We start from the raw sequence: 115343 nt of genomic DNA on the forward strand, positions 1-115343 counted from the left end.
TGTGAATAATCCGCTTTGGCTTTTTCAAATGTCAATTGATACTCTGTTTCCAACCTTTGCAATCGATGTTCTAAATCGATGTCCTTACGGTTATATTGCATTTCCTCTTGCTGCATCTCTTGTTGCAACATGCTTTCTTCCCGTTTTGCCTGTTTCAAGGATTCCTCTAAAATTTGCGTGTGCTCCTGCGTTTTGGTTCTGTCTGTTCGAATCTGTTGTACCTTTTCTTGCAAGGCATCTTTTTCTGTGCGTTTTTCTTTTATGTTATGGTCGATTTCTTCCTCGGTTTGTTGGCTATCTTTTACGTCGATCAATTGCTGTAACTGTTGCTGCTTTTGCTTGATTGTTTCCTTTACATCCGTCCATTCGGCCTTTGTATATTCAACCTTTTCGCTTTGATTAGCAAGCTGGCTTCTTCGTTCAGCTTGTTTGATCTCCAAATCATGAAGCTGTTGCTGCAATTCTTGTTCCTTTGCTGCAAAATTTTTATGTTGCTCGGTCGCCTGTTCAATTTGACTGTTTAGGTCTTTGATTTCCTGCTCTAAACGAACAAGCTCTTGCTCTATAGCGGCGGATTGTGTTTCTAATTGGGAACGATCCCTTTCCTGCTGAAGCTTATCCTGATCGTACATGGATAATTGGTTATTAAGATGATCTAAGGAAAGCTTGCCTTCTGTAAAATTGTTTTTGCTTGTCTGTACCTTGTCTTGCAGGTGATTTACTTGTCCTTCCAAATCCTCCCGTTCTTGTTTTAATTCATCCAAGCTAGATTTTTGTGCCTGAATTTGCTGCTCATAGTCTTGAACGCGAGTTTGGTATTCTTCATACTTTGTGGTCAACGTCTTTAATTCGCGATCTCTGGTAAATAAGGATTGCTTATTCTTCTTTTTAGCTCCACCTGACATCGAACCACCTGGATTCACGACATCACCGTCTAATGTTACAATTCGGTATTTACGACCCGTTACTTGTGCTAGTTTATTGGCAGCCTTGAGTGAGCTAGCGACCACGACATTGCCTAAAAGTGCTTGCATAACAGACTGGTAGATTGGATCACATTGCACCAAATCAACCGCAATTCCAACAAATTCATCTTGCTGCTTTAAGGTTTGCTGGACGGTATGGGGAATCTGCTTCCCTCTCATTGATTCCATTGGTAAAAAGGTAGCACGCCCTTTATTGGTTTTCTTTAACCAGCCAATCGCTGACCGGGCAGATTGCTCTGTATCCACCACAACATGCTGAGCTTGAGCCCCTAATGCCGTTTCCATTGCTTCCACATACTGTTCTTCAAATGAAACCAGTTCAGGAATGGCCCCATGGATGCCAGTAAGTTGCTGCTGGTCACGTGCCTTTAATACTTCCTTCACTCCAAAATAAAACCCTTGAAAATCTTCTTTGAGATCCTCCAGCATTTCTTTTTTAGATTTTAAGTTTTCGACCATTTGGTAACCCTTGTATAGTTTTTGCTGCATATCTTCTAATAATTGATTTTCGCTGATAATCTTGCGGTCTGTTGTGGCACAGGCAGTTTGCAGCTTTTGTAAAGCTTCTTCCTCCTGTTGATAACTTTTCTCAGCCTCTGCTACTCTTTTTTGTAGAGACAGCCGCTCTTCATCTAACTTTTCCCATTTCGAAGATTCCAGGCTTTGCTTTCCTTCCATTTTTTCCAGTTGCTGCTGAATAGATCCTTTTTCGTTTCTTTTGGCGGCCTGTTCGTTTAACAGTTCGATGTAATCCGCCTTCATTGATTCAATATCTTGCTCCAAGGTGTTCTTTCCTTTGTATAATTCCTGCTCCATTTCTTTACGTTGTTTCGTAAACAGACTCTGATCTTGTTTGTATTGCGTTAACTGCTGCGTTTCCGTTTCTAACTGATCTGCCAATGCCTGTTCTTTTTGTTGACTACTGGTAATTTCTTGCTCCAATTTCTCCTTATTTTCTGAAAAATGTTGCAGTCGTTCATGAAAAATTTTCTTGTTTCCTTCCAGGTTTTCTAGTTCCTGTGTAAGAATAAGCAAAGATTCATGTAGGCGATTAATCTCATCATCCATCTCTTGTATTTGTCGTTTGGATGCTTCCACTTCCAGTTCCTGCTTATCTATCCAGGCTTGTTTATCCTGATGTTGTTGTTTTTGCTGTCGCAGTTTCTGCTGCGATTCATTCATTTCTTGGTTCAACACATCAATTTCTTTGACTAAGAGCCCCACTTCCACATTAGTTAAACGTTCTTTTTGCGCCACATACTCTTTGGCAATCGCTGCTTGCTGTTCCAACGGCTCTAGTTGCCCGTTAATTTCATAAATAATGTCTTCCACTCGATTTAGATTTTCTTGTGTTTCCGCTAATTTATACTCGGCTTGTTTTTTTCTGTTTTTATATTTGAGAACTCCTGCTGCCTCTTCGAATATGACACGCCGTTCTTCGGATTTTGAGCTGAGTATCTCCTCCACCTTACCCTGGCTAATAATAGAGAAGGCTTCCCTGCCTAATCCCGAATCCATAAATAGTTCGGTGATATCCTTTAATCGGCATGGCTGTTTGTTAATCAAAAATTCACTCTCACCTGAACGGTAAACTTTTCTCGTAACGCTTACCTCATGGTAATCTACTGGTAAACGATTATCTGAGTTATCTAAGATAAGAGTCACTTCAGCCACATTTAACTGTTTACGTGTTTCACTGCCTTGAAAGATAATATCCTCCATCTTGGCACCACGTAACGATTTGGCTGATTGTTCACCCAATACCCAACGAATGGCGTCTGTTATATTACTTTTACCGCTGCCATTTGGTCCGACTACGGCTGTTACACCGGGTACAAAATCCACTTTGCATCGTTCGGCGAAGGACTTAAATCCAACGGTATCTAGTTGTTTTAGGTACATATATAAAACCCCTATTTCAAAATCATCTATTTGAAAAAAATTTAATTAACACTTTGCTTTTCAATTCATTTATTTTATCATAAAGACTAGAGTTAGAGAAGAAAGTTTTATTAAATATGACATTAGGAGTGTAAAGACATGAGTTTAGAAGAACAAACACAGGAAAATTTGACGTATATCATTCGCGAAATGGGTAAAATGTTACAAGTGGTGAATGATTCGATCATGAACCCTGATGACTATCATTTGGAGAATTATGCGGAATTGAAAGAATTATATGATTTGTTAAAACAGAAAGGCCAGTTAACGGTAGCTGAAACGCATGCCTTTATTGACGAATTAAAGAATTATCGCAAATCTTCCTAAGTCATTAGACATAGACATTTTTCTGACTTACTTGATGGTTATATGTGTTAAGAATAATCGGTCTTGCTTTACATGCCGTGCAGCTGAAACGCTATTTCAGACATGACGGTTGTCATCGCGAACTTTGACGATAAACATTTGATTCTTTTGAGGAAAGAAACGACAGTGGTTCACATACCAAAACGCGATGACAATCACACGGTTATTCTTGAGTACTGAATGACATTTTTGCAGAATATTCCCGTTTTACTAAATACCCGTTTGAACTTCTTCTGGAATCTCGATATCTTCTATTTCATTTACTTGATCATATTCCAATGAAATATTCATCTCCAATTCATTGTTGCCGCTTTCTGCAAAAATCGTATAATCCAGATTTTCAATATAATGATCCTGTTGATGAATATCAATAACCAGTTCCAGCGTTACATCTTCGTCGACACGAAAGCCGGTTAATTGAACACTAAACGGTCCCTCAAAAGCATCATATATCGATTGATCAAAACCACTATAACTAATTTGATAGGTGTCGCCGCTATTATCAAATTCCACAAGCTCTTCTACATTTTCCAATACCGAAACCACTGTTTCATAATCAGGTTCAAAATTGGCCATTTCAGAAGTTACCGGCTGTTCCGTCCATGCTCCTTCACCTTGCTTGACAAACGCCTCATCTTGCACACGATAAATTTCGGTACTAGTTTCTGTACCCTCCTGCTTAGAACTAAAAAGCTGATGAATTGCGATGGGGTCTTCTATCAAGGTTACTTGCCCATTCATAGTAGAGCTGTCATTTGCTATATCAGACTTTATATCAATATCGATACCAAAATCCGCAAAATAACTCTCTACCTGATCCGGTGATTGCAGCGCCTTTTCCAATACTTCTTGCTTACTTTCATTACCAGAACAGGCGGTAATAACAAAGATAATTCCAATCATAAAAACGATAAATAATTTCTTCACTCCACTTCCTCCTCGCTGTATATTAATTCCAGATATATTCCAGTAAAAGGATGGGTAATTAATACCCATCCTTTTCTTTCTATTGGAAGTGAATTCGTACACAGAAAAGGCGCTCTTCTTTTCTGAAGGGCAACCGATTTCTGACTTAGCATGGGGCTTCATAGATAACCCACTCTCTTATACATTTACTTGCACTTAAGGTTGACACTATTCATTCAGACGATCCAGTGCCTGCTTTGCAGCCCGCTGTTCGGCTTCCTTCTTGGTACGTCCTACACCTTTACCTATTATTTTGCTGTTTATAGTGACAACTGCAAAAAATTCACGGTCATGGGCAGGGCCTTTTTCATCGACAATTGCATATTCCACGATACGATTTTTGTGTTGTTGAATCGTCTCTTGCAGCTGACTTTTATAATCCATCGTATGCGAAAAAGCACCGGTTGATATTTCCGGATAGACATGCTGTTTTAAAAATTTGATTACCGGCTGATAACCCTGATCTAAATACAAGGCACCAATAAACGCCTCAAACACGTCTGCCAAAAGGGCTGGACGATTCCTGCCACCAGTTATTTCTTCGCCTCTCCCTAGTAAAATATAGTGGCTAAATCCAAGAGATTCTGCGAACCTTACTAAAGCTGGCTCACATACAATCGAAGCTCTTAATTTGGTCAAATCACCTTCTTCTAATTCATCAAATTCACGAAAAAGATATTGTGATACACCCAATTCTAATACCGCATCGCCCAAGAATTCCAATCGCTCGTTATCAACCAAATCTTTTCTCCGGTGCTCATTCACATAGGATGAATGTGTAAACGCTTGACGAAGTAGTTCTTCATCGTTAAAAGTGATCTCTAAATCTGCTTGTAATTGCTTAAAATCAGACATCTTTTCACCTCCTACTTGATTTTTTTGAATTCTGCTGTTATCGCTTTTTTCTTGTAATACAAGGAAGGATAGCTTTCTCCTCTTTGTTAGAAAAAGGGGCCCTTGAATAAGCCCCTTTTTTTCCTCTTACCGTCTATTGATTGCTGTCTATGTAAGATACAGCATCGCCTACTGTAGCAATTTTTTCTGCATCTTCATCGGCAATTTCCATATCGAATTCATCTTCTAGTTCCATCACTAGTTCTACAACATCAAGAGAATCCGCCTCTAAATCATCTTTAAATGAAGCTTCAGGTGTTACTTTATCTTCATCAACGTCTAGACGATCGACAACGATTTGTTTCACTTTTTCGAAAGTATCTGCCATTTTCCGTCACCTCCTTTCAAGGTTGTGTGCGTTTATCGCAGTATAGCCGAGTGGTGCATCCTCAAGTAATAGGAATTCATGGCATATTTATCCGAAAGACCTAACTGTCAGTCTGCGAGGGATAATGAGCGCTATACATCTTGATAATTCTCACTTTATCCTACTACATAACCATGCCGCCATCAACCTGAATTGTTTGTCCTGTTACATAATTGGCTTGTTCAGAAGCAAGAAACATGGCTACGTTGGCTACATCTTTCGCCTCACCAAGTTTATTCAATGGGATTAGTCCAAATATTTGCTCTTTTTGTTCTTCGGTCAATTGATCCGTCATTTCAGTAGCAATAAATCCTGGTGCTACAGCGTTCACCAAAATATTACGAGCCGCTAACTCCTTAGCTGTTGTTTTGGTTAAACCGATTACGCCAGCCTTCGCTGACACATAATTGGCTTGGCCTGGGTTACCACTAATTCCTACAACAGAGGAAATATTAATGATACGTCCGCTTTTTTGTTTCATCATTTGGCGGGTAACTGCCTTGGTACACAGGAAGACACCCTTCAGATTAATATCAATCACATCGTCAAAATCGGCTTCGCTCATGCGCATTAACAGGTTATCACGGGTAATGCCCGCATTATTAACCAAGATATCAAGACGACCAAAGGTTTTGGTCGTTTCCTTTACCATTGATTTTACCTCTTCTTCTTTACTGACATTCGCCTTTATTTTAATGGCTTCCCCGCCGAATTGCTTGATTTCATCGACTACTTGCTGTGCTTTTTCCTCACTGCCTGAGTAGTTTACTATAACCTTTGCACCGTTTTTAGCAAAAGTAAGGGCAATCTCCCGCCCAATACCACGAGAAGCACCGGTAATAAGAGCAACTTGACCATTTAACATTGATTATTCCTCCTTCATCCATTCTATAAATGCCTGTAATGTTGGCACATCTTGTACGGAAAAAGTCTTGGTTCTTCTATGAATTTTTTTCACGAGACCAGATAACACCTTGCCGCTTCCTACTTCTACGATGGCATCAAGATCTTCGTTTACTAATTGCTCCAATATCTCTTGAAAGCGTACTGGCGAATAGAGTTGCTCCACCAATAATTGCTTAATCTGTGCGTTGTCCGTTACTTGTTTGGCCGTTACATTGGCATAGACTGGAATATTAGCATCAGACCAGTTTACTGCAGCGATTTCCTTTGCCAAATCCGCAGCAGCAGGTTTCATCAGACTAGAGTGAAACGGTCCGCTTACAGATAGCGGTAATACACGTTTTGCCCCAGCTTCTTTTAACCGTCCTACCGCCGTATCTATTCCTGTTCGGGTACCCGAAATTACGATTTGACCAGGACAATTTAAGTTAGCAAGCTCTACTACTTCACCAATCTCTTTCTGAATAGCTTGCAGTTCACTATGTAAGGTGTCTTGTTCCATTCCTAAGACGGCTGCCATGGCACCCTTACCAGCAGGGTAGGCATGCTCCATTAACTTCCCACGTTGATGCACGAGACTCACAGCATCTTCCACTGCTAACGCATCCGCAGCAACCAAGGCGCTATATTCTCCTAGGCTGTGCCCGCTTGTTTGCACCGGCCGGATGCCTTCTTCTGCTAGTAAACTCGTTAATGCCGTACTTACTAACAGCAAAGCAGGTTGGGTATATTCTGTCTTTGTTAATGTCTCTTCCGGTCCGTCAAACATGATGGATGTTAAATCAAAGCCAAGACGCTGATCGGCCGAATCAAATAATGCCTTCACTGTATCATAGGTTTCATATAAATCTTTTCCCATTTCAACGGCTTGTGAACCTTGCCCCGGATAGATAAATGCTACTTTTTTCATCTCTTATTCCTCCTCACCTGTCACCTTCATTTGTTGGACGTCTTCTGTAATCTTACGAATAACGTCTTTTTCCACAATACGGATAGTTTGTCGAATCGCACTGTAAACGGCTTGATGATTGGAAGAACCATGTGCCTTCACAACTGGGGCAGATAGACCAAATAACGCAGCACCACCATATTCAGAGTAATCTAATTGATCCTTCAGTCCCCTAAGTTCATTTTTCGCAAGTGCTGCAGCGATTTTTGTTTTCGTATTCGTCATCAGTTTATCCTTCACCATCGAGAAAAGAGTAAGTGCCGTTCCCTCTGTTGTTTTCAAAGCAATATTGCCGCTGAAGCCGTCGGTAACTACTACATCAGCTACCCCTTGAAGCAGATCACGAGCTTCCACATTGCCAACAAAGTTTATCGGTAATTCGGATAAAAGATGATAAGCCTTCTTCGTTAATTCATTTCCTTTACCCGCTTCTGTCCCAACATTTAACAAGCCAACCTTTGGCCGTTCCACTTGTCCTACTTTTTCCATATAGATGGATCCCATTAAACCGTATTGCTGCAAGTGTTGTGGTTTGGCGTCAACATTGGCACCTACATCCAACAGCAAGAAGCCTTGACCATCCACTGTTGGAAGGGTTGGACTTAAAGCTGGACGATCAATCCCTTTGATTCTACCCACAATAAATAAACCGGCACTCATCAATGCTCCAGTGTTTCCAGCAGATATACAGGCGTCTGCTCTTCCTTCTTTCACCTCATTGGCCATTAAGACAAGAGAGGCTTGCTTTTTTTTACGAACCGCCTTAACGGGTTCATCTTCACTTGTAATCTTTTCTTCCGTATGAATCACAGAAATCGCAGAATGATCCTCCAAATGTTCTTTTATTTTGGCCTCATCGCCGATTAAGGTAATCTGTAAGTCAGCAAATTCTTTAACCGCCTTTACAGCACCTAATACCAGCTCTTTCGGGGCATGATCACCGCCCATGGCGTCTATCGCTAGTCTCATGCTTGATTCCCTTCTTTCTCTTGATTAGATCGAAACATCTCAAATACTCCAGTGAAGACAACTTCATTGTCCACTTGACTTTGTACTTCTACTACAGTACGTTTTTGTTTCCTTTCTGTATCGAGCACCCTCGCCTTGGCAATGACTCGCTCCCCTTGTACTACTTGTCGTTCAAAGGTAATATTGGCGTTTGCGGTAAGCGCCAGTTCATCATTGATAAGCGCAACGGCTAATGAATTAGCTTGTGCAAACAAATGGTGCCCACGTGCAATCTTATTTCGTGAAAAGACATGCTCTGGTGTAATCTCTAACATCGAAATAGCGCGGTCATCCAATTCCAAATCGATTATTTCTCCGATCACTTCATCAATCGGCAGTGATTTGACCGTTTCATTCCAATTATAGGTTGCCATTGATTTAATTCTTTCTCGCAATTCCGGAATATTCAACTCCATTCGATCAAGCCGAATCGTTTGAATACTTACTTGAAATTGCTCAGCCAGTGCTTCGTCTGTGATAAAGGGTTTTGCTTGAATAGTCTCCTGTAATAAACCTTGCCTTTCCTTTTTTGATCTCCTCATCTATTACACTCCATGTCATGCTCCTTAGTATCCAGCTAATCCCACTGTACATTAGAGCCGCTATACAGGGACATTTCGATACCATCTTTTCTAACTAGCTGGTGTAAACAGCTGGAAGATCCTTTCTAAGAAGACTGAACGTTATTTTCAAGATCTAACAGCCAGTAACGGCCCGATTGGTTCAACTAACATTCAGTGAAAGATCCACTGAATGAAGTTTCACTTTATGACTAGGTACTAATAGTAATATATAATACCACTAGAGATTATGCAAGTGTCGTTAAGGTAATAATTGTTTCGCCATGTTAACCTCTTTTGCCAAATAAGAGAATAAGGGATGATAGGCTTCGTCTAACCAACGTTTTTGTTCAATCATTTCGACGGCGTCTGTCCTCGCTGTTTCTAGTGCCCGATAATCGTGAACTAAATCCGCCAAACGGAATTCAGGCAGCCCACTTTGTTTGACGCCAAAGATGTCTCCCGGGCCACGCAATTCTAAGTCCTTTTCAGCTAAAACAAATCCATCTTTCGTCTCGCTCATAATCCTCATTCGTTCCTTACCAACCTCGCCTTTCGGATCCGCAACGAGAATGCAATAACTCTGTTTTTTGCCTCTCCCTACACGCCCTCTCAATTGATGCAGCTGTGATAGTCCAAAACGATCGGCATCATGAATAACCATGACCGTTGCGTTTGGTACATTGACACCTACCTCGACAACAATAGTAGATACAAGGATTTCAACTCTGTTCTCCGCGAAATCACTCATCACCTGCGCCTTTTCTTCTGTTGAAAGACGGCCATGCATTAAACCCACCGTCGCCTTATCTTTCAACACTTCCTGCAGTTGAGAAAACAAATCCAAGGCATTTTGAATATCCAATTTATCCGATTCCTCAATTAATGGACAGATAATATAAGCCTGTGCCCCTTTTTTTACTTCCTTATAAACAAAATTGATCGTACGTTTAAACATATTATGTTTTACCCAATAGGTTTCAATCGGTTTTCTCCCCTTAGGCATTTCATCGATCTTGGAAACATCCATATCTCCGAATGTAGTAATCGATAAGGTACGCGGAATCGGGGTAGCTGTCATATAGAGAATATCCGCCAGTATTCCTTTTTCCCGTAAGGTATTGCGCTGGTGAACCCCGAATCTATGTTGTTCATCAATAATGACATAAGCCAGACGAGCAAAATGAACATCCTCTTGTATAAGTGCATGAGTACCAATAATGATGTCACAAGTTCCGTCTTGCAATTCTTGCAGGATTTCCTTTCTTTTTTTTCCTTTGATCGAACCTGTTAAACGACGAACAGTGACGGTATTTGGCAGCAGATCGCGCAAGGATTCCTCATGTTGCTCGGCCAGAATTTCAGTTGGTACCATTAACGCTGCTTGTTTACCCGCAGTGATCGTGCCATACATGCTGATAACCGCAACAGCCGTCTTCCCAGAACCAACATCTCCCTGAAGCAGTCGGTTCATTCGGTAAGGAGATTGCAGATCTTTATTTATTTCATCCAATGCCCGTGTTTGCGCATCGGTTAAAGAAAAAGGCATCTGCAGAATCATCGACTTCACCTCAGACCATTGGATTTCCTGGGCGTTTCCCGTCGTCTCTTCCCGATTTTGTTTACGATGTAACTGCATCTTTAATTGAAAAAGCAATAACTCTTCATAGATAAAACGACGCTTGGCATGTTTTAAATGCTGAAAAGTCCCGGGGAAATGCATATGACGAATCCCTGCTGCTCGCTGAGGCAGTTTGTATGATTCTAATAATGTTTGTGGCAAAATCTCTGTTATTTGATCAGAAAATTCATCCAGAGCATGCTTCACCACTTTTTGCAGTTGGCCATTTTTGATATCTCCCTTACTCGAATATATCGGCGTAATCGGACTGTTTTCGGCAGTTTCTCCTCGTTTATAACTATCAATGATAATTTGTAAGCGATGTTGGTCCCATTTCCCATTTACCGATACCGTTTCTCCGGGGATAAAGTGTTTCTTGGCAAAGGAACGATTAAAAATAATTCCTTTAACAACTGCTCCTTCCACACGCAAGTTCACTACTACTCTTGATTTCTTTCTCGAGTAAAAATTGACGATTGGTTCCTGGATGACTTGTCCAACAATCGTTACCTTCTCCTGATGGATTAATTCTTGTAAGGGTTTCTGTTCATAATGATCATATCGATTAGGAAAATAGTAGAGTAAATCTTCCAAGGTGTTAATATCGACTTCCGCAAATTTTTCTGCTAATTTAGGTCCTACTGCTTTAATTTGCTGCACATTGATCTCTTTCATGTTTTCACCTCACTACGCCTAAAAAAGCATCCATTACTCTATTCAAAAAGGGGGGAGACAGCTAGATAACGCAATGTTAGATGGCGCTTCTTAGCTGTAAAAAAGCCCTACCACTTAAATGGATAGAGCTTTTTAGTTAATGCTTTTTTGTCCTCATTCAATCGAAAAGATATAAGGGTAGACCGCCTGACCACCGTCGTGCAACTCCACTTCTATATCGCTAAAATGGTTCTCTACAAAGGTAACAATCTCCTCTGCTTCGTCCTCTGTTGTATCTTCTCCACGAATGACGGTTACAATTTCATCTTCGTCTTCATCGATCATGTCTGATAAAAGCGTTTCAATCACCTGACGTTTATCGGCATTGGATACCTTGATGCTTCCGTCAGCTAAGCCCATATAATGACCTTTTTCAATGGTGATTCCATCAATTTGTGTGTCCCTCACCGCATACGTAACTTGCCCCGTTTTTACATGTTGACAAGCTTCACTCATTGCCTCTTTGTTATCCGATAAAGCGAGTTCTGGATTGTAAGCGAGTAGGGCCGCCATTCCTTGCGGGATCGTCTTTGTCGGTACAACAGCGACTTCTACTTCAGCTAGTTCTGCGGCTTGTTCTGCGGCCATCACAATGTTCTTATTGTTTGGCAGTATCAAAACGTGTTCTGCATTAGCCTCATTGATAGCATCTGTTATGTCTTGTGTGCTTGGATTCATAGTCTGACCACCTTGCAACACTACGGTAGCACCTAAACTCTTCAGTAATTCGGTTAAACCATCTCCAACCGCCACGGTTACCACTCCGAAGGCTGCTTTCTCCTTCTTCTCTTCCTTCTTCACGATGTTAGAATGCTGGTCACGCATATTCTCTGCCTTTAGATTAATAAAGCTGCCAAAGCGCTGTCCTAAGTTAAAGACATCCCCTGGGTACTCTGCATGAATATGTACTTTTACGATTTCGTCATCAGAAACAACTAAAAGAGAATCTCCATGCTCACTTAATTCTTTTCTAAATGTCTCTTCATCAAAAGGGTGTTCCTTAAGCTTATCTTCTTCAAAACGGACCATAAATTCCGTGCAATAACCATATTGGATATCATCGGTGTTCATAAAATCTTGCACCTGTTTGTGGTGTTCTGCATTTACCAAATGGTCTAAATCCATCGTATCACTTTGCGTATGTTCAGGCAATGCTTCACCTTTTAAAGCAGCCAAAAAGCCTTCATAAATAACCACTAAACCTTGCCCGCCGCTATCTACCACGCCCACTTCTTTAAGGACAGGCAACAAGTCTGGCGTACGCTTTAACGACGTCTTTGCTGCCTTAACTACTTGTTCCATAAAGGTCACTACATCCCGTTGTTTAGCAGCAATTTGCTTCGCTTCTTCGGCTGTGTCCTTTGCTACAGTTAGAATCGTACCTTCCACCGGTTTCATCACAGCTTTATAGGCCGTATTCACGCCGCCTTCCAGTGCGGCAACGAACCCATCCACATCCAAATCCTTGTTTTTTTCTATCGCTTTGGCAAACCCTCTAAATAATTGCGACAGTATCACACCAGAATTACCTCTTGCCCCCATTAACAACCCCTTGGCAAAGGCATTAGCTACAGTGCCGGCATGATCCTGATTCACGTTTTTCACTTCATTCGCACCCGAAGTGATCGATAAATTCATATTGGTGCCCGTATCCCCATCTGGTACAGGAAAAACATTTAAGGCATCGATCTTATCTGCATTTTTCGCTAAATGATTTGCTCCAGCTAACACCATGTTGGCAAACATGGCGCCATCGATATTTTTTTGCACCACCAGTACGTTCCTCCTCTTCTGTTCCATTTTCTTCACATTATGCTAAAGGCAAGATATCCTATTCCTGGATTACACGAACACCTTGTATATATATATTAATCGATTTAATTTTTAAGCCTAGCGTTTTCTCCAGATTATATTTTACTTGAGATTGGACATTGTGGGCAACCTCAGATATTTTGGTACCATATCCGACAATGATGTACATATCAATATGGACATCCTCTCCATCTTGCCTGACAATCACCCCTTTTGCAAAGTTCTCTTTCCGTAATATTTCTGCAATACCATCACGTAATTGTTTCTTGGAAGCCATCCCAACAATACCATAACATTCGATTGCCGCTCCCCCAGCAATCGTTGCAATCACTTCATTAGTAATGGTCACTAAACCATCTTGCATTTTTAATTCAATCGACATTGTGCATCCTCCTTGTGTGGTAGGAAATGTAATCGGTGTCGTCCCACTAGCTGAAAAAATATGTTGTTCCATTATAGAATGTAGGAAAACGAGCGCTATGTCAAGCGATCTTCTTCATATTTCTTAAGCAATTCTACTATTATTAATGGTTAACCATATACATTTATTGAACCTGGAACGTAAGAGCATCTCCTCATACTCTGCTCAGCGTCGCGGATGAATCTTTTTACAATGATTCTTGTGAAAATAGTCGCTGTTGATCTCGCGGACTGAAGAGAACAAATCCCGTTCTACAGTCTATAAGAATAAATCTCGCGGACTGAGGAGAGCGAATCTCGTTCTACAGTCCATAAGAATAAGCTTGTACACCCTCAACACAACTCCAGAATGATTTCAATTCCTGCCATTGTGCTCCTCAATCCTGTACTCTGCTAACATAGGGATTGCATTCTAGCGCAAACTATGATAAATTATTTTAGTATGAATAAGAGTTAGTGCAGTAGGAGGGAACAAATTATGGGACGTAAATGTGTTGTAACAGGTCGCAAAACGACTACTGGAAATAATCGTTCGCACGCATTAAATGCTACCAAGCGTAAGTGGAAAGCAAACGTACAAAAGGTTCGAATCATGGTTGATGGAAAACCTAAACGTGTGTATGTTTCGGCTCGTGCGCTTAAGTCTGGTAAAGTAGAGCGCGTATAATTCTATGAAGTATCGAAAAGGGGAAGAACGTTCGTGTCAGAACGTTTATCCCCTTTTTTTATAAGCAAAGAAAGTATATGTTCCTTGGTATAATAAGGACTTGAAATGTTGTTGACCTAGATCGAATCGCGCTACCGATAAGTTGAATGAAATCATGTCTCATGGATCGGATAGGTGCTCTTGATCCATTTACGCAAATGGATCAAACTAGATTAATGCAAAGACTTGCTTATAACACATTTTTGTTACATTTATAAGTTCAACTCATATAGTAATAAAGGAACGAGCTAGCTTGCCTGGTTTTTATTACTTCTCTTAGCATATGACAGTCTAGACAAAGTTAGCACCACAAAAGCAAAGGTGCTGTTTTCTTCTGAAATTCAACCTCTTTTTTAACTCAACCAAAAACACTTGAGAAGTCATTGTGACAATCTCAAGTGTTTTTCTAAACATTCATTTGATCTTTGCGAAGCTAGCTGCAAGGCACTTGTATCAACCTTAAGGGCGTACCTTCCTCCAAATTATTCGATTGTTTCAAATGCCTTTTCTGCTGCTATTTTTCCAGAGGTTAAAGCCCAGGCATTATTGGCACCTGAAGGAGAATCGTCACCCATGACACCTCCTTCTATTTCACCAGCTGCGTATAATCCTTCTATAGGATCCTGATCTGTATTCATTACTTGTAAATCTCCATTCAAGACTAAACCACCCATGGTCGTCGCAAATCGCGGCTTCTGTTCAATCAAGTAGAAATGATTTCCTTCCACTTCCTTATTCATAAATGCATCCGGACGATTAAATGTCTCATCATAACCTGCTTGTACCGCATGATTATATTGTTCGACTGTAGCAGATAACACATCAACATTTATATCCGCTATTTCTGCAACATCTTCTAATGAATCACCGTGAATGAAATAAGGTGTTTCCGAACCATTATTCTCTAACCAGCCATCGATATCACTTTCAGAAATGCCAGCATGTGCTAACCCAGGTGTCCACATCTCAAAAGTTTCTTCATCTAACAGTAGATAGAACATTTGCGACTCTTCTGCTAATTGCACTTTCAAAATATCACGATTGCTTGCTTTTTCGTTCACTACACGTTCTCCGGCATCATTAATTAAAATAGCTGAACCTTCATTAAAAGCAGTGATGTTTCCACCAATAGTAGACTTGGCAATGCCTTCAGAAACTTCTACACCATTGGGATATTGCTTTCCGTATTTCATCAATTGAGTGTCCGCAGCAACTGCTTCTTGAGCCATTAAAATACCATCACCTGTTGCAGATTCTATTCCATAGTACAAAATATTTTTCAATTCATCAGTCAATAATGCATCATTATTTCCATACCCGCCAGTTGCTAAAATAACAGACTCTGCTGTAATTTCATAGGTGCGACCACTATCTTCTTGTGCAATAGCGCCAACAACCCTTCCACTTTCCACAACAAGTTCATTGGCAGTAGTGGACGTATATAGTTCAATATCGGAATTCTCCATGGCTTGCTCAGCCGTTTCCGTAAATCCAGATCCGCCGTTAACATAAGCTAGCTCTCTGTCATGTTCGTATTCTGCCAAGACATGCAGACCATCTTCCATATCGTATTTAATACCGACATATTGGTTCAACCAATTGGTTGTTTCTCCAACGTTTTCAGCGAATAAAGTTAAGGTCTCTTCGTCATTCATGTGAGCACCATTCTCTAAGAGGTCTTGAATCAAACTTTCTGCACTATCATTCGTTACACCAGCTTCTGCTTGTAGTTCAGATCCCATTACAACTTGGTTACCTCCACTAACAGAAATGGCCCCGCCTATAAAAGGCATTTTTTCCAGTAAAACCACATCTGCTCCTAATTCATCTGCACGTAATGAGGCTGCCATACCAGCTGCTCCAGATCCAATAACTAACACATCTGTTGCGATCGGAACCACTTCATCAACCTGCTCGGTAGTAATAGGTACATTCTTCAACGCCTCGACATCTCCACCAGCCTGATTGACAGCACCCTCCACCGCTGTCAGGATCGCCTCTGAAATATAGGTGGCACCTGAGACTGCATCCATAGCTAGTGACTGATTTTCTACGATCAGATTAGGAAACTCGTTAAGAGGCTTGTCGCTGATATCTGGTGATTCATTGTGTGAAACAATATCCACAGCCTCGATTCTATCCTCAGTAAAGGTAACTTCTACTTCTACATCTCCATTATGACCATCTACAATCTCGGTATACGCTCCGGGTTCGTATAATAGCTCACCACTTGTGGCCTCACCCTCTTCTTGATTAGAGCATGCCAACAGACTAAATAATAAGATGAAAAAGAACATATACAAATACTTCCGCATAATATCCACCCCTCTTTATAGTGAAACAATTCACATGTTTATTTCTATTTTACTATATTCATACCATCAAATAATATAATGTAGTTTGTTTTTCATACATCAAAGAGCCGGTCATTCGCTATTGCTTATAGATTCATTGCTATCTCATAAGCAGACCAGATAGCCTCCATCACATTAGCTGGTTTTTTGGCATCGCCAATTAGATAAACATTTTCTTCCTTTATTTCTTGATAGAGTTGATCATTGGGATGATACCCAATAGAAACAACGATATTATCTGCCGGAATTTCATGAACTTTTGGCATACCAGCAGCTCCTAACGCAAACATGTGCTGAGCGCGATTCGCAACATTTGGATAGTTCTTGATTGTCTCTGTTACATGTGCGATGCCATCTTCCAATTTATCTACAACAACATTTTTGATGACTTCTATTTGATAGTAATCTAGCAATTCCATCAGCATATTATAATTTGCTGCAGCTAAACCGGGCACGTTTAAAATTGTTTCAGACGCTTCAATAATCGTTACTTTTTTGCCTTTTTTAGCTAAGTCATAGGCAATTTCACAACCGGTAAGACCTGCTCCAACGATGACCACATTCTTGCCGGTAATTTCTTCGTTGTATAGAGTCTCAATGGCATAACTCACGTTTGGTTGATCAAATCCAGGTGTTGATAGTACTTTTTCAGTGGTACCCGTAGCAACAAATACTTCATCATAATCGGATACCTGATCCTTCGTAATCTGTGTATTTAATTGAATATGAATAGACAAATCATCCATTTGTTTTTTATACCAAGCAAGTAATTGTCGATCATCTTCTTTAAAATCTGGTGTTGCAGCGGCCACGAATACGCCTCCAAGTTGCCCTGCCTTTTCAACCAAATCCACATGATGTCCGCGAATGGCGGCAACTCTTGCAGCTTCCATTCCACCTAATCCGCCTCCTATCACTAATACACGTTTTTTCTTTTTAGCTGGTTGCAGCGCATAACTTTTCTCTCTTCCACAAGCAGGATTTACGGCGCAAGAAATATCTTTACCTTGGAAAATCCGGCCTAAACAGCCTTGATGACAATAAATACATGGTCGAACATCCGCTAACCGATCTTCGGCAAACTTATTAGCAAGCTCTGGATCAGCAAGTAACGGGCGACCCATTCCCATCATATCCAGTTTCCCAGCTGTGATAACCTCATTTGCTAATTCTGGATTATCAAACCTTCCGGCGCAAACGACCGGAATCGACACCACTTCTTTCACTTTCATCACATCTTCTAGATTACAAGCTTTCGGCATGTACATAGGTGGATGCGGCCAGAACCATGAGTCATAACTTCCATTATCACAGTTCAACATATCATAACCAAACGCTTCTAACTTTTGTGCGACAATCAATGATTCCTCGATATCTCTTCCTTTTTCTTCAAACGTTTCGCCTGGTAACGCACCTCGGTTAAAATCTTTGACATAACTTTTTACACTGTAGCGCATTGACACGGGAAAATCCTGACCACATTTTTCTTTGATCGCTTCTACAATTTCTTTAATGATTCGCAATCGATTATCTAATGAACCACCATATTCATCTGTTCTATTATTGAAAAACGAGATCGCAAATTGATCCAGTAGATAACCCTCATGAACGGCATGGATTTCTACACCATCTCCGCCAGCCTCCTGCACTAATTTAGCACCTTCTGCAAAATTTCTGACATAAGTATGGATATCTTCCTTTGTCATACCTATATCTGTTTTCGTCGGATCCCAAACATTCTGGATTGGAGCAGGCGCCTTGATGACACCTGTCAAACCGTGATTCACTCGACCTGTCAACGATGTCAATTGCACGAAAACCTTGCTTCCAGTTTCATGGATACCGTCCATCAAATATTTCATTTCTTCTACATATGCCGTCGGATTGGATAAAATACTGAATCCCATATCATTGATAATCGGCATGAGTCCTGTAATGATTAATCCTGTTCCGCCTTTTGCTCGTTCAATGTAATAATCTGCTCCCTCTTGGGTGTACGCTACAGATTCCATGTTCATTAAGCGAGGGGAAAACACGCCCATCGGCATCATGGCAATGCGGTTTGGCACTTCCACTGAGCCAATTGTCAACGGTGAAAATAACGCTTCATACTTCATACAGCTACCTCCTAATTTTTAATAATTTGTTACAATTGTCGCTCAAATATTGTGAATTATTGAACAATGTTTATAATTAAATAATAAGAGACCTATTCAAATAATGATATAACTATAGCGCCTCTTGTTTTAACAATTATACGAAAGGAGTACTAGCATGAATTCGCAACATTCAACTCATTTGAAATTTTCCAAACCACAAGATTATTCGGTTGGCTTATCTCAATTGAATTATTGCTATACGATTAGAGAAAAGCGGGATGCAACCATCACTTCTGAGATCCACCAACTAGATGAGGTTCTTTTTACGTATAGTGTGATTGGTGCGTCTCATGGGGTGTTTTTTAGAAATGCGAGGGACAAGAAAGCCTTCATCGGTTTACGATTGATCAAAAAAGGACATGAAATCCATCGTTTCTCTCATAAAGAGGTTACTTTACAGGATTATTCACTAGGTATCTTTGATTTAAATAATAGTAGTCATTACGAACGAAAAAAATTAACAGAGGGCATCAATCTATTCATTGAAAAAACCCCTCAAACAAAAGCATTATTGCCTGAGTATAATTCGGGTAAAAGTATCGATGCCTCTTCTGGATTTGCTAGATATCTGCTAGACAGTTTTTTTACGTTGCAAACGCAACTTGAATATTGTTCAAAAGGAGAAAATGTATTGATATTGCATCATTTATTATCGCTTTTACGAGATTGGATCCAGCAAAATAACCGAATAGCTCCCAATAAACAGATGGAATCAATGGTCATTGCTGCCTCTTCTTTCATTCATACCTATTTCTGGGATGCTTCGTTGAGTTTGGAAGAAACAGCAAATAGATGTTATGTTTCTCCTAGGACATTGCAAAAAGCATTTCAAACATTAGGTTTATCATTTAGTTCCTATGTCAATGATATACGCTTAACCAATGCAGCGGTAAAATTATTTCAGACTAATACGGAAATTACAACCATCGCCTTTCAATGTGGTTTTACCAACTCGTCTTATTTTAGCAAACGATTCAAGGAAAAGTATCATCGCTCACCTAAAGATTATCGAAAAGAAAAGCAAGCATTATTGCACTCTGTTCAAGCGGTTAGTTTCCAGTGTCCATTAACCGCTTGTACCAGTATATCAAAGACTGTAATATAAGCCCGGCAAAATAGGTGATGTGCAGCAGTTGTGGTGAATTTTAGTGCTTGTTCTTTGCCTTTCTTCACAAAGAATAAGTCCATATAACGAAGAGGGCGAGACAAATCATAGTGCGTTTGCTAACAAGAAAAAAAGCCTCTCTCAGAAGAGAAGCTTTCATTTTTGTTTTTTTCCATTGCCTAATAAAGCACGAATAAAGCCGCCGATATACCTTGGAAGTTTAATAGTATAGAATTTCATCATATCCCTCCTCCGAGCCTTAGCTACTTATGGGAATCACCCATCACTATGATAGCTTATGACAGCCGTCACAAAAGTTGCCGTTTCCTTCTCTTTTTCACGATATTATTTATTCCTTGCTCTTTATCATTATTAATATGCCTTCATCAAACGAAAAAGTACCATGATGTGCAATAATTTGATTAGAAATACATCTTGTACTTCCCCAATGTAAGGAGTAATCTTCTAAAGCATAATAAAAACCATGAAGCGTTAATCCCTTGACGACGGGAGACAAGGGAACAAAGGAAATCAACTCACTAGTATTAGCTAAAACTCGGTATGTACCTGGCTGAAACATGCGTATTTGGTTATGACGATCAACAATGGTAACATCCACACCTTGATCCATTAACCGGTATAGCAGTTGAATATTTGCTAGTTCGTGATCCAATCGACCAGCTGTCACCCCAAAGAGTAAAATTGCTGACGGCTGATAACGAAAAGCCTCCTCTACCGCTAATTCCAAATCAGTTTCATTCTTCTCTTTGGGATAGGCCTTATAACGTTCTGCTTCCTGTTGAATATCATGTCTTTGTTCTTCAGAAATCGAGTCAAAGTCTCCAATAGCAACATGTATAGGCAAATGGTATTGCATTAAATAGATAGCTCCAGCATCTGCGGCTATCCAGATATCAATATCCTCTTTATAGGTGCTCAACGAAGCTAACGCCCGCTCCGGACCACCTGCTACTATACCAATTTTCAAGATATGTCAACCTCTCTTCTCGCAGAATCTAAATAGATTGTTTGATGGCTTCTATCGCAGCCTTTCGATCTGGCTGATTAAAGATGGCACTTCCCGCTACCAACACATCAATTCCTGCTTCGACACATTGTTTGGCTGTATATTGATTGATGCCACCGTCAATTTCCATCTCAAAGGAAAGATGTTGTTCTGCCCGCCACTTAGCCGCTTGTTTCACTTTATCCAGTACTTCCGGAATAAATACTTGTCCACCAAAACCTGGATTCACGGACATAAATAACAACAAGTCGATATCATGGAGGATAGGCTTTATCATTTCCACTGGAGTGGCGGGATTGATTACTACCCCAGCTTTTGCACCACATTCTTTAATCAGATGGATCGTTCGATGCAGGTGAGGACAAGTTTCCTCATGCACCGTGATAATATCTGCCCCTGCATCGGCAAATGCCTTCACATATGCATCGGGATTTTCAATCATTAAATGGACATCCATTGTCATATCGGTAATCGGACGAATGGCTTCTAATACTAAGGGTCCAAATGTGATGTTGGGAACAAAATGACCATCCATCACGTCGACATGGATATAATCGGCCCCAGCTGCAACCACATCCGTCACCTCTTCTTTTAGCTTTGAAAAATCAGCTGACAAAATGGATGGTGCTATCTTCGTGTTCATTCTAATACCTCGGCTTTCTATTTTGTATTTCCTCAACAAACTGCAAATAGTTTTGGTACCTCTGTTCAGGGATTAACTGCTGTTCCACAGCCGCCTTCACTGCACATTTGGGCTCACGAACATGTAGACAGCCTCTAAACTTACATTGGTCACTCAATGCCATAAAATCAGGATAGCATTGTGGTAATTCATCCAGTTCCATATCCTTAAAATCAAGCGCACTAAAACCAGGTGTATCTGCGATTAATCCCCCCTTGAACGGGATAAGCTCAACATGACGAGTAGTATGCTTCCCTCTACCCAGGCTCTCTGAAATAACATTAGTTTCCAAATTAAGATCTGGAATGATTTTATTTAACAGCGAGGTTTTCCCTACCCCTGATTGGCCCGCAAATACAGACACTTTTTGATGTAAGTAGGGAGCAACACTGTTTATGATTTGTTCATCTTGGGTGGATAGGAATTGCACGACATACCCTATTTGTTGGTAATAAGCCAATTGTTTTTTAATTTTTTCCGCTTCTTGTTCCTCTAATAGATCCATTTTCGTAAAAAACAATAAAGGTTCAATAGCTTTGGCTTCTACCAAGACAAGAAATTTATCCAACAAACGTAAACCAAGATCTGGTTCTTTTACAGAGGTTACGATAATGGCTTGATCGACATTGGCTATAGGTGGGCGCGTCAACTCGTTGTCTCGCTTATCAATCGACAGAATATACCCTTCATCTGTATGATTATATTCGAATTCTACATAATCTCCCACAAGCGGAGAGATTTTCTTCTGCCGAAAAACACCACGACCACGACATTGGACAATGCCACCTTCATATTGAACATAATAAAAACCACTTAATGCTTTAATAATCTTGCCTTTTGGCATTTACTCACCCTCTACCTCTTCGTATGTTAATGTTCGTTCATGGATAACCTCATCATCACGCAATATGCGGTAGGAGCCTTCTTCTCCAGGGGCTATTGTCAATTCAATCGAAAAGGTGGTTTCTTCTGTGATCTCTTCTTCTTCTTGGTAAAGTTCTGCGCCATCATGATCCATATCATCTACGAAAATACTTACTGTCTGTGGAGTAGGTTCTTCTGATTCCTCATCCACTTCGCCTGTATAAGGGATTGTAAAATTCTCAGTATGGGTTACCGGCGATTGTGGTTCAGGTCCTAAAGAAATAACTAATTCTACTTCGGTGCCTTTTTCCACTTGTTCATTAGCACCAGGGCTCTGCTCGATCACGTGTCCTTCTTCTACTTCTTCGCTATGCTGTTCTTCGATACTTACCTCTAATTCGTTATCGGTTAAGTAGGTCTCCGCTTCCTCTTGTGACAAGCCAACCAAACGGTTCAAACTGATCTGTTCCGGCCCTCTACTAATTTCAAAAATAACATTCGTTTCCCTTGGAATCACTTCATTATCCGGTGCAGGTTGAATTTGATTGATGATCTCACCAACAGGACGATCTGAATATTCCTCATAGTATCGGACATCATTATATCCTTGATCGACCAGTAATTCTTCCACCCGTTCATAATCTCTGCCAACATAATCATCAAATTCTACTGTTTCTGGTCCTTGACTTACAAATAGCATGATATCCTGACCTTCCTTGATCACGTCATTTGCTTCGGGATTGGTTTCAATGACAATGTTTTCTTCAATTTCTTCATCCGTTCTTTCCTCTTTGACAACATTCAATCCCAAAGCAGTGAGGCTTTCATGGGCCTCGTCGTAATCTTCACCTGCAACATCTGGAATGGTTACATCTTTAGGTTGAAACAAGCTTGGAAACACAAATAAAGCAAGCAAAATTGCGCCAAATAAAATAACGAATAAACTAGTTACCCATATAAAGGTTTTTTTGCGACGTTTTTTCTTTTTTTGTGCTGGCTGTTTCTCCACTGTATCTTTGACCTTCTTGGTATCTTGTTTTGCAGCCATTGTGGCATCATCATTCACATCTGCTGCCTCTCCTTGATTTTCTTGAATGATGGGAATTGCCTTCGTAACCGTATCCTCAGAGACAGGCGGCTCATATTTGGGTTCATTCATTCTATCCGGGTCCAAGGAATGATTTAAGTCATCTTCCATCTCGGGCACGGAAGCATAACGCAGCAATGGGTCTTTTACCGTTGATTTGATCACTATATTTTCTACTGACTGCGGAATTCTGGGATTGAATTCTTTTACCGATGGTGTCTCTGTTTGTAAATGTTTTAAGGCGATCGACACCGGTGACTGCCCAAAAAAAGGAAGTTTCCCAGTCAACAATTCAAACAAAACAATTCCTAAAGAATAAATATCTGATTTATTGTTGGCCTTTCCTCCTCGTGCTTGTTCCGGCGACAAATAATGCACCGATCCCATCACAGAATTCGTCTGCGTTAAGGCCGTTGCGCTTAACGCTACCGCTATCCCAAAATCAGTTACCTTGACTTGTCCATAGGTATCAATAAGGATATTCTGTGGTTTGATATCACGATGAACAATGCCATTTGCATGGGCATGAGCGATAGCTGACGTAATTTGAGTCATAATGTCAATAACTTCCCCCACTTCAATGGGGGCATGCAATTGTATGTATTGCTTTAATGTCATTCCATCCACATATTCCATGACCATATAATAAATTTGTTCTTCTTCTCCCACATCATATATGTTGACGATATTAGGGTGAGATAGGCTAGTAGCCGACTGAGCTTCCCGATGAAAACGGGTGATAAACTCCGGGTCATTGGCATACTCCAGTTTTAATACCTTGATAGCAACTTGCCTTTCCAGGATTTGATCATTACCTAAATAGACGTTGGCCATACCGCCGCCACCGATTAGTTTAATAATCTCGTAGCGTTCATTAAGCATCTTTCCTTCTAACATGACGATTCACCAACTTCTGCATCCTCATTCTTCACAATCGTTAAGGTGATATTATCTTCTCCACCTCGGTCATTTGCTAATTGGATAAGGATTTCACTTGCTTGTTTTACCTCATTATTCATCAGGATGTCATATAGCTCTTGGTCATCTACCTTATCAGTTAAACCATCCGAACAAATCAATAATTGTTCCTGTTCCTCCCAAGTCTTCTGGTAAATATCTGGTACTAAATCTTCCTCCGTGCCCAAGGCCTTGAGTATAATATTCCGTTGCGGATGTACTTGTGCATCCTCTGCAGACAACTGTCCCTTCCTCACAAGCTCGCCAACTAATGAATGATCATTAGTTACTTGCTGCAAGCCCGTCTGATTGATTAAGTATGCCCTGCTATCACCAATATGGCCAATCGTGATGGCAGCTTTTGTACAGACTGCTACCACAAGAGTGGTCCCCATCCCTTGATAGGACGCATCTGTTTGTGCTGTATGATACACCAAATTATTAACCTTTGTAATCGTATCTTTCAACCATCCCTTGACATTATGCTCCCCTAATGAATCGGTTAACTCTTTCCAATGGACTGTAACAGTTTCCACTGCTAAATGACTAGCTACATCCCCAGCTTGATGCCCACCCATTCCATCGGCAACAATCGCTAATAATTGATTTTCATTAGTCAGCACATCTACCGCGTCTTCATTTAATTCACGTACTTTTCCTTTATCTGTTTGAAACACATATTTCATGTATCACACCTCTTCCTATACGTCATTCTTTACCAATCGCGTGATAAAGAATCCGTCGCTATTCAAATCCTGAGGAAATAATTGCAATCCCCATTTGGATTTCCCGGCACACTGTTGAACGATCTGGGGCAGCTCCTCAAAAAAAGTCGGATCAACCTGATAATTCGGATAACGTACAAGGAAAGCCTCTATCACTTGTTCATTTTCTTCCTTATCTACTGTGCAAGTACTATACACTAGTTTACCATCTTTTTTTAATAAAGGCTGTACTGCTTCTAATATTTCTATTTGAATAGACGCTAATGTGGTAACATCCTGTTCTTGTCGATGATAGCGAATATCTGGTTTGCTGCGCAGCACTCCAAGACCCGAGCAAGGGGCATCGATCAATATTCTGTCAAACGAAGCAGCTGCATGGGTTTCTGCTAATTTTCTAGCATCACCTGCCTCTGTTCGAATAGCTGTTAATCCTAATTGCTCTGCCTTTTGCATCACTAGTTTTGTCTTTTTTTCGTGAAGATCATTGGCAATAACAATACCATGATCGCACAGTTTTTCAGCGATATGTGTCGTCTTGCCTCCTGGGGCACTGCAAGCATCCAAAATCTTCATGCCTTCTGTAATATCCATTAATTCTGCCACCAGCATGGAACTTTCACCCTGAATAGTAACAAGTCCTTCTGCAACTGCAGGATGTTTGCGAATATTTCCTTGATCAATGATCATACCCTGTGGCGAAACACTAGACAAACGGGCTTGTATACCATCTGCTTCCAAACGCTCCAGCATCCTTTCACGGGTTGTTCTCATCGGCTGTATTCGCACAGAGGTTGGCTTATGGGTCAGGTTCGTTTGACACATTGCTTCGGTCAGCTTCAGTCCGTACTGTTTTATCCATCTTTTCACCAACCATACGGGATGGCTTGTGCTAACACTGATTCGTTTGCTATCGTCTGTGATGGTTTGATAGTCAGGGAACCCTTTGCGTTGAGCCGATCGCAATACCCCATTGACAAAATTAGCAATTCCTTTATGCCCTTTTTGCTTAGCTATTTCCACCGCTTGATGAATAGCTGCATGGTCAGGCACTCGATTCAAATATTTCATTTGGTAGAAAGTCAAATAAATCAACCATTGCACCCATCGATCTGTTTTCTTCTTTGGCTGAATGAAAGATTGCAGATCGTACGCTAATGTTAATTTTCGCTGCAGCGTACCGTAAGTTATTTCCGTCAAAAGCGCTGCATCGCGTGGTTCTAATCGATGCCTCTTCAGCCATTGGTCCACCAGCAGATGACTGTAGCCTCCTTGATCACCTATTCGGACTAATAAATCAAGGGCCAATTGTCGTACATTATAATCACTCATTACCTAATATCTCTCCCGCACTCATATTACTTCCTACACCTCGATAAAAATCGGCCGCAGACATTTTTTTCTTGCCCGCTGGCTGAACCTCTGTTAATAAGAGACTTTGGTTTGCGGCTACCGCGACTTCAATACCCGTTTCCGTTATGTCTACGATCGTACCTGGCGCTTGATCGATTGTGCGGTTGGTTCGTTCGGCACGATATACTTTCAAGATTTTTCCTTGCCAGGTCGTAAAGGATACAGGCCACGGATGCAGGCCACGAATATGATTATATACTTGTTGCTGAGGTTTTTTCCAATCAATCTTCTCCTGCTCCCGTTTAATATTAGGAGCAAACGTTGCTACCTCCTCCTTCTGAACGATTCGCTTCGCCTTACCAGAAAAGATGTCAGGAATTGTTTTCGCTAATAAATCCGCACCCGTTTTGGCTAATTTATCATGCAAGGAACCGACATCATCCTGATCTGCTATATCGATTGCCTGCTGACTGATAATATCCCCAGCGTCTAATTTCTCTGCCATATACATAATCGTAATACCAGTCTTTTGGTGACCCTCTAGAATTGCATAATGGATTGGCGCACCACCTCTTAACTTAGGCAGGAGCGAGGCGTGTACATTAATACAGCCATAAGCAGGAATCTCTAACAATCCCTTTGGCAGTAATTGTCCAAAGGCAGCGGTGACAATTAAATCGGGATTTCTGTCTTTGATTTCCTGGTAATTATCCTTAATCTTTTCCGGCTGAAAAACAGGGATATCATGGGCTTCAGCTGCCGTTTTCACTGGTGGTGCGGTTAAGATACGTTTTCTGCCGCGAGGTCGGTCAGGCTGTGTGACAACTAAGTCAACTTGATAACCTTCTTGCAATAAACGTTCTAAGACAGGCACCGCAAAATCAGGGGTACCCATAAAAATAACTTTTTTCATGTTATGACTCCTTTACATAAATGAGTATGGTTCAAAGTCTACTTGGATGGTCAAATCGTTCCGCAGTATTTCATCATTATAATGCGATTGTATTTTTCGAATAATGTCTCTTTGGTTTGGTTCATCCTTATATTTTACCATGCACTGATAACGATATCTATTATTTATGCGAACCATTGGAGAAGGAGTTGGTCCTAATATCTTGGCTTCGTCGGATAAATACTTGTATAGCAACTTACAGATCGTTTTTGTCACTTCTTGTGCCTTAAAAGAATTAGGATGTGTTACGGTAACTAATGTCAGGAAAAAATATGGCGGATAACCAAATCCCTTACGCATCATCATTTCCTCACTAAAAAATTGGGCATAATTATATTTACTAGCATGTTGAATACTATAATGATCAGGAGTATACGTTTGAATCACTACTTCACCCGGAAGTTTATGCCGGCCCGCACGTCCGCTAACCTGTGTTAAAAGCTGAAATGTCTTCTCCGAAGAACGAAAATCCGGTAAATGCAGCATGGTGTCAATTGCCAATACACCAACCAGCGTCACATTCTCAAAATCAAGCCCTTTGGCAATCATTTGCGTACCCAATAAAATATTAGCCTCTCCCCTGCCAAATGCATCCAATAGACGCTTATGTGATCCCTTCCGTCTGGTATTGTCCACATCCATGCGAATGATGGAAGCCTCGGGAATCTGCTCTTTTAATGCCTCTTCCACCTTTTGTGTGCCTGTTCCAAAATATCGAATCGAATGGCTGCCGCATGCAGGGCATTCCTTCACCATTGGTATTTGATAATCACAATAGTGACACTTCAATTGATGCGTATTTTTATGGTAGGTCAAAGCAATATCACAATTAGGGCACTTCATCACTTCACCACACTCCCGACACATCACGAACGTCGAATAACCGCGTCGATTTAAAAACAAGACGACCTGTTCTTGACGGTCAAGGCGGGTTTGAATAGCTTCTAGTAGTTGTCGTGAAAACATCGTTCGGTTGCCGGCATGTAATTCTTCCCGCATATCGACTACTTCTACAGGAGGCATCTCCGTTTCATTCATTCGTGCTGGCATATCCAGCAACTGATAAACCCCTTTTTGAGCTCGAGCATAGGATTCAAGCATAGGGGTAGCACTCCCTAAAACGATCGGACATTGATGAGCTTTTCCTCGCCATTTCGCTACTTCTCGAGCGTGATACCGGGGTTGCTCATCTTGTTTATAACTTGTTTCATGTTCTTCATCGATAATGATAATTCCAATATTAGTAAATGGCGCAAAAATAGCGGAACGTGCTCCTACCACTACCTTGACTTCTTGTTTCTGAATTTTTGTCCATTCATCAAATTTTTCCCCCGGGGAGAGAGCACTGTGCATAACGGCTACTTCGGAACCGAATCGCCCCTTAAAGCGCTGTACCATTTGTGGTGTTAAAGATATTTCCGGTACTAGCACAATGGCTTCCTGTCCCTTTTCTAACACCTTAGCAATCGCCTGTAAATAAACCTCTGTCTTACCACTTCCGGTCACCCCATGCAGAAGAAAGACATCATCACGAGCGTGATCCAGCGATTCATGTATTGGCGTGATGGCTTGTTGCTGTTGCTCACTTAATGGCAGTGGATCGGTTCGTTCAAAGGAACTATCTTGAAAAGGATCACGATATACTTTTTTTCGTACGGTTTGCAATAGTTTTTTATCGATTAATTGATTCAAAGCAGAAGTGCTAGACTTCAATTGTTTTATTAACACTTGTTTTTCCAATGGCTCTGGATGCTGGATAAAATGCTGTAGTATTTCTTTTTGTTTTTTCGCTCGATTAGAGATATCTGCCAATGCCTCATCCAATAAATGATCAGGTTGAGCAGGCTCGATATACACCTTGGTCTTGTTAGTCGCTTTAGATTTGACTTGATAGTTGATTTTCACATGACCATCGTTCACTTCTTTGCGCAGCTGCTTATAATCACCATTGCGCTCTAGAAATTCTTGATAATCAACAACCGCTCGACCAGCAAAAAGAGTCTGAAAGGCTGGGGACAAGTCTGATTCCGTCAACGCTTCGAGTTCTTTTTTATAACTTGCTTTTAATACTTGAGGTAGCATGGCTTGCAGTGTTTGTATATAAAAACTGGTTGTTTGTTCGCTTATCCAAATCCCCAATTCCAGTAATTCACCTGTGAGAATGGGATGGATATCCATCACTTCGTCCAAGGGCTTGACATTCTCTACTGAGGTTTGTGAAGTAACTTCCAGGACAAAGCCCATTACTTTTCTAGGACCAAAAGGTACAGAGACACGCATCCCCTTCTGCACAATCGCTTCAAGCGGTTCTGGAATGGAATAATCAAAAGTATGGTTTGTCTGATTGGTTGGGACATCGACAATCACTTGGGCAATTTGCATATTAACCCTTCCCTATTTCACGATCAATTAGTTCGATGACTTGTTCAGCTATCGCCGATTTACTCGCTTGCTCGATGGGCCACGTGTTTCCTGCTTTCGTGATAAGAACCACTTCATTCTGATCAGAATCAAAGCCAATATCGGAACGGCTGACATCATTAATGACAATGGCATCGAGGTTCTTTTCCTGAAGCTTTTTCCGACCATATGCCTCTAAGTCTTCTGTTTCCGCAGCAAAGCCAATCAAATATTGCCGTTCTTTATGTTCTCCTAGATAGCGTAATATATCTACATTCTTTTCAAGTTCTATCGTGATATGATCCTTGTTTTTTTTGATTTTTTGCTCACTGGTTTCTACTGGGCGATAATCGGCCACTGCTGCTGTTTTGATCACAATATCTACCTGATCATACAAGGCGGTCACTTGCGCAAACATTTCCTCCGTACTTGATACAGGGATATGCTCAACCGATGGGGGCACTGTTAAATTGGTTGGGCCTGAGACTAGATAGACCTTTGCTCCTTGTTCTGCCGCTTCCTGTGCGAACGCATAGCCCATTTTCCCAGAAGAATAATTGGTAAAATAACGAACCGGATCCAATGGTTCTCTCGTCGGTCCTGCTGTAATAAGTACCTTTTTTCCTTGCCATCGCCCTAGTCGATGATAATCTCGATCAATCACCTGCACGATTTCTTCTGGTTCTTCCAATCTGCCTTTGCCTACGTAACCGCAAGCCAGGTAACCGTCTCCTGGTTCAATAAAACGATATCCCCACGTTTCTAAGGTCTTCATGTTTTGAACTACTGCTGGATGTTGATACATGTGCACATTCATAGCCGGTGCTACATATACCTGAGCTTGGGTAGCTAACAAGGTGGTTGTCACCATATCATCAGCCATACCATTTGCCACTTTTCCTAACACATTTGCTGTGGCAGGTGCTATCACCACCATATCCGCCCAATCCGCTAAATCGATATGAGCAATCTTGGCAGGATCTTTTTCATCAAAAGTATCCGTATACACGGGGTTTCTTGACATCGCCTGAAAGGTCAACGGTGTGACAAATTCAGTCGCATGTTCGGTCATCATTACCTTAACCTCCGCTCCCGCCTGAGTCAGTTTGCTTGTTAAGGCAACCGCCTTATAGACCGCAATACCACCAGACACTGCCAAAAGTATTTTTTTTCCTTTTAACATATCCACTACCTCCTTCAAGCTGATAGAAGAAACCCTCGCAAGCGAACGCAATGCGAGGGAAGATTCTTTTATTTAATAGGCTGTTCAAAAGTGTTTTATATGAACTTTTGAACCTCACCATTTATTCATAAGCAGGTGCTTCTTGATCCGGGTCTACTGTCAGCTTCTCTTCTAAGATTTCTTCCAAAGCAAGCCCTACATACGTAGCTGCTTTTGGTGACTCTAATTGATGACGTTTATTTATCTGAATCTGACGTGCTCGTTTAGCAGACAAGGTTACCAAGGTATACTTTGAATTAATTTTGGTTTGTAATTTATCGATGGATGGTTCTAATATCATTTGCTATCTACCTCCAATAAGGCTTTATTGTATTGTGTTGCTACTCTTTCCCTCTTGCAATGTTCACTTTGTACAATGGCCTGTACTTTTTTAACTGCTGTGTCTACATTATCATTGACTACTACATAATCATAGTAATCCATCATTTCAATTTCTTTACGTGCCTCGTCCAAGCGATCCGTAATGAGATCCTCGGTTTCTGTACCGCGGTCGACAATCCGGTTCTTTAGCTCTTCCAGGCTTGGCGGTATTAGAAAAATAAATACACCTTGAGGGAAATTCTGTTTGACTTGCATCGCCCCTTGCACTTCGATTTCCAGAAATACATCATGGCCTTTCTCGATAGTATTTTCTACATACTGTCTAGGGGTACCATAATAATTCCCTACATATTTGGCATATTCCAACATTTTCCCTTGCTCGATCATTTCTTCAAATTGTTGCTGCGTGCGATAGAAGTAATCTATCCCTTCTCTTTCATTCTCTCGCATCGCTCTGGTAGTCATCGAGATGGAATATTTTAAATTGGTGTCCTGCTCAAATAATGCCTTTCTTACTGTGCCTTTCCCTACTCCGGATGGACCAGAAAGTATAAATAATATTCCCTTCTCTTCTATCAACTTGTTTCCTCCTATTATTCTTCGTTGATTTCATCATGACTAAGTACTCGCTGCCCTACTGTTTCCGGCTGCACAGCCGATAGTACGACATGATCACTATCGGTGATAATAACGGCTCTTGTCCTTCTGCCATACGTCGCATCTACTAATTTATTATTGTCTCTTGCGACGGTAATAATACGTTTAATCGGTGCAGACTCTGGTGAAACGATCGAAATAATTCGATTCGCTGATACCACATTGCCAAAACCGATGTTAATTAACTTCAAACTCACTTCAAGTTCCCCCTTAATTATTAGCCAAACGTACAACGCTATTTCAAGCGAAATAACCAAAAAACGCCAGATGGGTTTGGATTACACGACTGGAAAATTTAAAACGATCGATCCTTATTACCAATCATTATTATTCCAAATTTTGAATCTGTTCTTTCATTTTTTCCGTTTCGCTCTTTAAATAAACAATTTGTTCACTAATCCAAGGATCATTTGATTTGGAACCAATCGTATTCAATTCTCGATTTAATTCCTGTACAATGAAATCTAATTTTCTCCCTTTTGCGTCTCTTTCCTTGACGATTTGTCGCATCTGCTTCAGGTGACTATGTATTCTAGTTATTTCTTCCGTGATGTCCCCTTTTTCTGCCATTAATGCCACTTCAGAAAGGATTGTTGTTTCATCGTAAACCGAAGTATGGGAAAGATATTGTCTGATACGACTGATTATTCGCTCCTGGTATTCTATTATAACAATATTTCGCCGTTCACCCAACCTTTTTATTTTTGATTCGATATTTTGGATACGTGAGATGAGGTCATTTGCCAACTCTTTCCCTTCTGTTTGGCGCATCTGATTTAATTGCCATACGGCTGAATCCATCAATTCTTGCACCTTTACATTTATCCCTGACAAGTCGAGTTCCTTTTCTTCTAATGCAAAAATATCCGAGAAACTGGCAAGCATGTCAATCGTGATATCCCCTTTCAATTGATAGGCGTTCTGCAGTTCTTTTAATTGTTCCAGGTACTGTTTCGCTAAATTCCAATTCGTTTGGACCACCTGATTCTTGGTATAAGCACCTGTTATATCAAGGGATACGGACACTTTCCCCCGTTGAACCTGTTGCTGTATTTGTTTCTTTAATTGATTTTCAATCGGGTACAGAAAAGAAGGCATTTGAAAGGAGATATCCAAATAACGATGATTGACCGATTTCATCTCCACTACGATCGTTACGTCCTCTTCTTGTAATACTTCTCTGGCAAATCCAGTCATACTTCGCATAGCGATGTCACATCCATCTTTTTTTGTTGTCCTACTATATCCTACCAAAAGTAAACAAGTAAAGACAAATAATTCTTTGCAACCATCTCTTCTTCCTAAATATGATATAATGAAAATTCGAGGTGATAATATGGTATTTGATGGTATAGTAACAAGAGCAATCACACATGAATTACAGCAAGCATTGACTTCAGCACGCGTACTAAAAATATATCAACCAACCGACTCAGAATTATTACTGACAGTGAGACAATACGGTAAAAATAAACAACTGTTAATCAGTTCTCATTCCCGTTATGCGAGAATGCATGTAACCAAAGACAGTTATCATAATCCAACAGAGCCATCGATGTATTGTATGATGCTGCGTAAATATCTAAGCGGAAGCTTTATTGAATCGGTAGAACAAATTGAGAACGAGCGTATTGTTCATATCCACTTTCAAACCAAAAATGAAATAGGCGATCAAAGCCTGAAAACGCTCATCGTCGAAATCATGGGAAAACATAGTAATATTATTTTATTGGATCCAGAAAAAAGTGTCATTCTTGATAGTTTAAAGCATGTCTCACCTGCTCAAAACAGGCATCGATCGATCTTACCTGGAAGCAGCTATATACAGCCTCCAGATCAAGGGAAGATCAATCCATTAACGATAGATGGTGATACTTTTATTCGCAAGCTGGACTTTAATGGTGGCAAACTGGAGAAACAAATCGCTGACACTTATATGGGGGTGTCAACGGTCTTGGCACAAGAAATAGTCCGTCAGGCCAACCTTGGAGATACCCAGGCATATCAGCAGGCATTTCTCCATTTCCAAAAGCAAATTTTAGACAATCATTTTCAACCCTATATATCACAAGGGAAAAAGGAATCATTTTATGTCCTGCCGCTATCTAACGAACAGGGTGAGATCACCAAGTTTGAAACAGTCAGCTCCATGTTGGATAGCTTTTACTCCGGTAAAGCCGAACGAGACCGCGTCAAACAAAGAGCTGGAGACTTATCCCGGTTGCTAAGCAACGAACAAAAAAAGAACAAACGTAAATTAGGGAAACTGGATCAAACCTTGAAGGATGCGGAAAAGGCTGATACGTATCAAAAAGACGGCGAGTTATTAACGGCACATATGCATTTAGTGCAGAAAGGTGATAAAGAAGTCGAGGTAATGGATTACTATGACCCTGAACAGGCAAAACGAGTGATTACATTAAATGAGAACAAATCTCCCAGCGAGAACGCGCAAAGCCTCTTCAAAAAATATCAGAAGCTGAAAAAATCAAAACAAATGGTCGAGGAAGAAAAAAAGAAAACCCATCAAGAGATCCGCTACTTGGATGAAATCATCGAACAAATCGAGACGGCACGAGAAGATGATATTGAAGAAATTCGTGAAGAATTACAAGAACAAGGCTATCTCAAAAGAAAAGCTGCTCAAAAAAAGCAGAAGAAAAAGCCTACCAAACCAACACCTGAACGGTTTCTTTCCTCTGATGGCACCGAAATCTTGGTTGGAAAAAACAACAAGCAGAATGAACATTTAACCAATCGCATCGCACGTAAAAATGATATTTGGCTGCACACAAAAGATATACCAGGCTCCCATGTCGTCATTCGTTCCGAACAACCTACGGAGAACACCTTACACGAAGCTGCTCAGCTGGCCGCCAATTTCAGCAAATCGAGGCATTCTTCATCGGTACCTGTCGATTACACATTAATTAGACATGTAAAAAAGCCGAACGGAGCCAAACCTGGGTTTGTTACGTATGATAATCAGAAAACCTTGTTTGTGACACCGGATGCCAGTATGGTGGAAAAGTTAAAACAGGGATAATGTGAAAGGAGTGCCTTGAGACGAGGTACTTCTTCACATATTTGCTACTCCGCTTCACCATTCAACTCAAACGCCCCCATCGTAACCCTATGCAATTTCATCGGTGAAAGGCCTTGAAGTGAATCATTTGTCAATTCTGCTAAATGAGTTATTGTTATGATGGGAATTTCGCCTTATTATCTACTAACTATCACCAAAACATATAGAAAAAAGTAACGATTGACAAACTATCAAGATTATATTTATAATATCTATGGGAGTTGTCACCCTTTTACAATCAATCACCATAGCATCACGATTCCGTAGCTCAGCTGGGAGAGCGCTACCTTGACAGGGTAGAGGTCGCTGGTTCGAGACCAGTCGGAATCATACAAGACGCTATAAACCGTATAAGCAACGGGATATAGCGCCTTTTTATGTGGTGAATTGTACACAAGGTTTGTCTGATGACATAGCGTATGGAGAAGTTCGGCTACCTCCATTGAGTTGGTGAAAATCCAAATAAAAGAAAAGATGAGGCAAATCCTGTTCATCACCTTTCCTTTTTACTTTGCCTTTACCCCGTTCCATTTCATTCCTCTGTATTCTAAAGGGGTACAGCCCACTTGTTTTTTAAATACCTTAATAAAATAACTTTGATGGTCATAACCTAACTGCGCGCAAATACCGCCAACTGAGATATCCGTTCGTTCCAGCAAATCCTTGGCTTGTTCCATTTTACACTGTTTTACATATTCTACAAAGGTAATTTGCATTTCTTTCTTAAACAGACGACTAAAATAGCTAGGATTCAAATATAAATGCTCTGCCACTTCATCTAGCGACAATTTCTTATGCAGATGATGGGATACATAATAGCAGGCTTTGATTACATCTTTATGATACTTATTTTTTAAATGTTGTGATGTCTTTTGTAAGGTTTTCTCCACAAAATGGATGAGCCAGTCTTGCAGTTCATAGATAGTATTCAAATAGAAAATTTCTTCCTGTAAGACTTCTACATGGGACGACTGCTTGGGAATCGTTCGCAGTTGCATATTCACATCCAACATCAAGCGGAGAAACCATTCCTTGACCACCTGGGGATGATATCGTTTATCCACACAAATATTAATCCAATCTGTCAGTTTCTTTTTGAGTGTTTCTATATCACGTTCAAATAATACATTCTTTAACTGTGCTCCAGCTTCTTCAAAATGAGAAAATATTTCTTGATCTTGTTGATCTGTTAATGACTGTTCTGTTTTATTTATAACTGTGTCACGTCGACTATAAAATAATTGTCTTTCACTAGATAGCAAGGATTGTATTTCTTGTCTAACTTGTCGTCTTTCTCCTTGTTTTCCCAAAATAAAGGTAATATCCACTGATAGATATTCCTTGATTACATTCCGGAATTGCTGCAGTAATACACGTAGCTCACCAAAACTATCATGTTTAATGGAGGCTTGACAGGGATAAAAAATAAAGCCCTTCTGGTATTCAAAATGGATACAATGTATATTTTGTTGCGTTTGTACCATTTCTTGAATAAAATTCTGCATAGCAAATTGTAATATATCGATAGAGATAAATTCCTTCTTCACCTCGTAATAATTATGAATAAAATAATGTACCGGAATATATAGAGGGGCCGTTAATAGTTCTAATAAAGTAGTTGATGAGCCTTGAATCATCTGTTGCAACAACCTTTGTTTTTCCAGATCATGATTCATCTTAACTTGACGCTGCAATTTTTTAACCTCATCTATTCGATTATGATTACGATCAAGCTGTTCTTTACATGATAATAGTACTGTTTGTAAGTTTTCGGACTCTAACGTCTCTTTTAAAATGTAATCTTGTACTTCTAGCTTCAATGCTTGCTGTGCATAGGCAAATTCATTATGGCAAGAAATAATCGCTACTTGCAGATTATTTTTTATTTTCTTCATCTCTCTTGTTAATTCGATCCCATTCATTTTAGGCATACCAATATCCGTAACCAAAATATCAGGCATTTCTTTTTGAGCCGCTTCAAACGCTTGCAATCCGTTTTCATAAGTTCCCATTAATGTCATCCCTAATTCTTCCCATTCAATAACCTCTGACAAAAATTGAATAGTCGGGTAATCATCATCAACTAACATTACCTTGTACATCTTTTTCACCACCTAGTGGAATAACGATTTCTATACTTGTTCCTTCCCATTTTTTGCTTGTCACTACCATCTTTGGTTTGTCTGGAAAAGAAAGACGCAACCGCTCATGCACATTCGCCATTCCTATATTAGAAAAACCGGTATGTGGACCGAGTTTTTTCATAGTGTCAGGACTTTCAAACGCATTGTTCAGATAATCTACCTGATTCTGTTCCATTCCTGTACCATTATCAGTAATCAAAATGTTGAAATGCGTTTGCGTTGTTTCCGCTTTGATGCTAATGGTACCCTCTCCTTTATTGAAACCATGAATAATGGCATTTTCGATAATCGGTTGTAATAAAAATCGTGGTACAAATTGCTGTTTTGCCTTATCTGAACATTGCAGTACTAACGTGACCTTATTCTTCTGACGCATATTCATTAACCGTACATAATCTTGCAGCAGTTCTAGTTCATCGGCAAAGGTTATTTTATCTGCCTGATTTTCAATCGTCCAACGCAGTAATTTGGATAAGGATTGAATCATGGCGGCACTGTCTTTATCGCCAAAACGAAAGACCTTCATTCGAATCGAATTTAGTACGTTAAATAAAAAATGCGGATTGATCTGCGCCTGAAGCATCGCCAACTCAGCTTTCCTTTTTCGCTGATGGGTAACACTCACTTCGTCAATCATACTATTGATTCGATCTAACATTTGATTGAAAGAATCAGAAAACTGTCCTATTTCATCGGCACTTGTCACGGATGAGCGGACAGACAAATTTCCTGTCTGCACTTTCTGCACTACTTTATCCAAGTGCTTGATTGGTCTGGTAATACGATTTATTAAATAGGCAAGGATTATGAAAAAGATGATAAAGGAAATCGCTAACATAATAAACACCTTCGTGAAAATAGAGGTGATATTAGAAGTAGCTACTTGATAAGGTACTTTCGAAATAAGCTTCCAATCATTAAAAGTTAATTGCTTTTGCGTAACGACATATTGTTGATCCTCTAAGGTCATCATTTGTGCGTCTTTATAGGGATCCAACTTTTCTACAAAATTTGCTTTCTCATTGATTTTTGATTCATCTTGATGCGATAGTATCATATCCTTCCCATCAATCAAATACAATTCCTCTGTCGATTCCTGACTGATTAAAAGGTCTCTTACTCTCGTTTCTAACAAAGTAACAATCACATATCCGTAAATTTCTTTACTACTGCTTCTTAACGTACGTGCAATCGATAATTGATATGGATTGTGTACCTTTTCATAAGATAACATAGTAGGTGCTAAACCAATCCACAGCGTTTCAAATCCATTCAATTGCTGGAGTTGATCAAACCATTGTTCACGGTGAAAGCTATTTGGATCAAACTGTGAGGTTGAATAATTCGTATAGTATTTCCCATTTTTTAACAGAATCGTGACAAAGGATTTTTCGCCTAAAAGGGTAATATCATCTACTGTTTTCTGTATATTGCGATCTTCTAGAAAAGCTTTATACCCTTGATGTTCGAAAGTGGATAGAGGTAAATTTGATTTATTTTTTAATGTAGTATTCAGTGCGGAATCCATTTGAACATAATTAGACACATTTAACATATCATCTAGAAGTTTGCCGACCCCTTCCTCCGTTAAATTCAATTCTTTGATGGCATTTTGCTTTGCTTGCTCTTCTACGGCATCCCGTGTTAAATAACTGTAAATAGATAAAGACAAAATAACTGGAATACCAATACACAAAAAAGAAGCGATAAATACCTTGGAACGAAAGGATGGGGACGTTACTCCCCGAAATAGAACCCTCATTTTCATCCCCCTCTTTCAAAGAATGTTAAGGGTACGAAGAATAATAACGTCCCTGTCTTTATCATAATCATAATACGATAATGGATTCAAGTTTTATTGATTATTTTCCTTTATCTCTTGTGCCTTTTGATCCATCGACTTAACTGTTTCATCGATGTCCTGTTCTTCATAAATCAATTTTTCATATTCTTCATTTACCATCTCATATATTTCTGATTGATAAGGAGCAGGTGGCACAAGTTCTGAAGCCTTAGCATTTTTTAATACGGTGATTAGAGCATCTTTATCCACTTTTTCTGGATTGTTGGTATCTGATAAAATAGTATCTACAATATTTTCTAATTCGTCATCCCCTACACCATTCCACGCAGGGATATTCTTTCCTTGAACCATCTGTCCTTCTGTGGTAAACCAACGTATAAATTGATAAGCTGCTTCTTTATGTTCTGAGTTAGATGCTACAGCCATATAATCAGTCGTAACAGGTGTGTATCCTCCTTCATCGGCTTCCTCATTTTTCGGATATGGGGCTATACCTACCTCAAATTCTAGCGGAAACTGATCTGTACCACCCAGCTCTGTATTCATCCAACTCCCAATAGGTACCAGACTGGCATCTTGATTGAAGAATTGATCACGGTAATGCAGTTGTTGTGACATGATATCGGTATACGGCGTAGCCGATTGATCTTCTTTTTCCATTTGCCACCGTAATTCTAATGTCTTTTTAAACATAGGATCTGTGAAATTAGAACTTCCATTTGCCTTTAGAAATTCTGTATTTTCTGCTTTACTTGCTAGAGCTAGTTTCATAAACTCCATCCAGCCGCCATCTTGTGGACCATGAAAAAATGTTCCATAATGATCGTCTGTTGTGAGTTGTTTCGCATATTCCGTATATTCATCCCATGTCCACTCTGTTGGCATTTCCAATCCCGCTTCTGCTAAATGGTCTTTATTTACCAGTACATACCATGGATTGAACTTTCCTGGTAATGCATAGTGTTGATCTTCTAATTTCGTATTGACTTTATATTCTTCGGTCATATCAAATCCTTCTTCTTTAATAAACTCATCGATAGGAGCGACCATTCCTAAATCAACTCGTTGCGCATAGGAAGCCGGATCACTAAACATAAGCACATCCAACTGTTCACCAGATGAAGCAGCGAGGTCCAGTTTTTGTAATGCTTCATTAGTATCTCCTTTTTCACTTAGAATGACTAATTCGACTTCAATATCCGGGTGTTCTTCTTCAAAGGCAGGTATCGTCTCTGACCAGTTATAGGAAGCTTCATTTCCATGAGTATGAAATTTAATCGTAATGGGATCACCTGACCCACTGTCTTCATCATTACTTCCAGATCCGCTTGTCTCTGTTTCATTTTCCATATTGCATGCTGTCAACACAAAAATAAAACCAAGTAAACATAATAGTAGTAACCATCCTTTGTTTCTCAATTATAAAACCCCCTCATCATTTTTGAAACCCCTTACATTAATAATCCTATCAAACTCATTTTTCTCTTAATATCATTTTTTTTACCTTTGTCACCACTTTTTTTACTTATCCTTTTACACCACCTAAGGCGATACCATCGATGACATGTTTTTGTCCTAACACAAAAACAATTAATAAAGGTAGAATAGCGGAGACTGCTGCTGCCATAATTAATGTATGAAAACTCCCGTTAAGGGTAGTGAATTTCTGCATAGCCAATTGTATGGTATATAACGCATCGGTTCTTAAAAAGATTAATGGATTCTGGTAATCATTCCACGTCCAAATAAAACGTAATATCGCATAAGTTGCAACGGCAGGGCGAACAATTGGTAAAGCAATCTGCCAAAAGATTCGCCAATGTCCTGCACCATCAATCTTGGCAGCGTCAATAAAATCATTGTGAATCCCCAGAAAGAATTGTCGCAGCATAAATGTCCCTAATACACTAAAGCTTCCTAATAAGATTAAACCAAAATGAGTATCAAATATACCCATATAACGAAATAAAATAAATTGTGGTACCAGACTTGCTTGCGGTGGCACCATATAAGTGGCTAAAACAATTAGGAACAGCCATGCACCCGCAGGAAAACGCACCTTTGAAAAACCATAAGCCGCTAATGCTGATACAGTTGCTGAAATAATTGTTGTGCTCATGGCTACTTTTATCGAATTCCAATAATAGATATAAAATGGTTGGTCACCAAACCAAACTTCCTGATAATTGGATATTCCATTCCATCTAGAAGGTATCCATTCAATCGGATATTTAAAAACATCTGCCTCAATCTTCAGAGAAGTCGATAACATCCAAATAAACGGTAGCAAAAATGCAATGCTGCAGAAAAATAAGATAACCGTACTGATTATTTTTTTAACGTTTATTGATCGATCTGTTTTCATTCCATCACACCCTTTTTCACTTAATAATTGACCCATTTCTTCTGACCAATCCATTGAATAATCGTAATCAAAAATACAAATACAAATAAGACAACAGCAATCGCCGAGGCATAACCTACATCTAATTCAAGAAAGGCACGCTCATATAAATGCCAAACCAACATTGTCGTAGCATTCAGTGGCCCACCTTGTGTGAGGACAGCGATCAAGTCAAATACCTTAAAGGAGGCAATAATGCCGGTAATCAAAAGAAAAAAAGAAGTTGGAGAAATCATCGGAAATGTAATACTCTTAAACTTGTACCAACTATTTGCTCCATCCATATCAGCCGCTTCATATAACTCTTTTGGAATCGATTGTAGTCCGGCAATATATACAATTAAACTAAAACCAATGGAAATCCAAGTATGAATAATCATTAACGAGATCAAGGCAAATTGAGGGTCTGAAATCCATGTTGGCGGATTATCTATTCCTAACGACATCAACACCTGATTGATTGGTCCTTGTGATGGGTGAAACAATACTTGCCAAACAACAGCAATGGCAACTACACTGGAAATGTATGGCATGAAGAATGCTACTTTAAAATAGCTTTTCATAAACACGTTTTTATCGATTACAACAGCCAAGAACAAGGCTATTATCATCGTAATTGGAACCGTAAAAATGAATATGGTATTATTTATTACAGATTTAAGGAATTTTTCGTCATCTAATAGTTGTACAAAATTCTCCATACCTGTCCATTGCAATTGTTCAATTCCTGTGACAAACTTCCAATCGGCAAAAGCCAATATAAAAGTCGCCACAATTGGAAAGAGTACTACGACAGATATTCCTAACAGCATTGGAGATACAAACAAAAACCCAGCTAGATTCTCATTTTTTTCGATTCTTGATTTTTTAAACTTCTTCTTCTCTTCTGTATAGACCATTGTTTTACTTCCCATAGATTACACCCCTTTTCTCCATTGTGGAGTCATTTAAATGTTGTAGTATGTTTAACGTATGTTGACAAAAATACATAGCTATAAAAGATAGTCCACTGCCCATAAACAGGAATCCTATCCCAGGTATCACAAGACAGATGAATAAAAAACCAATTAATGAAACACCCATCCACATCGTTAACAGCGGAAATAAGGTGCTGACCTGGAGTGCCCTTTTTATAAGATGATTTATTTTTAATAAGGGAAAATTGACAGTCAGCCCAAATACATAAAGTAAAATCACCAATGCTAGAATTAGAACAGTGGTGCTACTGCTAAGAATGACATAATACAACCAACCGGAAAAATTTTGTACAATCGCAAAATCAATATATAACGCCATCCCAGTTATGATAACAGCTATTCCTAGCACATTACTTTTCACAAAGTATTGTTTAAACTGCTTCCAAAACATCTTCAAAATAGGGAAATCATCCTCCTTCTCGATCCATTTCTTATTTAAAGCGAACATAGCCATAATGGATGGGAATATTCCAAAGATAATCGCACCTGCTAATGTGAACATAATCGCTAGTATTTGAAGTATTACTAAGCGATACAACCATTCACAAAGTTTGAATAATCCACCTGATATGTCGAATAGCATCCCACTCCCCCCTCTCGCTACTCCAATTATAAACGCTTTCATTTTTAGAAAAATAGCATTATTTTTACTTTTATCAACAGAAATTTGACCTGAATATGAAAAACCACAAAGAACTATACATAGTTCTTTGCGGTCTTTGGTTCTGTCTTCCTTTCACTAACCACCATCTGATTAATGGTAGTTTCTTGAAGGTAATAGATATAGACAATAACCCTCTTTTGATCTGTGTCACCGATTCAATTGATAATAATGACCTTTCTGTTGCATCAATTGCTGGTGATTTCCTTGTTCGATAATCCTACCATTTTCCAACATAATGATTTTGTCTGCTTCACGAATCGTATTGAGACGGTGAGCAACGACAAAGCTGGTTCTACCTTTCATTAATCGTTTTAATGCCTCTTGGATTTTCCATTCCGTGACTGTATCAATATTACTAGTTGCTTCATCTAATATAAGAATCTTCGGTTCGGCAAGTAAGGCACGAGCAATGGTCAATAATTGTTTTTGCCCTTGACTGATACCGCTGCCCTCTTGATCCAAAACGGTATCATAACCAAGCTCTAAGCGCTCAATAAAATCGTGAGCATTGGCATGAATGGCGGCCCGTTGCACTTGTTCATCGGTCGCATCCAATTTTCCATATCGAATATTTTCACGAATGGTTCCATGGAAGAGAAAGGCATCTTGTAAGACAAAGGCCATTTGCTGCCGCAAGCTGCTTCGTTTAATTTTTTTGATATCTTTGCCATCCAACGTAATCGAACCACTGTCATAGTTGTAAAAGCGAGAAAGTAAATTAATGATGGTTGTTTTCCCAGCACCAGTATGACCGACAAATGCTACCGTCTCACCTGGTTTGGCCTCAAACGATATGTCGGCTAACGTATTCTGCGATTCATATCCAAAAGAAACCTGATCAAAAATGATGTGTCCTTTCGTATCATGTATTATTTCTGCGTCATCCTCGTCTAAATCTTCTTGTGGTTCATCCATCACTTGGAAGACCCGTTCTGCACCAGCAATGGCAGATAACAGCAAATTAAACTGGTTAGACAGTTCATTTAATGGCCGAGTAAACTGTCTGGCGTACTCCGTAAAAATGACGATGGTACCAACCGTTATAAGGGAATTATCAGAGGCAATCACCAACATTCCGCCGATTAAGGCAATCAAACCAAAACTAAGGAAATTTAGCATATTCATTACTTTAGGAATAAAACCGGAAATGGTGATCGCCCAAAAACCAGTATTTTTTAATCGATCATTTCGTTTCTCAAAAGATTGCACCACATAATCTTCTTGTGAATAAGTCTTCACCACCTGCTGACCAGAAACAATCTCTTCCACATAGCCGTTTACCTCACCTAAATCTTGCTGCTGTAATTTATAGAGTGGTCCGGTTCTTTTCGTAATCCAACGCATGGCGAGATACATGACAGGAATAATAGACATGGTGACAAGGGTTAAGATAGGACTTAAATAAAGCATCACGATAACCGTACCAGTCAATGTCAAAACACTAGAAAATATTTGGATAACGGACTGGTTTAAGGTGTTGTTAATATTATCAATATCATTTGTCAGGCGGCTCATTAGTTCCCCATGTTGTCGTTTATCAAAATAGGATATCGACAGTCGATGAAACTGTTCGAATAGATGACGACGCAGAGTATGGATGGTGTTTTGTGCGATGCCGACCATCCAGTAATTTTGCAGAAACAAAGAAAACGAATGGATCAAATAAACAATTAGCAAACCAATTAAAAGGGTAATAAGGCCAGTCGTCTGTTGCGTGACAATAAAATCATCGATAGCCCTTCCTACTAAAAAAGGACCAAGTAAGGCAAAGGCAGAACTGATTAAGACCATGAAAATAACCAAGGTTAGCTTTCTTTTTTCAAGAACCAGATATCTCCAAATACGCCGTAATGTCGCCCCCATATATTTGGCCTTTTTGGTTTGTTTCTTCCCTACGTTATCTAACCCAATGCGCTCATATTGGAAGGGAGCTTTCAAGGAATTATTTCGCATGTTCCGCCTCCTTTTCTGCTTGTGAACGAACAATTGCTTGATAGAATGTTGAACGATCGAATAGCTGGTCATGTGTGCCAATATCGAGAATTTCTCCGTTATCAAGCAAGAGAATTAGATCTGATTTTTTTACCGTAGATATTTTTTGTGTAATGATCAAAACCGTACATTCATAGTGCTCTAAAGCACTTAACAAATGCGATTCCGTCGCCAAATCAAGAGCACTCGTACTATCATCCAGCATTAACAGACTAGGTTTTCGAATAAGGGCCCGTGCGATAGAAATACGTTGTTTTTGTCCACCGGAAAGATTGACTCCTTTTTGACCGACACGTGTTTGATATTGCCCCTCAAGCTGTGTAATGGTCTCATGAATTTGTGCATCCTTGGCTGCCTGCACAACCTCTTCCATCGTGGCATCGTTTTTGCCAAAAGCGATATTGTCATAAATCGATCCCGTAAATAACAAAGGACTTTGTGGTACATAACCAATCTGCCCCCGCAATTGCTTGACATCTAAATCTTCAATAGGTACATCGTCAAGATAAATCGTTCCCGCGGACGGCTGATATAACCTAGGGATTAACTGGAAAAGAGAAGTTTTTCCTGATCCGGTTGCGCCAATCATTGCCAAGCGCTGGCCAGGTGCTACTTGGAAAGAAATATTCTTCAATGTATTTTGTTTTGCCTCCGGATAATGAAAGGAAACATGTTCAAAACGAAGACTTCCTTCTCCTTTTATTTTAGCTGGTGCAAGAACTTCGTTGTTAGATTCTTTATCCAGATTTAATACTTCTGCAATCCGGTCCGCCGAGGCTTTTGTTCGTGAGATACCCATGATGATAAAAGAAAACATAGAGATTGACATCGAGACACGTAACGCATAGTTTACCATCGTTACTACTTCACCAACATTCGCCTGTCCAGCAAGAGTTTGTGCATTCCCGAACCAGATGATAAAAATCAAACTGAAATTCATCACTAATAGCAAAATCGGACCAGTCGATTCGACAATACGAAATGTTTTTTTAGTCGAGTCTGCAAGGGCCGTATTAGCACCATCAAAACGAGTTTTTTCGAATGACTGGCGAGAAAAGGCCTTAATCAGTCGCATCCCAGCCAAATTTTCCTGCATTACTTGATTGACTCGATCAACATTACCCTGCACGGTACCAAATAACTTACTGGTTAGCTTTAATATCCATAATAAGAACAGCACTAGCAAAGGGACAGTAATAAAGAAAATAGCTGCCAACTTAGGATTTACAATAACGGCCATAGTGACACCGCCTATCACAATCAATGGTGCCTTGGCCATAATTCGTAAGCCCATAAATATCGTGTTTTGTATTTGACGGATGTCGTTGGTAAAGCGAGTAACCAATGCAGAAGTCGGATATTGATTGAGCTGAGCAAACGAGAACCTTTGTATTTTTTTAAATAAGGATTGTCGGATATCATATCCAAAGCTAAAGCTCACATGAGAGGCAAAAAAAGAGTTAATCACTCCTGCGATGAAAGAGAGGAATGCCAATCCAATCATCAAGCTGCCCCACCATACAATATTCCCCATATCCTGTTCGATCACTCCCTGGTTGATCATAAAACCAAGAAACAAAGGAAGCGTTAATTCTACTGATAGCTCCACAAGCATAAGTGAAAAAGCTACCACTGCTGGCAGTTTATAACCTTTCAAATAAGAAAGTATCGTTCGCAATGACTATTCACCTACCGTTTAACGAAATGATAAAGCTAGATTGCCATCCGTGGAGTTTTTTATCTCTAACTGGACAGCTAGCACTATGATAAAACATGTTTATTAGATTAACTCATTTTATTATAATGTTTATGTGGTAAGAGAATCCAGTATTATTATTTCTGTTTCGTGGCATCCTATGAAGAAATCAATCCATATTTGGATATTAATAGGTGCAAGTAAGGAGTTGGACAGACATTAACACTTGTATTCTCTCAATCTCAAAACTATACTTCCCTACCCCCTTCCTTTATAATAGAATAATTGGGAAGGTGATGAAAATGTCAGAAAAAACGGAACAATGGAACTGGAAACAAAAGATCGGCTTAGCATTTTTATTAGCATTGTTAGGAATGATTGGTCCTTTTAATATTGATATGTATCTTTCCAGCTTCCCGATGATTGCCGAAGATTTTTCGGTGCGTGCTTCACTTGTGCAACTCAGTTTAACGGCTTGTCTTATCGGGCTTGCGATTGGGCAACTGGTAATTGGACCGATAAGCGACTCGGTTGGTCGAAAAAAACCGTTAATTATTGGTTTGTCTTTGTTTGCTATAGCATCGTTAATCTGTGCAATAGCCCCTAATATTTTTGTGTTGATTGTCGCACGCTTTTTACAAGGTTTCTTTGGTTCTGCAGGTATTGTATTATCAAGAGCAATGGTAAGAGATAAATTCTCGGGCAGGGAGTTAACGCAATTCTTTGCCATGTTAATGGTGATTAATGCCGTAGCTCCGATGGTTGCCCCGATAAGTGGTGGAGCGGTTTTATTATTGCCGTTTGCTACGTGGCATACTATTTTCCTTGTCTTATGCCTGTTCGGACTTTTTTTGGTGTCACTTGTTATCTTTAAAATAAAGGAATCCTTACCAGTTGAGAGAAGACAGCCGGCTTCGATTATTGGCACGTTTAAAACGATGGGTGCCTTATTAACCGATAAAAGCTTTGTCGGTTATGCGATAGTCGTCTGTTTTGTACAAGGAGGTACGTTTGCCTATGTAGCAGGTACACCGTTTGTTTATCAAGACCTATATGGTGTTTCACCACAGGTTTTCAGTTTATTATTCGGTGTTAACGGTTTGGCAATCATCTCCGGAAATGCCCTTGTCGGCAAATTAAGTGATTACATACCCGAGCGAACCTTGTTAAGAACAGGCGTCATTATTTCTTTAAGCGCTAATTCCTTGTTATTAGTAATGACCATAATCAAAGGTCCACTGCTGATGATTGTATTACCAATCTTTATTCATATGTTTACGATTGGTATTGTATTAACCAGTTCTTTTTCGCTCGCCATGAAAAACCAAGCAAACCACGCCGGCAGCGCCAGTGCTATCCTAGGCATGTCACCGATGCTGATGGGCTCCATCATCGCTCCGCTGGTCGGTTTAGATGAGACTACCCCCATTCCGATGGGAGCTGCATTGTTCACTACTTCGTTGATTGGTTTTATTGCATTTTTTACGTTAACTAAGAAACCATAAAAAATGAAAAAGGAGAGGGATTAAGTAGAGCCCTCTACGGAACGGTGAGTTTGATCGTTTTATCTGCGCTTTCTAGTACCGACAAACGATCAACTTTACGATATGGCATAGGTGGACTCGTTATGTTACATCATTCAACGTATAGGTATCGCGATTCGTTCAAGATCGAAATCATTCCAAGTTCTATTATATCAAGGATTATAAACTTTCCTATCTTACAAGAACAAACCGCAAAGAACGAGGCATAGTTCTTTGCGGTCTTTGATTCTGTCTGCTTTTACTAACCACCATTTCTCCTCACATAAGTTACATCAAATCAAATGTCGCTTCTTCTGGATATAAAGTGATATATGCGTCGTCGCCTGGGCGTACATAAGCAAGTTTTGATTGCTCCAGAATTCCAATATATTTCAGTTCTTCTATAATGGTTTTTGCAGCTATGTTCACATCTATCACATAATTAAAAATATTAACCGTTCCTTGCCCAATATCTCCACCGTCGCAAGCACCATTTCCTGTCCAACCTAAGCATTCATTCATTAGTTCTTCGATAGACTGTCTAAGATCGAATGCTGCTTCCATTTCATTTTCTTCGTAGGTATACTGAATAACAACCTGGAATAACTTATCTTCATCCAAATAGTCGAAGCCTTCAGCTGCTTTTTCTTTTGCTAGCTTTCCCATTATTTTTTGTCCTTTTTGAAATACTGGTACCTTCTGCTTCTCAGATTCTCCAGTATCTCCAACCGTACCATGGTGGATGACTAAGTATTTCCCATCCTGCCAAACCTCCCAATAAAGTATTGTGTCTTTCATACGCTTTGCCATTTTTATCATTAGAGCACCGCCATTATTATTTATTTTTTACGGAGTATATATGTAAATTTATAAATGTAACAAAAACGTGTGACAAGCAAGTCTATGTTCACATTATTTCCTGTTAATACCTCGTTTGATCCATGTTTGACCCATTCGTGTGAGTAGGTCAAGAGCACCTATCCAATCAATGAGAAATTATTTAATTCAACTTATATAGATTATATTATTATTCAAACAGAAATTCTTATAAACTATTATAATCCAAAGCGGAGTGGCAGTCCTCTGTTTCTTAAGGAAAAACAGACTTAAACCTGCCCCACCTTTTCTTATTCTTTTTCAAGACCAGCAATGTTCTATTGTATTATATACTTTTTACCTTATAATAAAAAACAAAAATGAAGCCGATTTTTGGCTTCATTTGACGAATTACTTAATTATTTGCGGTTTCCCGGGAAATATTCCATTAAGATTTCCCGAGATCATCACGCCATGCTAACAAATCTTTTTTCTCTGCTTCCGTTATTTCCTGCTTCTCTACCAAAGCCTCTGCTAAAATATCAAAGGTTGTAATCGTACGGAAAGGAATTTGCGCCTCAGCAAATTCGTGATCGGCTTTCGATAATCCATAACTAAAAATAGCTAATACTCCCATCACCTTCGCACCGGCTTCTTGTAAAACTAAGGCACTTTGCAAAGAAGAACCGCCCGTAGAAATAAGGTCTTCAATCACAATGACCTTGGCTCCTTCTTGAATGGTTCCTTCAATTTGATTGCCTTTTCCATGCCCCTTAGGTTTAGAACGAACATAAACCATTGGCAAATCCAAATAGTCTGCTAACCACGCGGCATGTGGAATACCCGCGGTAGCACAACCAGCAATAACATCAGGCTTTTCGTCCATTTCAGCGATTAGAGACGCAAATTGTTCGACGATTTGTTTCCTCACCTTTGGATAAGACATTGTTAAGCGATTATCGCAATATATCGGTGATTGAATACCAGATGTCCAAACAAAGGAACGATCGGGGCGAATTTGAATTGCTTCAATCTCGTATAAGGCATTTGCCATTTCTTTTGCTTTAAGCATTATTCCACTCCTCTATTACTCGTTGATAACTTGCCTTGGGGTCTTCTGCTTGTGTAATACTGCGACCGATCACTAAATAATCGGCGCCTAGCTGCTTGGCCCGTTGTGGTGTTGCTACACGCTGTTGATCATTTTGATTAGAATCGATCAAGCGAATCCCAGGCGTTACGGTTAAAAAGTCGGCCCCGCAAGTCTCCTTAATTACCGGAACTTCATGGGCAGAACAAACCACACCATCTGCTCCGCTATCTTTTGTCAATAAGGCAAGTCGTTTTACCGCCTCTTCGACAGACTGCTGGATATATAATTCGGTTTCTAGCGTGTGTTGGTCCATAGAAGTTAATACCGTGACCGCTATTAACTTAGGAACATCTTTCGTTGACCCGGCTAGCAGACCCTTCTTGGCAGCTTCGATCATCTTAGAACCGCCAGCGGCATGTACATTGACAATATCTACGCCTAAACTGGCTAGATTATACATTGCTTTTTCCACCGTGGTTGGAATATCATGAAGCTTTAAATCCAAAAAGATCGGATGACCGTTATCTTTCAGCCATTCAATCATTTGCCGTCCTTCACGATAGAATAGCTCCATGCCTACTTTTACTGGAATGCCCGCTAAGTGGTTGGTTTGGATAAAATCATGTGCCTCGTCAGCCGTACGAAAATCCAACGCTAGAAAAAATGGTTGCTTCATCCGTTATGCCCCTTTCCGATCGCTTCTTCCACTGATGCAAAACCATATTGCTGTAAAACAGCTGGTAAAGCGTCGATAATTTCAGGACATGCCAACGGATTTTGGAAATTGGCTGTCCCAACCGCCACTGCATTCGCACCTGCTAATAAAAACTCTAGTGCATCTTCTGCTGTGATAATACCACCCATACCAATAATCGGGATATCCAGTGACTGTCGCACCTCATAAATCATCCGAATCGCAATCGGCTTAATCGCAGGACCGGAAAGTCCTCCGGTTTTATTGGCAATAATCGGTTTCCTTTGCTTTAAATTAATCTGCATCCCCGTCAAAGTATTAATCATCGTCAGTCCATCAGCGCCTGCCTCTGCTACCGCCTTCGCCATCACAACAACATTCGACACATTGGGTGACAATTTGACATAGACAGGATACCTGCTTGCCCGTTTCACTTGATCAGTCACTTGTTTGGCTAACTCGGGATCAGTCCCGAATTGCACGCCGCCTTCTTTTACGTTTGGACAGGAAATATTTAATTCTAACGCACTAATATCTTTTGAACGATTCAATTCCTCGGTAACCTTTACATATTCTTCCACCGTACTACCAGCCACATTTGCTATGACAGGTGTCTGAAATGACCGCAAAAAAGGCAGTTCTTCATCGACGATCCGGGTCACACCCGGGTTCTGCAGGCCAATGGCATTGAGCATGCCGCTTGCTGTCTCTGCAACCCTTGGTGTAGGATTACCGGGACGGACCTCACCTGTTGCTGCCTTTACAATAATGGCACCCAGCTGACTTAAATCATAGAATTGGCTGTACTCTTTGCCGAAACCAAAGCAGCCAGAAGCGGGCATGACAGGGTTTTTCAAGGATAAGCCTGGTAAAGTTGTCGCTAAATTCATGTCAATATCACCTCATTTGCAACAAATACAGGGCCATCCTTACAAATTTTCTTAGACTGGCTTGGATCTGCTTGTAACGGCACTACACAAGCATAACACGTGCCAATACCACAACCCATTCGTTCTTCAAGTGAAATATAACCCTCTCTATCGGTTAATTGGCTTGAGACAGCCTTAAGCATCGGGGTCGGACCGCAAGAGAAGAAATAATCGAAATGCGGCTTTACTTCTGCAATAATATCCGTCACAAATCCTTTAGTACCGTAACTTCCATCATTCGTGGCAATATAGGTATCCCCTAATGCCTGAAATTTCTCTTCATAAAAGATTTGATCTCGTGTTTGAAAGCCTAACACACTAGTGACTTGCACGCCTTTTTCCTTCAAGGATTTTGCTAGATAGTAGAGCGGAGGAACGCCAATTCCCCCACCGACTATCATGGCATGATCCAGTGTCAATTCCTCAATCGGATAATAAGAGCCACATGGTAAGATCACATCCAGTTGATCTCCTGTCTGATATTTGCTTAATGCTCTAGTCCCCTCACCAAATATCTTATAAATAACGGTAAATGTTCCAGCTTGTTGATCCACACCAGCAACAGAAACTGGCCGGCGCAGCATATGGTGTTTTAACGCAATATATACAAACTGACCAGGTAGCAATTCTTTAGCTAATGACGACTGCAAAACCATTTCAAACGTGTCTTCCGCAATCTGTAAGTGACTTTTAACTTCGATAAGTTGTTTGGTTATCACAATACAATAGCCTTCCCTTCAACTGCTGGCTTCGCAGTAAATGTAGTGGAATCAATCACATTCACAATCGCTTCTGCTGTATCGAGACTTGTCAAACAAGCAATACCATGCTCTACTGCTTCTCTTCGAATTCGGAAACCATCTGAACGTGGTTTTTTACCAGAGGTTAGGGAATTGACGACGACTTGTACTTCCCCTTGTTCGATAATCGAGATGACATTTTTACCGTCTGCTCCTACTTTACCTACTTCCGTTACAGGTAAATCTAAGCTCCTAATCGCTTCTGCTGTACCTTTCGTTGCGTATAAATGGAAACCTAATTCAAAGAAGCGTCTGGCAATTTGACAAGCCTCTTGTTTGTCCTTGTCGGCTACTGTCATTAGTACAGCTCCACCCATTGGTACCTTTAAACCAGAGGCAGTTAATCCTTTGTATAAAGCTTTTGCTAAGGTATGATCTCGTCCAATGGCCTCTCCTGTTGATTTCATTTCAGGTCCAAGCATCGTGTCGACACTGCGTAACTTCTCAAAGGAGAAGACAGGGACTTTCACGGATACCGTTTCTGGCTCTGGTAATAAGCCATTTTGATAACCTAAGCCTGCAAGGGTATCCCCGATAATACAACGTGTTGCTAGATTGGCCATGGTTACGCCCGTGATTTTACTTAAAAATGGGATCGTGCGACTTGCTCTAGGGTTCACCTCTAACACATATACTGCCCCTTTATGGACAACGAATTGAATGTTAATTAAGCCTTTCACCCCTAGTTTTTCGGCAATCTTAATGGTTGTATCCACACAGGTCTGTTTCGTCTCTTCTGTTAATCGCTGAGAAGGGTAGACGGCAATGGAGTCACCAGAGTGGACACCTGCACGCTCAATATGTTCCATTACACCTGGAATAATGGTAGTTTCTCCATCGCTAATGGCGTCGACTTCTACCTCAATACCCGTTAAATATTTATCGATTAAGACAGGATGCTTATGCTTAATATGATTGGTTTTTGCCAAATAGCCTTCTAGTTCCTCTTCATTATAAACAATCTCCATTTGACTTCCACCAATAACATAAGAAGGACGAACTAATACTGGATATCCAATTCCTGCAGCTGCCTCTTTTGCTTGATCGAGTTGACGGACACTTTTTCCTTGTGGCTGCGGAATATCAAGCTCTTGTAATAGTTGTTCAAACTTATCACGATCCTCTGCTGTATCAATAGCAGTCAGCGGGGTACCTAAGATTTGAACTCCGCGTCGCTCCAGTCCTTCGGCAAGATTAATCGCCGTTTGTCCCCCAAACTGTACGATCACACCTTCTGGTTTTTCCCATTCAATTACATGCATCACATCTTCTAAGGTTAACGGCTCAAAGTACAATTTATCTGAAACACTAAAATCGGTGGATACCGTTTCTGGATTACTATTCATAATAATCGCTTCATAACCTGCTTCTTTCAAGGCTAGTACGGAATGTACCGTTGCATAATCAAATTCAATCCCTTGCCCGATTCGGATTGGCCCGGAGCCGATAACAAGTACTTTTTTGCGATCAGATACCTCTGATTCATTCTCTTCTTCATATGCACTATAAAAATAAGGGGTCTCTGACTCGAATTCGGCCGCACAGGTGTCCACCATTTTATAAACCGGTAAAATATTCGCCGATTTTCTCATTTGGTACACATCATCGACATCGATGTTCCAGACACGGGCAATTTGTGTATCGGATAGCCCTAGTGCTTTTGCTTCTCGAAGTACATCAACGTTCTGTGGAATTTCAGCCAGGCTTGCTTCAAAATCAATAATTTTTTTCAGTTTATCTAAGAAGAAACGATCAATTTTTGTTAATTCAAAAATCTCCTCCGTGGACACTCCTCTTCTTAATACTTCGGCTAAGACATAAATACGCTCATCATCTGCTTTTACCAAGCGATGTTTCAGGTCATTCGTAGCGATTGCCTCTAGTTTAGACAGGTAAAAGTCCTCGCCGCTAATATCAAGTGAACGCACGCCTTTCAGCAGCGATTCTTCAAAATTACGGCCGATCGCCATCACTTCGCCTGTTGCCTTCATTTGTGTGCCTAGTGTTCGGTTACCGAGCACAAATTTATCAAATGGGAAACGCGGAAATTTTGTTACTACATAGTCTAATGCCGGCTCATAACAGGCATAGGTAGTACCGGTAATAGGGTTCATAATCTCATCTAAGGTCATGCCAATCGCAATCTTCGCAGCTATTTTCGCAATCGGATAACCCGTTGCCTTCGAGGCTAGTGCCGAAGAGCGGCTCACCCTTGGGTTGACTTCAATAATATAATACTGGAAACTATAAGGATCTAAGGCCAGCTGGACGTTACAGCCACCTTCGATTTCCAAGGCGCGAATAATCTTCAAGGAGGCAGAACGCAACATCTGATATTCTCGATCACTTAATGTCTGTGAAGGTGCTACGACGATCGAATCACCGGTATGGATACCGACAGGATCGATATTCTCCATATTACATACCACAATCGCTTGATCGTTTTTATCACGCATCACTTCATATTCAATTTCCTTAAATCCAGCTATGTTTTTTTCAATAAGACATTGATTAACGGGAGATAATGCCAATCCGTTTCTGGTAATCTCCTTCAATTCATCTTGATTGTAACACATGCCACCACCGGTTCCTCCAAGGGTGTAGGCAGGTCGTACGATAAGAGGAAAACCAATCTCTGCCGCAAATGCTAATGCCTGATCAATGGTGTTGACAATTTGGCTTTCTGGAACTGGCTCATTTATTTCATTCATTAACGTCCGAAACTTCTCTCGATCTTCTGCTCGTTGGATCGCGTCTAAACGAGACCCAAGTAGCTCTACATCATATTCCGCCAAGATCCCTGATTCATCCAAGGCCACGGCCAAGTTTAAACCAGTCTGCCCCCCTAAGGTTGTTAAAACAGCATCTGGGCGTTCTTTTCGGATTATTTTGGAGAGAAATTCAACCGTTAATGGCTCCATGTAAACCGTATCCGCAATCGTATGATCCGTCATAATGGTAGCTGGATTGGAATTTGCCAAGATAACCGTGTATCCCTCTTCTTTCAGGGATTGACAAGCTTGTGTTCCCGAATAATCAAATTCGGCAGCTTGTCCAATCACAATGGGACCGGAACCTATCACTAGGATCTTCTGTAGGTCTGTTCTTTTCGGCATTAGACTTCCTCCTTCTGTGCTTTAAAGCTTTTGATATTATCCATAAATTGATCAAACAAATAGTTAGTGTCATCTGGACCTGGTGAAGCCTCTGGATGGTACTGCACGGAAAATGCAGGGTAGGTTCTATGTTTTACCCCTTCTACCGTTTTATCGTTTAAGGCGATCTGTGTTAGTTCCAAATCGGTTAATTCAACGGAAGCTTTTGTGACCGCATAACCATGATTTTGTGAGGTTAAATACGTACGCTCGGTTTCAAAATCATAAACCGGGTGATTCGAACCGCGGTGACCAAATTTCAAACGGTCCGTATTCGCCCCACTGGCAAGTGCAAGTATTTGATGGCCTAAGCAAATCCCGAATACTGGTATATGCGGTATGACTTGCTTGACCATGTCAATCGCCTCCGGTACATTCTTAGGATTTCCGGGACCATTCGTTAACATGATGCCATCTGGCTTCAAACGCATGATATTCTCAGCACTATAATTATAAGGTACAACCGTTACGTGACAATGACGTAAGGTCAATTCACGAAGGATACCATGTTTCATACCAAAATCGACCAATACAATGCGATGTCCTCTGCCTGGAGACACATATGGCTTCACGGTGGACACGAGTTCCACTTGATTGGTTAATGGCTGTGCTTGCTCTAGTTTTTCCATGGCACGATCATCAGATGCACCTGCTTTGGTGATAATTCCCTTCATGGTACCATGCTTACGTAAAATTTTTGTTAATTTTCGTGTATCAATACCTGAAATACCAGGAATATCATTTGCCTGTAAATAAGAGTCAATGTTTTCATCACTACGGAAATTGGATGGTGTTTGACAATGTTCTTTTACCACAAATCCAAAAAGAGATGGAGTGATTGTTTCAAAATCGTCTCGATTAATCCCATAATTCCCGATCAACGGATAGGTCATCGTGACGATTTGTCCACAATAGGAAGGATCAGATAGTGTCTCTTGATATCCTGTCATCCCCGTATTAAATACTACTTCGCCCATTCGTTCTTCCAAAGACCCGAAGGCATCTCCATTAAAAATGGTTCCATCTTCCAGAATTAGCTGTCTTTTCATTTTGTTTCCTCCTCATAGACCTTTTCCCCTTGATAAATCGTCATCACTGGTTTACCCGTTACTGGCCAGTTGTTAAACGGTGTATTTGTTCCTTTAGAGGCAAAAGTAGCTGTATCCACTTTCGTTGGCACCTCTAAATCAAGTATGGTAAGATCTGCTGAATAGCCAACCTCTATACGTCCATATGGTAAACCAAATGTATCGGCAGGTTTAACGGTCATCCAATCGATTAATTGCTTTAAACTAAAGATTCCTTTTTGTACAAAATGGGTGTGCAATAAGGAAAAGGCCGTTTCAAAACCAACAATTCCAAATGGAGCTTCCTCCATACCATTCGCTTTCTCCGCTTGTGTATGTGGGGCATGATCGGTTGCAATAAAATCTATCGTTCCATCCAACAGCCCATCAATTAAGGCCTGTTGATCTTCCGACGCACGTAATGGTGGATTCATTTTAAAGTTGGCGTCATTTTCATGAATCGCTTGTTCATTTAACAAAAGATGATGCGGTGTAACTTCAGCCGTCACATGGATGCCTGCCTTTTTCGCATCACGAATCACACGTACCGATTCCTTTGTACTAACGTGGCAGACATGATAATGACAATTAGCCGCCTCTGCTAATAGTACATCTCGCGCAATCTGTACCGATTCACAAATCGACGGTATGCCAGGTAAACCAAGCTTAGCACTCACTTCTCCTTCATGCATCAGTCCATCATGAATCAAAGTGTTCTCTTCACAGTGAGCAACGATTGGCATATTCACTGCTGAAGCACGCTTCATCGCCTGCAGCATCATATCGGCAGATTGCACACCAACGCCATCATCCGTGTAGGCAAACGCTCCTGCCTCTTTTAACGCACTCATATCCGTTAAGCTATTTCCTACTAATCTCTCCGTAATAGATGCATATGGTAACACGCGAATAACGCTGGTATCCTTGATTTTTTGTTGTATTTGTTCAAGTACTTCCACTGAATCAGGGGTTGGCTGAGTATTAGGCATAGCACAAACCGTCGTATAGCCACCCCGAGCCGCTGCTTTTGTCCCCGTGGCAATCGTTTCTTTTGCCTCTCCACCGGGTTCTCTTAAGTGCACATGGACATCGACAAAGCCTGGTACTGCCAGTTGTCCTTTTCCATCAATGATGGTGGCGTCCTCTCTTGGTAATTCCAAGCCGATTGCTTGGACCTGTCCCTTTTCTATTAAGATTTCAACAGGTGCTATCTTGCCATTCTCCAATATACGGTTCACATTTGTTACAATGGTTTTCATCAACAATTCCTCCCTAATTTAAAAGTGATTCAATGACGGCCATCCTTGCAGCAACACCATTCTCCATTTGTTTAAAGATTCTGGAGCGTGGACACTCTACTAAACTACTATCTATCTCCACTCCTCTATTCACCGGAGCTGGATGTAAAATAACGGCATGTTCCTTCATTCTTGCTTCTCTTTCTATGGTCAAGCCATATTTGTCCAAATAAGTTCGCTGGTCTAACTGGATATCTTGGTCATGACGTTCATGCTGAATCCTTAATAACATCAGCACATCTGCTTCTTTAATTGCCTCGTCCATTGTGATATAGCGATAAGGCAGGTGTTCATCATGCCATTCCTGTTTACCTGTCAGCAACACGTCACACCCTAAAGTGGACAAGGCATAAGCGTTAGATCTAGCCACTCGGCTATGCTTAATATCACCTGCAATGACCACTTTCAATCCTTGGAATTGAGCAAATTCTTGATGGATTGTCACTAAGTCTAGTAAACATTGAGTAGGGTGCTCTCCAGTACCATCCCCTGCATTGATAACAGGAATGTCGAGAGAATCGGCTAATTGAGCGGCGGCATATTCTTGATTATGCCGGATCACAATCAAATTTGCCCCGATTGACTCCACGGTTCTTGCCGTATCATAAATACTTTCTCCTTTTAATACACTTGAACTTTCTGAAACAAAATCAAGCGTCTCGATACCTAATTTACGTTCTGCTACCACAAAACTCATCTTTGTCCGTGTACTTGGTTCAAAGAATAAGTTAGCAGCGAAGTACTGTTTGGAAAATGGAGGAATTCCTTGCTGATTGATATACTCGGCACGTTCTATTAATTGAAGTATGTCCTCTTTCGTTTGCTCCTTCATCGCCACAAAATGCTTCATGGTCCTTCCCCCTATTCTGATTAAGTACGCATTCTAATAAAAAACCTCTTTGCAAAGTCGCAAAGAGGCAGACGTGTCCAATAAAACACATCCAGTTGCGACCTTGCAAGCAGCTCTGTACTTGCTTAAAGGTCCTTATTCTATTTCATAAATATGGACATTATCATGCTGATCAATTTCAGACAAGGCAACCGTGATAATTTCACTATGGGCAGTAGGAATGTTCTTCCCAACAAAATCAGCCCTAATAGGAAGTTCACGATGACCTCTATCGACTAATACCGCAAGCTGAATTTGTGATGGTCTGCCTTGATCCATCACGGCATCCATCGCTGCTCGCACGGTTCTTCCAGTATAAAGAACGTCATCTACCAAAATTACCTTTTTGCCGGTTAATTGACCGATAATATTCTTTTGATTAATCTGCGGCTCCTGTTCTTCACTAACATGGGTCAGATCATCCCGATAAAGCGTGATATCCAATTCACCAATGGGGACTTGTACACCCTCAATTTCCTCAATACGTTTCTGTAATCGTTTAGCAATCGGAACCCCTCTTGTCTTTATTCCAACAAGCACCAGGCCGTCTACCCCTTTGTTACGTTCTAAGATTTCATGGGCAATTCTGGTTAAGGCACGTCTCATCGCCGCCGCGTCCAGAACATTTGCTTTTTTATTCATTCTCAAAACCTCGCTTCTTTAAGATAATAGGTGGGATCTCTTGAAACGGAGCTTGTTTTACAGTGAAAAACCCTTATTCACCGTAAGGGAATAAGGGTCAAAAGAGCATACTTCATGCATATACTAATCCGTTTCCTTTTCAGCCTCACGGGACTGTTCTTAAAGGGCTTTATGATATTGCATTAATTATGTCAAAAAGCGACATAGAAGTCAATAGCTTTTCCGGATATTTTCAAGTACGCCAGCAAATTTCTCCGGTAATGGTGCTTCAAATTCCAAATCTTCACCTGTCATCGGATGGGTAAAGCGCAAGTAAAAGGCATGAAGAGCCTGCCCATTTACATCCATCGTCTTCCGTTGACCGTATTTAGGATCACCCAATATCGGAAAACCAATATATCTCATATGAACGCGAATCTGGTGCGTTCTACCTGTTTCCAATTTACAGGTGATAAGTGTGTAGGGACCAGGCAATCTCTCCATTACTTCAAAATGAGTGACAGCTGGCTTGCCATTTTCGACAACATCCATTAACTGTCTATTCTTCTCACTGCGACCAATCGGCGCATCAACCGTACCATAATCATGAGGAATATCTCCATGAACGATTGCCTTATATTCTCTTTTAATCTTTCTTTCATTTAATTGATCTGCTAACCGTTCATGGGCTTGATCATGCTTTGCTACGATCAACAACCCACTGGTATCCTTATCAATCCGATGAACAATACCAGGACGTTTGATACCATTAATACCAGACAAGTCATCGCAATGATACAGTAAGGCGTTTACTAGCGTGTCATCATAATGGCCTGCAGAAGGATGCACCACCATACCGCTTGGCTTATTGACAACTAGTAAATCCTTATCCTCAAATACAATCGAAATTGGGATATTCTTCGCTTCTATCTGTAATGGCTCCGGCTCTGGTATGTGCCATTCGATATGGTCATTTTCCTGGCATTTATAGTTTGGCTTTACCACTTTTCCATTGACAGTTACCAATTGCTGATCAAACCAGTTTTTGATTTGCGATCTGGAGTAAGCATCATTCCAATCAGCCAAACCTTTGTCCAGCCGAACTCCTTCTTCCTGCTTTTTTACTATGTATTCTCCTTGCATCATGCCGTTTTCTCCTTCTTTTTGTTTCTTTCTTCCCAGATGGTTAGGATAAAAATCGTAATGACTCCTATAACCAACGAGGCATCGGCTATATTGAAGATAGGATAATTATAGCTTCCCAAATAAACATCAAAGAAGTCCACTACTTCTTTTCTAAATAATCGGTCAATAAAATTACCAATCGCTCCTCCTAGAATGAGAGCGAGTGCAATAGCCAAGAAACGATTATCTTTTGCATATTTTTGAATATAAAAGATGATAAATCCTACCACTACTGTCGTAATAATATAAAAGAAGGTCATTTTTCCTTGCAGAATTCCCCAAGCTGCTCCTTGATTCCGATGAGAAGTGATATAGAAAAAGGATTCAATAAATGGGATTCGCTCGCCTATTTCCATATTGACGACAACCAACCATTTGGTTACTTGGTCGATCAAGATAATTGCTAATGCAATGATGTATACTCTCCACATAATATACCTCCGCTATTTAGTTCAGACTTATTTATTATAGCACTATAGGCTAAAGTGAGTAAAGCAAACTTGGCTTATAATAGATATTCCGAATGACTTGGTTCAATAAAACATGGGATAACTATGAATAAACAGCTAAACTCGCTTGGATCTTTATAACTAATGACTTTTGTATCTTACATCAAAAAACCGAATGGAATTTTCTCCATTCGGTTTCTGATTTAACGTGCATGACGATTCATTTTTCTTTTTCTGTATGCCCGTGGCGGTCCTAAGACTTCTGACATGATGATGCCTTGAGCAACTCCTTTGCGACTAAGGTTGGTCCGTATATCAAAGGAGTCATTACTCTTATATGGCTGCTTATATCTAGTGCTTGCTTTTTCTTGAAGGGTATCTTGAAACTCTTCATATTTACTGAGTTTATCACGTTGTGTTTGCTTTCGCTTTTGCTGAGCCTTCTGCAATTCTTTTTTCAGCTGGCTCATCTGCTCACGCTTTTGTCCGCCATAATTTTCTTCACCAATACCTCCGGTTTCACCAATCTTGCCTTTTTCGCCAAGATCGCCAGCAGTGCCTATACTTCCTATTCGCTGACCATCACCAGAATTTCTCGTTTCCGCTTCCGGGTTTGATCTTGTACGATATTGTTGCTGTGTTGTTTGACGTTGTTGTTGCTGTTTCTGCTGCCCTGTTCTAGGTCGCTGCTGCTGTTTTTGTTGATCCTCTTTTTGCTTACTCAGACCGAGCACCCATACAATCAGTGCAATAATCGGAACAATAAATGTAAATAAGTCTCCCATGAACATCTTCCTTTCAAGGACTATCTATACGGATAGAATGGGAAGCCTTTAGTTGTTATAGTCATCCTCGTCGCGATCAGATTCGGATAGTTTTCCGATGGAATCACGCATATCTGTGTCGGCATCGATGTTCTGATAATTCATGTAGTCCATCACACCCATATTGCCAGATCGTAAGGCTTCTGCCAATGCTTGAGGCACTTCTGCTTCTGCTTCGACCACTTTCGCACGCATTTCTTGTACCTTGGCAACCATTTCTTGCTCTTGAGCAACGGCCATGGCACGGCGTTCTTCCGCTTTTGCTTGGGCAATGTTTTTGTCTGCTTCCGCTTGGTCTGTCTGTAACATTGCACCAATGTTTTTACCGATATCCACATCGGCAATATCAATGGAAAGAATCTCAAAAGCTGTTCCTGAATCTAAGCCTTTGGTTAAAACAGTCTTCGAAATCGTATCTGGATTTTCTAACACTTGCGTATGAGCCTCTGAGCTACCAATCGTACTTACAACACCTTCCCCTACACGGGCAATAATCGTTTCTTCACCAGCACCACCGACTAATCGGTCAATATTGGCACGAACGGTAATACGTGCTAATGCCTTCACCTCAATACCATCCATTGCGATACCTGCGATAAAAGGTGTTTCAATTACCTTCGGATTAACACTCATCTGTACTGCCTCTAACACGTCACGGCCAGCCAAGTCAATCGCTGCACATCGTTCAAAGCTTAATTCAATATTTGCTCGTTGTGCGGCAATTAATGCATTGACTACCCGGTCTACATTACCACCAGCCAAAAAGTGACTCTCTAACTGATTGGTCGTAACACCAAGGCCTGCTTTATGAGCCTTGATTAACGGGTTAATTACTCGAGAAGGTACAACCCTTCTTAAGCGCATCCCGATTAAGGTAAAGATGCTTACCTTTACCCCTGCTGCTAATGCGCTAATCCAGAGCATCACTGGAATAAAGGTAAATAAAATAGCAACCGCAATAACGATAAGACCAATTATAATAATTGGAATAATGATATTTTCATTTCCACCCATGTAACATCCTCCTAAAATCTATTGTGTTATTTCTCTTACTACAATACGCGACCCTTCTACTTTTATGATCTTCACAGGAACATTCGGCCCAATAAAACCGCCCTCTGACACTACATCCAGGCGTTCGTCATCAAACTCAGCTGCTCCCGAAGCATGCAACGGAGTCACCGTCACACCTTCCATTCCTACTAATTCCATACGGTTGGAGGTTGATACATAGCCTAGATCAGAAGAAGTAGAATCCTGTAAGATTACTCGGCGAAATATACCCTTCTCTAAACCAATCGTTTTAAATAAAATAACCGCCACGACAATACTTGCAATCAGTGCAATAGCAATACTCATTGTCATATTACCGACATCATCTGTCGACATGTACAAGGCGGCAACTATTGCACCCACTCCAATGAAGCCAAGAATGCCTCCAGGAGCAAAAATCTCAATAATAATTAATACAAGGCCAAGTAATAATAATAACATGGTTTCATAACCGGCCAGTCCTGCTACAATATGTCCGTAAAAGTATAAGACAAGGGAAGCTATCCCTATCGATCCCGGTATACCAAAGCCAGGTGAATACAACTCTACAATCAAACCAATACTTGCGAGGGATAAAAGGATCGGTACCACAACCGGATTCGTTAAGAACCTTGCCAGTCCTTCTGCAACCGTCGTTTCTGTTTCTATTATTTCAGCATTCGCTAGAGATAATTCATTTAATAGTGCGGTACGGTGATTGACGATACCTTGCGCATAATCCACTTCAACTGCATAATTAGCGTCAAGAGTTAGAAATTCACCTTCAGGAGCACCGTATTCTGGGAGGTCTAAACTTTGATTAGCCATTGCCTCTGCGTACAACGGATCCCTGTCTTTAGAAGAAGCGGCACCTCTCATACTAGCAATCCACGCAGACTGAGCTTTTTTATCCGCAGCATTACCATCAGCAGTAATTACACCACTGGCACCCATGTTTGCTTGAGGCTTCATATAAATATTATCCGTATTAAGGGCAATATAAGAACCAGCAGACAAGGCTTTTACCGTAATAAAAGAAGTAGTCTCCACCTCTAAATCTTGTAATATCTCACCGATATTTTCCGCAGCATCGACACGTCCGCCAGGTGTATTGATCTCTAAAATAATATGGTCGGCATTCGCTTCCTCTGCCTCGGTGGTGGTACGTTTAATAAACGCCTCCAAACCTCTTTCTACTTCATTTTCAATGGGAATAACATAAACAAGCTTTCCTTCCCCATTGTCCTCGGCTGAAACCAAGACGTTTGTTTGCTGACAATAGAATCCAAATAACAACACTGTTGCCATCGTGGTAAACAATACATAGAGAATCCTCTTTTTCAACTATGTCCCCCCTTTCTCAGCTCTAATAATCCCTCCTACTGTTACGTATATTATGTACACGAGGTTTCAAAAAATTCGCGTATTGTTCCATACCTTGATTCTACCACAACTCTTATCCAGTAGAAAAGGATTTCATCATTTCAGGGTAACGAGAAAGGTCATTATCTCGTTACTATTACTTTTGCATCCTAATATAGGTGGTGAGCTTAGTGCGGAGATTTTATCCTGCTTAAGAATAATTGAAAAAACGAGAAGTATACTTAAAGAATTGATTTTCGCTCTGACTTTGTGCGTTATTTTCGATATAGGGAGACACTTTACCAAGTTTTGACTTGACATCAAAATACAAAAAGACCCCTGACTATCACAGCCAAGGATCTTTTATTGATGAATGAATATATCTGATTCCGTTTATGATAAATTCTTTTGAACGAATTGATTCACTCTCGCACCTTCTGCCTTTCCTTTTACTTTAGGCATTAAGCTGCTCATTACTTTCCCCATGTCTTTTTTTGATTGGGCTTGCACTTCTGCAATCGTCTGAACAACTATCTCTTCTAATGCTTCATCCGAAAGCTGTTCTGGCATATAGGATTGAACCACGGTAATCTCTTCTTCCAGCTTACCAGCAAGATCCTCGCGCCCAGCTTCTTTAAACTCGTGGAGGGAATCTTTTCTCTGTTTTAATTCTCTTGATAAAACAGTTAATTCTTCATCATCCGTTAATGTGTCTTTTTGTAACTTAATGGCTTCATTTTGCATCGCTGCCTTGACCATTCGAATAACGCCTAATTTTAACTTTTCTTTATTCTTCATCGCTTGCTTCATATCCTGGTTCAATTGTTCAACGATTGCCACTGATTACACCCTCTTTAGAATTTACGCTTTCTAGCCGCCTCTGATTTCTTCTTGCGGCGTACACTAGGTTTTTCATAGAATTCACGTTTACGATATTCTGATAATGTACCAGATTTTGATACACTACGCTTAAAGCGACGAAGAGCATCTTCTAGTGACTCGTTTTTACGTACGCGAGTTGTGTTAGACATGCAAATTTCCCTCCCTCCGAAGCATACAACAAATTAATACAACATATGAACGGTACACATATGTTTGCATATTATTATAATATAACCACTTTTATTGGTCAACCGTTATCCATCAGAAAATTAGAGAATCATAAAGTGATGTACTACTAGGCATTAAAAACAGTTGTGTCATCCATGATTCTAACAAATGTACCTTCATTATATGGGTACCCTGCTTTATTTATTTTCACACGGACAATCTCCCCAATCATATCCTTGGTACCTTCAAACTTCACTTTTAGATAATTATCGGAGTAACCAACCAACATATTAGGGTTTTCCTCATCGACCGTTTCTTCTGGGATCACTTCGACTACCTCATTTTCATATTGCTTGGCATAAGCAAGTGCCTGTTGATTTGATTGCTCTACTAATGCTTGTACTCGTTTATGTTTGATATTATCATCTACCTGATTATCCATTCTTGATGCAGGTGTTCCCGTTCTTTTGGAAAATGGGAAGACATGCAATTCGGAATAACCAATTTCCTTGATGAAATCGACCGTTTCTTGAAATTCTTGTTCCGTTTCACCTGGAAAGCCAACAATAACATCCGACGTGATTGCTAAGTGCGGCAATGCCTTTTGAATTTTAGCGACCCTTTTTTTATAAAAATCGCTTGTATACTTACGACGCATACGCTCCAATACCGAATCGGAACCAGATTGTAATGGGATATGCAAGTGAGGCACTACTTTCTCCGATGCGTCTAACACCTCAATTACTTCATCGGTAATTTGACTAGCTTCAATGGAAGAAATCCGAATTCGTCTCAAGCCTGGCACTTCTGTTTCTAACTCACGTAATAATTGGGCAAAGTTATAATCCTTCATGTCTTCCCCGTAACCAGCCGTATGTATACCAGTTAGGACGATTTCTTTATAGCCTGCTTCGACTAAGTTCCGAGCTTGTTTCAACACATTCTCTGGTTCACGAGAGCGCAGCAAACCTCTTGACCATGGTATAATACAAAAGGTGCAGAAGTTGTTACATCCTTCTTGAATTTTAAGAGACGCGCGCGTTCGATCAGAAAACTCAGGGACATCCATTTCCTCAAATACACGATTTTTCATGATGTTGGCGACCCCATTGATCGGTTGACGGTGTGCTTGATGTTCTTCAATATACTGAATCATTTTGCCGCGATCCTGTGTCCCAACTACTACATCAACACCTGGGATCTCCATGATTTCACCAGGAGAGGTTTGCGCATAACAGCCCGTTACACAAACCACGGCGTCTGGATTGTTACGAATAGCTCGGCGAATGACTTGCCTGCTTTTTTTATCGCCTGTATTGGTTACGGTACACGTATTAATTACATACACATCAGCATGGTGATCGAAGTCCACGCGTTCGTATCCAGCATTCTTGAATTTTTGCCAGATCCCTTCCGTTTCGTAATGATTTACCTTACATCCCAGCGTATGGAAGCTTACGGTTTTTGGCATTTTTTCAGCCATTTATATATCATCCTTTCATTGCTGTATCATTAAATAAACGCTAACTTTCATCATAGCATAGATCAGGAAATCTTTCCCCAAAAAAGGTTGACGATTTTCCTCATCTGCTTTTCTTCTGTCAATTCATGAAAAATTTAATTTTTCTGTACATAGACTATCATTTTAACATAGTTTATCGGATTCTTTCCATTACTGTATCTAATTCGTATTTTATTTTCAACGCCTATGTACTTCCTTCCAGCCACTTTCGTTAAAGTATCGTTATTTCTTACAACTATAATGATGCCTTAACGGTATCTTCATACATGCATTACTAATTATCATCGGTATCCAAAAGAACTTGAACTCCCCCTAATTAATACTCAAACTGAAAAACATGAAAAAACCGCGATGCCTATACTGATTATAGTATCAAAAAACAGAAAGCTATCCAGCTCTCCTCCCTCATGAATGATTGCTGTGATGTAATAGGCAGCAATTCCTGCAAAAAGAAAAAATCAGAGCAAGATGCAACCTCAAAGCTTTTTTAGCATGTGACTTTACTTCTGCTTTCCACACTACCCAAATAATCATTGGCAGAAGAAGTGGCAGACTTAATGCAGATAATAACTTCTTTTTTCATGTCTATCTCCTGACATATTATAAATTCATTCCATCACTTGATTCATCGCAAATAAGGAGTATTCCTCTCCGTCCATGTAAAATTTAGTATATTTTCCATTAAATAACTATATAGGTCGTCAAATACTTCAAAATAAGTCCTAAATCATTTTTAATACTCTAAGGTATATTTATCCTTCCCAAAGATCAAATAAGATGATTAATTACTAATCTAATCGTTTTTATAGTTACGTGATATAATCAGTGTATGAATAAACTTGTTAATCATTTTGTAGACAATATTTCATTAAAAAAGGAGGTGGATTTCCATTGGATAAGGAGACGATTTTCACTATTTTTATTTTGCTTCTTACGATTATAGGTACGTATATTTTCTATAAAATTTACGTAAGGCTGCTCATCAAAATAATGGTTCATCGGCATAAAAAAGCTTAGCAAAGGAACCATACCAAATCAAAAGTTGATGAAAATGTATAACCGCTTCAAACGAAATCCTGATCAATCGCTAACCGTTGTAACCTCACAGCCACAGCTCCTCCTTCATTTTTCACTTTTCTTTTTTGACAAGTGTAAAGAAAAAAATAAAACCGATTAGTGTCGTTGTAAATATAACCGTCCCCATCGGCACCGCTGAGGCCTCATTAATGCCTGCGAGTGGTGAACAAATGGAACCAAGTAATAACGGGAGCATGCCTAAAACAGCGCTCGCACTACCTGCGCGATGATCCTGTTTCGCCATTCCCAATGTAAACGTGCTTGTCAATATCATCCCCATCGTTGTCATATAGATGAAAATGAATAGCACAATCAGTACTAAAGGTCCTTCTACAACCGTCGTGACAAGTAATGCAGAAGTGACGATAAGTGCAGACACAACAGCTGTCTGCAGCATCTTCTTTTCAGCGATGATTCCACTGAAACGTCCGATTATAAAACTACCGGTAATAATGGCTAATCCATTGATACCAAATAGTACACTAAATACTTGGGGGGATACCCCATAAATATCTTGATAGACAAACGGTGTTCCAGAAACGTAAGCAAAGCTGCCACCATGGACAAAACCGACAACTAAAGCATAACCGATAAAGGAACGATCTTTCAGCAAACTGCCCATGGTTTTCACGGAGGCACCTGCCGAACTCGGAATGCGCTTATGTAATGGCAGGGTTTCTTTTAGTTTCCATGCTACCGTGGCAACGATCAGTAATCCGACTATACTTAAAAAGAAGAAGATGCTTTTCCAATTGGTCGATTCAAATGATAGAATTAAACCGCCAATCATAGGTGCGATCATCGGTGCTATCGCATTAATCACCATCAATAACGAGAAAAACTTCGTAAGCGCCGGTCCGCTGAACACATCTCGAACAACGGCCCGTGACAGTACAAGTCCTGCCGAAGCAGTTAACCCTTGAAAAAACCGCATCGTAATCAACACCACAATATTAGGGGCTATCGCACATAGAATGGATGCTAAAGAAAATAAAAGCGTAGCAATCACTAATGGCTTCTTTCTCCCCTGTGCATCACTAATCGGACCAGCAAATAATTGCCCGATCGCAAGACCTAGTAAACAAGCCGTTAAACTCGCTTGTACAAGCGTAGCACTGGTATCTAAATCCAGCGCAATTTCCGGAAAACTTGGTAAATACATATCAATGTTCAATGGTCCTAGAAAAGCAAGTAACCCTAGCAGTAAAGCTAATCCCCATCGATTTGCTCCTACCGGATTATGCTGTATGGTTACATCTTTTTCTACATTCAATGATGATTTCTCCTCACAACAATATCGTTTGAAATGGTCTATGTATATATATAAAGTTTAATTTTTTTCTTATTGATCTGTCAAATCTTTCAAATATTCTCGCTCAACCAACTAATCTATCGTAAACATGGTTAAATGGCGAATGCCTCCTGTCTTATTCATTCTCTTCTCTTTTTTATAAAATGGTAGATGGTTTTGCATACGAAATAGAGAATACCAAATGGTGCAATGACCAAACCAAAAAGATACACGATAAAGTTAAGCAGGTAATGAAATTGCGCCAGATAGATGGAAGAATCCATCTTATCACTAAATCGAAACCCTATCAGTATATCATAAATCATTTTGGCAAAGGGATATAAAACAAAAGACACGACGATATACGCCAAATCGACAGCATTTGATAAATGAAACAAAAAGTAGGTAAACATGGCGAGAATAAGACCAAATCCATATGCTTTTCCTATGTATTTACTGTTGATTTCTCTACGTCGTTTTTCTTCTTTGAGCTCGGCCTTCATTTGATCATGAATGGTATAATTCGCCGCCACGGCACGGCTATCTAACTCACGAACTACCTCTTCCCTGTCTTTCCGTTTCACCTGTCCCCACATAATCGCAAATGGAGATGCCTTCATCGCTTTATTTAATTTATTTAAATGTCGTGTACGCTGAGACATTAGCGTAAGATATTCTGTTTCATTATATAGTTTGACTTCAAACGATTTATTGAGATGCACCTCTTGCATACGAAATCCTTGTATGTCCTCCCATTTTATAGGCATCGTACATTTCGAAGTATAAATAATTAATTCATCTTCTGTTAAAAGGAGGTAGGGTTCACCATTCCACACTCTTTTAATACCGCCATACGCTATCCAGACAAGGAGGATAGCCACACCTATCCCTATGCCACCAATCAACCAATCTCCTTCCATAAAAGCAAATACAGCTATCCCCAAGCTGCATACGGCGAACACCAGCAAAATAAGGGCTACAAGCGTAAGTTTTATCTTGGGGGAATAATAATAAAGGCCTGGTGTGCTTTCCCTATGTATCGAAGGATTTTGTTGCAAATGAGTCATTGCTTATCTCTCCCTTTAACTATCGGCCAGAATATGTCCCATCCGTCAAATATAACCTCACTCTTCTGCACGTTTAAGATCGCGAAAATTTCCTAATCCTTCGTGACCTTTGACATATTCCAGTTCATATGTATCGATTAATTCATCTCGATAATCTGCCACATCTATGTATTTCGCTTTTAATTCCTCGGTATTAAAAAAATGATCCACAACTGACCACTCATCACTTTCATAATAATCAACCGATTCTTCCATGTAATCCTTCGCAAGCTCTTCTGCTTCGATTTGCATATCATTCCATTCATCTACTTCTTTATTTGCTGTGTCCGCAGATTCCAATTGATCCAGGACTTCATCCATAACTGGTACGATTTCGTTCTCGACAAGGAGAGCGGCCTCCTCTATTTTTCCTGCGCTTTCAAGTTCTTGCTGCATTGATTCTAGATCGTTCAGTTCGGTTTCCTTCATTTTATTGATAGGTACCCAGACTTCATTATTATATTGAATCAATTCTTCAGCTATTTCCTCTTTATCACTGCAAGAGGCTAGCAGCAGCAAAGAACATGCGGTAATGACAAGAATCATTCGTTGTTTCATCGTCATCTCCTTCCCGTAAAATGTTTGTCATTCATTACTTTAAGCACGTATCATTTTTCCTCCCTCATTATACGCTTGCTGCTTGGTCAACTCAATGATTTGATACACAGTTTTCACATGCGTTAACATGTATACTAGAAAATGGCGCGAAGACTTTTTGACGTAAAAATTTTCGTGTTACAATAAATTATGAAGTACACACTAAGCGTTTTTCAATATATTAAGGGAGTGATTGCGATGGATCTGGAAAAAGAAATCGAACAGCTACAAAAAATCATGGATGAACAAGATAAACTCTTTGAAAGACTTGGACGCAAGCCAAATAAAATAGAGTATGATGAAAATGGCTATATTATGGTTGATATGCATGATAAGCGTCAAATGCAGTTATGGTCAGGTTAATACACTATCTCGTACTACAGGATAATAACGCCTCAAAAAACAGCTATAAAACCTTGATTTGATAGCAGGATTGCAGCTGTTTTTTCTGTTTCTTAACTATCATAACTAATCTTGATCATTTTCTGTCTGAATGACCGTACAAAAAGAATATATTAAAGTGTCCATTGGATCAGTAATCCTGCGTGCGCTAATCCGCCGCCGAATCCATATAATAATACCTTGTCTCCATATTGGAGTTTCTTTTCCATTACCCCTTTGTCTAGCGACAGTGGTATGGTTGCTGAAGAAGTGTTGCCAAAATCAACTAAACTATGTAATGTCTGATCGATTGGATAGCCACTTCTTTCACAAATCGATTCAATCATTCGTAAATTGGCACTATGTGGTACAAACCAATCCACTTCGTTTAAAGGTATAGAGGCTTTCTCCATTACCTGTTGCATGACTTTTGGCACCGTTGCAACTGCCCATTTGTATACCTCACGCCCATTTTGTACAATTTTATCCGTATCGGCTAACGTTTCCTCAAACATACGATGGGATAAATTCGCACAATATAAGTGCTTTCCGCTTTCTCCTTCTGATCCTAAATACGAAGCAAGAAAACTTGGCTGCTCCTCATCCCATTCGACAAGAGCCGCTCCTGCACCATCTCCAAATAAAATGCATGTGGTTCTATCCTTATAATCTGTCACTTTAGACAACGTTTCTGCTCCAACAACTAAAATTTTCTTGTTTAAACCAGCAGTTATTAACCCATTAGCTACATGCAATCCATAAGTAAACCCTGCACAGGCTGCATTTAAGTCAATGGCTCCCGCATGTTTAATACCTAGCTTTGCCTGTACTAAGGAAGCCACACTTGGCGTTTTAAAATCAGGAGTTAAGGTACAAACAATAATCATATCCACATCTTCCATGGATTGATCATACCGTTCCATCAAGTTTCTAGCTGCCTTAAAACTGATATCACTGGTGAATTCCTCTTCAGCAGTAATTCTTCGCTCTTGAATGCCCGTACGTTGAACAATCCATTCATTATTGGTTTCCACTAATTGCTCTAAATCATCATTGGTCAACCTTTTTTCTGGTACGTATGAACCGATTGCGGTAATTCGAGCCTTAGATGTATTCAATCTAAAACCTCCTCGATTAAAGTAATCACTTCCTTTCTATTTTATCACTTGTTATTAGTACCAGATACTAATTTGAATGATACGGGGCTATTATTTTGTTTCCTACCTGCAATACACGCCAAATAGGATTGGAATAGTTAGCCTCTGATAAATCTTAACATCTTTTCCATTCGTTGCTGCTTGCGTATCTTGTGATAATTCGAAAAGGGACAGCCTCCTTCTCGTACTCGTTCCAGCACGTTGCCAATCCTAAATAACGTCGGATCAAGATCTGCATTCACTTCGTGCCAATACAATGGTGTGGAGACGGTGGCTTCCTTGGTCATCCGCGGAGAATACGGCGCAATCAGTGTTTTATCCTTGCCATGCTGGACATAATCTATATATAAACAATTCTTTCGCTTCTTTTTTATTCTTTCGGTGGTAAAACTGTCGGGATATGCTTCTTCCATTGTTTTCGCAATCGACATCGTTAAGAGCCCCGCTTCATCGTATGTCATACTACCTTCTTCTATCGGAATATATACTTGTAAACCTTTATTCCCTGATGTTTTCACGAAGGAAACAAGCTCTAAGTCATCTAATAATGATTTTATGATGTTGGCAGCTTTTACTGCCATTTGAAAATGATTCCGACTGGGTGGGTCCAGATCAAAGGCTATTTCCACTGGACTCTCTTTGCCCACTTTTTGAAATGGGATATGATATTCGATTGCCCCATGATTGGCCAGCCATATCAATTCCTCTAAATGATGGCATACCATATCCGTACCATTAGCCGATAAATCATCTGGCGCATAATCAGGCGGATTTTTTTGAAAAAAAGATTCCTGATCCACCCCATTGGGACATCGAATGATCGTTAGTGCCCGATCGCTCAGAAATGGTAGCAGCCAAGGGGAAACTTCTCTCAAATAGACCAGTAAATCTGTTTTTGTATAGTGATTAGGCCAGAGATCCTTTTCCACATTAGTGATGTCAATAGAGGCAGGTAATTGAGCCATGTCCAATCGCAGTTTATTCCAAGTACAATCCTCGTTAGAGACGGAAGGATCGATTTGCTTAAAATGAGGCTCTCTTAACTCACCACCATATAAATCTAATGTATGAATATTGCCAGTAATCGCAGGCGGCAATTGGTATATCCCGTTTTCTAATTCACCTTTTTCTTTAAAAAATGCTTGAACCATACGAATAGAATCTTCAGGGCCACGTTTACATGTTCCAATATCGATGAATTGATCGTTATCACGTACCTTCACGGTAAAATAGTCATTACTGGGATTGTACGCTGTTACGATTCCTTGAATTTCTCTCCAGTTTTTAATTTTGAACCAATCATGATGGTCCTTCCCTCTTTGATACATGCTTTTTTTCCTCTTAGCTATCGTTCCCTCACTTTGTGAAGCAAAGACTACTTTTTGCACCTCTGTCATAGATGTAAAAGTCGCCACATAGCTTAAAAAAGTATGATCGGGAATGAGCTGCAATAGCTGCTGGAGCATTTCTTTTCGCAGGGATAACGTATCTTGACGAACATCATCTCCATTTATTTCTAACAAATCAAATACCATAAATGTTGCTGGTCTTTGTTTTGCCTGTTTTACGATTCGATCCGTATTTCGCATCCTACCTCGAACTTGTATTTGAGCGAAATTAGCTTGATACGTATGGTTTAAGATAACTAGCTCACCATCTACTACCAAAGGCAGTTTGTTGCTGACATAAGTGTGATTAGCCTTACACCAATCGATTATCTCCGGAAATTGTTTGGACATATCACGATCATTCTTGCTTACCAGCCTAATATTTTCATTTTCCCATATTAATTTACAGCGAAAACCATCATACTTGACTTCATACAGCCATTCATCACCTGTTGGTATATCGGTTCTTTCTATTGGTTTCATCCAGTCCATTTGTCATCACCTCTCTTAAGTAGAGTGCCTTCTTTTGTTTGATTTACTACCTTTGCATAAAAAACATACAAAGCAGCAAAATAAGCTCAAAAAAGGAAGTGTACTGATGCATACCATGTGGAAAGGAACGATAAGCTTCGGCCTGGTCAATATCCCAGTAAAAATGCATGCCGCAACGGAAAATAAGGATATTAAACTGCGACAGCTGCATAAAAAATGCAAAACACCGATCAAATATGAAAAAACATGTCCTCATTGTGAAGAAGAAATTAAAAATGATGATATTGTAAAAGCCTACGAATACGCAAACAATAAGTTTGTGATTTTAGACGACGAAGAGTTAGAGGCGCTTAAACAGGAGCAAGCAGATAAAGCAGTAGAAATCATCGACTTTGTTCAATTACAAGATATTGATCCCATTTACTTTGAAAAAAGCTATTATTTATCTCCCAATGAAGGGGGAGCTAAGGCTTATGCCCTTTTGCGAGAAGCCTTAACAGATTCAGGAAAGATTGGCATTGCCAAAATGATGATTCGTTCCAAGGAACAGCTGGCCATTATCCGTGTATATAAAGACGCTATCGTCGTCGAAACCATTCATTATCCAGATGAAGTTCGTGCCATTTCCGACGTACCTAATCTGCCGGAGCAGGAGGATATAGGCAAAAAAGAATTAGACACCGCCACGTTGCTTATTGATCAATTAACCACCGAATTTGACCCAGAAAAATATCAGGATAATTACCGTACCGCACTTCTTGAATTGATTGAAGCAAAGAAAAATAAGGAAGAAGTGGAAATCGGAAGGGGAACGAAGCCAGCGCCAGATAATGTGGTCAACTTAATGGACGCACTGCAGGAATCATTGGATCGTGTAAAAAAGGACAAACCAAAGCCAAAGCAAGCAAAGAAAAAAACAACGACAAAAAAGAAGAAAGCTACTTCCTAAGTAAAATTGTTCAAAAAGACCAATTCATACAAGTTATCGAAAAAGCTTGTCAACTCAGATATGACTCGTTTATCACTTGGTGACTGGCTTTTTGAACAATCTTTTTCACGAAAAAATTATACCATATAAGCATTGATCATATAAAAAATCCTTCAACTTACCCGAATCTCCCATTTCATAAAAATCAGATAAAAGGGTATGAAATTCTTTTTTCCTGTTTCAATCAGTAATTTGTTGGCACAAATGTTGCTAGTTCTTTTATTACCATCCTAGAATAATTGTGAACGCATAGCCCAAACATCATATGAAAGAGCCCTGCAGCATCCAACACTTCCATACGATTGAATAAAAAGGATAAAATTCTAAATACTTAACATACATTTATTAAATTATTTCCATTCATGAATTCGTTCATTATTCCTCATAATAAATGATAAGGGGGGTATCTATCATGGGTGAAGGCAGCCAATTCAAAAGCGGAGACAAAGCTCCTAATAATGGAGTCTATATGGAAGTTGGTGAGACAGGCAGTAGTGTGGAAGATCCGCTTCAAATCTCCATGAAAGCTGGAGATACATTTCCAGAAACCAAAAACAAGGATCGCGTTTGGAAAAACAAACGCAGACAATCACGACAAAGTCCACAAAACAGTCGGCATACGTCTTAATCCAGCGAGAATGGGGGCTTCTTTTGCCCCCATTACCTTATGTTAGCATGGACGAAAAAGGTGCTTTGGCAAGGTAGATATAGTCAGGTTCTCCCTTTTCTTGAGGTACGGGAATTTCTTGTACTTCTGCGAAAGATTTTTTGAGTTTATGAACAAAATCTTGCGACGAATGAGCACTCCAAAAAGCTAATACGCCATTAACAGATAATAATCCGACCAATGAGCGAAGGGTATTCGCTTGGTATAAGTCCGCATTGGAGTTCGTTACTGTCCAGTCAGGTCCATTATCGATATCTAAGCAGATCACATCAAATCTATCTGTCGCTGTATTCATCCAGTCCAGCAAATCAGCTTGAATCAAATTCGTTCTCGCATCCGTTAAAGCATGGTTTGAAATGGTAGCAAGATGCGTACGGTTCCATTGAATAATAGCTTCTTCTATCTCAATCACGGTTACTCGAGCAACTTGTTTATGTCGCAATGCCTCGGCTAAAGAAAATCCAACTCCAAGGCCACCAATAAGTACATGTCGAGGGGCTTTTGTATTTTTTAATGCGGCACTTACTAAAAGCCTTTCCGATTCCCCATTATAGGTTGCCATTAAAAACGTCCCATTGCTTATGATTTCATAGTGACTGTCACGTTTTTGCAACTGTATATCCCCTCTGGGCGTCCGCACACGTTCTATAATATCAGGTGTTTGATCATACATTCTACACACATCCTTTATCACCACAATATGATTTTACCATTGGATAAAACACTTATTTAAGAAAGAGCAACAGCGATTACGCCAATCACCATAATCGCTGCAGCAATCATCCTTCTTCTTCCAAAATTCTCTTTAAAGAAAACTACTCCTAGTACCGCACCGATAAATATGCTTAATTCTCTTACCGGCGAAACATAACTCACTGGAGTCGTCACCATAGCTATTAGTATTAATATGTAAGCCAATGGATTTAAAATGCCTACACCAATTGTTTCCAACTTAAGGTATTTCCAATCTTGACGGATTTTCTGCCAATGCTTGTTAGCAAATGGAATCAGTAAAACCACCTGTCCCACAATACTGCCATAGCTTAGTAAGATGGGATGAATGACCGTCACGCTGACAATATACTTATCCAACAGCGAATAACTCGCAATCATACAACCGATCAACAGACCGTATAAAATCGCTGGCAGTACCGTTTTTTCTCGTAAAATTCGTAACCCGCCAGTGAATATAAACACACTGAACACAATGCAGAAAATCCCTAGTTTCCCAAGCCAATTCAGCTCTTCGTCTAATAGAAAAAATGCCGTAATGGCAATGATCATTGGACCAATTCCACGAGCGATCGGATAGACTAATGAAAAATCACCTATTCGATAACCCTTTTGTAAAGTTATAGCGTACAGCAAATGTAAGCAAGCACTAGCCAGAATAAGCCCTAGCTCCAACCAGCCAAATTTGATATCGACCACTACTATAACTATGATGACTAAGGGGCTGTAGATCACTGCACTTACTAACATATATAACCATACAAAAGAAGTCCCCCCGGATGATCTTTTCGCTAAAAAGTTCCATGTTGCATGGATAGTAGCAGAGATCACGACAAGGGTTAGTGCCCAAGTCGACATCTGATTGCCCCTCCTTTATCCCATAAACTGTCTTTTCCAGATTTAATTAGATAGTTGGTTCTGTATCCATCGCAGCCATTTTACTAACCATACCTATTCGTTCAATCCCGTCCACTCCATACTTTTGGTATATAATATTTTTTGAATGTCTTCATTATACGAAACGGGGGCAGTCTGTTCTACCTTATTATCTTTGAAAAATTTACCGCTAACACCTTTTATATCGTTAGAGGCAGCCAAATAAACAGACGTATCCGCACCTTGTTCCGGTGATTTTGAAAACAATTTCATTATCGGTCTCAGCATTTTTGGTGCCATTCGCGTGGCTTGAGGTGTGTAAATAAAGCCTGGATGTAACGCATTCATGGTAACACCACTGTTTTCTAATGCTTTACTCATGTAATAGGTCATCATAAGCACAGCCGTTTTTGCCGTTTTATACGCCTGCATTCCCGAATAGTTGGAAACTGTTTGGGTGACAGCATCTTTTGGTTGAAAATGTTTGTCTTGTACAATGGAGGCTACATTAACAATCCTGGCTGGCTCGGAAGCCTTTAATTTATTTAGCAACAATTGTGTCAATAAAAAAGGTGCCAAATAATTAACCGCAAACGTCATCTCAAATCCATCACTATTGACCTGATATTGCCCAAATACTCCACCGGCATTGTTGATGAGCGCGTCTAATGAAGGATACCCTTCCTCCACTTCTGCAGCTAGTTTTCTAATATCATGCTGGGAAGACAAATCAGCAACTAACAAATCAATGTTTCGGTTACCTGTAGTGTCCATGATATGCTGGCGCGCCTCTGCTCCCTTTTGCACATTTCTGCAGACCATGATGATGAGATGACCTTGTTTAGCTAAATGATTAGCCGTTGCGAATCCAATTCCTGAATTAGCGCCTGTGATCAACATCGTTTTTGTATCCATTTAATACTCACCTTCTTATTTTCGATCGATTAAGTAAAGTGGGCCCTTTTCAAAACCATAATGAATACTTCCATCTATATCTTATCGAGACAATACCTTCTGTGCAAGTCAGGTGTTCTGCACAATCTATATAACCATACATTTCCCACTCGAAATGCACTTCCTATAAGAAAAACGTCTTCAGCTGGAACATTGGCAAATGAATGATGTTAATTCTGCATGCTTTGATATAATCTAGCCAGCAAAGGGAAACCATATATATATCTTCTACTAAATCCCTTTCCGTCACATATACTGCTTATTCTCGATAAACAGCTTGTCTTTTACCGCCTAGGAACAGAACCCTTGTCTTTCCTGCCACGACGGTTGCCATACTAGGTAATACGGTTCCTACCAATACAATACACACGGAAAATAATAAAATCAGCCAATTACCTTCTTGAATAAAAGCAGCAATTCCAAGTCCACCCAAGGCACCTCCAAAAAGATACATAAAGGTAACCAGGAGAATAATTTTAAACGAAACTGGCATGATCCATATATGACCTTTCGTTAAACGATGTAGGTTGACCAATGGATCCATCTTTTTTCTAAACATGCGATTTAGAGAAGACAGTAGAAAAATAATCAATGCCATAATAAAGGCGACAATGATTACATTCATGTATTTCGGAATACCTATCTCAAAATAATTGGCAAGCGGACTTAAAGTACTGGCCATAATAGATGCTACAATCGTCCATAAAAACGGAGAAGATCCCACTTTATCCTTTACTGCTGGTGCTGTTAATTCTTTTACGATTTCTGGATTTTTGAGTTTATAGACGCGGTTAGGGAGCAGCCAGTAAAGAAAAGGACATAACATCTTCCAAAGGGACCCTCCTCCCATATCCAGAATATATTGCTCTCCTTTTATCGCAAGGACTCGATACCTTACATTTTTCGCCACGAGCCGTACGGTGCATTTCATTCCTTACTCCCCATTTCTTCTGTTGCTATATCGATTAAAAAGAAAAAACATACATCCGCTTAACAGTCTCAATAAACTGTAAGTGACGTATGCTTTTTCTATCTATTTCACATTTTTATATAATCAGCTTCTAGCATCATCATTTTAATCATGCTTTTTCTCAGACTGATCAAGGGTTATCGAGCTTGATGATTTGACCTTCTTCTGACGGTATAAATCATGGCTAGAAGCCCGCATAAATGACCATGCAAGTAAAACAATGATAAAGATTACTGGAAATCCTGCGACAATACTGGCGGTTTGTAATGCCTCCAGCCCTCCAATAAACATCAGAGCCATCGGTAGAATCATTAATACAAATGCCCAAAAGATTCGATGCCAACGCATTGGTTCCCCAGCAACAATTCGCCTTTGCGCAACGGAAGCTAAAATATAAGATGCCGAATCAAATGTTGTTGCTAAGAAAATAATCGCCAAGACGGTGAATACCGGAATAATCAACCATGAAATAGGTAATTGATCCAAAATCGCAATAATCGCTGCCGGCGCACCGTAATTATCCATAAAGCCAATCACATCAAACGAACCTGACAATTGTAGATAAAGCCCAAAATTTCCTAAAATCCCAAAGAATAACACACTACCTAGCGTACCGTATACTAACGTTCCCAGTATCATTTCTTTAATGGTACGTCCTCTAGATATTCTTGCCACAAACAATCCTACGAACGGGGCGTATACTACCCACCATGCCCAATAAAAAATCGTCCATGTCTCAGGAAAACCAGTTCCTTCTGTTCCTGGGATATTCGCAAGTGGTTCCAACCAAGTAGCCATATTGAAAAAGTTATTGGCAATCATACCAAGGCTTGTGAATGTCATTTCACTAATAAATAGGGTTGGACCAAAAATAAAGACAAAAATCAAGATGAAAAATACCAGCCAAATATTTAAATCACTTAGTACCTTGATTCCTTTATTAATCCCTGAATAAGAACTAATAGCGAAGATTGCCGTACAAATTAACATAATAACAGCTTGTAATCCCAGTGTTACTGGTATATTGGTAACATGATTAATCCCTTCCGCAATCATTGGTGTACCAAGTGCTAAAGTAGTACCGGCACCGCCAAGGAGACCAAAGATGAATAATACATCGACAAGTACTCCTAAAGGTCCATCGGCGTATTTTCCAATAACGGGTCTTGTCGCTTCACTAATTTTTAGCACAGGCTTTTTACGGACATAATAGAAATAGCCGATAGGCAATGCTGGTAAGGTATAGAAAGACCATGCAATCGGCCCCCAATGAAAGATCCCGTAACTCGCTGCCCAATTAATTGCTTCTTCTGATTCTGGAGTGATACCAAATGGAGGACCCTGGTAGTAATAAGCCCATTCAATCAGACCCCAATACAAGATACTGGAACCGATCCCGGCTGAGAAAAGCATCGCAGCCCATGAGAAGGTTTTAAATTCCTTTTTTGTTTCTCGACCTCCGAGCTTAATTTTACCACTTTTACTGAAAGCAACATAGAGTAGGAAGGTCAATACACCAATTCCCAACATTAAATAAAGAATCCCAAAATTCCCTGTTACAAATTCGTTGGCTTGACTGATAACTTCAGCTCCAGCTTCTGGAAATAGAATTAACGGAATAACAACACTAAGCAAAATAACTAATGAAAAAATAAAAGTTGGCCAATCGATTAACCGTTTGTTCATAAATTCCTCTCCTGTTCGTTTGATAGTCTTCCATTATGTACAGCTTGTTCAACATCACGGAAGAAAACAGATGATTATGCAAGCGTTTTTCACTTGCTTCCCTTATCGTCTGTAAACTCTATAGCTTTTATTCTGAGAACACTTTCATCCGTGTTTGTTGAAGGATGGTCTTCATTTATTCTTTCATTCGATGACAATACCATGCATTTGGTCTGGCTGCAGGGATCAGACCTTGTTACGAAAAAGATATCATTTCTTATGTTATACGTTAACTTGTTAATCGTCAAGTTTATTGGTTAATTTTTACTTTTATGGTTAAAACGTTATTTTATCGTGTTGACAATACGAAAAACCAGGCAACCCCCCGCCCGGTCCTTTATTACTATATAAGTTGAACGTATAAATGTAAAAAAAAAACCGAGTGACAGGCAAGTCTTTGCTCGCATTATTTCCAGATAATACCTTGTTTGACCCATTCGTGTGAATGACCATTCACACGCCTTTCAGCTCCTCTGAAAGGTAGCGGTATGAGAGATAACCAGAAAATAAATGCATTTATTCCTTGGTTATCTCCTCAAAGCGCGTAAATGGATCAAGAGCACCTATCCGATCCATGAGATACGATTGCATTTCACTTATATCATCAAAAGAACCGGCTGACTACGATAAGGAGGGACTATGTTAATTAAGTAGACTACTTTACGGAGTGATGAGTTTGATCGTTTTATCTGTGGATATGGTTTAGAGGCATTGTTATACACATATAATCTCTGAAAATAACGACTCGGCAACTTCCCCGCATCCGGCTTAACAAAAATCCGGTTTGTTCAAGACCAACATGGTGCTACACGAAAAAAGCCCCCCATTGTTTGGAGGCTTCTTCTCTGCTATCATTATTTTTGCATATTGAAATGATCAATGGTGTAACTATTGCCCTTGCATCTCTTCAAATTTATAAGATATACATGATAGCGCATATAACGACGCTGTTTCCGTACGCAAGATTCTTGGACCTAAGCGGACAGCAGAAAAACCAGACTGCTTTAATGCTTCTGCTTCTGCTTGACTGAAACCACCTTCTGGACCAATGCAAAGCAAAACGTTTTCCGCTTGTTTCAGCTTGGAGAGGTAATAATCAAATGTTTGTGAGTTAGAGGTACGCGTCTCTTCCTCATAAGCAAAAAGGCAGCAATCATACATGGAACGTCGATCAATTAATTGCTGAACAGATATCACCTCATCAACCGAGGGAATCACATTGCGGTGGGATTGCTCACTGGCTTCCTTCACAATTTTCCGCCATCTGTCTAGCTTTTTTACTACTTTTTTTTGATCCCATTTAGCTACGGAACGATCCGCTTGAAAAGGAATAAAGGAGGATGCACCTAGTTCGGTACCTTTTTGTAGAATGGTCTCCCACTTATCTCCCTTTGGTATTCCTTGAGCGATCGTCACAGATACGGGCAGTTCAACTGTCTCATTTAACCATTCTTTTACCCGCGCCTCAATAGTTTCATCTGTAATGGACATCACTTCACAAACGGCCGCTTGTCCATTGTTTTGGCTGGCAATAAATGATTCGCCTGGCTTCATACGCATCACATGCACGATATGATGAAAGTCTTCCCCATCAACGATAAGCGTTTGCTCTTGCCAATTATTCGCCTCAATAAAATAACGCTGCAACCTATACCCTACTTTCTTCAGGCTTTTGAGCGATTATGGAAATCCAATCTTCCATCTGGTTTACTTCTAAAATGATAAACCCTGCGTTTTCTAAGCCTTCTTTAACCGCCTGTTTTTTCTTCTGGATAATACCGGAAGTAATAAATAATCCGCCTGGTTTAAGCGTATTTATCGCATTTGTTTCAAAACGTAAGATGATCTCTGCCAGAATATTAGCGACAATCACATCTGCCTTTACCTGAACATGCTCTAATAAGTTATTCTGCTTAACCGTTACATTGTCCTGAACCTTGTTAACCTTTACGTTCAACCTTGTACTTTGAACAGCAACATCGTCCAAATCATAGGCATAAACATGGTTAGCACCTAACTGTACCGCAGCAATACTCAACACCCCTGAACCACAGCCTACATCGATGACGGTATCATCCTTTTCAACAAAACGCTCTAATGCCTGAACACTTAAAACCGTGGTCGGATGCGTCCCCGTACCAAAGGCCATACCAGGATCGAGTTCGATAATAAGCTCATCTGATGAAACAGGCTGATAATCTTCCCACGTTGGGGTGATGGTAAATCGCTCGGATATCTTGGCGGGTTTGTAGTATTTCTTCCACGCTGTTGCCCAATCCTCTTCATTAACTTCACTCATCGTGATTTTGTTTAGACCGATATCAATATCATAAAGCAGCAAATTGTTAATGGCTTGTTTAATCTCTGAAACGGTTTCCCCCAAAAAGCTGTTCACTGGTAAATACGCTTTTAGACGAACCCCTTCTTCTGAATAATCATCTGGGTTAAGATCATATATTTCACCATATTGACCTTCCCAGTCTCTCTCCAAATCTTGACGATCCTCAATCACCAATCCGCTAGCTCCTGCCTCATGAATAATATTAGATATCGGCTCAATCGCTTCATTTGTCGTATAGATACACAGCTCTGTCCACTTCAAGCAGATCAACTCACTTTACTTTTTATTTGCTACAGAACCGTCCAAAAGGTACAGCATAAAAGTCATGCTGCCCTTCTGATCGGATGAAGCTGGATCCTTTATTCTCCTTTAAATGCGCGTTTTACTCGCTGAAAAAAGCTATCTTCATGTTCATCAGTTGGCTGATTCCCACTAATTTCATTGAATTCTCGTAATAATTCTTTTTGCCGGTCACTTAAACTAGACGGAGTAATTACTCGTATTTGAACATGCTGATCACCATGACCATATCCTCGTACATTCGGAACCCCTTTTCCTTTTAATCGGAACGTTTTCCCTGTTTGTGTACCAGCTGGTATTTTTAATTTTACCTTGCCATGGACAGTCGGTACCTCAATCTCATCTCCAAGAGCTGCCTGTGCAAATGTAATCGGCATTTCACAGTAGATATTATCTCCCTCTCTTTGATAAAATTCATGTGGTTTCACTTGAATAACAACATATAAGTCACCTGCTGGACCACCGTTAATACCAGGTTCTCCTTGACCACCCACTCTGATTTGCTGACCATCATCAATACCTGCTGGGATGCTAATGTGGATTTTTTTGGATTTCTTCACTTTACCAGAACCATGGCATGTCGTACATTTGTCTTTAATGATTTTACCGGTACCTTGACAATAGTGGCATACACGACGGTTAACTACCCTGCCAAACGGCGTGTTCTGCTCTACATTTAACTGACCACTTCCATTACAATGACTACAGGTTTCTGGATGTGTACCAGGTTTGGCACCTGTTCCTTGACAGGTTTCACATTCTTCTTCTTTCGGAATATGAATATCGGTTTCTTTACCAAAAATAACGTCTTCAAACTCTAAGGTCATCGCATATTGTAAATCGTTACCCTGTTGTGGTGCGTTGGGATCGCGACGACGACCTCCACCGAAGAACATATCAAAAATATCTCCGAAGCCACCAAAATCTTCTCCACCGCCAAATCCGCCTTGGCTTTGTGGACCGGCATGACCGAACTGATCATATTGTGCCCGACTCTGATCATCACTTAATGCTTCATAAGCCTCTTTAGCCTCTTTAAACTTAGCGTCAGCACCTTCTTCCTTGTTCACATCTGGGTGATACTTCCTGGCAAGTTTTCGATAAGCCTTTTTTATTTCATCTTTTGAGGCATCTTTTGATACCCCTAATACCTCGTAGTAATCTCGTTTACTCACTGACAAATCACACTCCCGCTCATTGGTTGCATAAATCTTATCATAACATTGAATAATCATGATAAGCAACACTATTTGCTTTATTATCGCTAATATGGAAAAAGTCAAAGCCATTTACTGACTTTGACTTTTTCCTTTCTGTCTCAAATGGTGCTTACTTTTTATCCTCGTCATCAACTTCTTCATAGTCAGCGTCTACTACATCATCATTTGCCTGCTGATCTTGTCCTTCACCAGCACCACCTGCTTGTTGCTGCTGTTGCGCTGCTTGCTCATACAATTTTGTTGTTAAGGTTTGTACTTCTTGTTCTAAGGCTTCTTTCTTGGCTTTAATATCCTCTGTATCTTCACCTTCTAACGCCTGTTTTAATTCATCCTTGGCTGCTTCAGCTTTTTGTTTTTCATCATCGGAAACGTTGTCGCCCAAGTCTTTTAACGTCTTATCTGTTTGGAAAACCAATTGATCCGCTTCGTTACGAAGATCGATTTCCTCGCGGCGTTGCTTATCTGCCTCGGCATTCTCTTCGGCGTCTTTTACCATTTGTTCTACTTCTTCATCAGAAAGACCAGAAGAAGATTTAATCGTAATAGACTGTTCTTTGTTGGTACCTAAATCTTTGGCACGGACACTTACAATACCATTGGCATCAATATCAAAGGAAACTTCAATTTGTGGTACCCCTCTTGGTGCTGATGGGATATCTGCTAATTGAAAACGTCCTAATGTCTTGTTGTCAGCTGCCATTTCACGTTCCCCTTGCAACACGTGAATGTCTACTGCCGTTTGATTATCCGCTGCAGTGGAGAACACTTGGGAATGGCTCGTTGGGATCGTGGTATTACGTTCAATTAATTTCGTTGTAACACCGCCCATTGTTTCAATACCTAAAGAAAGTGGTGTGACATCTAATAAGAGTACGTCTTTTACATCACCTTGTAATACCCCGCCTTGAATGGCTGCACCTAGCGCAACCACTTCATCTGGGTTTACTCCTTTTGATGGCTCTTTGCCGATTTCTTTTTGAATCATTTCTTGTACGGCCGGGATACGAGTAGAACCACCCACAAGGATAACTTTATCAATTTGACTTGGAGAAAGATCCGCATCTTTTAATGCCTGGCGTGTTGGCCCCATCGTTTTTTCTACTAATCCAGCAGAAAGTTCATCAAATTTAGCACGTGTTACCGTCATTTCTAAGTGTAATGGACCCGCGTCTCCAGCAGTGATAAATGGCAAGGAGATTTGTGTCTGGGTCACACCTGATAAATCTTTTTTCGCTTTTTCTGCGGCATCTTTTAGACGTTGTACCGCCATCTTATCTTGGCTTAGATCAATACCGTTTTCTTTCTTAAACTCGGCAACCATATGATCGATGAGCACTTGGTCAAAATCATCCCCGCCTAAACGGTTATTCCCTGCAGAAGCAATTACTTCAAATGCTCCGTCACCGATATCTAAGATAGAAACATCAAAGGTACCGCCACCAAGGTCATATACTAAAATGGTTTGATCTTCTTCTGCTTTATCAATACCATATGCCAAGGACGCTGCCGTTGGTTCATTAATAATACGCTCTACTTCCAGACCAGCAATTTTACCGGCATCTTTTGTTGCTTGACGCTCCGCATCGTTAAAATAAGCTGGTACCGTAATAACGGCTTTTTCTACCGTATCGCCTAAATAGTCTTCAGCGTATGATTTTAAGTGCTGCAAGATGATCGCAGAAACTTCTTGAGGTGTATATTCTTTTCCTTCAATTTCCACTTTATAATCTGTACCCATATGGCGTTTGATCGATTGAATGGTATTTGGGTTGGTAATCGCTTGACGCTTGGCTACTTCCCCAATTTGGCGTTCACCGTTTTTAAACGATACGACAGAAGGTGTGGTACGGTTTCCTTCTGGATTAGGGATAACCTTTGATTCGCCACCTTCCATTACTGCTACACATGAGTTTGTTGTACCTAAGTCAATTCCTATAATTTTTGCCACTTTCAAAATCCTCCTTCACAAATGTATGTAAGGTCTATTTATTGGTTTACTTTTACCATAGCCGGTCGAATGACGCGGTCTTTTAATAAATAGCCTTTTTGCATAGTTTCGACAATTTGATTTGATTCGTACCCTTCTTCATCAACTTGCATCACAGCTTGATGAAGGGTTGGATCGAATTCACCACTAGTGTCTATTTCTGTAACCTCTTCATTATCAAGTACGGTCTTTAATTGACGATAAACCATCTCGATTCCTTCTACCACACTTTTGGCTTGTGGGTCATCCACATCAACCTGAAGTGCTCGTTCAAAGTTATCTAATACGGGTAAAAGATCCGTCACAATCGCCTGTGATTTATACTTTAAATCAGCTTGTTTTTCTTTCTGTGTTCGTTTCCTGAAATTATCATATTCAGCTTGAACACGCAACAAACGATTTTGTAGATCTTCTTTCTCTTCTTGCAATTGCTCGTAAGCTGCTTCACTGACTACTTCTTGTGTCTCTTCTGTATCCGTGATTATTTCTTGTTCTGGTTCTTCTACGCTTTCCTCTTGTTGAGTTTCTTCTTTTTGTTTTACATCTTTCTCTTCCACACAAATCACCTCCTAATCCTACTAAAAACCATTTAATGATATTTGCTATCTTTGTAATAAAACCATTGTATAGCTAAACACATTTTTAAGAATTACGCAACTATTATTCACGCACGATAAAAGAGTACGGGAAGACCATACCCTTTTATCATTACTTCACCTGCTATAAAACGCAGACCGTTTATCCGCTTGGCTACGTCTAAAACGAAGGGATAACGACCTACTGCGCTATTGATTTCAGTACCATGAGTTAAATGTTTTACTCAACTGTCCTGACAATACATTTAATACAGATACAACTTTAGAATATTCCATCCTTGTAGGTCCTAACAGAGCAATTGTTCCTAACTGCTTACCACCTAAAGAATAGGTGGCGGTTATTAAGCTGCAATCCTGCATAGCCGCCATTTCATTTTCTTGACCTATGGAAACCTTAATTCCTTTACTAGAAGATTGTAATAACTTGGCAATTTCCTCTTCCTTTTCCATAATCGAGAACAGGGATTGAATCTTATCGATATCATGAAACTCCGGTTGTAACATCATGTTTGTCTTTCCATCCATATAGAGTTTCGCCGGCTGTTTTTCCAGCAAGGCTTCCTTTAGGTAATTGTAGGTTACATCCAGATTAGATGTATGTTGCTGTAATAACAAGGCTACCTCACCATATAGCTTTTGTTCTAACTGTATAATCGGTATACCTGTTAACCGATCATTCAAAATATTGACCAGTTTTTCCAGGTCCGATGTTTTCAGCATTTGTGGCACATTAAAATAACGATGCTCCACATGCCCTGTGTTGGTAACCAAAATCGCTACCGCAGAATGATCGGACAGGCTGACAATCTGAATCTGCTTTAATGTCGCTTCAAACACTTGTGGACCTAAAACAATTGACGTGTAGCTTGTTATATCAGAAAGAACCTTAGCAGATTGCTGAACTACCTTTTCAAATTCAACCATACCACGAGTAAAAGCGTGCTGAATAACTCCCATCTCTTGACTAGATAGCCGAAATGGCATCATTAAATGATCGACATAAAAACGATAGCCCTGTTCTGAAGGAACCCTCCCGGAAGACGTATGTGTCTTCTCAATAAAACCTAACTCCTCTAGATCCGCCATCTCATTACGAATCGTCGCCGGGCTTGAAGATATGTTCTCCTTCTTGGCTATGGCTCGCGATCCGATGGGCTGTGCGGTCTGGATGAACTCATCAATAATGACTTGTAATACTTGAATTTGCCTTTCTGAAAGCATCGATGATCACCTCTGTTAGCACTCTTTGTACTTGAGTGCTAAATCTACTTTATAAATTATCAAATCCAGCGATGATTGTCAAATAGGATACATTCAAATGGTGAATTTTTTTCTAAAGACGTACTTTTGCGTCATCGTCTATTAAAAAGGCTTGGAAAACCTCATTACCAAAAGGTTTGCCTGCTTCCGTTAATCTAACTGTCTGTTTGTCCATCGTTAGCCATTCTCGCTGAATGAGCTGATCGAGTTCTTTTTCGTAAACGTGTTCTATCGATATACCATACTTTTGCTCAAAGGCTTGACGTCTTACTCCCTCTGTTTTACGCAATCCGAGGAACATTTCTTCTTCGATTTGTTCTTTGCGGCTGATCCTCTCAATATGAAGAATCGGTTTGCCGCTTTGATTAGCTTCGTATACATACTTCGGAAATGGCCGAATGTTAATAATTCGCTCTCCGGGTAAATAACCATGGGAACCAGCGCCAAAACCATAATAGTGTTGATTATTCCAATAAGTGAGATTATGTTGACTTTCATAACCTGGCTTGGCAAAATTACTAATTTCATATTGTACAATCCCATTATTACGCATCTTTTCTCGTAAAAGGGCGTACATGTCTGCTTCGATTTCTTCCGGCGGCTTCGTAAGCTTCCCTTGCATATATCGTTGATAGAAAATCGTTTTTGGTTCAATTTGCAAGGAATAGGCCGAATAATGCGGTAATTGAAACTGTAAAGCCTCTTCCAGTGATCGCTCAAAATGGTTGATGGACTGATTAGGCAAGCTGTACATCAGATCAATACTAATATTAGAGATGCCTGTTCTGATTAGGTCATTTACATTCTGGTAGACATCCTTTGTTCGATGCAATCTACCCAATTGTGCTAACATATCGTTGTCAAAGTCTTGTACTCCCATGGAGATTCGATTGACACCATGATTTTTTAATATGTTGATTTTTTCCAAAGTCAAATCACCTGGATTCGCTTCAAACGTATATTCTTCAACGGCATTAATGTCAAAGTAATACTCGATGATTTGAACTAATTTGGTTAATTGCTGATTATTTAAAGCAGTGGGTGTACCTCCACCGACAAAAATGGTTTTCATTTGCTGCTTCGGAGTCTGGATATAGGCCTTTATCTCATTATTTAAGGCCACCAAATAGTCATCAGCCATTTTTTCTTCGTAAAAGAATTTGGTGAAGTCACAATAATGACAGATTTTCTCACAGAACGGGATGTGTATATAGACGGAAGAAACCATGCTTGTCCTCCTTAAATATGGAATCAGTGATATGTTACATGCATGCTCATTATCTCATTTGCCAAACAACACCTGCTACAACATTATAACACGCACGGCACATGAAAAACCCCTGCCATTGGACAAGGGAAACAATCAAATAACACTATATTATTCTATAATATTTACTTGGATTTGTCGATGATAACAGGCTACAAAGCGCTTGTTTTATCATTAATGTAGGGTTAATTGGGAGCATCGGACTGTTGTACTGCTTTTTTTAATTCAGACATACGAAAATGCTGACCAGGACAATCGATACGTATCAAATCTTCATGAGCGACGATATCTTTAACAGAAAGATTAGTTAACTGGCTGATTAACCATCTATTTAATGCAGCACCGGCCATTAGTTGTGCGTCAGTCATCGTTTGTTTACTAAAATCGCCTTGATAGCCGATTCCTAATGTTGTCTCATTATACTCCTGGCAATGAGCGCCGATATGCCAGCCGCGTCCTTGATAGATCGTACCATCAAATGCTATCCACCAATTATATCCAATCCCGTACTCCCCCTTCCCGTTGACATGATACTTATGCACATCATAAATATCCCAAGTCGGATGTCCTGTATGATGCTGGACAAGCTTCTTGATCTTTCTTGGCTTCAAACGGAAAAGAGTTCCTGTAAAAGATAGTTCAGGGTCCACGATGGCTGGTTTTATAATCATTAACATCCCCTCCCTATTTTCCATGTATATAAAAAAGCAGCTAATCCGCTTGGACTAGCTACCCATTTCCCTACTGAATTGATGATGAAGACTATCAAACAAGTGAGAAAGTCTGGTTGTGTCTCAACAAAACGTAGATGCTGTCGTTATAAAAACCAGCTGTTGAAGGAAAAAACATTAAGGTGAGACTATATTTTTCAATCATCATCCATCTCAAGAACCGCCATAAATGCTTCCTGGGGAACTTCAACCGATCCCACCATTTTCATTCGTTTCTTTCCTTCTTTTTGTTTTTCAAGCAGTTTTCGTTTCCGGGATATGTCCCCACCGTAACACTTGCTCAATACGTTCTTGCGCATCGCTTTGATATTGGTTCGAGCGATGATCTTATTTCCAATAGCTGCCTGAATAGGTACCTCAAACTGTTGCCTTGGTATCAGCTTCTTTAGTTTATCAGCGATCGTTTTGCCGCGATCAAAGGCAAAATCACGGTGCACAATAAATGATAAAGCATCAATCGTATCCCCATTTAATAAAATATCCATTTTCACAAGATCAGAGGTCTGATAACCAATTAAATCATAATCAAGGGAGGCATATCCTTTTGTTTGTGATTTCAGTTGATCAAAGAAATCATAAACAATTTCAGACAATGGAATTTCATAGACAACATTTACACGATTATCATCCAGATATTGCATGTCCATAAAATTACCACGTTTTTTCTGGCAAATTTCCATGACTGGTCCGACAAAATCATTAGGAACCATGATCGTCGCCTTCACGAAAGGTTCTTGTACTTCTTGAACCGACTGATTATCCGGCATAAACGATGGGTTGTCAATCTCTAATTCTTCCCCATCTGTTTTAATCACCTGATAAATCACACTTGGCGCCGTTGTGATCAGATCAATATTAAACTCTCGTTCGATTCGTTCTTGAATGATCTCCATATGTAATAACCCAAGAAAACCACAACGGAAACCGAAACCTAAAGCTTGTGAAGTTTCCGCTTCATATTGCAGGGAAGAATCATTTAGTTCCAAACGTTCTAATGCCTCACGCAGATCATTATATCGATCGGCATCTACTGGATAGAGTCCGCAAAATACCATTGGATTTAAACGACGATAGCCCGGTAAAGGCTCATCAGCAGGACGATTGGCTAAGGTGATGGTATCCCCGACACGGCTGTCGCCTACGTTTTTTATAGAAGCAGTTAAATAACCTACATCCCCCACGCAAAGTTCCTCTTGCTGAACTGGCTTTGGGTTAAAAACCCCAACCTCATTTACTTCAAATTCTTTGCCGGTTGCCATCATTTTTATCTTATCTCCGACTTTAACAGATCCTTCTTTCACACAAATATACGCTATAACACCGCGGTAAGGATCATATAATGAATCAAATATTAATGCCTTTAACGGGGCATCTTGATCTCCAGATGGAGCAGGAATCTTTTCTACGATTTGTGTTAAGATCTCTTCAATCCCAATACCGGATTTGGCACTGGCAAGAATAGCTTCATCACCATCAATTCCAATAATATCTGTTATTTCCTGCTTCACCCTTTCCGGATCTGCACTTGGTAAGTCCACTTTGTTAATCACCGGAATGATTTCTAAGTCATTATCCAAAGCCAGATACACATTGGCCAGTGTTTGTGCCTCAATGCCTTGTGCCGCATCGACAACAAGGATAGCCCCTTCACATGCCGCTAGGCTGCGTGATACTTCATAGGTGAAGTCTACATGCCCCGGGGTGTCAATTAAATGAAATAAATAGTCATCGCCAGCTTCTGGTGAATATTTTAACTGCACGGCATTTAATTTTATAGTAATCCCACGCTCACGTTCTAAATCCATGGCGTCTAGAAACTGTTCCTTCATCTCACGCGTCGTAAGTGCCTTGGTCTTCTCCAGAATTCGATCTGCCAGGGTGGATTTCCCGTGATCAATGTGTGCAATAATGGAAAAGTTACGGACTTTACTTTGATCTCTCATGTTCGTCAATGTCATTCAACTCCTATATTCGTCCACAATCCTAGCATTGATTATAGCAGTCCATTCCCTGATATTCAATAGATATATCCAAGACATAGCTGGCTTCTTGACAGATTTAAAAGAGAGCATCCACAATTGCATAAGTTGCTCCCATCAATTGATCAGAGATATGACGTACAATCGCCGCCCCGCTCTCAGCCGTTTGATGCAAAACAGTGGATTCTATTTCATCTGCTGCCGGTGATTCTTCTATTTCTAATTCTTCGATAACCGTCTCGCGGTTCACCACGTCGTCGGTTTCCGTTACCTCCTCTGTCGTATCTGCTGGTGCGGTATGTGCTGGTGATGAATGGGTAGTGCCTAAATACAAACCAAAGGAAAATACAAGACAAGTGAGTAACATACAAAGAAAAAATTTCATGCTATTCCTCCTCATTAGGATTGGATACCTTTTCTGCTTCCCAATAAAATTCACTAAAAATTTCTGCAAATGCCTCGGATGTATTAAAAAGCTCTTCCATGGTATTGTCCACACCACCAAACTCCAGCGTTAGGGCATTATCCGACAGATCCTGGTTATATACCCCATTTCGCCCTTCTCCGCCATACTTTTCAATTCCCCTACTGAGCCCAGGATAGTGTTTTTCCAATAAGTCTTGTAGTTGTCTAGCCAGTTCAAAATTACGTTCAAAATTAGGGTTATCTCCACCGATTACAATCATCAGCCTTGCGTAAGAATCCCCATCAATCTCTGCCGTTGTGACTTCTTTTCGCTGACTGTCACGGTGTATATCAAACACATACTTCAAGTCTCGATTATCGGTTAATGCAGCCTCCACTACCTCTTTAGAGGCACGGTAAGAGTCCGTTGAATAGTTCCACCCTTTTTCATTTAGCAAAGAACCGATGTCCGTTTGTTCAAAAGCCGCTCCAATACCTTGATTTCCTAAATCTTTGGCTAGTTGTTCACTTATTTTCATCACGTTCACTTCATGATGGAAGGCATCGTTCGGTTCATTGGTGTCTGGCAAGTAAGGCAGAAAGGATTCACGATTATGTGTATTATATAGATATACCACATCCTTATCGACTTGTTGCTGCTCTTGCTTATCGCCTTGCTTTTCTTCTGGAGTTGTGGCATTACGTTCTTCTAATACGACATCTAGAGGTGGTGTTGACTCGGCTGTGAGGTTGGTATAATCAGTTCCTTCACCTGCAATCAAGATTTTACGATCATACATTTCAAATCCAGGTATTTCTCTGCCTAACAAACTGCGAATGTCATGTGGGCGAAGATTTGTGCCTAATTCAAAGGCAATCTTCCACATATCAATAGGGGGATTTTCCTCAGGTAATGCTTTGTTGAAGATTCGATTTTCCATCGTCATTAAGGAAAGGTAATGAAGTTCTGAAATATTACTAGTCCATTTTTTTACCATATTGGAACTCATCCGATAGCTTGGGTCTACACTCGTTAATGCTCCGATAAGAATAAACATAGCAAAAAAAAGCGTAATAAATGTGGAGATCCAAACGATCAATTGATGTTTTGAAAAAAGAAATACATGTCTTCTTGGTTTTTTCATTGCATTTTCTACCTCCTCTACCACATTTACTAGAGCATATGTAGAGGAGATAGAGAATAGAACTTATCTGGTAAAAGAAGCAAAATTTTTGATATTTACCTTTTCATGCATAGCGGCATTAATGGCAGCCGCAAGCAAATGGGACATATCTTGAATATAACCGTCTATTTCCTTAGGCGTTACCATCAGATTTTGTCCTAATGGGGTCAATACTTCTTGCATAAGCGCTCGTTTCTCTTGCTCATTTAAGGCTCCTATCATCCCGAAAATCTTTTCTCGTTCTTCCGCAGATGGCAGTTCCATATCGGAAAGAGAATAATCGCCGAAGGATAAACCAGCAGGGGTGAGCGATTTAGATGGTTTATCTTTCTCTTTCCATTCTTTCACAATGTGTTTCAAGACATAATCAATCGCATCACTAGTAATCGTCACCGCATCTACCACGGTAGGCACACCAATAGCAAAAACAGGCACACCAAGACTCGCTTTTGATAATTCTTTCCTTTTGTTTCCTACTCCTGAACCTGGATGAATTCCGGCATCGGACAGTTGAATAGTAGCATTCACTCGCTCAATCGATCGGGAAGCTAAGGCATCGATGGCCACTACAAAATCCGGCTGATACTTTTCCATGACTCCAGTAATAATGTCACTCGTCTCTATCCCTGTTACACCAAGTACACCTGGGGACATAATGGCAACCCTTCGATACCCATCTTCTACATATTGGGGCTCATGTTCAAATAGATGATTGGTAACGAGTATTTTTTCTAAGGCTAACGGTCCTAGTGCATCAGGTGTGACGTGCCGATTACCCAGCCCTACAATTAACCCTGTTGCTTCTTTGTTAATCTGATTTTTCTCCATCAATTCTAATAATTGCTTTGCTACTACTGTGGCTGTTTCCTCTTGTGAAACCGTATCTTGCTTCTTGATCGCTTCGGAATAAATGGTGCGATAAGATCCAGGACTTTTGCCAATTTGTTCTGCCCCTTCTTCATCCACCTCCACTTCGGTAACCTGAATATTCCCTTCCTGAAATTCGTTTGTCTTCACACCAGCGATTGTTTTTCTTTTGCTTTTTTCCTGATTTACATACATATCCTTTGCCTCGACTGCTAGATCTGTTCTTACCTCGAATTTTTCTTGTTTCAATCTGTTTCCTCCTCAGAACACTTTTTCAATAGCTTTTCCAACTACGTTTGTTTGATACTTCGCTTCCAATATTTGTGATGACAAACAACCGATTTGACAAAGTTTTTACGACTTGATCATTATTTATATTGATAAATTGTGAAAGCTTTGATAAAATGTCATGTGACCTAATATATAGTAGGTGTATGAAGCAAGATGGAGGTGAAGACATTGGCTAATATCAAATCAGCTATTAAACGTGTACGTACTAATGAAGATCGTCGTCAACTAAATCAATCCGTAAAATCAGATATGCGTTCCTATGTTAAGAAAGTAGAAGCGTTAATTGATCAAAAGGATGTAGAGGGTGCAACAAGCGCACTTCAAACAGCTGTTCAAAAGATTGACAAAGCGGTACAAAAAGGACTTGTTCATCAAAACAAGGGTAACCGTCAAAAATCACGCTTAACAAAGAAAGTAAATCAACTTAGCGCATAAATAAAAACCACAGCAGTTTAAAAATAACTGCTGTGGTTTTTATTACAAATCTTGCGTATAACTCGACTTTACAAAATGGATACGACCTTTTCTTTATGATACACTCTGTGACCTTATGTTTACCAAACGATATAACAATAATTCAAATGCCAACGACTTCTCCATTCCACCCGTTTTTATCTCTGTATCCGTCTCTGCTAGCCAATCTATTGCGAGTTCCAATTCTTTCAAGGAATAGTTATTCTGCCTTTGCAACGATAATTTCGCAACATAAGGATGTATTTTCAACTGCTTTGCCATTTGTTGCTGAGTAAAACCTTGCTGTTTCAATAATTTCACTTGAAGTAACGTGCGATACTGAGAAGCTACCAGCGCCAATAACGCAATCGGATCTTCATTCATTTTTTGCAAATCTTTGCTGATATTAACCGCCTTCGCCAAATTGTTCTCCATAATGGCATCGACTAATTTTAGTGCAGAACTATTCTCTGGGCTTGAAAGCAGTGTCTCGGCGTCCTCTAATCGAATGTGATTTCCTTCCCCCACATATAACGCTAACTTAGCCATTTCCGAATGAATCAACATCAAGTTTGTCCCTATTTCGTTAATGAAATAATTGACTACTTCCTCCGAAATGTAAACTTTATTTTCCTTTGCAATAGAATGGATGACAGTTTGTACATTCCATTCTTTGAGGGCTTCACATGCGATAGTACTTGCCGATTTCTTTAATTGCTTTACCACCTTTTTTCGCTCATCTACTTTCTCATAAGGTGCAATCATTACTAAGATCGAATAAGGGGCAGGATTCTCCAAATATCGAAGTAATTCCTCTGGCTGATGGACTATTTCGGTATTTTGAGGTTTTGCCTTTAAAAAATCGGCATTGTTGGCAATAATAATTTTTCTTTCACCAAGAAAAGGGAATGTTTCTGCATCCGTAATCACTTCCTGGATGGTGGTTTCTTCTAAATCGTATAACGATAAATTCGTATCCTGTTCTTCCGGTTGCATGCCATATTGAATCATTGCTTGCTTTACGGCCTCCAACATGTAGGTTTCTGTTCCATATAAATAATATACCAGATCGAACGTTCCTTGTTTCATCTTTTGGATGTGCTGTAAATAATCCATATATCCTCATCCCCAACTATGTAGACATCATTTTAAAATAACATACTTATGATAAGAAAATGTTGAAAAAAAATCAATTATGTTTTATTGTATAATAAGAAATACATATTGAAAAGAAACTTAGGCAACTGAATTATTTCTTAACTGCAAATGATTGTATTCCTTTTGTTTCTTATGCATAGCATAAGGGAGAGGGAAGTAAATAGCTTACATCCCTCTGCAATCTATATGAACGCAACTTCATTAGTCCTAGGCCTCTAATCAAGCTGCGATATTTTCTTCTTATATAGATTGACCAGTATCGACTAAATATATAGGTGTAAACTCTTGCTAAGTAAGGGAATACTAAATATTGATGAAAATCAAGAAGCACATTGATATGGAAGGAGGCATTGGCAATGAATGAATTCGAAAAAGATGTACAATCAAAGCGTCACGATCTATTTGATGCTGGATTAGGTTTTGTGTTCTCCTTTTTATTCTTTATGATTATTTTCTTTATTGGTGTCATTTTTGACGCAGTCGGTTCTTAAAACATGCGCAAGAACAGGTGCAACACGCAAATGTTAGTTTCCATTACATTTGTGTGTTTTTTTGTTAGAAAAGGATAACATTAGCCCCTGCGAATAACGTTTTATCGAAGAATAGCTACGTCTAGCCCCGAGCGCTTTTATTTTTTGCATAAAAATGTGACGCGATACTATCTTATTCTATGGTAGAAAGGGAAAAATGGTTACACTTTCTTTTGTATATTGATATGTTATCGCTCCAGAAGTATCAGTTCGATAAATATCCATGGACTGCTGCTTAAGATTTGTTAATACGTCTGGATGTGGATGTCCATATTGATTGTCAAGGCCAGCAGATATAATACCTATATCGGCTCCCGTTTCACGTAAAAAACTTGCTGCACTGGACGTGTTACTGCCGTGGTGAGCTACCTTTAATACATCCAGATGCAATGATGGAAATTGTTCCAATATCTGCGCTTCCGATTTTTTGCCAATATCACCCGTGAACAGCCATGTATGCTGCCCTAAGCTTGTCTTTAATACCACTGAATTTTCATTCTTATCGCTATTTTCCTCCCATGGATACAGCACTTCCAATAATTGTCCCTGAACGTCAACCTGGTCCCCTGCTTTTATTTGATGATCTGTCGTTTTCGGACTGATTTCTCGGTATTGCTCCAATAATTTCTGATCGAAAAATGGGCTGCTAAACAAATGATCCACCTGATAATCATTCAAAATAAAGGGAACACTGCCAATATGATCATGATCTGCATGTGATAAAATGATCGCGTCGATCTGTTGAATCCCCCTCGCTTGAAAAAAAGGTTGGATGATTTGTTCAAAGGTTTCTGCGGAAGGTGTTTGAAAATCACGGCTCATCGTCCCTGCCGCATCGATCATTAAGACCCCTTTACGATAAGGTAATTCTATAACGATCGCATCTCCTTGCCCGATATCTAAAACCGTTACATAGCCGTGGGGATCCAGATATGGCTTTATGCTTACCGCAACCAATAAAAACACAATTAATACCGCTGAACGAAACGCCTTTTTCATCTCGTTTCCTTCCCAAGCAACCAAGCATACGTATAATAATACATAATAAATCCCCACCAAAATAAGAGGGAATTCTCCTGTTAGCCAAAGAAAACTTATCCTTTCATCGAGTATGGTCATTGCGTGTATGATAAAGGAATGTACCTTCCAAAACACCATATCAATGATCGTTAGCAAAAATGGAAAAGGCAAACCAAGCAATAGAATAAACAATAGTGGTAAAACAAATAAGGAAAAGTAAGGGATAATCAAAAGATTAATCAGTACGGAGGATGGTTGAAATTGATAAAAATGATATAATTGAATCGGCAAAATAATCATCAAACTTAAAAATGAAATCTGCAGCATATTCCATATGTTATGCGAAGTATGTGATAATACCTGCCGTGATAAGATAATCGCAAAAGTGACCGCAAAGCTAAATTGGAAGGCTAAAGAATAAATCAAGTGAGGATTATACAATAACAACAAAATACAAACAAGACTAAGCGTATCAGATAACGTTAAACGAATGGGGAGCTTATTTGTCACCAAAATGACATTCATCATTAAACAGGCACGCCAGACGGAAGGGGTCCCACCAGCCATAATCGGATAAATTAACAGAATAGCTATCAATACGAGTTGGGACTTTTCCACCGTCATGCGACAGACATATACCAATATAAAATAAAGAAGCCCAACTATCAGACCTACATGTAAACCAGAAATAGCAATGATATGGGTCAGGTTCCAATCTTGAAAAACATCGACCACTTCCTCTTCCAGTGACGATCGATCCCCAAATAACAAAGCAGCAAACCAGGCATAAGTAAACGAATGCAGCTCCCGCTCCGCATGCTGTAATATCCTATCACGCAAATCATATATTTTTTGTATCGGACCTTGTCCCATACATGAACTATTTTCCAATGATTCAATAATGAACTGTTGATGAATATCTTGACTGGCTAAGTAGAATTGATAATCAAACTGACCGGGATTTCTGGCTGTTGGAATTGTTTGATACTTCCCAGCAAAGGAACAGTTTGCCCCTGTCTTTAGAGTATTTGTAAGTGCTGGTAGGTCACTCTCTGATAGGAAATAAGTCAGTTGCACTTTTTCTTCCTGATTTGTATAAAGAGTAAAGCGTAGAAAAGTGTCCCTTTTTTCTACGTAAGAGGTAATCTGACCGGAGACAGTAGTGGTTACACTTGTATCAAGTGGAGGTTCGCTTTGGACAGCAGGAATCTGACCATACATCCATAGACCAAACAAGCATAAACCAACCAAATAAAAAGTAGGTAAACGATGGCCTAATAATAAATACATCATAAGTGCTAATAATAACACTAAAAACAGATAAAAGGATATCCCTTGGCAAAAAAGGCATAAGAGATATATGACCATTATCCAGTGCAATCTTTGAAACAATTGGTTATATACCTCCTTTCCCTTTTTCTTCCCCTATTCAGGTTTCAATGAAATATAAGTATGGTCTAATTCCACTTTTTCCGTATATACACCAACCTCTTTAAAAAGCTCGATGGCATAGGGGTGATTTTTATAGTCTTCTGCATAATACACCGTTTTAATACCGGCCTGAATGATTGCTTTACAACAATTCAGACACGGGAAATGGGTAACATATATCTCTGCTCCTTCTGTGGAAGCTCCAAATTTTGCACATTGCAGTAATGCATTCATTTCAGCATGGATGGTACGGACACAGTGCCCATCAATGACATAGCAGCCCTCATCTATACAATGCACACTCCCTGAGACACTCCCATTATATCCCCCTGCAATAATCCGTTTATCTCGAACAATGGTAGCACCAACCATCAACCGTTGACAAGTACTTCGTAATGCCAACAGATGGCTTTGTGCCATGAAATATTGATGCCATGAAATTCGTTCCATTTCTTCATCTCTCCCTTAAAGTAACACACTCTAATAAAATTCTATCGATATTGACCTTAACCGTCAATACATCCCTCCTGTCATCACAAAAATGCTTTCTCACTCTACCTCCTTAATCATGGAACTTGAACAAACGCTTTTATCTTTTCTAACGTTTTTTCACCAATTCCAGATACATTCGTTAAATCCTCAACCTTCTGGAATGAACCGTTTGTCTCCCGATATTCCAGGATCGCCTGCGCCTTGACTTCCCCGATTCCGGGTATGGTTTGAAGTTCTTCTAATGAAGCCATATTGAGTTTGACTTGTGGTCCTGTCTCCTGTGTTGGTGGAGTAGAAGATGATATAGCAACTTCTTCCTCTTCTGACTGATTTGGTACATAAATGACCATTTCATCGTATACTTTTTCTGCTAAATTGATTGATAACTGATTGGCCTCTGAGGTAAATCCATCAGCAAGCAGAATCACATCCTGAACTCGATCTTCAGGCTTCGCAATATATACACCAGGTTTATTCACTTCCCCTTTAATATCTATTTTTAGTTCCAATTCCTTGACTGGCTCATTCTCTTTTTCTTCTTCTGTTACTTCCTTTTCCATTGTTGTCACTTCTGCTGATGGGTCCACACTTACCTGATTGGACTGTTCTGTAGCACTAGGGTTTATAATAAGCCATAAGATAATGACTACCGCAATAAGTATGATATACCAATTTTTCAACAACCAAGACATGATCATCATTCCTTTATCATAGAATAGAAAAGTATGTCATAGGATAGTCTTAGCAACTATCCAGGAGGCGAGTAATGATGAAATGGGGCATAATAGGGACTGGTAATATGGGGGAGATTCTAATACGAGCTTTCCTTGAATCTGCCACCATCAAGGAAACAGATTGTTATATTACCAATCGAACGATCGAAAAGGCGTATCAAATCCAAAAACAATACCCAAACTTACAGGTCGAGACTAATTTACAGGAATTACTTGAAAAAGTAGACACCGTTTATCTATGTGTCAAACCCTTGGAAATGATAGATGTATTGAAGGAAGCGAAGCCCATTCTAACGGAGAAACAGCTGTTGATTTCCATTACAAGTGCTTTATCTGTTGATGAATTAGAGGAATTAGTCGATTGCCAAGTAGCAAGAATGATTCCAAGTATTACAAATTATGCATTAGCAGGGGTCACGTTAGTTACCTTTGGTACACGTTTGGAGGCCTTTAAAAAAGATCAACTTCTGCAAATCTGGAACAACTTTTCAGAGGCATTAGAAATAGATGAGTCTATCGTACGGATAGCTTCTGACATCGTTTCTTGCGGCCCTGCTTTTTTCTCATATTTAGCAGAACATTTCATTACCTCCGCCCATGATCAAACCAACATATCAAAAGAACAAGCGACTGTCTTAATGGAAAAAATGTTAGCTGGATACGGAAAATTACTTTCTGAGAAACATTTCAGCCTTACAGAATTAGTAGATAAAGTGTGTGTGAAAGGTGGGGTAACGGGTGCGGGTATCGCTGCTATTGATGAGCACTGGGAAGACTTATTTGGCCATGTCATTCAAGCCACTCATGACAAATTTTACGAAGATAAGGCTTTACTTCATAAAAAACAATAACCATTTAAGGTCTTCTTTATAATATTTCGACAATAGATGATCTATCTCCTGCCTGTATGATAAATTTTTTCTGATGTATGAATATATTCCGCAGAAAAGTCGACACCCCTGCGTTTTTTCGTCACTATAATTAAATAATTCATTTGAAAACTGGTCCGCGTAACCGAGCCAGTTTTTAAGCGTAGCAAAATGATGCTTCACATAAACTACCTATTTAAATAACAAAAAGAGTATCCACCACTCATGGATATGACGACTATTTTTTTGATAAGCAAAGAATGTATATAACCCTTGACATAATAGGACTTGGAATGATTTTTACCTATAACAAACCGCGATACCGATACGTTGGATGATGTAAAGTAGAGCGCTTTACAGGGGTTGCCTGGTTTTTCTTAATTCCTTCTTTTTTGGTCGTTAGTGGCTCTAAACCACCCCAACGAAAAAGGCTTTGTATCCTATTCGATACAAAACCTTTTTTTCATTCATTAACCCCAGATTTCTTCTGCTAGGGCAACAATATATTTTAGTTTATTCCACTGATCTTCTTCTGTTAGTTTGTTGCCATGATGTGTGGAAGAAAAGCCACACTGTGGACTTAGGCAAAGCTGATCTAATGGAACATACTGTGAAGCTTCTTCTACTCTCTGTTTAATGGTCTCTTTATCTTCCAACTGACCATGTTTTGAAGTGATTAAACCTAATACAACTCTTGGTCCGCCTGCTGGGATATGATCTAAAGGTTTGAAACCGCCAGAACGATCATCATCATACTCTAGGAAAAAGCCATCTACCTTTTCTTTGGCGAATAAAGTTGGTGCAATTAAGTCATAGCTTCCTTCAAATGCCCAGTTAGAACGATAATTACCACGACATAAATGAGTGGTCACCACCAAATCTTTCGGTTTATCCTCTAACACGGCATTGATCACTTTTAATGCCAAATCGATTAAATATTCACGTGAGAATTCACCATCATTGAATGGGATATCAGGCGAAGACAAACCAGCAATATACACATCATCAAACTGCAGATAGCGAACCCCTGCATCATAAAATGCCTTAACTGCATCACGATACGTCTGGATCACATCTTGAGCATAGACCTCTATATCAGGATAAACACTTTCATCTCTGATGCTTCGGTTAAATAACTGGTTCGGGCTTGGTATCGTTTGTTTAGCAACTGCTCTGCCATCAACGATTGCGTTAAATTCTTTAAAATCTTGTAAGAAAGGGTGATCTGGATTAAATGATACCTTACCTATATTACGGACATCATAGCGTTCTGTTTCTTCGTCTTCATTGAAAATAAACCCTGTATTCGGGACATATCCTTCGATTCCATGAAGGTGTTCTAAGAAATCAGTATGCCAGAAACGACGGCGGAATTCTCCGTCAGATACCAGCTCTAAACCAACTTCAATCTGCTTATCTACAATATAGCTGATTTCCTGATTCTCAACTTCACGTAATTGCTGATCCGTAATCTGACCAGCTTGATATTCTTTCCTTGCTTGTAATAATTTCTCTGTTCTTAATAAGCTTCCGACATGATCGGCTCGAAATGGTGCTGTTTTTGCTTGCACTACCATGTTATCCTCTCCTTTTATGTTATGGTATAGTTACTTATCCAGTAAAAAAAGGCCTCTTCTGATAAGAAGAAGCCCTTTACTACTATAAGGGAACAATCTTCTTATCTGTTGGAAGTAGCACCGTGTCTAATGATTAGACTGGTTGCTGAGACATCATCAGGCCAAATCCCTCCGTCTCTCTGGATAAGAATTACTATGTAATAAAATTGTATGAAAATAATCATACTACAAATATCAAAAGAATTCAACACTATTTTTAAACATTTCTATAAAAAAGGAGGTAAGCAAATTGATCCTTTCCATCCCAGACGAATACAGAAAGCTTAAACAAAAGTTAAACAACTCTAATCAGCAAGCATTCCCAAAAATTTCTCACGAAGATCAGCATGTCATCCGATTAGTCGTCAGGAAAACCAAATCAGCCAATCTTAATAATTTGACTCGGACAAAGGCTTATCTAGACTTTTATTTGGACTATCCTGAAATCAATTGGTCCATGCTTGCGCATATGGTTTCTAGAAATGCAGGTTGGAATATGACCGATCTAAGAGGCAGCAATTATCGACAACTATTGTCTGAGCAGCAGCAACATTATTTTTTCAACTTATTAGAAAAAAACAATTGGTTAATCTTTCAAGATGCTTACCCCCAATTACTACTGTATGCAGAAGGCTTGCGTCATCAAAAAGATCTTAGCTATTTACTACCTTATTTTGGAATATCCATTTTCATGCAAGTCATGTGGGAGTATTTCCATGTACATAAGGACCTTTTCTTACTCAATACCGCATTGATTATCAATGAACAACACTATATCGAAAAGCGGGTGATGCAAAATAAACATTGGCGCCCTTCTCTATCTGAAAAGATCAAAAGCAGTTTACCTGAGCTGTTGCAGTGGAATTACATCTTATTTCCCTTCCATAAGGAGCAGCAAGTGACTCTCGTTGGTCTGCCTGTTCGCCATTTCGCTTCATTAAAAAAACGTATTATCCTCGGCAAAAAGCTTTATCAATTACTATGTTATTCTACTTATACGGATGGAATTTTAGAGTGGGCGATGCAACAGAAACATAGTGGCTCAAGGAGTGACTACTGGCCAGATAAATTTTCTGTTGATAAACCCATGCATCCATATTCCACGATCTACAGCCCTTGTTTAAACGAGATATGGCCAAACATTCAGCATACACCTGCGCTTTGGCATGACTGGTATCACGATTGGCATGTCCTTCATTTCTTTAAGAAAACAAGGAGAAGTGTCAATGGTAAAATTCAGAAGGATTATGTAGAGGCATTACAGCAATTGGAATTTGCCAATATGCTGCTTCATACCTTAGATCCAACCTAGATCCTTCTTTCTGTATCATGGTAACGAAAGCTTAAGTCTTATCTCGATTCCAACGCCGCGCTATTTTTTGTATGGGATCCCAGACACCATTATAAGGCGGTGCGTATGCTAAGTCTAAGTCTTGAAGCTGATCGATCGTCATTTGATTATATAGAGCCGTTGCTAAAACATCGATGCGTTTATCTACCCCTTTCTTTCCAATGATTTGTCCTCCAAGGACATGATTGGTATAAGGGTGATAAAGTAACTTGATGTGTAAGTCTTCACCGCCAGGATAATAGCCTGCTTGATTATTTGCCGTTTTCGTTTCTGCTTGATAAGGAATGTTCAATCGTTTGGCTTCCTTTTCCGTAATCCCTGTACGACCGAGTGTTAGATCGAAAAATTGGATAATAGATGTGCCGGTGATTCCTTTGAACGTCAGGTATCTCCCCGCCATATTGGCCCCTGCAATTCGACCTTGTTTATTCGCTGTTGTTCCCAATGGTATATAATCATTGAGCTGTTTGACGATATGATAATGCGTGGCACAATCGCCAGCCGCATAAACATCAGGCAAAGATGTTTGCATCGCTGGGCTTACTATAATCGCGCCTTCATCCGTCATATGGAGGCCGGAGCCTTTGAGAAAATCGGTATTTGGATGGATACCAGCGCTGATCAATACTAGATCGGTATCAACAGCACCATTCGTTGTTATGACACGCTTTACCCGCTTATCTCCTTCAAAATGGGTAACTTCTTCCCCTAGTTTTACATCAACACCATGTTTGCTGGCTTCTTCGTGAATCTGTCGCGCCATATCTAAATCAAATATTTTAGCTAATTGATCCCCTCTTTGAATAAGGGTAACCGACAAACCTAAAGAACGAAAGCTTTCTGTCGCTTCTAATCCTATATAACCACCACCGATAATGGTAACGTGTTCGACGTTTTCCATCATATCGGTCACAATTGCCTTGGTATCAGGAATTGTCTTTAACACATGAATCCCTTCCAGGTTTATCCTCGGCCAGTTTGGCTGTATAGGATCTGCACCTGTAGCTATCAATAAACGATCATAAGTAAAGCTAACAACTTCTTTCGTTTGGATTCTTTTGGCATAGACTTTTCTCTCTTGAGCATCCAGTTCGGTAACCTCTATATTAATTTCTGCCTGAATACCATGATCCTCTCGAAACGATTGAACGGACCGTGCAATAACGTCGTCTGCTGAAGGAACAAGACCATTAATAACATAAGGAAGACCACATTGACCATAAGAATAGACAGCACCACGCTCAAGGACGGTTATCTCGGCCTGTTCATCCGTCCTGATAATCTCCATAGCCGCACTCATGCCCGCCGCTACTCCTCCAATGATGACATATTTCATCTGACACTCCTCCTCAACTATTGAATATCTAACGAACTCCACCAGTCTGTGCATTCATAGGGTGACAGAAAACACCAAAATACATGTAATCTTTTCATTGCTATCCTGCTAAGAAATCTTGTAAGATAGGGGCGATAGCTGCGGTATCCTGATAACCTTGTTTATATAAATCCATCAATTTTCGTTTGTTACGATCCATCCTAGCTACCTTTAATTTTTCACGGGGCGAAATGATTAATATATTTCCTTTTTCCTCTTCTTCATACAAATACTCCATTGTCTCGTTATATTCAATATGCCGATGTTTAAGGGCTTCTAATAAACCGGGATACTCTTGATATTTTCTGCTTATGTACCAATGAAAGGATTGTGGTTTCTTTACATAGCCACGATTTCGGGTTAAAACCACAACGTTCTTCGTATTCCCAGCACGTATTGACTGCTTAATAGGTATAGGGTTGCTAATACCACCATCCATTAAGGCCCGGCCTTGATAATGCACAATTGGCGCTGCCAACGGAAGTGAGCTGGAAGCGCGAATTAATGTCAATACATCCTTCGCATGGTGCTTCTTATCATAATAGACCGCTTCCCCTGTCATACAGTCTGTTGCTGTCACCACAAAAGATTCTTTCGCTTGTTGAAAAGTAGCAAAATCAAAAGGAACTAATTGATTTGGTAGCTGATCAAAAATAAAGTCCATTCCAAACAACTGCCGCTTTTTCAATAAATTTCGAATGGATAAGTAGTCTGGGTGACGTACATAATCAATGGACACTTTTTTATTTCTGTCCATTTGTCTTGATATATAGGAAGAACCATGACATGCCCCTGATGAGGCGCCGATCACATAGGGCAGATATATTTGATGCTTCATTAAATATTGCAACACACCTGCCGTATATACCCCCCTACTGCCTCCGCCTTCTAAAACAAGTCCAATATTACTACACATAAAAAACCCTCTTCCACTTTTCTGTTAATTAGATGCTGTTTACTTACTATTTTACTACTTAGCAATAGGAAATGAAAAGGAAGAGGATTGAGTAGTGCCTGACTCATATTCTTTTTTGTTTAATATCTAATTTCCCGTCTTTTTTACCAATAATGATCGTATCTGCCACATTGGAAAAGAGCCCATTTTCTACTACACCTGGAATAGAGTTAATCTTTGCTGATAAAATGGATGGTTCGGCAATTTGTTTAAATGCACAATCTACAATGTAATTGCCATTATCCGTAATGTAAGGAATATCATTCTCCGCCATTCGCAGTGCCGCTTGACATCCCAGCTGTTCAATCTGCTTAATGGTAACCTTCCATGCATAAGAAACAATTTCAACAGGCAATGGAAAAGCACCTAATTGTTCTACATATTTGTCTTCGCCAATAACAACAACAAAATGAGAAGAACTGGTAGCAATCATTTTCTCACGAAGCAGGGCACCTTTGGCACCTTTAATAAGATCAAACTGTGTACAGACCTCGTCTGCGCCATCAATCATGAGATCAATTGTTTCTATATCTTCCACATCCATTAACGGGATTTGAAACTCTCTGGCTCGTTCTTCTGTAGTTTTCGAAGTGGCTACCCCTTGGACTGACAGGCCATCCGCTACTCGCTTAGCTAATTCACGCAGGACGACATTCACGGTAGTGCCTGTGCCGAGGCCCACGATCATTCCATCTTGGATAAATTCCACTGCCTTTTCTCCTGCTAATCGTTTCTCTAACATGCTGTTCACCTCTTTTTAACTTTCTTATTCACCGAAAAAAAATAAGAGTGTATATTCTTTTTCCCTTGTTGCTTACCTTGTAAACATTTTTATGCTGGGAATTATTTGCATGTGAAGATTCATTCCTGATTAGTTATCCATTATATTTTAATCAAGAGAGCAAATCAATGAGAAGTTATTTAATTCAACTTATATAGACGTAAAGTATTCCCTAGTGGAAGTCAGCCAGCATAGACGAGTAAGAAGTTCGTGGGCTAAGCCTGTGACGTCCAGTCACAACTCCTGTGCAGCGAAGCACGTGCGGAAGATTCACTTTAACATGTGAAATGGTGATTTATCAAAAACGGGTTTCCTTATGTGCAAAAGAAACCCGTATCCATCATTAATTCCACTCTTTCAGTCGTGCTACCATTTTTTTGATATGCTTGACCAGCTTTCCTTCTGTTTCTTGTTGCTTTTGCCATTCATTATAACTAGCAATAGCAATGAATAATAGGCCAACGATCAACAAGTAACCCCACCAAGGCATATTCCCCCAATAAGGTCTGGTCTGATAGATTACATTAAACAATAAGGTTCCCAGACCCACGAAAAAGTAAGACTTGATCTGATATTTCATCCCTGCTAAGAACGAAATGACAGAAAGTGTACCAATAATAAAGGCATCCCAAATCGTACTGCTTTGTATCGCATCATATACAAGGTAAACCGTAATAAAGACAAGTATGATCGTCTGTACATGCGAGACAATCTGCTGATACTGACGCCATGTTTTTATAGAGAGCAACAAACTGAGTACGAGTATGGGAAATACCCTCAGTTCCGCATGCCATAATGGATCAATCCATCGCAAGTACTCATTCAAAATAAGGTAATAAGCAGGTAACAACGATAAAGCAGCTAAGCTAAAAAAGACTTTTGGCGCCAATTTCCCTTCTAGCCGTTTGATTTGCAAATACAACCAACTGGAAAGCAACAAATACGGTATAATTTCTAGCCAAACATTAGTAAAGTCCATCGATAACGCCAAGGCGAAACCTGTATAAAGTAAGGCACCCACTGCATACCAATCGACGGTAAGCTGTCGATCGGATGCTGCTGCATATAATTGCATAAACAGATACCTGCCTGCCACTATTAACAGCAAAAACATCAACAAGCTGACTAGCAATAAATGACCTGATTCTATGATAACCTGCTGTTCACTCCACATCCATAGCGAGGTAAGAAGGGGCAGCAAAAGCAAAGCGTACCACTTTCGTACATGGATAAAAAACAATGTCAAAATGATAAAACCAATCAAAAATCCGAGACGCATAATAGAATCAATCGGCAAAAATGTAATAGCCAACAGCAATTGCAAATTGGCCATAGGAATCCAGTACCATTCCATCCGGCGCTTCCAGATTATTGGGACAAAGAACCAAATGATACTAATGAACACCAGCGTACCCAACCAGATATAACCAGCAGGGATATATGCCGTCCAGTCATAGTAACTAGCATGCTCATTGATCATCCAAGAGCCAATCAGCATAGCGGCATATAATTGCAGTTTGATTTGCCACTCTTTTATCTTGGTTAATGTGCTATAAAGATAGATCATAACCGGTATAACCAAAATCACGGGATGCAGTTGATTGGAAAAGAGGCTGCCGATCAGTACATGCCCCAGCACAATCAGCTGAAAAAGATGGGCCAACCAAAAGAAATACGGTTGTAACGCCTTTTCGTACGATCCAGCCACTCGATCAATCACCAGTAATAACACAGGTGCAAAAACGATAAACCACACAAAGCTGCGGTAAGATTCCCATGGGAACAAACTATAAATGGATAAATAACAGGCCAAGGTTAATAAGGCAACCAGCCCCCATAATATCGTTTGTTTAGAACGGCGAACGAGCCATACCGCTAAACCAATACCAATGAAAATAAAGCTGGTCCGTAAACCATCCATATGATTTACATCATTTACTGCCAGCAGTAGCAAAGCGAGATAATAGCTGACTTGACCTACATAAAATGCCGTATGCGCCCATCTGTCCTTTTCCTGCTTATCCCATAACTTGCAAACAGCAAGCAGCAATAAGGACGATGCACCCATGTGATATGGCATATCTACATACAGCTGATATCCTGAAACATGGTCGGTCATCATGGGATAAAAAAACAAGAACGCCAATAACCAGCTAACAGCATGGGCCCATTCCGCTATTTGACGTTCGATTGCCTTCTTAGAGGAAGAAACAAATAAAGCAACCCCGCCAAATAAGGCTAACAATACAGCTAATGTCGTATAGTTTGTCATCATATATTCAAGCAAGATTGTTAGTAACATCACCATTAGAGATAAATAATAGGTACTTGTTTGTATCGCTTGTAAAAAAGAATAGCGTTGATTCCCGCCAACGAAAAAAAATAAACAAACGGCATACACGAAGATAAACAACGACTGAGCAACCGCAAAATAAGGCTCGATGGCAACATTCCAAAGCTGTAGACCGAACGTAAATAAAAAGATCGGAGCCAACCAACGAAAAATCTGGCGTTCTGAAATATGAGCCAAATAGCTATAAGTGGCGGCAATCACCAAATAGGCCGCTAATAATATCCATGAGTCCGAATTCCCGCGGACGATTATTCCTTGAAAGCTGATATAAATAAAGGCAAAGATCGTAATAACACCGCTTGTATAATAGAAAATCTTTTGACTGATGTGATCCTTGCGCATCATATAGGCAAAAAGCAGATAGCCAATACCTAGCGAAGCATAGATCAGCAAATCGGCGGCATAAAGCCAAGAGTGCTCGGTGAATTGATATACACTATAAGCAAACAAAGCAATAAACACAAATTGATAAGCCCTGGTTTGGTAAACGAATACCATAGCCATGTACAGGAAGGCTGTTAATAAGACGTTGAAACTGTAAAAAATAGCTTGATCAAATACGATCAACATCAATAACGTCGAAATGATTAGATTTAGTTGGGCAAATGCAGGCAGTTCTTTTAAAAACAGTACCATTTTCATTTGTTTCTGACGATGAAAACGATGGTAAACCAGTAACAGGGCAGCATTATACAGCATAATAAATAAATAAAAAAGATCTATGGGTAGCCTTAGTGCCGCAAAGGAAAAACCTATCACAAAGGATAAAAAGATAAAGGTAATCCAGATAAACAATTTTGATTTGGTGACCAGGGCATTCCTTACATACAACGGTAAAGGGATTAAGGTACAAAGCAGCCCCAGGAGATATCTTCCCTCTCCTGTTAAAGTTAAGTAGTCACCGAATAAACCAAAATAACCTATAGCAAGAATTGTAATTGGTAATAATAGGCTTCCTAATGTTAAAAAGGCAAACGCTGTCTTTTTGATATGTAGAAAACGACTGCACAATCCGCTTAGTGCCAAGAAGAATAATGATACACCAAGCAATGTCATCACCTTTAGCAGCGCACCCATCTGTTCCCAAGTACTCGTTGCCACTACTAATCCGCTTATTAATAAGAACATCACGCCAAGGATAAGCAGCCAGGTAATATTCCGTTCTCTTAACTGTTCCTTTGTTTTTTTCGGTTTAGCTGGTTTGCTAGGTTTTACAGGCTGATGGTTCGCCATGTCAGAAGTTGACGATACCGCGTTCATTTCTGTTTCGCCAGGAGACTCTTGTTCTTTTTCCTCCATATGTACCTTACGCTGTCGTAAATCAGACTGTTCTTTTAATTGCAAACAATACTGGCGATAGCCTTGCTTAAAACGTGTGTATTCTTGTTCGGTAAGATACCCATGCTCCCATAATGCTTTGATTTCTTGTTGCACTATTTTCTCTTTAGCTGCTCTTGATAGGTTATCCAATGTCTTCACCTCACTTCTAATTAATTGTCGTAAAGAAACAGCCTTACTTTGTTATGGTTATTCTATCATTTTCCATTACCATTTGCATTACCTGCCATCCACTATCTTTTCGTGCAATGCGACCTCTCTATACATCGTGTGCCTTTTCATGATTCTTCACCAAAAAAACGAACCATCAAAACAGACTGTATGGTTCGCTCTGTCATATTCCATGATTTATTTTTTATAACAGACAAAAAAGATACGATGACCATCTTCTGGCTGTTCAGCCGGTTGTGTTTCAAAGTCTCCATATACCTGAACATGATGCCAGCCTGTCTGCTTTAACATCTCAAGATAAGCCTGGACTGGGAATGTCCGCTGCTGATGTTGTTCATCAAAACGTTCATATTTAGCCGTTTGTTCCTCTTGCAAAAAGAAGGTGAGATCATGTATCAGGCTGTTTGGCTCTGAACCTTGATCACATAACCACACATACGTAATATCATCATAGATTTCCGCAAAGGTTTGTCCTGCCATATTTTCTTGAAAATGGCTCACACTGTGGACATCGAAGATAAAGATACCATCTTCTTTTAAACTATGGTACACATTGGTAAACATCTGGAGAATATCGTGTTCTGTCACCAAATAATTGACCACATCACAAAGACTGACAGCTATATCAAAGTCAGTTAACCCTTCAAGAGCACGCAAATCCTGATGGATATATTCTACCCCTTCTGTATTTGCTTGTGCATAGGCCAGCATATCCTCCGAGTAATCTACCCCTGTTACTAGATACCCTGCTGCCGTAAACTGACTGCTCAGTTTACCAGTCCCGCAGCCTAAATCAAGCAATCTGCCTGTTGTAGGAGCAAAGTGTTGAACAAACTCCTGCCATGCTTGATACGGGGCATCCTCCATTAATATATCATAGATATAGGCCAATTTTGTATAGACCATCTTACCGCTTCACTTCGAGCTTTGGGGCATCTCCCCATAATTTCTCTAGATTATAATAATTTCGTTCATCTCGATGAAAAATATGACAAACCACGTCACCAAGGTCTACTAACACCCAACGAGCTTGATCAAAACCTTCCATTCGTTTGACGAGAATCTCCTGTTCTTCAGCAGCATCTTTTACTGCGCGTGCAATAGCTTGTACCTGACGCTCATTACTCCCTTCACAGATTAGGAAATAATCGGAGATTAAGGATACCTCCTGCATATCCATCACAACGATATCCTCTGCTCGTTTATCATCACATGCCTTGGCAATCAAATCAGCTAATTCTTTACTATGCATTCATGTTCCTCCCTAGTTTTTCGTTATACAATTGAAACGTATCTGGATAAACTGGCTGGTTTTTACTCATCAAAAATCGAATCGTGTTTCGAGCCGCCATCCAGCACGCCTTATCGATATCTTCATACACCACTTGTCGTACTTCCTCAACTCCTGGAAAAGAGCGACCAGGCTCAATATAGTCAGCAATGTATATTACTTTATCCATCAGATTCATATGACGTTTACCGGTGGTATGCCAATAAATAGCACTTTGAATCTCTGGATCATCCACACCAAGTTCCCGCTCAATCATTTTTGATCCAACAGGTCCATGCCATAGTTCTTCGTTGTATTCCAATAAATCATGTGGCAGTTTCTCCATAATAATCCACCGCTTCATTTCTTCCGGATCACGATATTTCGCATAATCATGCAAAATAGCTGCTAATTCCACTTTAGTTACATCCAAGCGATAATGCCTTGCTAACTGGACAGCCGTTTCCGTTACTCTTACCGTATGCTCATACCGTTTGGTTGTTAATTGCTGCTTCACCGTTTCGAATGCTTTGTCTTTTTGCATGTCTCTCACCTAATTTCTCTTACATTGTTCTATCCATGATTTTATCATGAAGAGGCTCTCCTCTATTTTATGAATATAATTGTCTTTTATTAATATACGCAATCACTTCTGGCGGCGTTAAATAACGAATCGATCGATTTTCCTTCACCCGTTTACGAATCATTGTTGAGGAAATATCGATTAACGGCATCTGCACTTCTTTCACTGGGTAAGGTGTCTCCAGCGTGTGACCAGGCCGATTGACACCTACAAAGGTGACTAGTTGCAATAACAAATCAATATCACTCCACTTAGGCAGATATTCTACCATATCCCCACCGATAATAAAATAGAAGGCATTATCAGGGAACATTTCCGTTAATGCACGAACCGTGTTCAAGGTATACGAGACTGTCTCTTGCTCTACTTCGATTGGATCTACTAAAAAAGCTGGATGACCTTTAATTGCTTCACTGGTCATCTCCAGTCGATCCAATGCCGTTGTTTTAGCCTCGGCCTTATGTGGCGGCTGAAAGGATGGTATAAACCATACTTCATCCAATTCTAACTGTTGATATGCCTGTTCTGCCATTAATAAGTGTCCGTAATGCGGCGGATCAAACGTCCCGCCAAATAGTCCAATTCGTCTCAAACCTGACACCTACTTTATGGTAATGTAATTTGTTTATGTTCCGTTGATTCTTTGTACAGTACAATGGTATTACCAATGATTTGTACCACTTGCGCGTCCGCTCCCTCGGCAAGCGCTTCTGCCACATCTTCTTTATCTTCCATGCAGTTTTGCAGTATAGATACCTTTATTAATTCACGTTTCTCTAGTGCCTCACCAATTTGTTTGATCATGTTTGGGTTCACACCATCTTTGCCTACTTGAAAAATAGCCTGTATACGGTGGGACTTAG

General features: G+C 39.9%; 100 protein-coding genes, 1 tRNA gene, 1 pseudogene and 1 riboswitch (2 of these 103 cut by a window edge). Of the genes and pseudogenes, 13 read left to right on the forward strand and 89 right to left on the reverse strand.

Features of this window, described 5'->3' with window-relative positions; all coding sequences use genetic code 11:
* On the reverse strand, positions 1–2888 hold the 5' portion of the coding sequence (gene smc, locus E0E32_RS14280) for a chromosome segregation protein SMC (RefSeq protein ID WP_066193965.1). The gene continues 679 nt to the left of window position 1, outside the view; the window shows 2888 of its 3567 coding nt (coding positions 1–2888); it begins with the start codon at positions 2886–2888; the stop codon falls past the left edge of the window.
* 138 nt (positions 2889–3026) lie between these two features.
* Between smc and E0E32_RS14285 the strand changes: the two genes are divergently transcribed.
* On the forward strand, positions 3027–3254 hold the full coding sequence (locus tag E0E32_RS14285) for a DUF1128 domain-containing protein (protein WP_066193968.1): 228 nt from the start codon (positions 3027–3029) through the stop codon (positions 3252–3254).
* Between the two features lie 249 nt (positions 3255–3503).
* Here E0E32_RS14285 and E0E32_RS14290 read toward each other — a convergent pair whose 3' ends face one another.
* The 10 genes from E0E32_RS14290 to E0E32_RS14335 all read right to left on the reverse strand — a co-directional run bounded on the left by E0E32_RS14290 (position 3504) and on the right by E0E32_RS14335 (position 13469).
* A complete protein-coding gene (locus E0E32_RS14290) occupies positions 3504–4220 on the reverse strand; it encodes a DUF6612 family protein (protein WP_066193971.1) in 717 nt (238 codons plus the stop codon).
* A gap of 207 nt (positions 4221–4427) precedes the next feature.
* Positions 4428–5114 carry a ribonuclease III gene (gene rnc / locus E0E32_RS14295; RefSeq protein ID WP_066193975.1) on the reverse strand — a complete coding sequence of 229 codons (687 nt, stop codon included), beginning with the start codon at positions 5112–5114 and terminating at the stop codon, positions 4428–4430.
* A 133-nt stretch (positions 5115–5247) separates the two neighbouring features.
* Positions 5248–5481, reverse strand: a complete 234-nt coding sequence (acpP, locus tag E0E32_RS14300) for an acyl carrier protein (RefSeq protein WP_066193977.1) — start codon at positions 5479–5481, stop codon at positions 5248–5250.
* Positions 5482–5644: 163 nt separating this feature from the next.
* Positions 5645–6385: a 3-oxoacyl-[acyl-carrier-protein] reductase gene (gene fabG / locus E0E32_RS14305; RefSeq protein WP_130860021.1), complete on the reverse strand. Its 741-nt coding sequence runs from the start codon at positions 6383–6385 to the stop codon at positions 5645–5647.
* A gap of 3 nt (positions 6386–6388) precedes the next feature.
* Positions 6389–7333 carry an ACP S-malonyltransferase gene (gene fabD / locus E0E32_RS14310; RefSeq protein WP_130860022.1) on the reverse strand — a complete coding sequence of 315 codons (945 nt, stop codon included), beginning with the start codon at positions 7331–7333 and terminating at the stop codon, positions 6389–6391.
* A 3-nt stretch (positions 7334–7336) separates the two neighbouring features.
* Complete coding sequence (plsX, locus tag E0E32_RS14315) at positions 7337–8341, reverse strand: phosphate acyltransferase PlsX (protein WP_130860023.1); 1005 nt, start codon at positions 8339–8341, stop codon at positions 7337–7339.
* The gene (fapR, locus tag E0E32_RS14320; RefSeq protein ID WP_066193989.1) at positions 8338–8922 is read right to left on the reverse strand and encodes a transcription factor FapR; all 585 of its coding nucleotides are present in this window, start codon (positions 8920–8922) and stop codon (positions 8338–8340) included. The genes plsX and fapR overlap by 4 nt, the downstream gene beginning before the upstream one ends.
* A gap of 280 nt (positions 8923–9202) precedes the next feature.
* The gene (gene recG, locus E0E32_RS14325) at positions 9203–11236 is read right to left on the reverse strand and encodes an ATP-dependent DNA helicase RecG (protein ID WP_066193992.1); all 2034 of its coding nucleotides are present in this window, start codon (positions 11234–11236) and stop codon (positions 9203–9205) included.
* A 153-nt stretch (positions 11237–11389) separates the two neighbouring features.
* Positions 11390–13048, reverse strand: coding sequence for a DAK2 domain-containing protein (locus tag E0E32_RS14330; RefSeq protein WP_130860024.1), 1659 nt, complete (start codon positions 13046–13048; stop codon positions 11390–11392).
* Positions 13049–13106: 58 nt separating this feature from the next.
* Positions 13107–13469: an Asp23/Gls24 family envelope stress response protein gene (locus E0E32_RS14335; protein ID WP_066193998.1), complete on the reverse strand. Its 363-nt coding sequence runs from the start codon at positions 13467–13469 to the stop codon at positions 13107–13109.
* Positions 13470–13985: 516 nt separating this feature from the next.
* Between E0E32_RS14335 and rpmB the strand changes: the two genes are divergently transcribed.
* The gene (gene rpmB / locus E0E32_RS14340; RefSeq protein WP_066194000.1) at positions 13986–14174 is read left to right on the forward strand and encodes a 50S ribosomal protein L28; all 189 of its coding nucleotides are present in this window, start codon (positions 13986–13988) and stop codon (positions 14172–14174) included.
* 521 nt (positions 14175–14695) lie between these two features.
* Here rpmB and E0E32_RS14345 read toward each other — a convergent pair.
* Entirely contained in the window at positions 14696–16528 is a 1833-nt protein-coding gene (locus E0E32_RS14345) for an FAD-dependent oxidoreductase (protein WP_130860025.1), read from the reverse strand.
* Between the two features lie 125 nt (positions 16529–16653).
* Positions 16654–18684, reverse strand: coding sequence for an FAD-dependent oxidoreductase (locus tag E0E32_RS14350; RefSeq protein ID WP_130860026.1), 2031 nt, complete (start codon positions 18682–18684; stop codon positions 16654–16656).
* A gap of 157 nt (positions 18685–18841) precedes the next feature.
* On the opposite strand from E0E32_RS14350, the gene E0E32_RS14355 reads away from it, so the two are divergent.
* A complete protein-coding gene (locus E0E32_RS14355) occupies positions 18842–19831 on the forward strand; it encodes a helix-turn-helix transcriptional regulator (protein ID WP_130860027.1) in 990 nt (329 codons plus the stop codon).
* Positions 19832–19987: 156 nt separating this feature from the next.
* On the opposite strand, the gene spoVM is transcribed toward E0E32_RS14355, so the two are convergent.
* The 14 genes from spoVM to E0E32_RS14425 form a co-directional block, all read right to left on the reverse strand.
* The gene (spoVM, locus tag E0E32_RS22840; protein ID WP_078060143.1) at positions 19988–20074 is read right to left on the reverse strand and encodes a stage V sporulation protein SpoVM; all 87 of its coding nucleotides are present in this window, start codon (positions 20072–20074) and stop codon (positions 19988–19990) included.
* 106 nt (positions 20075–20180) lie between these two features.
* Positions 20181–20819, reverse strand: a complete 639-nt coding sequence (locus E0E32_RS14365; RefSeq protein ID WP_066194014.1) for a thiamine diphosphokinase — start codon at positions 20817–20819, stop codon at positions 20181–20183.
* A 28-nt stretch (positions 20820–20847) separates the two neighbouring features.
* Positions 20848–21501 (reverse strand): ribulose-phosphate 3-epimerase, encoded by a 654-nt coding sequence (gene rpe / locus E0E32_RS14370; RefSeq protein ID WP_130860028.1) that lies wholly within the window; start codon positions 21499–21501, stop codon positions 20848–20850.
* A 1-nt stretch (position 21502) separates the two neighbouring features.
* Entirely contained in the window at positions 21503–22384 is an 882-nt protein-coding gene (gene rsgA / locus E0E32_RS14375; RefSeq protein WP_066194020.1) for a ribosome small subunit-dependent GTPase A, read from the reverse strand.
* Positions 22385–24388, reverse strand: coding sequence for a Stk1 family PASTA domain-containing Ser/Thr kinase (gene pknB, locus E0E32_RS14380; protein WP_066194023.1), 2004 nt, complete (start codon positions 24386–24388; stop codon positions 22385–22387).
* Positions 24382–25134, reverse strand: coding sequence for a Stp1/IreP family PP2C-type Ser/Thr phosphatase (locus tag E0E32_RS14385; RefSeq protein ID WP_066194026.1), 753 nt, complete (start codon positions 25132–25134; stop codon positions 24382–24384). The genes pknB and E0E32_RS14385 overlap by 7 nt, the downstream gene beginning before the upstream one ends.
* A 15-nt stretch (positions 25135–25149) precedes the next feature.
* Positions 25150–26502, reverse strand: a complete 1353-nt coding sequence (gene rsmB, locus E0E32_RS14390) for a 16S rRNA (cytosine(967)-C(5))-methyltransferase RsmB (protein ID WP_130860029.1) — start codon at positions 26500–26502, stop codon at positions 25150–25152.
* Positions 26495–27436, reverse strand: coding sequence for a methionyl-tRNA formyltransferase (gene fmt / locus E0E32_RS14395; protein WP_130860030.1), 942 nt, complete (start codon positions 27434–27436; stop codon positions 26495–26497). The genes rsmB and fmt overlap by 8 nt, the downstream gene beginning before the upstream one ends.
* Positions 27437–27448: 12 nt before the next feature.
* A complete protein-coding gene (gene priA, locus E0E32_RS14400) occupies positions 27449–29857 on the reverse strand; it encodes a primosomal protein N' (RefSeq protein WP_066194034.1) in 2409 nt (802 codons plus the stop codon).
* Position 29858: 1 nt separating this feature from the next.
* Positions 29859–31058: a bifunctional phosphopantothenoylcysteine decarboxylase/phosphopantothenate--cysteine ligase CoaBC gene (gene coaBC, locus E0E32_RS14405; RefSeq protein WP_130860031.1), complete on the reverse strand. Its 1200-nt coding sequence runs from the start codon at positions 31056–31058 to the stop codon at positions 29859–29861.
* 121 nt (positions 31059–31179) lie between these two features.
* Positions 31180–31398 carry a DNA-directed RNA polymerase subunit omega gene (gene rpoZ / locus E0E32_RS14410; RefSeq protein ID WP_286171930.1) on the reverse strand — a complete coding sequence of 73 codons (219 nt, stop codon included), beginning with the start codon at positions 31396–31398 and terminating at the stop codon, positions 31180–31182.
* Complete coding sequence (gene gmk / locus E0E32_RS14415) at positions 31395–32018, reverse strand: guanylate kinase (protein ID WP_066194039.1); 624 nt, start codon at positions 32016–32018, stop codon at positions 31395–31397. Before gmk ends, rpoZ begins: the two co-directional genes overlap by 4 nt.
* Positions 32019–32032: 14 nt before the next feature.
* Positions 32033–32293 carry an extracellular matrix/biofilm regulator RemA gene (gene remA, locus E0E32_RS14420; protein ID WP_066194043.1) on the reverse strand — a complete coding sequence of 87 codons (261 nt, stop codon included), beginning with the start codon at positions 32291–32293 and terminating at the stop codon, positions 32033–32035.
* Positions 32294–32423: 130 nt separating this feature from the next.
* Complete coding sequence (locus tag E0E32_RS14425) at positions 32424–33302, reverse strand: YicC/YloC family endoribonuclease (protein WP_066194046.1); 879 nt, start codon at positions 33300–33302, stop codon at positions 32424–32426.
* A gap of 130 nt (positions 33303–33432) precedes the next feature.
* Between E0E32_RS14425 and E0E32_RS14430 the strand changes: the two genes are divergently transcribed.
* Positions 33433–35142, forward strand: a complete 1710-nt coding sequence (locus tag E0E32_RS14430) for an Rqc2 family fibronectin-binding protein (protein WP_130860032.1) — start codon at positions 33433–33435, stop codon at positions 35140–35142.
* 296 nt (positions 35143–35438) lie between these two features.
* Positions 35439–35511, forward strand: a tRNA-Val gene (locus tag E0E32_RS14435).
* Between the two features lie 176 nt (positions 35512–35687).
* On the opposite strand, the gene E0E32_RS14440 is transcribed toward E0E32_RS14435, so the two are convergent.
* From E0E32_RS14440 to E0E32_RS14475, 8 genes are all read right to left on the reverse strand, one after another.
* Entirely contained in the window at positions 35688–37283 is a 1596-nt protein-coding gene (locus tag E0E32_RS14440; RefSeq protein WP_130860033.1) for a response regulator transcription factor, read from the reverse strand.
* Positions 37261–39087, reverse strand: a complete 1827-nt coding sequence (locus E0E32_RS14445) for a sensor histidine kinase (protein ID WP_130860034.1) — start codon at positions 39085–39087, stop codon at positions 37261–37263. Before E0E32_RS14445 ends, E0E32_RS14440 begins: the two co-directional genes overlap by 23 nt.
* 93 nt (positions 39088–39180) lie before the next feature.
* Positions 39181–40548 (reverse strand): ABC transporter substrate-binding protein, encoded by a 1368-nt coding sequence (locus E0E32_RS14450; RefSeq protein ID WP_286171932.1) that lies wholly within the window; start codon positions 40546–40548, stop codon positions 39181–39183.
* 106 nt (positions 40549–40654) lie between these two features.
* The gene (locus E0E32_RS14455; RefSeq protein WP_130860035.1) at positions 40655–41494 is read right to left on the reverse strand and encodes a carbohydrate ABC transporter permease; all 840 of its coding nucleotides are present in this window, start codon (positions 41492–41494) and stop codon (positions 40655–40657) included.
* Positions 41495–41514: 20 nt separating this feature from the next.
* On the reverse strand, positions 41515–42447 hold the full coding sequence (locus tag E0E32_RS14460) for a carbohydrate ABC transporter permease (RefSeq protein ID WP_130860036.1): 933 nt from the start codon (positions 42445–42447) through the stop codon (positions 41515–41517).
* On the reverse strand, positions 42437–43093 hold the full coding sequence (locus E0E32_RS14465) for a YesL family protein (RefSeq protein WP_130860037.1): 657 nt from the start codon (positions 43091–43093) through the stop codon (positions 42437–42439). Before E0E32_RS14465 ends, E0E32_RS14460 begins: the two co-directional genes overlap by 11 nt.
* A 228-nt stretch (positions 43094–43321) precedes the next feature.
* A complete protein-coding gene (locus E0E32_RS14470; protein ID WP_130860038.1) occupies positions 43322–45127 on the reverse strand; it encodes an ABC transporter ATP-binding protein in 1806 nt (601 codons plus the stop codon).
* Complete coding sequence (locus tag E0E32_RS14475; protein WP_130860039.1) at positions 45117–46844, reverse strand: ABC transporter ATP-binding protein; 1728 nt, start codon at positions 46842–46844, stop codon at positions 45117–45119. Before E0E32_RS14475 ends, E0E32_RS14470 begins: the two co-directional genes overlap by 11 nt.
* A gap of 320 nt (positions 46845–47164) precedes the next feature.
* Between E0E32_RS14475 and E0E32_RS14480 the strand changes: the two genes are divergently transcribed.
* Positions 47165–48367 (forward strand): Bcr/CflA family efflux MFS transporter, encoded by a 1203-nt coding sequence (locus E0E32_RS14480; protein WP_066194057.1) that lies wholly within the window; start codon positions 47165–47167, stop codon positions 48365–48367.
* Positions 48368–48673: 306 nt separating this feature from the next.
* Here the strand turns inward: E0E32_RS14480 and E0E32_RS14485 are convergent, their stop codons facing one another.
* The 21 genes from E0E32_RS14485 to E0E32_RS14585 all read right to left on the reverse strand — a co-directional run bounded on the left by E0E32_RS14485 (position 48674) and on the right by E0E32_RS14585 (position 71203).
* Complete coding sequence (locus E0E32_RS14485) at positions 48674–49204, reverse strand: hypothetical protein (protein ID WP_130860040.1); 531 nt, start codon at positions 49202–49204, stop codon at positions 48674–48676.
* A 445-nt stretch (positions 49205–49649) separates the two neighbouring features.
* A complete protein-coding gene (pyrE, locus tag E0E32_RS14490; protein ID WP_066194063.1) occupies positions 49650–50273 on the reverse strand; it encodes an orotate phosphoribosyltransferase in 624 nt (207 codons plus the stop codon).
* The gene (gene pyrF / locus E0E32_RS14495; protein WP_066194068.1) at positions 50266–50970 is read right to left on the reverse strand and encodes an orotidine-5'-phosphate decarboxylase; all 705 of its coding nucleotides are present in this window, start codon (positions 50968–50970) and stop codon (positions 50266–50268) included. The genes pyrE and pyrF overlap by 8 nt, the downstream gene beginning before the upstream one ends.
* Entirely contained in the window at positions 50967–51878 is a 912-nt protein-coding gene (locus tag E0E32_RS14500) for a dihydroorotate dehydrogenase (protein ID WP_066194071.1), read from the reverse strand. Before E0E32_RS14500 ends, pyrF begins: the two co-directional genes overlap by 4 nt.
* Complete coding sequence (locus E0E32_RS14505) at positions 51875–52636, reverse strand: dihydroorotate dehydrogenase electron transfer subunit (RefSeq protein WP_066194074.1); 762 nt, start codon at positions 52634–52636, stop codon at positions 51875–51877. The genes E0E32_RS14500 and E0E32_RS14505 overlap by 4 nt, the downstream gene beginning before the upstream one ends.
* A complete protein-coding gene (gene carB, locus E0E32_RS14510) occupies positions 52633–55833 on the reverse strand; it encodes a carbamoyl-phosphate synthase large subunit (protein WP_066194076.1) in 3201 nt (1066 codons plus the stop codon). The genes E0E32_RS14505 and carB overlap by 4 nt, the downstream gene beginning before the upstream one ends.
* Positions 55833–56921 carry a carbamoyl phosphate synthase small subunit gene (locus E0E32_RS14515; protein ID WP_130860041.1) on the reverse strand — a complete coding sequence of 363 codons (1089 nt, stop codon included), beginning with the start codon at positions 56919–56921 and terminating at the stop codon, positions 55833–55835. The genes carB and E0E32_RS14515 overlap by 1 nt, the downstream gene beginning before the upstream one ends.
* Complete coding sequence (gene pyrC / locus E0E32_RS14520; RefSeq protein ID WP_130860042.1) at positions 56918–58198, reverse strand: dihydroorotase; 1281 nt, start codon at positions 58196–58198, stop codon at positions 56918–56920. The genes E0E32_RS14515 and pyrC overlap by 4 nt, the downstream gene beginning before the upstream one ends.
* Positions 58199–58211: 13 nt before the next feature.
* Positions 58212–59087, reverse strand: coding sequence for an aspartate carbamoyltransferase catalytic subunit (locus tag E0E32_RS14525; protein WP_066194083.1), 876 nt, complete (start codon positions 59085–59087; stop codon positions 58212–58214).
* Between the two features lie 135 nt (positions 59088–59222).
* Complete coding sequence (gene pyrR, locus E0E32_RS14530; RefSeq protein WP_066194086.1) at positions 59223–59768, reverse strand: bifunctional pyr operon transcriptional regulator/uracil phosphoribosyltransferase PyrR; 546 nt, start codon at positions 59766–59768, stop codon at positions 59223–59225.
* Positions 59769–59978: 210 nt separating this feature from the next.
* The gene (locus E0E32_RS14535; protein WP_130860043.1) at positions 59979–60893 is read right to left on the reverse strand and encodes an RluA family pseudouridine synthase; all 915 of its coding nucleotides are present in this window, start codon (positions 60891–60893) and stop codon (positions 59979–59981) included.
* Entirely contained in the window at positions 60890–61363 is a 474-nt protein-coding gene (gene lspA, locus E0E32_RS14540; protein WP_066194090.1) for a signal peptidase II, read from the reverse strand. Before lspA ends, E0E32_RS14535 begins: the two co-directional genes overlap by 4 nt.
* A 221-nt stretch (positions 61364–61584) precedes the next feature.
* A complete protein-coding gene (locus E0E32_RS14545) occupies positions 61585–62166 on the reverse strand; it encodes a YqfB family membrane protein (protein WP_130860044.1) in 582 nt (193 codons plus the stop codon).
* Between the two features lie 48 nt (positions 62167–62214).
* The gene (floA, locus tag E0E32_RS14550) at positions 62215–63219 is read right to left on the reverse strand and encodes a flotillin-like protein FloA (protein ID WP_066194126.1); all 1005 of its coding nucleotides are present in this window, start codon (positions 63217–63219) and stop codon (positions 62215–62217) included.
* Positions 63220–63237: 18 nt separating this feature from the next.
* The gene (locus tag E0E32_RS14555) at positions 63238–64545 is read right to left on the reverse strand and encodes an NfeD family protein (RefSeq protein ID WP_130860214.1); all 1308 of its coding nucleotides are present in this window, start codon (positions 64543–64545) and stop codon (positions 63238–63240) included.
* 447 nt (positions 64546–64992) lie between these two features.
* Entirely contained in the window at positions 64993–65439 is a 447-nt protein-coding gene (locus E0E32_RS14560; protein ID WP_066194129.1) for a GatB/YqeY domain-containing protein, read from the reverse strand.
* A 14-nt stretch (positions 65440–65453) separates the two neighbouring features.
* A complete protein-coding gene (gene rpsU, locus E0E32_RS14565) occupies positions 65454–65630 on the reverse strand; it encodes a 30S ribosomal protein S21 (protein ID WP_018931586.1) in 177 nt (58 codons plus the stop codon).
* Between the two features lie 146 nt (positions 65631–65776).
* Complete coding sequence (mtaB, locus tag E0E32_RS14570) at positions 65777–67120, reverse strand: tRNA (N(6)-L-threonylcarbamoyladenosine(37)-C(2))-methylthiotransferase MtaB (protein ID WP_130860215.1); 1344 nt, start codon at positions 67118–67120, stop codon at positions 65777–65779.
* 1180 nt (positions 67121–68300) lie between these two features.
* On the reverse strand, positions 68301–69497 hold the full coding sequence (locus E0E32_RS14575) for a Bcr/CflA family efflux MFS transporter (RefSeq protein WP_066196588.1): 1197 nt from the start codon (positions 69495–69497) through the stop codon (positions 68301–68303).
* Positions 69498–69679: 182 nt separating this feature from the next.
* Entirely contained in the window at positions 69680–70606 is a 927-nt protein-coding gene (locus E0E32_RS14580; RefSeq protein WP_130860045.1) for an STM3941 family protein, read from the reverse strand.
* 57 nt (positions 70607–70663) lie between these two features.
* On the reverse strand, positions 70664–71203 hold the full coding sequence (locus tag E0E32_RS14585) for a hypothetical protein (protein ID WP_066194135.1): 540 nt from the start codon (positions 71201–71203) through the stop codon (positions 70664–70666).
* 237 nt (positions 71204–71440) lie between these two features.
* Here E0E32_RS14585 and E0E32_RS22310 point away from each other — a divergent pair, with 237 nt between their 5' ends.
* Positions 71441–71605 carry a hypothetical protein gene (locus E0E32_RS22310; RefSeq protein ID WP_165445037.1) on the forward strand — a complete coding sequence of 55 codons (165 nt, stop codon included), beginning with the start codon at positions 71441–71443 and terminating at the stop codon, positions 71603–71605.
* A 152-nt stretch (positions 71606–71757) separates the two neighbouring features.
* Here E0E32_RS22310 and E0E32_RS14590 read toward each other — a convergent pair whose 3' ends face one another.
* Complete coding sequence (locus tag E0E32_RS14590; protein ID WP_130860046.1) at positions 71758–72741, reverse strand: ketoacyl-ACP synthase III; 984 nt, start codon at positions 72739–72741, stop codon at positions 71758–71760.
* A 137-nt stretch (positions 72742–72878) separates the two neighbouring features.
* Positions 72879–74660 (reverse strand): DNA ligase D, encoded by a 1782-nt coding sequence (locus E0E32_RS14595; RefSeq protein WP_130860047.1) that lies wholly within the window; start codon positions 74658–74660, stop codon positions 72879–72881.
* 106 nt (positions 74661–74766) lie between these two features.
* On the opposite strand from E0E32_RS14595, the gene ku reads away from it, so the two are divergent.
* Positions 74767–75609, forward strand: coding sequence for a non-homologous end joining protein Ku (ku, locus tag E0E32_RS14600; protein WP_066194144.1), 843 nt, complete (start codon positions 74767–74769; stop codon positions 75607–75609).
* Positions 75610–76060: 451 nt separating this feature from the next.
* Positions 76061–76276 (forward strand): YjzC family protein, encoded by a 216-nt coding sequence (locus tag E0E32_RS14610; protein WP_066194147.1) that lies wholly within the window; start codon positions 76061–76063, stop codon positions 76274–76276.
* A gap of 37 nt (positions 76277–76313) precedes the next feature.
* Here E0E32_RS14610 and E0E32_RS14615 read toward each other — a convergent pair whose 3' ends face one another.
* The 17 genes from E0E32_RS14615 to gpr form a co-directional block, all read right to left on the reverse strand.
* Complete coding sequence (locus E0E32_RS14615) at positions 76314–76988, reverse strand: spermidine synthase (protein ID WP_130860048.1); 675 nt, start codon at positions 76986–76988, stop codon at positions 76314–76316.
* A gap of 56 nt (positions 76989–77044) precedes the next feature.
* The gene (locus tag E0E32_RS14620; protein ID WP_130860049.1) at positions 77045–77905 is read right to left on the reverse strand and encodes a DMT family transporter; all 861 of its coding nucleotides are present in this window, start codon (positions 77903–77905) and stop codon (positions 77045–77047) included.
* A 93-nt stretch (positions 77906–77998) separates the two neighbouring features.
* Positions 77999–78838: an SDR family oxidoreductase gene (locus E0E32_RS14625; RefSeq protein WP_130860050.1), complete on the reverse strand. Its 840-nt coding sequence runs from the start codon at positions 78836–78838 to the stop codon at positions 77999–78001.
* Between the two features lie 298 nt (positions 78839–79136).
* Positions 79137–79808: a DUF443 family protein gene (locus E0E32_RS14630; RefSeq protein ID WP_130860051.1), complete on the reverse strand. Its 672-nt coding sequence runs from the start codon at positions 79806–79808 to the stop codon at positions 79137–79139.
* Between the two features lie 144 nt (positions 79809–79952).
* Positions 79953–81533 carry a BCCT family transporter gene (locus E0E32_RS14635; protein ID WP_130860052.1) on the reverse strand — a complete coding sequence of 527 codons (1581 nt, stop codon included), beginning with the start codon at positions 81531–81533 and terminating at the stop codon, positions 79953–79955.
* A 927-nt stretch (positions 81534–82460) separates the two neighbouring features.
* Entirely contained in the window at positions 82461–83219 is a 759-nt protein-coding gene (locus E0E32_RS14640) for a 16S rRNA (uracil(1498)-N(3))-methyltransferase (protein ID WP_066194164.1), read from the reverse strand.
* Between the two features lies 1 nt (position 83220).
* Positions 83221–84174, reverse strand: a complete 954-nt coding sequence (prmA, locus tag E0E32_RS14645) for a 50S ribosomal protein L11 methyltransferase (RefSeq protein ID WP_130860053.1) — start codon at positions 84172–84174, stop codon at positions 83221–83223.
* Positions 84175–84272: 98 nt separating this feature from the next.
* Entirely contained in the window at positions 84273–85388 is a 1116-nt protein-coding gene (dnaJ, locus tag E0E32_RS14650; RefSeq protein ID WP_066196591.1) for a molecular chaperone DnaJ, read from the reverse strand.
* A gap of 154 nt (positions 85389–85542) precedes the next feature.
* Positions 85543–87381: a molecular chaperone DnaK gene (gene dnaK / locus E0E32_RS14655; protein WP_066194170.1), complete on the reverse strand. Its 1839-nt coding sequence runs from the start codon at positions 87379–87381 to the stop codon at positions 85543–85545.
* Positions 87382–87419: 38 nt separating this feature from the next.
* Positions 87420–87977: a nucleotide exchange factor GrpE gene (gene grpE, locus E0E32_RS14660; RefSeq protein WP_066194174.1), complete on the reverse strand. Its 558-nt coding sequence runs from the start codon at positions 87975–87977 to the stop codon at positions 87420–87422.
* A 237-nt stretch (positions 87978–88214) separates the two neighbouring features.
* Positions 88215–89237: a heat-inducible transcriptional repressor HrcA gene (hrcA, locus tag E0E32_RS14665; RefSeq protein WP_066194176.1), complete on the reverse strand. Its 1023-nt coding sequence runs from the start codon at positions 89235–89237 to the stop codon at positions 88215–88217.
* A 112-nt stretch (positions 89238–89349) separates the two neighbouring features.
* On the reverse strand, positions 89350–90504 hold the full coding sequence (gene hemW / locus E0E32_RS14670) for a radical SAM family heme chaperone HemW (RefSeq protein ID WP_066194179.1): 1155 nt from the start codon (positions 90502–90504) through the stop codon (positions 89350–89352).
* A gap of 224 nt (positions 90505–90728) precedes the next feature.
* Entirely contained in the window at positions 90729–91214 is a 486-nt protein-coding gene (locus tag E0E32_RS14675; RefSeq protein WP_066194181.1) for a peptidoglycan recognition protein family protein, read from the reverse strand.
* A 197-nt stretch (positions 91215–91411) separates the two neighbouring features.
* Positions 91412–93217 (reverse strand): translation elongation factor 4, encoded by a 1806-nt coding sequence (gene lepA, locus E0E32_RS14680; RefSeq protein WP_066196593.1) that lies wholly within the window; start codon positions 93215–93217, stop codon positions 91412–91414.
* Positions 93218–93332: 115 nt separating this feature from the next.
* Positions 93333–93638, reverse strand: coding sequence for a hypothetical protein (locus E0E32_RS14685; protein ID WP_066194184.1), 306 nt, complete (start codon positions 93636–93638; stop codon positions 93333–93335).
* Position 93639: 1 nt separating this feature from the next.
* The gene (gene spoIIP, locus E0E32_RS14690; RefSeq protein ID WP_130860055.1) at positions 93640–94803 is read right to left on the reverse strand and encodes a stage II sporulation protein P; all 1164 of its coding nucleotides are present in this window, start codon (positions 94801–94803) and stop codon (positions 93640–93642) included.
* Positions 94804–94866: 63 nt separating this feature from the next.
* Positions 94867–95904 carry a GPR endopeptidase gene (gene gpr / locus E0E32_RS14695; protein WP_066196596.1) on the reverse strand — a complete coding sequence of 346 codons (1038 nt, stop codon included), beginning with the start codon at positions 95902–95904 and terminating at the stop codon, positions 94867–94869.
* Positions 95905–96168: 264 nt separating this feature from the next.
* Between gpr and rpsT the strand changes: the two genes are divergently transcribed.
* Positions 96169–96435 carry a 30S ribosomal protein S20 gene (rpsT, locus tag E0E32_RS14700; protein ID WP_148436811.1) on the forward strand — a complete coding sequence of 89 codons (267 nt, stop codon included), beginning with the start codon at positions 96169–96171 and terminating at the stop codon, positions 96433–96435.
* Between the two features lie 93 nt (positions 96436–96528).
* On the opposite strand, the gene holA is transcribed toward rpsT, so the two are convergent.
* A complete protein-coding gene (gene holA / locus E0E32_RS14705) occupies positions 96529–97569 on the reverse strand; it encodes a DNA polymerase III subunit delta (RefSeq protein ID WP_066194195.1) in 1041 nt (346 codons plus the stop codon).
* Between the two features lie 398 nt (positions 97570–97967).
* On the opposite strand from holA, the gene E0E32_RS14710 reads away from it, so the two are divergent.
* Entirely contained in the window at positions 97968–98102 is a 135-nt protein-coding gene (locus E0E32_RS14710) for a YqzM family protein (protein WP_078060147.1), read from the forward strand.
* Between the two features lie 177 nt (positions 98103–98279).
* On the opposite strand, the gene E0E32_RS14715 is transcribed toward E0E32_RS14710, so the two are convergent.
* From E0E32_RS14715 to E0E32_RS14725, 3 genes and pseudogenes are all read right to left on the reverse strand, one after another.
* Positions 98280–100529 (reverse strand): DNA internalization-related competence protein ComEC/Rec2, encoded by a 2250-nt coding sequence (locus E0E32_RS14715; RefSeq protein ID WP_350308632.1) that lies wholly within the window; start codon positions 100527–100529, stop codon positions 98280–98282.
* A 66-nt stretch (positions 100530–100595) separates the two neighbouring features.
* Positions 100596–101042, reverse strand: a pseudogene (locus E0E32_RS14720) (ComE operon protein 2); the annotation flags it as partial.
* Positions 101043–101158: 116 nt separating this feature from the next.
* Positions 101159–101776 (reverse strand): helix-hairpin-helix domain-containing protein, encoded by a 618-nt coding sequence (locus E0E32_RS14725; RefSeq protein ID WP_165445039.1) that lies wholly within the window; start codon positions 101774–101776, stop codon positions 101159–101161.
* 74 nt (positions 101777–101850) lie between these two features.
* Here E0E32_RS14725 and comER point away from each other — a divergent pair, with 74 nt between their 5' ends.
* On the forward strand, positions 101851–102669 hold the full coding sequence (gene comER, locus E0E32_RS14730) for a late competence protein ComER (RefSeq protein ID WP_350308629.1): 819 nt from the start codon (positions 101851–101853) through the stop codon (positions 102667–102669).
* 488 nt (positions 102670–103157) lie between these two features.
* Here the strand turns inward: comER and E0E32_RS14735 are convergent, their stop codons facing one another.
* Positions 103158–104264, reverse strand: coding sequence for a 5-methyltetrahydropteroyltriglutamate--homocysteine S-methyltransferase (locus E0E32_RS14735; RefSeq protein WP_130860058.1), 1107 nt, complete (start codon positions 104262–104264; stop codon positions 103158–103160).
* 98 nt (positions 104265–104362) lie between these two features.
* Positions 104363–104454: riboswitch (SAM riboswitch) on the reverse strand.
* A 99-nt stretch (positions 104455–104553) separates the two neighbouring features.
* Here E0E32_RS14735 and E0E32_RS14740 point away from each other — a divergent pair.
* Entirely contained in the window at positions 104554–105615 is a 1062-nt protein-coding gene (locus E0E32_RS14740; RefSeq protein WP_286171937.1) for a DUF2515 family protein, read from the forward strand.
* 31 nt (positions 105616–105646) lie between these two features.
* On the opposite strand, the gene E0E32_RS14745 is transcribed toward E0E32_RS14740, so the two are convergent.
* The 9 genes from E0E32_RS14745 to yhbY all read right to left on the reverse strand — a co-directional run.
* Positions 105647–106990, reverse strand: a complete 1344-nt coding sequence (locus E0E32_RS14745) for a CoA-disulfide reductase (protein ID WP_130860059.1) — start codon at positions 106988–106990, stop codon at positions 105647–105649.
* A 100-nt stretch (positions 106991–107090) separates the two neighbouring features.
* On the reverse strand, positions 107091–107945 hold the full coding sequence (locus tag E0E32_RS14750; RefSeq protein ID WP_130860060.1) for a patatin-like phospholipase family protein: 855 nt from the start codon (positions 107943–107945) through the stop codon (positions 107091–107093).
* A 103-nt stretch (positions 107946–108048) separates the two neighbouring features.
* Positions 108049–108726, reverse strand: a complete 678-nt coding sequence (gene rpiA / locus E0E32_RS14755; RefSeq protein WP_066194216.1) for a ribose-5-phosphate isomerase RpiA — start codon at positions 108724–108726, stop codon at positions 108049–108051.
* 382 nt (positions 108727–109108) lie between these two features.
* Positions 109109–112597, reverse strand: a complete 3489-nt coding sequence (locus tag E0E32_RS14760) for a hypothetical protein (protein ID WP_165445040.1) — start codon at positions 112595–112597, stop codon at positions 109109–109111.
* Positions 112598–112804: 207 nt separating this feature from the next.
* Entirely contained in the window at positions 112805–113533 is a 729-nt protein-coding gene (locus tag E0E32_RS14765) for a class I SAM-dependent DNA methyltransferase (protein WP_066194222.1), read from the reverse strand.
* A gap of 1 nt (position 113534) precedes the next feature.
* Positions 113535–113879, reverse strand: coding sequence for a ribosome silencing factor (gene rsfS, locus E0E32_RS14770; RefSeq protein WP_066194226.1), 345 nt, complete (start codon positions 113877–113879; stop codon positions 113535–113537).
* Entirely contained in the window at positions 113872–114441 is a 570-nt protein-coding gene (gene yqeK, locus E0E32_RS14775) for a bis(5'-nucleosyl)-tetraphosphatase (symmetrical) YqeK (protein ID WP_066194229.1), read from the reverse strand. Before yqeK ends, rsfS begins: the two co-directional genes overlap by 8 nt.
* A gap of 67 nt (positions 114442–114508) precedes the next feature.
* Positions 114509–115072: a nicotinate-nucleotide adenylyltransferase gene (locus E0E32_RS14780; protein WP_066194232.1), complete on the reverse strand. Its 564-nt coding sequence runs from the start codon at positions 115070–115072 to the stop codon at positions 114509–114511.
* Positions 115073–115086: 14 nt separating this feature from the next.
* Positions 115087–115343: the 3' portion of a ribosome assembly RNA-binding protein YhbY gene (gene yhbY / locus E0E32_RS14785; protein WP_066194235.1), read on the reverse strand. It continues 37 nt past the right edge of the window; the window shows 257 of its 294 coding nt (coding positions 38–294); its start codon lies off the right edge, out of view; its stop codon occupies positions 115087–115089.

It is taken from the genome of Gracilibacillus phocaeensis, from assembly GCF_900626275.1.
Lineage (GTDB): Bacteria > Bacillota > Bacilli > Bacillales > Amphibacillaceae > Gracilibacillus > Gracilibacillus timonensis.

Excerpts from the sequence above, each read along its gene's own strand:
- E0E32_RS14470 (WP_130860038.1), bottom strand. The coding sequence starts at position 45,127 with ATGCGAAATAATTCCTTGAAAGCTCCCTTCCAATATGAGCGCATTGGG.
- E0E32_RS14615 (WP_130860048.1), bottom strand. The coding sequence starts at position 76,988 with ATGTATGATCAAACACCTGATATTATAGAACGTGTGCGGACGCCCAGA.
- holA (WP_066194195.1), bottom strand. The coding sequence starts at position 97,569 with ATGGATTATTTACAGCACATCCAAAAGATGAAACAAGGAACGTTCGAT.
- carB (WP_066194076.1), bottom strand. The coding sequence starts at position 55,833 with ATGCCGAAAAGAACAGACCTACAGAAGATCCTAGTGATAGGTTCCGGT.
- gpr (WP_066196596.1), bottom strand. The coding sequence starts at position 95,904 with ATGTATGTAAATCAGGAAAAAAGCAAAAGAAAAACAATCGCTGGTGTG.
- E0E32_RS14580 (WP_130860045.1), bottom strand. The coding sequence starts at position 70,606 with ATGACTCATTTGCAACAAAATCCTTCGATACATAGGGAAAGCACACCA.
- E0E32_RS14500 (WP_066194071.1), bottom strand. The coding sequence starts at position 51,878 with ATGAATTTAGCGACAACTTTACCAGGCTTATCCTTGAAAAACCCTGTC.
- E0E32_RS14350 (WP_130860026.1), bottom strand. The coding sequence starts at position 18,684 with ATGAAGTATGAAGCGTTATTTTCACCGTTGACAATTGGCTCAGTGGAA.
- lspA (WP_066194090.1), bottom strand. The coding sequence starts at position 61,363 with ATGTGGAGAGTATACATCATTGCATTAGCAATTATCTTGATCGACCAA.
- E0E32_RS14685 (WP_066194184.1), bottom strand. The coding sequence starts at position 93,638 with ATGAAATTTTTTCTTTGTATGTTACTCACTTGTCTTGTATTTTCCTTT.
- lepA (WP_066196593.1), bottom strand. The coding sequence starts at position 93,217 with ATGAGAGATCAAAGTAAAGTCCGTAACTTTTCCATTATTGCACACATT.
- floA (WP_066194126.1), bottom strand. The coding sequence starts at position 63,219 with ATGGGTGGAAATGAAAATATCATTATTCCAATTATTATAATTGGTCTT.
- E0E32_RS14610 (WP_066194147.1), top strand. The coding sequence starts at position 76,061 with ATGGGTGAAGGCAGCCAATTCAAAAGCGGAGACAAAGCTCCTAATAAT.
- E0E32_RS14735 (WP_130860058.1), bottom strand. The coding sequence starts at position 104,264 with ATGGTAGTGCAAGCAAAAACAGCACCATTTCGAGCCGATCATGTCGGA.
- rpiA (WP_066194216.1), bottom strand. The coding sequence starts at position 108,726 with ATGTTAGAGAAACGATTAGCAGGAGAAAAGGCAGTGGAATTTATCCAA.
- ku (WP_066194144.1), top strand. The coding sequence starts at position 74,767 with ATGCATACCATGTGGAAAGGAACGATAAGCTTCGGCCTGGTCAATATC.
- E0E32_RS22310 (WP_165445037.1), top strand. The coding sequence starts at position 71,441 with ATGGATCTGGAAAAAGAAATCGAACAGCTACAAAAAATCATGGATGAA.
- E0E32_RS14635 (WP_130860052.1), bottom strand. The coding sequence starts at position 81,533 with ATGAACAAACGGTTAATCGATTGGCCAACTTTTATTTTTTCATTAGTT.
- fabD (WP_130860022.1), bottom strand. The coding sequence starts at position 7,333 with ATGAAAAAAGTAGCATTTATCTATCCGGGGCAAGGTTCACAAGCCGTT.
- E0E32_RS14630 (WP_130860051.1), bottom strand. The coding sequence starts at position 79,808 with ATGAAATGCACCGTACGGCTCGTGGCGAAAAATGTAAGGTATCGAGTC.
- mtaB (WP_130860215.1), bottom strand. The coding sequence starts at position 67,120 with ATGCCAAAAACCGTAAGCTTCCATACGCTGGGATGTAAGGTAAATCAT.
- priA (WP_066194034.1), bottom strand. The coding sequence starts at position 29,857 with ATGCAAATTGCCCAAGTGATTGTCGATGTCCCAACCAATCAGACAAAC.
- E0E32_RS14460 (WP_130860036.1), bottom strand. The coding sequence starts at position 42,447 with ATGGGAAGTAAAACAATGGTCTATACAGAAGAGAAGAAGAAGTTTAAA.
- E0E32_RS14455 (WP_130860035.1), bottom strand. The coding sequence starts at position 41,494 with ATGAAAACAGATCGATCAATAAACGTTAAAAAAATAATCAGTACGGTT.
- E0E32_RS14535 (WP_130860043.1), bottom strand. The coding sequence starts at position 60,893 with ATGATGCAAGGAGAATACATAGTAAAAAAGCAGGAAGAAGGAGTTCGG.
- rsmB (WP_130860029.1), bottom strand. The coding sequence starts at position 26,502 with ATGAGTGATTATAATGTACGACAATTGGCCCTTGATTTATTAGTCCGA.
- pyrR (WP_066194086.1), bottom strand. The coding sequence starts at position 59,768 with ATGAATAAAAAAGCAAATGTTCTGGACGCGGCGGCGATGAGACGTGCC.
- rpe (WP_130860028.1), bottom strand. The coding sequence starts at position 21,501 with ATGAACACGAAGATAGCACCATCCATTTTGTCAGCTGATTTTTCAAAG.
- E0E32_RS14745 (WP_130860059.1), bottom strand. The coding sequence starts at position 106,990 with ATGAAATATGTCATCATTGGAGGAGTAGCGGCGGGCATGAGTGCGGCT.
- E0E32_RS14445 (WP_130860034.1), bottom strand. The coding sequence starts at position 39,087 with ATGAGGGTTCTATTTCGGGGAGTAACGTCCCCATCCTTTCGTTCCAAG.
- hrcA (WP_066194176.1), bottom strand. The coding sequence starts at position 89,237 with ATGCTTTCAGAAAGGCAAATTCAAGTATTACAAGTCATTATTGATGAG.
- E0E32_RS14675 (WP_066194181.1), bottom strand. The coding sequence starts at position 91,214 with ATGATTATAAAACCAGCCATCGTGGACCCTGAACTATCTTTTACAGGA.
- pyrF (WP_066194068.1), bottom strand. The coding sequence starts at position 50,970 with ATGAAGCAACCATTTTTTCTAGCGTTGGATTTTCGTACGGCTGACGAG.
- hemW (WP_066194179.1), bottom strand. The coding sequence starts at position 90,504 with ATGGTTTCTTCCGTCTATATACACATCCCGTTCTGTGAGAAAATCTGT.
- E0E32_RS14595 (WP_130860047.1), bottom strand. The coding sequence starts at position 74,660 with ATGGACTGGATGAAACCAATAGAAAGAACCGATATACCAACAGGTGAT.
- E0E32_RS14425 (WP_066194046.1), bottom strand. The coding sequence starts at position 33,302 with ATGCGAAGTATGACTGGATTTGCCAGAGAAGTATTACAAGAAGAGGAC.
- acpP (WP_066193977.1), bottom strand. The coding sequence starts at position 5,481 with ATGGCAGATACTTTCGAAAAAGTGAAACAAATCGTTGTCGATCGTCTA.
- rnc (WP_066193975.1), bottom strand. The coding sequence starts at position 5,114 with ATGTCTGATTTTAAGCAATTACAAGCAGATTTAGAGATCACTTTTAAC.
- E0E32_RS14725 (WP_165445039.1), bottom strand. The coding sequence starts at position 101,776 with ATGTCTTGGTTGTTGAAAAATTGGTATATCATACTTATTGCGGTAGTC.
- yqeK (WP_066194229.1), bottom strand. The coding sequence starts at position 114,441 with ATGCAAAAAGACAAAGCATTCGAAACGGTGAAGCAGCAATTAACAACC.
- recG (WP_066193992.1), bottom strand. The coding sequence starts at position 11,236 with ATGAAAGAGATCAATGTGCAGCAAATTAAAGCAGTAGGACCTAAATTA.
- E0E32_RS14765 (WP_066194222.1), bottom strand. The coding sequence starts at position 113,533 with ATGGTCTATACAAAATTGGCCTATATCTATGATATATTAATGGAGGAT.
- fabG (WP_130860021.1), bottom strand. The coding sequence starts at position 6,385 with ATGTTAAATGGTCAAGTTGCTCTTATTACCGGTGCTTCTCGTGGTATT.
- pyrE (WP_066194063.1), bottom strand. The coding sequence starts at position 50,273 with ATGCTTAAAGCAAAAGAAATGGCAAATGCCTTATACGAGATTGAAGCA.
- E0E32_RS14555 (WP_130860214.1), bottom strand. The coding sequence starts at position 64,545 with ATGGCAACAGTGTTGTTATTTGGATTCTATTGTCAGCAAACAAACGTC.
- E0E32_RS14585 (WP_066194135.1), bottom strand. The coding sequence starts at position 71,203 with ATGAAACAACGAATGATTCTTGTCATTACCGCATGTTCTTTGCTGCTG.
- pknB (WP_066194023.1), bottom strand. The coding sequence starts at position 24,388 with ATGTTAGAAGGAAAGATGCTTAATGAACGCTACGAGATTATTAAACTA.
- E0E32_RS14465 (WP_130860037.1), bottom strand. The coding sequence starts at position 43,093 with ATGCTATTCGACATATCAGGTGGATTATTCAAACTTTGTGAATGGTTG.
- comER (WP_350308629.1), top strand. The coding sequence starts at position 101,851 with ATGATGAAATGGGGCATAATAGGGACTGGTAATATGGGGGAGATTCTA.
- spoVM (WP_078060143.1), bottom strand. The coding sequence starts at position 20,074 with ATGATGAAATTCTATACTATTAAACTTCCAAGGTATATCGGCGGCTTT.
- rpsU (WP_018931586.1), bottom strand. The coding sequence starts at position 65,630 with ATGTCTAACACAACTCGCGTACGTAAAAACGAGTCACTAGAAGATGCT.
- E0E32_RS14430 (WP_130860032.1), top strand. The coding sequence starts at position 33,433 with ATGGTATTTGATGGTATAGTAACAAGAGCAATCACACATGAATTACAG.
- E0E32_RS14545 (WP_130860044.1), bottom strand. The coding sequence starts at position 62,166 with ATGGGAGACTTATTTACATTTATTGTTCCGATTATTGCACTGATTGTA.
- plsX (WP_130860023.1), bottom strand. The coding sequence starts at position 8,341 with ATGAGACTAGCGATAGACGCCATGGGCGGTGATCATGCCCCGAAAGAG.
- E0E32_RS14620 (WP_130860049.1), bottom strand. The coding sequence starts at position 77,905 with ATGTCGACTTGGGCACTAACCCTTGTCGTGATCTCTGCTACTATCCAT.
- rsfS (WP_066194226.1), bottom strand. The coding sequence starts at position 113,879 with ATGCATAGTAAAGAATTAGCTGATTTGATTGCCAAGGCATGTGATGAT.
- rsgA (WP_066194020.1), bottom strand. The coding sequence starts at position 22,384 with ATGCCAAAAGGCAAGATTATTAAAGCATTAAGTGGTTTTTATTATGTT.
- pyrC (WP_130860042.1), bottom strand. The coding sequence starts at position 58,198 with ATGAAAACCATTGTAACAAATGTGAACCGTATATTGGAGAATGGCAAG.
- fmt (WP_130860030.1), bottom strand. The coding sequence starts at position 27,436 with ATGAAAAAAGTTATTTTTATGGGTACCCCTGATTTTGCGGTGCCTGTC.
- E0E32_RS14440 (WP_130860033.1), bottom strand. The coding sequence starts at position 37,283 with ATGTACAAGGTAATGTTAGTTGATGATGATTACCCGACTATTCAATTT.
- E0E32_RS14345 (WP_130860025.1), bottom strand. The coding sequence starts at position 16,528 with ATGCGGAAGTATTTGTATATGTTCTTTTTCATCTTATTATTTAGTCTG.
- rpmB (WP_066194000.1), top strand. The coding sequence starts at position 13,986 with ATGGGACGTAAATGTGTTGTAACAGGTCGCAAAACGACTACTGGAAAT.
- E0E32_RS14385 (WP_066194026.1), bottom strand. The coding sequence starts at position 25,134 with ATGAAATATGTGTTTCAAACAGATAAAGGAAAAGTACGTGAATTAAAT.
- E0E32_RS14750 (WP_130860060.1), bottom strand. The coding sequence starts at position 107,945 with ATGTGTAGTAATATTGGACTTGTTTTAGAAGGCGGAGGCAGTAGGGGG.
- E0E32_RS14625 (WP_130860050.1), bottom strand. The coding sequence starts at position 78,838 with ATGGATACAAAAACGATGTTGATCACAGGCGCTAATTCAGGAATTGGA.
- E0E32_RS14485 (WP_130860040.1), bottom strand. The coding sequence starts at position 49,204 with ATGATAAAAATGGCAAAGCGTATGAAAGACACAATACTTTATTGGGAG.
- E0E32_RS14335 (WP_066193998.1), bottom strand. The coding sequence starts at position 13,469 with ATGTCGATTGAATTAAAAATGCAAGATGGTTTAGTGACCATTACTAAT.
- E0E32_RS14355 (WP_130860027.1), top strand. The coding sequence starts at position 18,842 with ATGAATTCGCAACATTCAACTCATTTGAAATTTTCCAAACCACAAGAT.
- E0E32_RS14480 (WP_066194057.1), top strand. The coding sequence starts at position 47,165 with ATGTCAGAAAAAACGGAACAATGGAACTGGAAACAAAAGATCGGCTTA.
- E0E32_RS14515 (WP_130860041.1), bottom strand. The coding sequence starts at position 56,921 with ATGAAAAGACAGCTAATTCTGGAAGATGGAACCATTTTTAATGGAGAT.
- E0E32_RS14285 (WP_066193968.1), top strand. The coding sequence starts at position 3,027 with ATGAGTTTAGAAGAACAAACACAGGAAAATTTGACGTATATCATTCGC.
- spoIIP (WP_130860055.1), bottom strand. The coding sequence starts at position 94,803 with ATGAAAAAACCAAGAAGACATGTATTTCTTTTTTCAAAACATCAATTG.
- E0E32_RS14710 (WP_078060147.1), top strand. The coding sequence starts at position 97,968 with ATGAATGAATTCGAAAAAGATGTACAATCAAAGCGTCACGATCTATTT.
- coaBC (WP_130860031.1), bottom strand. The coding sequence starts at position 31,058 with ATGTTAAAAGGAAAAAAAATACTTTTGGCAGTGTCTGGTGGTATTGCG.
- fapR (WP_066193989.1), bottom strand. The coding sequence starts at position 8,922 with ATGAGGAGATCAAAAAAGGAAAGGCAAGGTTTATTACAGGAGACTATT.
- E0E32_RS14525 (WP_066194083.1), bottom strand. The coding sequence starts at position 59,087 with ATGAAGCATTTTGTGGCGATGAAGGAGCAAACGAAAGAGGACATACTT.
- E0E32_RS14715 (WP_350308632.1), bottom strand. The coding sequence starts at position 100,529 with ATGGTCATATATCTCTTATGCCTTTTTTGCCAAGGGATATCCTTTTAT.
- rpoZ (WP_286171930.1), bottom strand. The coding sequence starts at position 31,398 with ATGATATTAGAACCATCCATCGATAAATTACAAACCAAAATTAATTCA.